This is a genomic window from Agitococcus lubricus (genome assembly GCF_003051055.1).
GTDB lineage: Bacteria > Pseudomonadota > Gammaproteobacteria > Pseudomonadales > Moraxellaceae > Agitococcus > Agitococcus lubricus.
Genome location: NZ_QAON01000007.1, coordinates 57,672 through 164,444, shown reverse-complemented (window position 1 = coordinate 164,444; position 106,773 = coordinate 57,672). Strand labels below are relative to the sequence as shown.

Here is a 106,773-nt window from a genome sequence, read left to right as displayed (position 1 = left end):
TTATCGCGCTTATATTGGCAGAGGCATGAAGCACGGGTGGGTGCGCCTTCATTGGTACACGATATGCGTGAATTAGGGTATGACTTGAGTGAGCGTACTGTGGGCAGACGATTGCGTGTCATGGGTTTACAGAGTAAAGCGGCTCGCCGTTATAAAGCCACAACGGATAGTCAACATGCTTTTGCGGTAGCCCCCAATTTACTCAATCGACAATTTACTGTGTCTAAACCCAATCAAGTGTTTGTGACGGATATTACTTACATTCGTACCCAAGAAGGTTGGTTGTATTTATGTGTGATGATAGATTTATTTCATCGGGGCGTGGTGGCATGGCAAAGCAGTGAGCGTATTAATCGGCATTTAGTGTGTGATGCGTTGAATTATGCGATGGCGAAACAAGGCTATCCTCAAGGGGTGATGGTGCATTCTGATCGGGGGAGTCAATATGCGAGTCATGAGTTTAAGGGAGCATTACGTCAACATCGTGCCATTCAAAGTATGTCTCGAAAAGGCAATTGTTGGGATAATGCGGTTGCTGAAAGCTTTTTTCATACCTTGAAAGCACATATTGTCCATGACAGTGTCTTTAAAACCCGAAAAGAAGCGAATGCGGCCTTGTTTGAGTATATTGAAACTTACTACAATCGGGTCAGGCGACATTCAGCCAATGGCTGGTTGAGTCCAAATGCTTTTATGCAAAAGCATCTACTACTTTTAGAGGGTACAACTGTCTAATTTTCTGGCTAGGATCAGTAATACGAGTGCGAATGGTATAGTCTTGATAGGCAGGAATCGCGATAGCGGCTAAAATACCAATAATGGCTACCACAATCATCAACTCAATTAAGGTAAAGCCTTTTTGGTTCATGTTATTGCCCCCTTGATGTGTTGATGTCAGCCCAAAAAAAAGCAGCCTATAGGCTGCTTTTTAGGCTAGTGGAGAGACCGTTCAACAGAACAGCATCCCCTGTTAGCAATTAGCGGCAAGCAGCAGGTGCGTATTTAGCTTGTAATGTACCTGCTGTACCTGTGATACCTGCAGCAGTAGAAGCAGCTTGAGTAGCAGATTGGCAACCCCAGTCGATGGAACCGCTGTTACCATCAGCAATAGCGTCAGCTAAGGCTTGACCAGCACCAGCGGCGCCGTTACGTACCCAAGGTGTTAATACCAGTGTATCTTCACCGTCAGCAACGCCCATGGCTGCATCATTGTAAGTGATAGTAATTTCACCTGTAGTATTTAGGGCAAGTACGCTGTCAACGTATTTACTATTAGCACCTGTGTTGTCAGCTTGTGCATTCCAAGTATCGACCACACGTGTCAAGTCACCTGCAGAAGCAGAACCGTCTGTACCAATGGTTTGTTTTAAGCCAGCAGAAAGGTTTAAACCTTCTGTTACGCGGGTACGTACAGTATAGTCTTGGTAAGCAGGAATCGCGATAGCGGCCAAAATACCGATAATAGCAACAACAATCATTAATTCGATTAAGGTGAAACCTTTTTGCATAGTTTTCATGTTATCTCTCCACGAGAAGGTAGTCTGAGTTATTTATTGTCTTTGACCGACAACTTCGGCACTGATTCTAATAATGCAGGTAGTGTGCCAACTTTTATAAAATCGTGAAAGCACCTATTTTCGGGCGTTTGCTGTATTTGTCAGTCTGCTAAGACAAACGGGAGCTGACAAATTTTGTCACTTGCTGACAGAAATGGGTGTGTTTGCATGTAAGGTCTGGTATTTATTAAGCAATAATGCGCAACCTAATGCATGTATGCCTTATATACCCGAAAAAGTGCGATGTATTTTGCTGATTAAGGAGGAGTCACATCGACGTATGATGGTTATACATCGACTAGGGATGGTGTGTGTCATCGTAATCGGAACATAGGGGCTGTTGACGTTTTGCGTGTGAGCCGATTTTTAACGCAACCCAGAGGGAAAGAACGATTTTTTGAGTCTACATTGTGTTGTTGTTCATCGCTAATTTGGAGTCACCAAATCAAGCGATTCAAGTCTTGTATCCTCTAAAAAATAGCTTCTTTCGCAACCACAATCCAAACGTCAACAGACCCTAAGAATATTTAACCTTGTGATAATAAGACGGCTTCTCGTAAATACGTGAATAACCTTAATTTGGCTTTGCTTTCTTCGGGCGTGTGTTCTTTCTCATATAAAGCAGCGCGTAAGGCTTGGCGTAGGGGATGGCGTTCTGCGGCAGGAAATTGGCGCAATGCTTCTTGCAGGGCAGATTCACCTTGGCTAATCAAACGGTCAACCCATAAGCTGAGTTGGCGCTCTAGGTTAGGCTGTTTACGTTGATTTAAGGCTTGTAGCAAGGCATCTTCATCTTCGTGACGCATCAATTTGCCAATCAGTTGTTTGTGTCGACGTTTGGCTTCATTGCTTTTTAAGGTGGGCAAAAATAACAATGCGTCTCGTAGTTCTTCAGAAATAGGCAGTTTTTTGAGTTGTCCCGCAGGTAACTCCGCTAATTGTTCGCCAATGGCTTGTAAACGCTCCATGGCACGTTTTTGCTCGCTTTTGCTCACAAAATTAGGGTCATAGTCGTGTTCTTGGGCGGAGTTACGCATAATAAACTATATCTTAAATAAAAATGGATTATAGCAAACTTTAAGGATGGGCTGTTGACGTTTTGCTACCGCTTAATTTAAGGTCTCAACGGTACCCAAACCAGCGGCAGTATAGGTGGGTGAACGTGAGTATCGTCATAGGGCTTGCGGCTTACTCACCTTCATCAAAACGACGGTTAAACAAATCCACAATCGCTTGATGTGCTTGTTCGGCATCATCCCCGTCAATCATAAGGCCAAGCGTTGTGCCTTTGCCAGCGCCGAGCATTAAGACGCCCATCATATTTTTGGCATCGACAGTTTTGCTTCCTTTAGTCAATTTAATGCTGGAGCGAAAGCCCGACGCCAACGCGACCAATTTAGCAGTGGCGCGTGCATGTAGTCCTAGTTTGTTAATAATACAAATGTCGGTGGTAATCATTTTTTTCTTACAAGTTCCCGATGTAATATTTGGATGTGCGGTAAAATGGTCATTAAATAGTCGCGTAAGCGTTCAACCATATAAACGGAGCGGTGTTGTCCTCCTGTACACCCAATCGCAATGGTCAAATAATGGCGATGGTCGGCAGTGAGTCGTGGAATCCATTTTAGCAGAAATTGACTAATGTCTTGATAGAGTGCTTCTACTTCTGGATGTCCTGTTAAAAATTCTTTAATAGCGGGGTCAATGCCCGTTAATTCACGTAATGAACTTTGCCAATGTGGGTTGGGTAAACAACGTACATCAAAGACAAAATCGGCATCTAAAGGCACACCATGCTTATAACCAAATGACTCTAACAAAATAGTCATGTGTTTATTATGGGCGAGTCGAATGGCCAGTGTGTGTTGTAATTCGTGTACATTCAGGTCACTTGTATCTAAGTATAGACTAGCGCGACTGGAAATGGGTTCTAGTAATTCTTTTTCTTGTTCTATGGCTTCATTCAGTGAAATTTGACTATTACTTAAGGGATGACGACGGCGCGTAGAGCTAAATCGCGCCAGTAAAATATCATCACGCGCATTTAAGAACAGCGTGTCTGTGCTAATACCTAAATGGTCGATATCGAGTAAGACTTGGTCAAATTTTTTTAGGTCGTCGGGTAGGCTACGTACATCCACACCCACCCCTATACGTTGAATGTGCGATTCTTGTTGTAGATGTTTGACGAGAGAGGGCAGTAGGCTTAACGGTAAGTTATCAATACAGTAGTAGCCTAAGTCTTCCAGAATATTAAGAGCAGAACTTTTTCCAGAGCCAGAACGGCCGCTGACAATCAGTAAACTTTGCATAACAGTCGTCTAATGTGGTGAGTCTAACAGCCTTAGAGCGATATAAGTACTTCATTAGCAATGTGTATTTTATACCGTTATCAGAGAGTGCCATGTAATTATGACAACTTCAATCGTTTCATATTTGACAAATTAAATTTATTTGACTACCGCTAATTGGCAACAGAGCCAATAAAAAAGCCCGACATAGGTCGGGCTTAACTCAGACGTCTCTTAATGATGACTTTTAAGTTTTTCTTTGTGGCGTAAAATTTGACGGTCTAATTTATCCGTTAATAAATCAATGGCAGCGTACATATCCTGAGATTCGGCATTGGCAAATAATTCTGCGCCAGATAAACGAATCGTCGCCTCTGCTTTTTGGGCGAGTTTTTCGATACTCAAGATAACCTGCATACTTGTGATATGGTCAAAGTGGCGTTCAACTTTGGAGAGCTTGTTATGTACGTATTCTTTTAAGGCTTGGGTAACTTCAACATGGTGACCACTGATAATCATTTGCATAATGACCATTCCTCGTTTTGTTGTGACATACAATGAACAGGGCTATGCTCACATCAAAAAAAAGCCAAGATAGATAGCATCTTATTTTTGATAAAAGCTAACCCATGTCCCTAATACGAGAACCTACTATCGAGGTCGGGCGGCCATTTTTTGGCAGATGATCAGTCAGCGTCAAGTGGTCGTTCGGCCTAACGAAGTAAGCTCTTCGCTAAAAGCCAATATCACCGATTTTTGCTGTTTACAATATAGGCACTCACCGTGCTTTATGTACAACAAATGTCAGATCTGTAATCTGAATGTATCCATAAACGGACTACTAAAGCAAGCGTTTTCTATCACTAGATGATGGAATGTTGAGCGATTCGCGATATTTTGCAATGGTACGTCTTGCCACCTCAATGCCTTGCTCTTGTAGTAGGTCAGCAATTTTGTTGTCAGATAAAGGCTTACGCGCATCTTCTTGACTGACTAACTTCTTAATCATGGCTCTAATTGCGGTAGAGGAGCACTCGCCGCCTGAGCTTGTGCCCACATGACTAGAGAAAAAGTATTTTAATTCAAAAATGCCGCGTGGGGTGTGCATGTACTTTTGGCTCGTCACGCGTGAGACCGTAGATTCATGTAAGCCAACTTCTTCGGCAACATCACGCAAAACAAGGGCTTTCATGGCTTCAGCCCCTTGTTCTAAAAATGCACGTTGATGTTCAACGATACAGGTTGCGACTTTGAGTAGGGTTTCATGCCGACTTTGTAGACTTTTTAGAAACCAACGTGCTTCTTGTAAGTGATTACGTAAATACGTGTTGTCGGCACTGTTATCAGCACGACGTACGAGACTGGCGTAATTTGCATTGATGCGTAATTTAGGTGCAGTATCAGGGTTAAGCTCTACGCGCCAGCGTTGATGTTGTTTGCTGACAATGACATCTGGAATAATATAGTTAGAGTCATTTTGACCTATTTTGCCACCTGGATGTGGATTAAGGTCTTGAATTAAGGCTACGGCTGCTAAGAGTTGATGCTCGCTGAATTTAGTCTTTTTGAGTAGCGCGGCTTGGTCTTGGCTGGCCAATAAGTCTAAATGCTCATTCAAAATGAGGAGTGCATTATCCCGATGTGGGGTAGAGGCGGGCAGTTGTTTTAGTTGAATACTCAAGCACTCTTGTAAATTACGTGCACCAATCCCTGCGGGTTCAAATTGTTGAATACGGTGTAAGACGGCGACGACTTCGTCTAAGTCAATGTCGACATCGGGCAGAATATTTTGTGCCGCTTCTAAAATATCATCTAATTCGACGGTCAAATAGCCGTTTTCATCTAAAGCGTCAATTAAACAAACAGCAATGGTTTTATCGGTGAGCGTAAAAGGCGTTAAATTGACTTGCCACAACAAATGGTCATATAAGGTTTCGGCAACGGTGGAGCGGGCTTCAAATCCTTCATCATCGTCATCATGGCTGGCAGAGCCGCTACTGCTGGTGTTGTAAATATCATCCCATGCACTATCTACAGGGAGGTCGTCAGGGATATCTGTGTTATTGTTAATGTCCAGTGTGCCAGCTGCGAGTTCTGTTTCATAATCATCTTGGCGTGTATCTTCGTTGGATGAGGAGTCAGGCGTGGCGTCGCTAGGCGTACTAAAGTGTTCGTTTTCATCTACTTCTAGTAGAGGATTCGAGTCGAGTGCGCTTTGAATTTCTTGCTGAAGTTCGATGGTGGACAGTTGCAACAAACGAATCGCTTGTTGCAATTGAGGGGTCATTGTTAAATGTTGGCCAAGTTGGACGTTCAGTGATACTTTCATAACCCTATTTCACAGCAAAATAGAGGTAACTTGTGAGGGATTGGTCTATCATACCTCAAAGCACCGCTAGTCTAAAATTCTCAGAATATAGGTATCAGTATATAACGCGCTTGTGATTTTCGCCATGCAAAAAATAGGCCTGTTTCTAGGATAAATACTCTAAAGGTTGTTTATGTGTAGGAATATGGGGTGTTATCCCCAAAGCGCGACATAAAGCTGTGTCTAAAGAGGCTTTGGCGCCGCTAAATCACCCTAACACATACAGGGAAATAGTTTAAGCAAACGTCTAACAGTCTAGATGATTTTACAGAGTAAACTCTTGACCGAGATAAACTTGACGTACTAAATCATTGGCTAAAACTTCTGCAGGCGTCCCTTCGGCAATCATGACGCCGCTATTCACAATATACGCCTTTTCGCAAATATCTAAGGTTTCACGGACGTGGTGGTCGGTGATGAGTACGCCAATACCCCGATTTTTGAGATGACTGATAATACTTTTAATATCGGCAACAGAAATGGGATCTACGCCTGCAAAGGGCTCATCTAATAAGATAAAACTTGGCTCAGTGGCGAGTGCGCGCGCAATTTCAACGCGCCTACGTTCGCCGCCTGACAAGCTCATGCCCAAACTTTTTCGAATATGGGTAATATGAAATTCTTCTAGTAATGCATCTGCTTTGGCATGACGCTGGTGTTTATTTAAGTCGCTACGCGTTTCTAAAATCGCTAAAATATTGTCTTCAACAGTCAGCTTGCGAAAAATAGAGGCTTCTTGTGGTAAATAACCAATGCCACGTCGTGCGCGGCCATGCATAGATAACAACGAGATATTATCGCCTTCTAATAAAATGCGGCCTTTATCCATAGGAACAAGACCAACAATCATGTAAAAGCTGGTCGTTTTGCCTGCGCCGTTAGGCCCAAGTAAGCCCACAATTTGTGCTTTTTCGACGGTCAAGCTCACGTCTTTAACAACGGTGCGCCCTTTGTAGCTTTTGGCCAAGTTCTCAGCACGTAGGCTCATGGTTGTGTTCCTGTGCTTGTCGGGGGTTCTCCCAGTTTTTTAGTTTTACGGTCTTCTTTTTTAGGCGGCGGAAAAACGAGTTGTACACGATTTTTACTGTCACCTTTGGCTTCAATCTCGCCTTTATCTAAGCTATAGCTAATTTGTTGACTTTTGAAGCTGGAATTATCTTGTTGTAGTTTGGCGTTACCTTTGAGTTGCACCAGACCGTCACGCGCTTGATAGTTAACCTCTTCGGCTTCGGCTGATGCGATGCCTTTGTCGGTAGCAGGCTGCTGTTGAAAACGTGCAGGTTTACCCTTAGCAACCACACTGATGATAGTGCCTTGTTTGTCGACAGTGGCAATGATTTCATCGGCCTTAATCAATAAGCTACCTTGTTGTACTTCAATATTGCCTGTGTAAGTGGCGATACCCGTTTTCTCGTTAAAACTGGCACTATTGGCGGCAATAGAAATGGGTTGGTCGCGGTCGTTAGGCAGAGCATTGGCAAGCAATGGGCTAAGACATAAACATAAACTAGCGAGGCGGTACCACATAAGTTCCTCGTACATGGGCAGGAAAAGTTAATACACCTTGCTCTATATTAGCATCTAACCCTTGGCTATTGAGTTGAGCGTAAGCAGAACGGATTTCTACAGCACGGTCGGTACTCAGGGTTTGTGTCCGTTGATTGGCGGATAAAAACTCGGTTTTTAAGCTAAGCGCAGTGCTATTTAGACGTTGACCTGTTACTTTTCCTGATAGATGGATAGTTTGTTCGCTTTCATGGGCGGTGGCAAGCTGAGCGGTGATGTGCCATGCCGCTTGACCCGCCTGATATAAAGTGACATCGGGTGTTTGCAGAATACTTTGTTCGGGTTGACGATAGTGTGTCAACGCTTGCGCGCGCAATGTACGCTCAATTTGACCTGAAGCATTGGTTTGTAGGCCTTCTAAGGTTTGCACCTCATATTCGGGGAGGTTTTGAGGGTCACTGGTATTTAGGCGTATGGTTTTTTGGCCGAGCCCACCCCAATAGTAACCCACTGTAGCGAGTACCAGTAAACCGCCTGCTAAACTCAAGCTATTACGGATATCCACGCCTTACTCCAAATAGGGTGCTAAGGCTTGTTCGTATAGGCCTTGCGCCTCTAAAATTAAATCACACACTTCGCGTACTGCACCGCGTCCCCCGCGCGCCGTGGTGACTAAATCGGCATGACGACGTAATTCACGATGCGCATTGGCAACAGCGACACCTAAACCCGCCATCCGTATAGCAGGTAAATCAGGCCAGTCGTCGCCCACATAGGCAATTTCATCTAAGGGTATATGTAGTTCTTGGCTTAAGGCTTTGAGGGCAATCCCTTTATCTTCGCGGCCTTGTAAGAGATGTTTAATCCCTAAATTAGCGGCACGTCTGGCGACGAGTTGGGTATTACGTCCTGTAATGATAGCGCAAGCAACACCTGCTTGTTGTAACATTTTAATGCCATGACCATCTTGTGTATCGAAGGTTTTTAGCTCTTGGCCATCTTCGCTAAAGTACAGACGACCATCCGTGAGTACGCCGTCCACATCGAGTACCAATAAACGTACAGCACGTGCTTTTTCTGTAATTTTGACCGCAGCCATTAGACTACTCCTGCCTTTAATAAATCGTGCATATTGAGTGCGCCAACAGGACGATACTGGTCATCCACGACAATGACGCCATTAATTTTTTTCTCTTCCATCAGGGCGACTGCTTCTGCGGCTAAGAGTTGAGGCTTAATGGTTTTGGGTGTTTTGTTCATGACCACCGTAATAGGCGTTTGGCGGACATCAATGTCTAAATCTAAGGTGCGACGTAAATCGCCATCGGTATAAATACCTGTCAATTGCCCTTCGGCATTGACCACAGCAGTCATTCCTAACCCTTTACGGCTAATCTCTAGCAGCGCATCACGGATAAGTGTGTTTTCTTGTACAATCGGTACGCCGTCGCCACTGTGCATTAAATCATTGACACGAAGTAATAATTTACGCCCTAAGGCACCGCCAGGATGTGAGAGTGCAAAGTCTTCCGCAGTAAACCCACGTGCTGCCAACAAGGCAACAGCCAGTGCATCACCCAAGACTAACGTTGCCGTTGTGCTTGAAGTTGGCGCAAGACCTAAGGGACAGGCTTCTTCACTTTTACCAATTTCCAGACTGATATCAGCGAGTTGTGCCATGCTAGACTGGGCGTTAGCGGTAATGCTAATCAATTTAATATGTAAGCGTTTGATGACTGGCAGAATCGTCAGAATTTCATGCGCTTCACCTGAGTTAGAAATCGCAATCACCACATCTTGTGTGGTAATCATGCCCAAGTCGCCATGACTCGCTTCGGCAGGATGTACAAAAAAGGCGGGTGTCCCTGTTGAGGCGAGTGTTGCGGCAATTTTATTGCCGATATGCCCCGATTTGCCCATGCCCATGACAATCACGCGTCCCTGACAGGCTAAAATAAGTTCACATGCTGCCTGAAAATTAGCGTTTATATGAGGCCGTAAAGTGTCTAACGCCGCTTGTTCGGTGCTAATCACTTTTTGTCCTGCGGCAATAAAATCGAAACGGGGCATAAACCTATCCTATGGGCAACGTGGTGTTTAATTATCGCTAAGTCTGGCGTGGCTGGGTAGTTCTTTTACGCATACACGGTGTAAACACCCAGATAAACGCCTAAAACGCGTATGAAAAGGTTAAAATCCAAACAAATATAGACGACACATCGCGTGTAGACTCAAAACGTCCCGTATAATGATAGATTATTTTGCGGATAGCTATGGAACATCGCGGTATGTTAACGATTTTTAATACTGAAACTCGCCAGAAAGAAATTTTTCGACCTCTACACGCAGGCCACGTCAAGATGTATGTCTGTGGTATGACCGTTTATGATTACTGTCATATTGGCCATGCGCGAGTGTTGGTATCGTTTGATGTGATTACCCGTTACTTAAGAGCGCGGGGTTATCAGGTAGAGTATGTCCGTAATATCACCGATATTGATGATAAAATCATCAAGCGTGCCCATGACAATGGTGAAAGTGTGGAGGCCTTGACGGGACGTTATATCGCCGCTATGGATGAAGATGCGGCGGCTTTAGGGGTGATTAAACCGAATCAAGAGCCCAAAGCCACCGAATTTGTGCCACAAATTATTGATATGGTACAAAAGTTAGTGGATAACGGTTTGGCGTATCCCGCAGCCAACGGTGATGTGTATTACGAAGTCAGTAAGTTTCCACGTTATGGCCGTTTATCGCACAAAAATCTTGACGATTTACAAGCGGGTGCGCGCGTCGAGGTGGATGACATTAAAAAGAATCCCATGGATTTTGTCTTATGGAAAGCAGCCAAAGTCAATGAGCCTGCATGGATGTCGCCATGGGGGAATGGCCGCCCAGGTTGGCATATTGAATGTTCGGCAATGTCGACTTGTTGCTTAGGTAATCATTTTGATATTCATGGCGGTGGTGGCGATTTACAATTCCCACATCATGAAAACGAAATTGCGCAATCGGAAGGTGCAACAGGCGAAACCTATGTCAACACATGGATGCATGTGGGGTTTGTGCTGGTTGATGACGAAAAAATGTCTAAATCGCTCAATAATTTTTTTACTATTCGTGAAGTCCTTAAATTATTTGCCCCCGAAGTACTGCGTTATTTTATTGTTGCCAGTCATTATCGTAGCCCGTTAAATTTTTCTGACGCCGCATTAAATCAAACCAAACAAGCCTTAGAACGCTTTTATCATACGTTGAAAGGATTGCCTGTCGTGGCGGCACAAGGGGGAGAGTCTTTTGTTGAGCGGTTTAATAGTGCAATGGATGATGACTTTAATACGCCCGAGGCGCTTGCTGTGCTATATGAACTCGCCCGCGAAGTCAATCGTGCCGATAAAGCAGGTGAAACGGACGTGGCCGCAGGTTTGGCAGGGCGCTTACGCGAATTAGGTGCGGTGTTGGGGATTTTGCAAGATAATCCTGAAAAATTTTTACAGGGTTTGGCTGCCACAGACGGACTGAGTGATACAGAAATAGAGCATCTGATTCAAGCACGTAGTGATGCCAAAAAAGCAAAAGATTTTGCAGGAGCAGACCAAATTCGTGCGCAATTGTTGGCAAAAGGGATTGTGTTAGAAGATTCGCGACAAGGTACAACATGGCGTAGAGCTTAAAAAGTAAGCGGTAGATGAGAAAAAGCGTTTTTCTTAGCTAAAAATGCTTGACGCTTTTTTTTATCGCCCTATAATGCCGCCCTACTTAGTGATTGATTCACTTTAAGCGGGAATAGCTCAGTTGGTAGAGCATAACCTTGCCAAGGTTAGGGTCGCGAGTTCGAGTCTCGTTTCCCGCTCCAAATTCAAAAAGCCGATGTTATCATCGGCTTTTTTTATGGCTAATATTTAAGTATAACGATTAAACTGCTTCTAGCGTTGAGTGAGTGAAGCTATGTCGAGTGCACCTATAGGCGTTTTTGATTCGGGTTATGGTGGTTTAACGGTACTTAAAGAATTAGTGGCGCAGTTACCAGACTACGACTATCTGTATTTAGGCGATAACGCCCGTGCACCTTATGGCACACGTTCTTATGATACGGTTTATCAATTTACCTTAGAGTGCGTGCAATATTTGTTTGCACAAGGCTGCCAACTGGTGATTTTAGCGTGCAATACCGCCTCTGCCAAAGCCCTACGTACCATACAACAACAAGACTTACCACGCATAGATGCTCAACGTCGTGTACTCGGCGTCATTCGTCCCAGTGTTGAGGCCGTTGGTGCTTTAAGTCAACACCGTGCAGTGGGCGTGTTGGGAACAACAGGTACGGTCAACTCGCAATCGTATGTCATAGAAATTCAAAAATTATTTCCTGATATTCACGTTTATCAGCAGGCTTGCCCAATGTGGGTACCTTTGGTCGAAAATGGTCAATATGATAGTCGCGGTGCCGACTATTTTGTCGAAGAAAATATTCAGCATTTACTGGCACAAAATGCCGATATTGATACAGTTATCTTGGGCTGTACACATTATCCGTTGCTTATCCATAAGATAAAACAGTTTTTGCCTGAGGGGGTGAATGTCGTATCACAGGGACAAATTGTTGCGCCGAGTCTAGCGGATTACTTAAAGCGCCATCCCCAAATGGAACAAAACTGTTCTAAAAACGGAAAATTACATTTTTTGACAACGGATGATGCCGCGATTTTTGAACAACATGCGGCGATATTTTTTGGCCAGTCCGTACAAGCAAGAAAAGTACATGTCCCATCTGTTTCGGTTTTTCACACAAGTCAGGACTAAGACAAGAAAATTTACGTCTAAAATGGTGAAAATCGTAGACAATTAAGTAAGTGTACTAGTCAATATAATGGCTTAATGCTATTGTCAGCATTGAGAATCTGACGGCTGTATCATTTTTTAGTATATTTTGCCGTTACTATAGAAAAGCACAACAGGATGAACGATAACAGTGATTAATGCGCTGTTGGCGTTGTAGCTTAAGCTGCTGCGATGAATAACAACAATGCATTCACAAGACACCCATGTATCTCATCTGATGAGCGATACCCTTAAAAACTTAGGAGATGCCAATAGGTTATTTTTTGCATTAACTTATTGTTTTATATTAAATTCCTAAGTGTAAATAGTTAAATATCTTAATATAAGTTTAGGAAGAGAACAGTGACCGATAAACGCTATCAAGTCTTTATCAGTGCGACGTATACAGACTTGCGGGAAGAGCGCGGAGTCTTGCTTCAAACATTACCTAGTCTCGGTTGTTTGCCGACGACACTAGAAGCACATACTCAAAGTTTAAGTACCATGGTCAATATACGGCGGCGTATTGATGACAGTGACTATTACATTTTGCTATTAGGTAGTCGTTATGGTTCTCTCATGCCGTCCGGCGTCAGCTATACCCATATGGAATATGTGTATGCGGCAACCAAACAAAAACCTATCTTAATCTTGATGCATGAAGCACCAGAAACTCGTGCGAATGACTTACAAGAGCAAAATGTTGAAGGCAAACTAAAATTTGGGGATTTTAGAAAGCTTTTGTTGAGAGAGCGTGAAAATATTGTTTACTGGCGTGATAGTCGTGATTTGGCTCATGTTCTACATAACGCAGTGCCTAATTTTATTCGTAAATACCCTGCAACAGGTTGGGTACGTATTGGCAGTACCAGCTCACTCGGCCAGCTCGAAAAAGAATGCGAAAACCTACGCAAACGCGTGCAAGAATTAGAACAAGAGCGTGAAAAATGGTTAGCTAGTACGGCGGTCAGTACCGAGAATCTGTCGAAAGGTGAAGAACTTTTTGAAGTGCAGTACCGTTGTAAAGCCTATGCTGGCGGGAATTGTCAAGATGTATATGTCAAGACACGCCTATCATGGAACGAGTTACTGGTCAGTTTTGGGCCGCATCTTTTGCAAGCCCAAACCGAAGACTTTATGGCTGCGAAAATCAACGAGCGCTTGCAAAAAAATGCGCTTACCGAAGTACAAGCAGATTATCCCAAAACACATGCCGTGGTTGAAGTGCAAATCACCCCCATGTGTTTTAGTACCATCAAAATGCAGTTTCGTACTCTAGGGTTTATCTCTAAAGTTGTGAAAGATAATGACCAGCGTTTGTGGTGGCAGCTCAGTGCCTTAGGTGAGCGTAACTTAGCAAATGTCATGAGTGTACGTCGTTCCTCCAGCCGACCAGTTGTGTAATATCAACCATCTACGTCTGTAAGTTTGACATATTGAACTTACAGACTGTGTTCTTGAGGCAATTATGCGTCAATGGAATAGCTGGGGTGACAGTCAAGTGAAAATGACTGTCAATACAAAAGCGCGTCAGTTTCTCGAAGGTCTATTAGGTAAAGCAACCCCCTTGCGGGATGCCACTTTAGCCGAAGTCATGGCAAAAGTGCCTGCCAGTCGTTTGCCTGCACATCCTCTGATTCATTTAGATGCCGAAACACGTGTCCGTTATGCCCGTGGTCAGAGTTTACCTGATTGGTTAGCATGGCGTTCGGGCGATATCCCTGTATTTCCCGACGGTGTTGCCTTGCCAAATACCAGTCAACAAGTCGCTGAATTATTATCCTTAGCGAAACAGCATAATTGGGTAGTCATTCCTTACGGTGGCGGTACCTCCGTGGTTGGCCATATCAATCCTGTTGCCGATTCGCGTCCCATCTTAACATTGGCACTAACACGCTTAAATGGCCTCATTCATTTAGATGAGTCATCACAACTTGCAACCATTGGTGCAGGCGCAAATGGCCCACAAGTCGAAGCCTTATTAAAACCGCATGGCTATACCTTAGGTCATTATCCCCAATCCTTCGAGTTATCCACCTTAGGGGGGTGGATTGCCAGTCGTTCCAGTGGCCAGCAGTCTTTACATTATGGCCGCATCGAACAATTATTTGCCGGCGGACGTGTTGAAACGCTAGCAGGTAGCTTAGATATTCCGACTGTACCAGCGTCAAGTGCAGGGCCTGATATCCGTGAAATGATTATGGGTTCGGAAGGACGCTTTGGTATTATTACCGAAGCGACGGTACGTATTAGTCGTATGGCTGAGCAAGAAGAATTTTGTGTGTACTTTGTGCCTGATTGGGCAAAAGCAAAGTCTGCTGTACGCGAATTGGTACAGCAAAAAATTCCTTTGTCGATGATTCGTTTAAGCAATGCCGAAGAAACACGTACCCAATTAACCTTAGCTGGGCATGCGCTTGCCATTGCAGGCTTAGAAAAAGTATTGGCATGGCGTGGTGCAAGTGCAGGTAAATGTATGTTGACGGTGGGTTTTACGGGCAGCCCGCAGCGCATTAAGTTTGCACAACAAGAAGTCACCCGCATCCTCAAGGCCTTCGATACCGTTGCGACGGGGCAAGTATTGGGTAAGCGTTGGCACCAAAATCGTTTTCGTGCCCCCTATTTGCGTGAAGCCTTGTGGTATTTAGGTTATGCCGTTGATACCTTAGAAACGGCAGTCGATTGGCAAAAAGTCACGCCTTATATGACCGATGTCGAACATGCCTTGCGCCATGCCTTAGAAGCAGAAGGCGAGCAAGTATTGGCATTTAGTCACTTATCTCATTTATATACTCAAGGTTCGAGTATTTATACCACCTATGTTTATCGCGTGGGTACAGACTATGCGCGTACCTTTGCGCGTTGGCAAAAACTCAAAGCAGATGCCTCGCAAGTTATTGTTAAACATGGCGGTACTATCAGCCATCAACATGGTGTCGGTCAAGACCATGCTCCGTATCTAGAAGCCGAAAAAGGGGTTTTAGGTGTGGCCGCATTACAGGCGCTGGCTAAGCACTTTGATGTCGAACAACGACTGAATCCACATAAGTTATTGCTGGATTAGGGTAACACTAACCTGTGTCTTGATGCTTGGAAGACACAGTGTAATCCCTTGCGGATGTACAAGCAGGTCGTTTGTTGGCTTGTAAAGATGCCAATTTCGATGAAAGCTAAAAATCGAGTGTTTAATCAATACATAACAAACGAGTCATTCTGACTAAAGGGCGGCCTGTGCGTTATGGTTGGTTAAAAAGTAATCTATTTGTGGTGTTTCTTGGCATACTCGGCTCACAGTAAACCGATGTTGAGGATACTAGTAGAATTTTTTTGATGATTGGACAGAAAAAGATGTTAAATCGTGAACAGTTATGGCCATCGCTTGCTCAGCAAGAGTGGGATATCGTCGTTGTCGGTGGCGGTATTACAGGGGCGGGTGTTGCCCGCGAAGCCGCACGAACTGGCCTCAAAGTCTTGTTGATAGACCAAAAAGATTATGCCTTTGGCACGTCTAGCCGTTCTTCTAAAATGGTTCATGGCGGTTTACGTTATATTGCGATGGGAGATATTAAATTAACCAAACATTCTTTAGTGGAGCGTGAGCGTTTATTGCAAGAAGCGCCAGGTTTGGTTGACCGTATGAGTTATTTTTTTGCACATTATCAAGGCGGTGGGATAAAAACCAATCGTTGGGCGTTTGCTATCTTATTGATGGCGTATGACTTTTTGGCAGGTATTAAAGACCGTAGCTATTTTAATGCTAAAAAGTTTTTAGCGCGTGTCCCGAATTACCGTAGTCAAAAACTGTTAGGTGCGTCTCGATACACCGATGCAGTGACCGATGACACCCGTCTGGTATTACGGGTATTAGATGAGGCTGTCAAAGACGGTGGCGTCTGTTTGAACTATGTAAAAGCCGAAAAGTCGATTATGCAAGAGGGAAAAATTGTAGGTTTACACGTCGTCGATGAAGTGACTGGCCAGCGTGTATCGCTAAAAACAAAGACGGTTGTGAATGCGACAGGTGCGTGGGTCAATCGCTTACGCCAGCAAATTGCGCCTGAAACCGTGAGTGTTCGTCCCCAACGGGGCAGTCACTTAGTCGTTTCGGCCGAACGTTTGCCCTTACAAGATGCACTGATTTTATTTCATCCAGACGACCAACGCGCCATGTTTATTTATGCGTGGGAAGGGCGTACGGTGATTGGGACAACCGACTTAGACCATAAAACGGATTTAGATGATGAGGCGGTGATTACGGCGGAGGAAGTAAACTATCTCTTACGCGCAGCGAATCATGAGTTCCCTACGGCAAAATTAACAACAGCCGATGTGATTGCGACCTTTTCGGGGGTACGTCCTATCGTCAGTAGTGGTAAAGGTTTAGACCCTTCTAAAGAACGTCGTGACCATGCAGTATGGGCAGATAACGGCCTAATCAGTGTATCAGGTGGTAAACTCACGACTTTTCGCCAAATCGCACAAGATGTATTAACGGCTGCCGAGCCTTGGTTGCCTAGTATTAAACAACGCGAGCAAAAAGCGGCGATTTTTAGTCAAGCTGCCAACTTAAAAACGCCATTTGATGCCGCACAAGAACGTCGCTTTATCGGTAAATATGGTTATTTGGCTGGCCAATTTTTGCAAGAAATGCCAGCAGACGAGTTGGTATTTATTCCAGAAACCTATACGTTATGGGCAGAGTTACGTTGGGCGTTGCGTTATGAACAAGTCGTACATTTAGATGATTTATTGCTCAGACGTAGCCGTTTAGGATTATTATTAGTAGATGGCGGATTACACCATATCGAGCGTATTAAAGCGATTGCACTGGCTGAAGGATGGACTGAAAGCTATTGGCAATCTGAGTTGGCGCGTTATCAATCAATTTGGCAACGTTATTACAGTTTGCCACAAGGATTAAAATAAGATGAATAAGGCACGTTTTTTGAGTATTGATTGCGGTACACAAAGTTTACGTGCCTTTGTTTTTAATGAGCGTGGGCATTTACTTGCTCGCAGTCAACTCAGTTTTGACCCACCGTATTTTTCGGTTAAGCAAGGTTATGCCGAGCAAGATGCAAATTATTATTGGCAATGCTTGGTAACAGCTTGTCAGCAATTATGGCAGCAAGGTGTTGACCCTAATACCATTACCGCAGCGACACTGACGACACAACGTGGGACGGTTGTGCTGGTTGATGAACACGGCAATGCGTTACATCCTGCGATTTTGTGGTTAGATGAACGCGAAGCCGAGAGTCTGCCATCTTTAGCGATATATTGGCAAAAGCTACACCAGCTCAGTGGCCATCAAAAAACGATTCGACAATTACGATTACGCGCACAAGCGAACTGGTTTGCCGTACATCGCCCCGATATTTGGGCAAAAACACATAAATTTTTATTGTTATCAGGATTTTTGACCTACAAGCTGACGGGGGAATTTAAGGACGCTGTCGCCTCGCAAGTTGGCTATATTCCCTTTGATTATAAAAAACACCAATGGCACCACGCTTGGGATTGGCGTTGGCAGGCGTTGGGATTAAGCCTAGATAAACTGCCCAAATTAGTGGCTGCGGGTAAACTGTTGGGACAGTTGCCTGTGGCAGCAGCACAAGAATTGGGCTTGCCTGCAGGCCTAGCCATTGTAGCGGCAGGGGCAGATAAAGCCTGTGAAGTGATGGGGGCGGGCTGTGTTCATCCGTGGCAAGGTGCGCTCAGTTTTGGTACAACAGCGACTTACAATACCATCAGTTATAACTATATTTCTCTCAAACCGCCATTACCTCCATATCCTGCCTTAGTTCCGCAGCGTTATTGTCTAGAAAGTCAGATTCCTCAAGGTTTTGCTTTAGTCAATTATTTTCGACGTCATATTGCAGCACCAGAAATACAGGCAGCTGAACAACAGGGGAAACAAGCATTAGAGGTATTAGAAACATGGTTAGCCTCGACCCCTGCTGGTGCAAATGGTTTATTGTGGCAACCGAGCTTGAGTGTGCAAAGTGCAGGCGAAAGTATCTCTAAGGGTGCATTATTGGGTTTAAGCACACAACACACGAAAGCTGACTGGTATAGAGCCTTAGTTGAAGGCTTATTGTTTGCGCTAAAACAAGGCCAACAACAAGTTGAACAACAAACCAAGCAAGTGATTACACAATTATTTGCGGCAGGGGGTGGCTCACAGTCGGATGCGGTCATGCAAACGGCGGCGGATATCTTTAATATGCCCATCAACAAACCGCATACTAGCGAAACATCAGGCTTAGGAGCAGCTATGTGCGCTGCCGTTGGCATGCGTATCTATCCTGATTTAGATACTGCGGTCGCTGCGATGAGTCGGATTGATAAAGTCTTTTATCCTAATGCCGTGCACGCGCGGTTTTATCAACAATGCTATCAACACGTGTATTTGCCGTGGCTTGACAGTTTAGCCAAACTCTATCAACAACAGCGTTTGTGTCAGCTTTAATAGCGGGACGAACTCAAATACTCATCACACTGTCTAGATAATCCCAGTCAGTTAAGAATGTTTTATTGGGTTCGACTCACTTCGGCTGCGCTCGGTGACCACCGTTCAACCAACGAAAAATGTACCCTGAGCTTGGCCAGCCCTGAGCCTGCCGAAGGGTCGAAGGTGGATTTTTAAGGGATAATTTTCCCTTAATTGACTGACATGACACTGTATAGAGGCTTTTCTTAACGTCTTCCGCCATAGTGACACAACAATTCACGAAAATATAGCGAGAGGTTGACCGTACTTTACGCGGGTATCAGCGAATGAGCTACAAAAGCACTTGAAAATGCTATAGTGAGCACATAAATTTTGATGTGCTGAGTCTAGGAGTTGAGTCATGAACTGGCGTAAATACAGCGTCGTCCCGTTATTCGTATTGCTTGCTGCCTGTAGTAGCAGTACACAAGAAGGTGCAATTGGCGTACAGCGTAAACAGTTCCTGTTATTACCGACTGAGCAAGTCAACGCGATGGCGTTGCAGTCTTACCGTGGTGAGCTATCGGCTGCCCAAAAAAAGGGGGCATTAAATACCGATAAAGCAAATTTAGAACGTATTCGTAAAATTGCTGACCGTATTATTCCACAAACAGCCATTTTTAGGCCTGAAGCCCCTTCATGGGCATGGGAAGTAAATTTAGAAACGCGAAATGACCTCAATGCTTACTGCGCACCTGGCGGTAAAATTATGTTTTTTACAGGAATTATCAATAACTTAAAACTCACAGACGACGAAATCGCTGCAATTATGGGACATGAAATCGCCCATGCCTTACGCGAGCATGGTCGTGAACGTATTTCGCAGGCCTATGCCCAACAAGCGGGTATGACGCTATTAGCGATGGTCACTAATATGGATGCAAAACAAGCCGCCGTCTTACAAACGGTGACTCATCTAGGATTGACCTTACCTCATGGTCGTGGGCAAGAGTCTGAAGCCGATGTCATAGGCTTGGAGATTTTAGCGCGCGCAGGTTATGACCCACGGGCTTCTATCAGTTTATGGCAAAAAATGGCGGCGGCTAATAAAGGCGCACCCCCAGCCTTTTTGAGTACCCATCCGTCCAGTAATCAACGGATTAATGAGTTACAAACCAAAATGCCGACCGTCATGCCGTTATACGAAGCAGCAAAACGCAAACCTAGCCCTGTAAAAATGATTGTTCCACGTACTTAAGTAGGTTATAAACCCACTCTTTAACAAAAGCGCATCATACTGCACGAGACAGTTTGCTATCAGTGCGTCAGTTTTAACGTGAAGGAGTGGGGAATATGCTGCATCATTTGAATATTTTGTCGTCAGTTGTCAGTTCTACCTTAAGAGGATGGCGTGGCGCATCAGGAAGTAAACACATTCAACAACCTGTATTAACCCCTATGTTGTTTGATGCAGAAGACGACGCCGAATGTCGTTTAGTACGTGAAGCCCTGACTGAGCTCAATTTAGACGTACTCATTTATCCTTGCCCACAAGGCGGAAGCCGTTTTAGTGCTGAATTAAAAGCACAAGCGGGTACAGATGTGACCATTCCTTATTTAGTTGACCCCAATACGCACGTTAAATTAGCGGGTGCGCAAGCCATTAATGCGTATTTGTTCCAACAGTATAAAGTCAGTACAACCCCCAAAGCCTTGCAGGCCAGTACACTCAATTTGTTAAGCTCGCGTTTAGCATCAACAGCGCGTTTTAAGCTCACCGCCTTACAAGCGCAAGCCTCAAAACCTGCACCACAGCCTTTAGTCTTATATAGTTTTGAAGCCAGTCCTTATTCTCGACCTGTGCGTGAAAAATTATGTCAACTGGAGTTAGCCTATAAATTGATTAACTTAGGTAAACAACAGTTAGCCGATGTAGGCCCTGCGACATTCCGTTTGCATACAGGCGAGTACCATCCGCTTCCCAACAGTAAACGTGCTAAATTATTAGCAGAGAAAGGGCGAGTACAAGTTCCCTTTTTAATAGACGTGAATCAGAATATTGAATTGTTTGAATCTAAAGATATTTTACGTTATTTAGAAGAAACCTATGCCCTCAGATAAGCATAGCCTTATAAAAAAAATGGCGCTTTAAGCGCCATTTTTTTATATGTCATTTAACTGGCATTGGCGGGGCTAAATTTGGCTTTAATGGCATGAAAGATAATAGGCGCAAAACTAATACCAATAATGCCAAAAATGACGAGGGTAAAGTTTTCTTTCACCACAGGTAAGGTGCCGAAGAAGTACCCCAAAGTGACAAAAGATAAAATCCAACAAGCTGAACCAAACATACTAAATAAAATAAAACGCTTAAACGGCATAGCGCCCATGCCAGATACAAAGGGACTAAACGTGCGTACTATGGGTACAAAACGCGCAAAAACAACGGTTTTACCGCCATGTTTGGCAAAATAGGCTTCTGTGTCATGTAAATATTTCATATTGATTAGGCGATACTTCTCAATCATCTTTCGGCCTAAATGTTTACCAATATGGTAATTACACGTATCACCTAAAAAGGCAGCGACAAAAATAACCAATCCCAAAATAAAGGGATTCATCTGGCCAATTGCAGCTAAAGCCCCCGCTGCAAACAATAGGCTATCCCCTGGTAAAAAGGGCATAACGACAAGACCTGTTTCAACAAAAACAATCAAGAATAGAATGGCGTAAATCCATAGGCCATAGTTGGCGACAAATTCAGCAAGATGCTGGTCAACATGAAGAATAAAATCAATTAGAAACATATCGGCGCTCAAGTTAAAGTCCTAAACGCGCAAACTATAACTGAATTTAGCACAAAAAATTAGCAATAAACGGTAACTAATTGGCGTCAAAAGTTGTCTGACAATTTTTGCCGATTTGCTCAGTGGAACTGATAATTAAGGCCAATTTTTTGACGAAAACGGACAAGGTGGTCTTGCTTTTAAGTAAGATAAATCAATAAACGCTTTGTTTTTAATATAAAAAATAGAGTATTCATCTCAAGAGTGCTATCAGTATTGGCAGCTTAAAACAAATAAATGACCTTAATTAACAATAAAAAAGACAGTTGTATAAAAACCGCTTGTCGAAAAAACCATTTGTCCTGCTAAAAACGCTTTTCATCGGAAAGGGTTTGGTCTACTATTTTATCAACCGCAGCACACACAATCGCGGTAAATAACAAACAAAAACAACAGATTATCGTCAACACTTCTCAATTCAAACGATGCACAGACGCTTGTTTTCTGTGATAGCCAAGTGTTGCCTATAGTCTGACAAAAACAACAACACAGGACTGAGGTATTTAGCAAATACGTATTTGTTTAAGCGCAATATCATGCGATACCGACAAAGCCGTATTGATGCCCAAGTCCAGAACATAGACAGGATTCACTGCCATGATTCGTAAAGCGCTACTGACCACCCTTATTTCTGCACTCAGCATCACGACCACGCTGGAAGCACAAGCGGCTTCTACGTATTCTCAAACGAAATATCCGATTGTTTTGGCACATGGTATGTTTGGTTTTAAGTCTTTACTTGGTGGTGCGGTAGACTATTGGTATCAAATTCCGTCTGATTTACAGGCAAATGGTGCTAAAGTTTATGTCACACAAGTGGCGGCTTTAGAAAGCTCCGAAGTGCGCGGCGAACAGTTACTGAAACAAGTGAAAGATATCTTGGCAATTTCAGGGGCAGCCAAAGTCAATTTGATGGGGCATAGTCACGGTGGTCACTCCATTCGTTATGTCGCAGCCGCCATTCCAAGTCGTGTTGCTTCAGTCACAGGGATTGGTAGTCCTGTCAAAGGTTCTCCAGTTGCAGATTTAGTGACCAAGACGGGTTCATTAAGTGGTATTGCCTATGCGGCACTGAATGCGTTAGCAGGGGTGATTGAGTTTTTTAACGGTGCAGGTAGTTTTAATCAAAGCGCTAAAAATAGCATTGCGGCTTTATCGGCATCAGGCTCGGCGGCATTTAATAGCAAGTATCCTGCGGGTGTGCCGACTACCGCTTGTGGGCAAGGCGCGGCTACTGTGAATAACATTAAATTTTATTCGTGGAGTGGCACTAAGGCCTTAACCAATGTCTTAGACCCTACGGATGTATTATTGGGTGCGACCAGTTTAATCGTTGGCGGTGCAAATGATGGTTTAGTCAGTCAATGCAGCAGCCATTTAGGCGTTGTTTTGCGTGATAATTATTCGATGAATCATTTAGACGAAGTGAATCTGATGTTTGGTTTGCGCGATATTTTTTCAACAGACCCCAAATCAGTGTATCGTGAGCATGCTAACCGCTTAAAACTGGCAGGCTTGTAAGAGCGGATGGTAATAAGGCAGCGTAGGCTGCCTTTTTTATGCACGATTTTCTGCGATTGGCCAGATTATCTTGAGCATGGTTACTCAACATCTACTGAGACCAACGACTGTTCTTTTTGAGTTATGTATAAATACCGTATTGATGCTGTGGACATATCCCGAATTCAGTTATAATCGCCGCCCTGATTGATGTCCCTTGTTGGGAGAGTAAAGTTGCTGGCAGTTACCCATTTGCAGGCAGTGCGCGATGATAGAGTGTTGTTTAGTCAGCTAGACTTTAGCCTTCATCCCAGTGAAATGCTGCAAATAGTCGGGCCCAATGGGACGGGTAAAACGACTTTATTACATGGTTTGATGGGCTTGGCACCCTTGTCTGCGGGTGAAATTTTTTGGCAGCAGCAATCTATTCAAGAGAGTCCGCACCTGTTTAGACAAAATGTCAGTTTTTTGGGACACCTTTTGGGTCTTAAAATGCTGCTTAATCCTATCGAAAACTTAGTCTTTTTATTGCAATTACGACAAAAAAAAGTGTCGCCTAACACGATTGAGCACGCGTTGGCAAAGGTGGGCTTAGCAGGATACGAAGATGTACCCATTGCTAACTTATCCGCAGGTCAAAAACGCCGTGTTGCCTTAGCCCGTTTATTTTTAGAGCAATCACCGCTATGGATATTGGATGAGCCGTTTACTGCAATTGATTTGGCAGGGGTTCAAGCCTTAGAAGGTTGGTTACAGCAACATTGTCAGCAGGGTGGGATGGTCTTGTTGACGACGCATCATGTTTTTACGGCGGGTGTCCCTGTTCGTCAGCTGGATTTAAGTCAGTTTGCGGAGCGTAGCTAACATGTGGGCATCTGTTTGGGCGGTGATTAGCCGTGACTTGAAATTGACCATGCGGCAGGGAGGGGAATGGTTAAATCCGCTCTGTTTTTTTGTCATGGTCATCACCCTATTTCCATTAGCAATCGATTCTACCCCTGCCAAACTCGCTGCGATGGCAGGTGGCATTGTGTGGATTGCGGCCTTGTTGTCAGTTTTATTGTCGATGGATAGTCTATTTAGACAAGATTATGAAGACGGTAGTTTAGAGCAGTTAATGGTGAGTTCTGCGCCCTTAAGCCTTATTGTGATTGGCAAAGTATTCGCCCATTGGTTACAAACGGGGGCGTGTTTAACCTTATTAAGTCCCATTGCCGCTTTATTATTACATTTGCCAGAACAGGCGGCTTACGCTTTATTTTTGACTTTATTGATGGGCACACCTACGTTAAGTTTGCTGAGTGCGATTGGGGCAGCCCTTACGGTTTCCTTACGTAAAGGCGGTGTATTAGTCCCACTACTCACCTTACCCTTGCATATTCCTATTATTATTTTTGCAACTGCCGCCGTACAGGCTTCGTTAAGTGGCTTAGCGATAGAAGGTTATTTAGCCTTATTGGCGGCATTTCTAGTTTTAGCATTGACACTCACACCCTTAGCGGTTGCAGCCGCATTACGCTTAGCAGTAGGAGGTTAGGCATGTCTTGGTTAAAACGTATGTGGCAAACCTTTGAGCAAACCGTCAGCCCTAAGCATTTTTATCGTATTAGTGGTGCATTTATTCCTTGGTTAGCAATCATCTCAGCGTTGTTGATTAGCCTAGGTACGGTTTGGGGTTTGGCGTTTGCGCCACCCGATTATTATCAGGGCAATAGTTATCGTATTATTTTTATTCATGTGCCGTCTGCCAGTTTAGCAATGAGTGCCTACTTTGCTTTAGCAATTTGTGGAGTCATTAGTTTAGTATGGAAGATTAAAACTGCCGAAATGGTGGCACGTGCGATTGCAGGCTTAGGCGCGGTGTTTTGTTTTTTGGCCTTAGTGACAGGTGGGGTATGGGGTAAACCAACATGGGGGACTTATTGGGTGTGGGACGCACGCTTAACCTCGATGTTGATTTTATTGTTTTTATATTTGGGGGTTATCGCGCTTTATAACGCTTATGAAAGCAGCGCCACAGGCGCAAAAGCAGCCGCCATTTTATCGATTGTTGGGGTTATCAATTTACCCATTATTAAATATTCTGTGGTTTGGTGGAATACACTGCATCAAGGTGCCACCTTCACCCTGACCGCTAAACCTAAAATGCCAGCAGAAATGTGGATGCCTTTATTAGTGATGATGTTTGGCTTTTATTGTTTATTTGCTTTATTAACTTTATTAAAAACCCGCAACATTATTTTGCAACGTGAACGTCGTAGTCAGTGGGTCAAAGAATTAGTACAGCAGCATACGGAGCAAAAACATGGCCTTTAATTCATGGGCAGAGTTTATGGCAATGGGCACGCACGGTGTCTATGTGTGGTCGAGTTATGGTTTAACTTTTGTAGCCATTATCAGTTTGTTTTGGTTAATACAACGCGAGCGTCAACAGTTTTTTAGGGAACAACAGCAGCAAGCAAAACGTGATGCGCAGCGCGTAAATGCCTTGAAAACCCCAAATTCCTGAACTTTATAGAGAGACGCTATGAATCCTAAACGTCAACGTAAACTCATTTTAATCTTGGTATTGGTGGCAGGGATTGGTATTGCGGTTGGTTTAGCAATGTATGCTATGCGGCAAAATATTAATTTATTTTATACGCCAACACAGTTGGCGCAAGGCGAGGCCAATTCGGGTCAACGTATTCAAGCAGGTGGCTTAGTTGTCAAAGGTTCGGTATCACGCGACCCCCAGTCTTTAGCCGTGACCTTTTTAATCAGTGACTTAAAGCATGAAATCCCTGTTACTTATACAGGGATTTTGCCAGATTTATTCAAAGAAGGGACGGGTATCGTGGCAAATGGCCATTTTGTCAATGGCCGTGTCGAAGCCGAAGAAGTGTTGGCGAAACACGATGAAAACTATATGCCACCGCAAGTTAAAGAGGCGATTACAGAAGCAGGTCATCCACAAGGGAAATAGTGTTATGTTTTGCTAAACGCATACAACTAAAGACAAACTACAGGATTTATCAATGCGCATGTTGGCGTTGAATCATCTGTAAAAATGCAGGGATGCGTTGTTCTAAATAATAAATCGGCTTTTGAATCGACCCTGTAATAAACCCCACATGGCCGCCTTGTTGTGCCAATTCAAAATGAATACATGACGATAGCGTATGGCTAGGAGGAATGACATCAGATGACATAAACGGGTCATCATGGGCATGAATAATCAGTGTCGGTGTACGAATATGAGTCAAAAACTGTGTAGGGCGACAACGGCTGTAATAATCATGTACATTGTCGAATCCATGTAAAGGTGCCATCAATTGGTCATCAAACTGCCAAAATGACTGATAGGGCGACTTAGCCAAGCATTCTGCTATTTGCTGTGCTTGTGCTTGCGCACCCTGTTGTACAAAATGTGCATGTTTGGCTTCCCATAATTGCCGTAAACCTGTCAGTAAATAACGGCGGTAGATTTTGGATAAGCCTCTATCTAAGCGTTGAGCACAAATACCCAATTCTAAGGGGGCAGAAACGGCAACGCCTGCCCAAAGCCGCTCGTCTGTGCCCAATTCCGCCAGTGTTTTTAAGGTCATGGCACCGCCCAAGGAATAACCGACAATCATTATCGGACGCGCTTGATGTTGCAGTAAATGTTGATAGACCGCAATCACGTCATCACTTGCGCCTGCATGATACGCACGGGTTTGTTGATTGGGTTCTGTGGCGCCACGGCAGTTCATCGCCACACTGGGCCAGCCAATAGCAGCCAAAGCGCGTTGTAAACCCAGTACATAGTGTGATTCGCTTGACCCACTTAGGCCATGAATAACCAGTACTAAGGGCGCATTAGGCTCGCATTGTTTAGGTGTATGATAATCCAGTAGTAAAAAATCTCCGTCAGCTAAGTAAATTTTTTGTCGTTCCCGCTTGAGCGATAAGGGTTTACGTCGATGAAATGAAGGGAACAGCGTTTGTAAATGGGCATTAGCCAAACCAGACGCAGGCCGAAATGGGCTGACAAAAAAACCTTTTTTGAATGAGGGCGGCGTCATTTCTTAATTATCCTCCAAAGGGCGATAGTGGGCTAAAAAGCCCTGTACTGTACCTGCTTTGGTACTTTTAAGGCATTGCCATTGGCCAGTTAAGCCAAGACTTTGCCAGTCACAGTCAGCCTCCAAATACACCACACTGTTTGTGCTAATCAGTTGATGCTCAACCAACAGTTGACAACTAGCAGCCCATAATTTTAAGGCGTAGGGGGGGTCGATAAAGACAATATCAAAACATTGAGGCACTAATTGGGGTAATAAACTTAAGCTGTCACCCATTTTTACCGTGTTTGGCTTGCCTAAGTGTAGACATTGCTCTCCTAAATGTTTGGCTTGCGCGGCATGTTTTTCGCAAAATAAACAGCTTGTTGCCCCACGAGATAACGCTTCTAGCCCCAATGCACCACTCCCTGCAAATAAATCCAGACAGTGTTTACCCTGTATGTCAAATTGTAGCCAATTAAACAAGGTTTCGCGGACACGGTCGGGTGTGGGGCGTAGACCTTCAATCGCCAAAAAACTGATTGTGCGGCGTTTCCATTGGCCACCAATAATACGTAGGGTGCTAGTAGTCAGTTTTTTCATGGATTGGCTACCGTGATGCCTTGACCAACGGTGACAGTCAACATTTTGTCAGGATGGATATGCTTGCGAAAGGCTGCTTTGATTTGTGAACTGGTCACACGGTTAATACGCTCATTAAAACTATCGAGATAATCAAGCGGTAAATTATAAAAGCCAATCGAACCTAAATAAGCCAAAATACTGCTATTACTGGACGTGCTTAAGGGAAAGCTACCCAAAATGTTATCTTTGGCTTCTTGAAGTTGGCTGTCGCTGACCCCGTCACGAATAAATTGCCGCAAATTCGTACGCAGTAAATCTAAGGCTTGTTGGGTTTGGTCGCTACGCGTTGATAAGCTGACAATAAAGGGGCCTTGCACATGCATCGGTACAATCGAGCTGTACACCCCATAGGTTAAGCCCCGTTTTTCTCGTAACTCATTCATTAATAAGCTATTGAAGCCACCACCGCCTAAAATTTCGTTACCAACATATAAGGCTTCATAGTCTGGGTTGCCGCGTTGAATACTGGCTTGACCCATCATGATATGCGTTTGTTGGGACGGAAAGCTGAGGTGTTTATGTACTGCTTTGGCCAGTGGTGTCACGGTGTTGAGTTTAGCGGCTGCTTGGCCTGCATTGAGACCTCGGCTGATTTTTTCAGCCACTTGTTGGGCTTGCTCACGAGATAACGCGCCAACAATGGCAATGGTGGCATTATTAGCGACAAAATATTGTTGATGAAATTGTTTGAGGTCGTTGGTTGTAATTTTTTTTAGACTATCGGGTGTGCCATTAGAGGGATGAGCATAGGGATGACTACCGTATAAATGTTGATAAAACAATATGCTGGCCTGAGCGGAAGGCGACTGTAATTTTTGTTGTTGGCCAACTTGTGCGCCATCAAAAATACGCTTAAAGGCGGCATCAGGAAATATAGGATTAGCGATAATATCGCTATAGACATCAAGTGCAGGCTCTAAATATTGTGGGTCACTCAATACCCGTAAATCGACAATAAACATGTCTCTATAGGCAGCGCTGCTAAAAGTAGCACCTATATTTTCAAAGCTGGCTGCAATTTGGTCGGTATTACGGGTAGGCGTGCCTTCATCTAGCATGCGGCTGACTAAACTGGCGAGACCGAATTTATCACCATCGCGTGCCGAACCTGCATCAAATAATAAGCGCACATCGACCATCGGTAACTCTTGAGCAGCGACAAATAAAACCTTCGCCCCGTTTTGTGTTTGCCAATTTTCAATGGCAATATTACGTTTAGGAATGGGAGCGCTTTTAACGCTATTAAAGCTCGAGAGTTTATCTAACGCCGTGAGTGGGCCTGCGGTGACCGTCGTCCCTTCGGGCGCGGCATAACTGAGGTTGGCAAGCAGGGCGAGTGACAGTAAGGTTTTTTTCATTGTGCATCTCCGACGTTTAATTGTGTCGGTTTTAAGAAAAGGGTCGTCATATTGGGGGCAGTCAGCCATGTTTGAGCGGCCTGACGAATATCATCTTTAGTAATACTTTGCAGTTGCTTAGGAACGTCATCGGCTGTTTGCCAACCTAAATCTAGACTTTCTAATACGCCAATTTCGTTCGCCTGGTCACTGATAGAGTCCTTTCCAAACACGTCATCTGCCAAAATCGCTGCATAAACTCGTTTGAGCTCTTCATCCGAGATGGTGTCGGTTTTGAGTTTGTTAATCTCATCTAAAATAGCGGCTTTAGCTTGCTCTAAGCTATAACCTTCGGCTGGAATTGCGGTAATAGTCAATAATGTGTCCCCGCGACTAAAGGGATTGTAGCCACTACTGACCGCCGTCAGTAGCCGTTGTTCGCGCACTAAACGTGTTTCTAAACGTGCGCTTAAGCCCAGATCTAAGACGCCTAATAACATACGCAGCGCATAAACCTCTTTGGGTTTTTCGGCACTGGTGAGACTAGGTACGTTAAATCCTATGTATAGATTAGCGACTTTGGCAGGTAACTCTAGCGTCATGGTGCGTTCGCCAATGTGACGTAACTCTTTAGCTGGCGGGGCTTTACGAATGGTCTGGGCAGGAATATTAGCAAAATATTGTTCGGCTAATTGTTTTACCTGTTCGGGTTTGACATCCCCCACGACGACTAAGGTTGCGTTATTAGGGGCATACCACTGTTGATACCACTGTTTGAGGTCATTGACGCTGAGATTGTTGAGGTCATTCATCCAACCAATGGTCGGATTACGACTAGGCGTGGTTAACATCGCTAAGGATTGAAAGCGTTCCAAAGCCAAGCCCTGAGGATTATCATCCGTACGTTGACGACGCTCCTCCATAACGACACGAATTTCTTGTTTGAAGTCTTCTTCCTTGAGTTGTAAGTTCACCATACGGTCAGCCTCTAACTCCAGTGCTAAAGGCAAACGATTATTGCTATACAATTGATAATAAGCCGTGTAGTCATCGGTGGTAAACGCGTTATCTTCACCGCCTAAATACGCAACTAAACGAGAAAATTCACCCGCAGGGACTTTATACGTGCCTTTGAACATCATGTGTTCTAAGGCGTGTGATAGGCCTGTGTATCCTGCTTGTTCATAACTAGAACCTACTTTATACCAGACCTGAGTGACGATAACAGGCGACCGATGGTCTTCACGAACTACCACTTTGAGGCCGTTATTTAAGCTAAACTCGGTCGTTGCTGCCTGTGCCCATACAGGCAAGAGTAACAGGCTTAATAGAGTCAATCGTTTAAACATATTTTTTCAAATCCATCTCAATAACAATAGCGACACCTGAATAAGCGCTTATATTGAATAGTTTATCAACGTGATGACAGTAGAGAAATGTTAAACAACGACTACGCACGCCCATCAAACAGCACACATCAGCGACACATCAATTCGTATAAAGTATGGTAGCATAGCGCACTTTTAATATAGGCACTGGCGAGCGTAAGTGATAACGAAGCCGTGTCATCAACCTTGTAGGGCGAAGTGTGGTACAGCACATAGGTCTAAATATTGTGCATAAGCATGTAGGCCGAGCTTGCTGACGGCATATGCTGTGGTAAATACACTTCACCCCATCTTGTCATCTGTGTGGATAGAACTATGTCGGATAATCAGTCTGCTAATAAAGCAGGAATAAAGTCTTGGTTTTCATGGACGGCTACAAAAGAAGAAGCAGGCACTGCGGTGCAGCAAACACCTGACGACACGCCAATCACAGTGCCTGACCAAGGCGAAGAACCCGCCTATTATGAATATGAGGGCAGTTTAGATGTCACGTTGCCCAGCTTGCCTGCGGTAGATGTGCCGATTATTGAAAATCCACGTACTGAAGTACTGGTTCAAGAAGTTGTTGCCCACACGACAGAGCCTGCCCCCAGTGTGACCCCCTCGGCAGACGTGAATGTCGGTTCATCATTTTTTGGACGGATGAAAGTCGGTTTAAGCCGCACCCGTGACCAGTTCACCAATGGTATGGTCAGCTTGTTAATTGGCGGTAAAGAAATTGACGATGAATTATTAGAAGAAATAGAAACACAAATGTTGGTTGCTGATATGGGTATTGATGCAACCCGTACCATCATTGACCGCTTAACAGACCGTGTGACCCGTAAAGAGCTTATTTATTCCAACGGATTATATAAGGCGCTCCAGCAAGAGCTCGTTGAATTGTTGGCACCGCGCGTCAAACCCTTGCAGATTGATACACACAAAAAACCGTATGTCATCTTAATGGTGGGTGTCAATGGTGTGGGCAAAACCACAACCATTGGTAAATTAGCGAAGCGTCTACAATTTGAAGGCAAAAAAGTCATGTTAGCCGCAGGCGATACCTTCCGCGCAGCCGCTGTTGAACAGCTACAAGTTTGGGGACAACGGAATAATATTCCTGTCGTTGCCCAAAGTACGGGCGCAGACTCGGCATCGGTAGCATTTGATGCCTTACAAAGTGCCAAAGCCAAAGAAATGGATGTTTTGATTGTGGATACGGCAGGACGTTTACATAACAAAGGCCATTTGATGGAGGAATTGCGTAAAGTCAAACGTGTTCTACAAAAGGTTGATGGCACTGCCCCGCATGAAGTCATGTTAGTCGTTGATGCAGGTACAGGTCAAAATGCCCTAAATCAGGTACAAGAATTTGACCAAGTCGTTGGCTTAACAGGGTTGACCATTACCAAATTAGATGGCACTGCCAAAGGTGGTGTATTGTTTAATATTGCCAGCCGTACGCATGTCCCGATTCGATTTATTGGCGTGGGTGAAAAAATCGACGATTTGCGTCCTTTTGCCGCTAAAGAGTTTGTGGCTGCTTTATTCCAAACGGATAATTAACACTGGGTAATCCGCGTCTGTAGCCCCTGTTGTAACAGGGGCTATACCTGACTGTGCGCATCTAGACACTGTAAAGAAAAATTACATAACAGGGCTAAAACTGCGACATAAGCCTCTAGCAAGCAGGCGATGTTCGCGTTAATATCAAAATATACATACTTATTCTTGAGTGGAGATTACTGACATGAGCAATAGTCGCAGTTTAGTGCCTGTGACGCTCTCTGTTCCCGGTGTCAATCTGGGAGCCTACATTTCTAGTGTCAATCAGGTAGCTATTTTATCTGCTGATGAAGAGCGCGAATTAGCCGAGCGTTACTTTTATGAACAAGATTTAGAAGCTGCCCGTCAATTAGTGTTAGCTCACCTACGTTTTGTTGTCCATATTGCACGCAGTTATGCGGGTTATGGTTTACAGCAAGCCGACCTCATCCAAGAAGGGAATGTGGGTTTAATGAAGGCTGTAAAGCGTTTTGACCCTAATATGGGCGTGCGTTTGGTGTCTTTTGCCGTACATTGGATTAAAGCCGAAATCCACGAATTTGTGATTAAAAATTGGCGTATTGTCAAAGTTGCTACGACCAAAGCGCAACGCAAATTATTTTTTAACTTGCGTAGCCTCAAAAAGGGGAGTCACGGTTTAACGCATGTTGAGGCTGAATCTATTGCGCATGACTTAAAAGTGACACCTGCCCAAGTCTTAGAAATGGAAGGTCGATTGTCCGCCTTTGATGCGTCTTTTGAAGCACATTTAGATGATGATGAAGACAAACAGCACCAAGCACCTGCCTATTACTTAGAAGATAATCGTTATGACCCTGCGCGTCAGCTTGAAGAAAGTGATTGGGAAGACAATAGTACGGAACTTCTGATGAACGCGTTAAATCGGTTGGATGACCGTTCTCGCGACATTTTAACACGTCGTTGGTTGGCCGAAGATAAAGCCACACTACATGAATTAGCGGCTGAATACAGCGTTTCTGCCGAACGTATTCGTCAGCTTGAAAAAAATGCGATGGATAAAATTAAGTCAGCCTTAATGACGGCTTGAAAAAATCCGACTACACTAGCGCCGCGTTTATCGCGGCGTTTGTTTTGGTGAGAAAAATACATGGTTATTGCATTAGCTGCGCTTAATTTAGCCCTTGCTGTATTACTGGGAGCGTTTGGCGCGCATGGCTTAAAAGCAAAAGTGACACCTGAGCAATTAGCCTGGTGGCATACAGGCATTGATTATCATGTGTATCATGCGTTGGGCATGTTGTTGATTGGTGTACTCATGGCTGCACAACCCCAGTTAAATTTGGCTAAGGGCAGTGTGTGGACATTACAATTTGGTATTATAGTGTTTAGTGGGTCATTATATGCCATGACTTTAGGCGCACCGCGATGGTTTGGTGCGATTACGCCTATTGGTGGAACAGCGTTTATTGTCGCATGGTTATGGTTGGCGTATAGTGCATGGCAGCGAGGTATTTAATGCAAGTTTTAGTCAATGGTGAATCCAAAGAGTATGCAGACAATACAACGATTGCGGATGTCATTCATACACTCGGTTTAGAAGGCCGACGAATTGCAGTCGAACTTAATCAAGATATTGTGCCCAAAAGTCAACATGCGCACTGTTTATTACAGGCTGGCGATAGATTAGAAATTGTTCATGCCATTGGTGGCGGTTAAGCCACTTTCGATTATGTCTATTAGCCCTGTCAGGGAAACTGCTGTTTATGAATCATGATGTATTTACCTTAGCAGGTCGTCAGTACCAATCACGTTTATTAGTGGGTACAGGCAAATATAAAGACCTTGGAGAAACACAGCTTGCCATTGAGGCCAGTGGTGCCGAAATAGTGACTGTTGCCGTGCGTAGAACAAATATTGGCCAACATGCAGGTGAGCCGAATTTATTAGACGTAATTTCACCCGACAAATATACCATTCTTCCGAATACTGCAGGTTGCTATAACGCAGAAGAAGCGGTACGTACCTGTCGTTTGGCGCGTGAGCTGTTAGACGGCCACTCACTGGTCAAACTCGAAGTATTGGGTGATGATAAAACCTTATATCCTAATGTCGTTGAAACGCTAAAAGCAGCAGACGTCTTGGTTAAGGACGGTTTTCAAGTCATGGTGTATACCTCAGATGACCCAATTATTGCCAAACAACTCGAAGACATGGGCTGTATTGCCGTCATGCCTTTAGGGAGCTTGATTGGCTCGGGCTTGGGCATTGTCAATCCCTATAATTTGCGCATTATTATGGAACAAGCGACAGTACCAATTATTGTTGATGCGGGCGTAGGCACAGCGTCTGATGCAGCGATTGCCATGGAGCTCGGCTGTGCTGGTGTCCTGATGAACACAGCCATTGCCAAAGCACAACACCCTATTTTAATGGCATCTGCCATGAAAAAAGCAGTAGAAGCAGGTAGAGAATCCTTTTTAGCGGGTCGTATGCCCAAAAAATTATACGCTTCTGCCTCTAGCCCATTAGAAGGTAAGTTTTTCTAAAGTAAGTGACGTAAGATGACCGACTCCATAGATAGCGCTATTGTTAAAAAAGAATACCCACGTCGTATTATGACCTTTATGCGTCGTTCTTCTGCATACACAGCATCACAGCAAAAGGGTATTGATGACTATGGCACCTATTATTTATTAGAAACCGAAGCGCGGCAGTTTGACCAACAGCAGGTATTTGGCCGTCATGCACCCTTAACCGTAGAAATTGGTTTTGGTATGGGGTTCTCACTCGTTGAAATGGCATTAGCTGCCCCTGAGCGTGACTTTATTGGTATTGAGATTCATCCCAATGGTTTAGCGCAAATTTGTTATGAAGCGGGCGAGCGTCAGTTAAAAAACTTACGTATTATCGACGGTGATGCGTTATTGATGCTGGAGCATTATTTTACTGATGCTAGTATTGATACCGTTCAGCTCTATTTTGCCGACCCGTGGCCAAAGAAGAAGCACCATAAACGCCGTTTTGTGCAGTTACATCACATGCAATTGATTCGCCAAAAACTTAAGTTAGGTGGTGTGTTTCATGCAGCGACTGATTGGGAACATTATGCCCTATGGATGCTTGATATTTTGGAAGCCAGTGAGGGTTACACTAATATGATGGGAAAAGGGCAATTTTCACCACGACCCGACTACAGACCACTGACGAAGTTTGAAATGCGTGGGCAAAATTTAGGACATGGTGTGTGGGATGTCTTGTTTCATAAAACGGCCTAAGTCATAACCCTCTGTTTGAGGGTTATTTTTTGAGTACCTGATTGATGGCATGAATCAGGGCATCTTCGCTAAACTCTTTGACTAAATAATCACAAGCACCTTGACGTAAGCCCCAGACTTTATCACTTGGTTGGTCTTTGGTACTGACGATAATGACGGGGATATGTGAGGTCTCACTTTTTTTGCTAATCACCCGTGTGGCCTGAAAACCGCTCATACCAGGCATAATAATATCCATCAAAATCACATCAGGTTGAATGGCGGTGGCGGTGGCAATCCCTGCTTCACCATTAGTCTCGAACACACATTCATGACCGTGTTTGCGTAGCATGGCTCCAATGGTGGCATGAAACGTGGGGGAGTCGTCGATGACTAAGATATGTGCCATAACTTACCTCTGCTTATAGTTTTAGTTGTTTATTGCGTCAATCATGAAGTGCGTGATTTTAGTTTTAGCTTAGATGTTTTTTGAGTCTTCTGCTATCTACATCATAATTTTTTTTGCACAATTAGCAATAGAGTGTAGATGTATATTTGCTGACTTTTTTCTTGTGATGGCCAATACGTAGACTCACATAAGTCATACCAATTAGGGAAAACAAACTATCTTGTCAATTAAGAGGCAGCTATTGCTCACGCATGTAGTAAGTCTGCTTGCCTATTTAATACCAGCATATTCAGGTATAAGTTAGAGGTCTTCAGAATAACAAACCGCCGTACAACGTGGCTCGACTTATGCTTTTTGATGCTAAAAATAGCTTTCGCGCAGGTTGTTTTAATACAGTTTTGCTATTTTGATTTCATCAATACAAATCAATGATATATAGGGTCTGTATTCAGGCGAAGAAAACACAAATGAGTATTGGGTGATAATCGACCCTGTAGGATTCTAGCAATCTTGTTATGAGGCATTGGTGAACAAGAATACATTTGTTAAAATCCTCATCATTAAGTTGAAAGTAATTTCATAGTTTTGATGTGTTGACCTACTAAATAGGTTATGACTACGTTCAACCAAGTATGCTCTAAAAATACGTCAGTCTTCTAGTTTCATTCAAAGGATAAGCTCATGGCACGTTCAGACACATTGCAAGCAGTTCAACGTCCACGCCAGCGTGTGTCACCCGTACAAGAACGTTCACGGCAAAAGCTCAATACCATTTTAGATGCCACCGCCAATTTGTTGGTGCAACAAGGTGTTGAAGCCACCACCATGCTCGCCATTGCAGAAGCCGCCGACTTATCGCCAGCAACCGTGTATCACTATTTTGAAAATCGTTTGGCGATTTTTGCCGCTTTAGCCGAACGCACCATGACCATGGTTGATAATAATTTGTCAGAGCGTTTAAACGCCTTTGCGGTATCTAACGAACAAAGCACCCACGAATTACTCCAAACCTTGTACCAGTTGTATCATCAAACCCCTGGTTATGTCTCGTTGTTGACCGCGTTACGTGCCGAACCTTCCTTGCAAGCCTTAGTACGTGAGTCAAATCGCCGTATTGCTGATGTCATTTGTGAAGTATTGGTACGTCGTACCCCTTTAACCTTACGTCGCGCCCAACGTTTAGGCTGGATTTTAAGCCAGTCGTGTGATCAAGTATTGCAAGAAGCGTTATTATCTACGCCCGAAGAAGCGCAAGCCCTATTAGAAGAACTCACCGAGATGGTGGATACACTGTTAGTCCACTATATTCAAAATTCTAAAAATTCTGCGCTTAATTAAACGCTTGGGCATACGCTTTGCGTGTAATCAAACCAATTAATTGCCGAGGCAAAAACCGACTCACAAAAAGCTGTTGGCGATTTAGCAAACCAGAAACAGCGAGATTTTTACGTGCTTGCATGGCGGCAATGCCTTCACTGGCGCATGATTCTACGCTTTGCAGTAATGGCGTATTTTGAAAATACTTTAAACGACTATTGCTGGTCATTTCGGTATCAATGCCGCCTGGTGAAAACACCGTTAAAGACAGGTTTTGCTGATGCTGTTCGAGGGCAAGGCTTTGGGTAAAATTGGTGACAAAAGCTTTTGTACCTGCATAGGCCGCTTGGTAGGGAATAGGCAACAAACCTGCCATGCTACTAATCACCATCATGCCTCCACCTTGATTTTTTTCTTTCAGATATTGGCTAAATAAGCTAAGTAAACGCACAACACTGGTAACGTTTAGCGCAAGCATTTTTTCAAAGTCAGGCCATGCTAATTCGTGATGTTCGCCAAAATGGGTCACCGCTGCATTCAAAATTACGCCATAAATATCCGCCAGTTGGGTGGCTTGTTGATAAACACGTTCAACGTCGTGAGCAAGTGATAAATCGGCAGCAATCACATGACAGTGAATGCCTGATTTTTGTTCTAAGTCTTGTTTGAGTGCCAGTAACTGAGCTTCACGACGGGCAACTAAAATCAAATTAGCCTGATGTTGCTCGGCAAGTTGCGTGGCCATTTCTAAGCCAAGCCCAGAAGATGCGCCTGTCACTAAGACCCATTTATGGGTAAATTGCATGTCTTTCATAAAAAGCTCCATCTGCTATTGTTGTTATAAAGCTGAATATATGTCAGGTTAAAGCTAGATTGACTAAAAATCAATCTGATAATACGGTTAACGATTAGATTTTTTGTTTATCTAAAGAAGTTAAGTGCACGTATTGACAAAAAGTAGAGATATGCGACTATTTAAGCTGACGATAATTCAGGTTTTGAGGGTTGGCCATGTTTAAAGCAGGTTGGAGTAAGCGCGAGATTTTAGTCAAAGCGCAAGGCTATGCGATGATGGGCTATGGTATGTGGCATAACCGTGCATGGGGACAACAAACGCCGTTATTTGCGCGCGCTATTTGGTTGGCAGATGAACAGGGTAATGAAATAGCCTTTTGTTGTTTAGATTTGGGCTACATTACTTATGCCATGCGCAGCACAATTATTCGTCAACTTCGTGCAAAACTTGGTGAGCACTTTAACCCAGAGCGTTTGGTCTTAACCTGTACGCATACCCATTCAGGGCCGGGCGGATGCACTCACGATGCCTTGTATAATGTGGTGACCCCCGGTTTTGTGCCAGATAACTTAGCGCAAATTGTGTTAGCAACGGTTGATGCATTATTAGTAGCACGCGCACATTTAGAACCTGTCGAGCTGAGCTTGGCACATGCGGCCTTTGCCGAAACGACAGCAGTGGCGTGGAATCGTTCATTAGAGGCTTATAATCGTAATCCTGAAGTGACAAAATTAAATCATCAGCAATGTCATTTAGCCTTAAACCGAGAAATGCCTGTTTTAGCGATTCGTCATCAAGGACAAGTAGCAGCGTTTGTGTCGTTGTTTGGGGTTCATGCAACGGCGGTGGGTAATAATCAAACTAAATATTGTGCCGATAACAAAGGCTATGCGGCGGTGGCTGCCGAAGCTGCATTGACACAACAAGGCATTACTGCACCTGTGGCAATTTTTGCACAAGCAACAGCAGGGGATGTGTCACCCCATTATCATGGGCCAAATGATATTGTGCGTCGCAAGCAGTGGCAGGGAGAAAAAGAATATACCTATGCCGAGCAAAATGGTCGCCTGCAAGCCGAACACGCATTAAAGATTATTCAACAAGCTAGTTTACCCATTACAGGCGCGTTAGATGCCATTTTGACTTATGTCGATTTAAGCAATCAACATGCTGAACCTCGTTTTGCCAATGGCGAACAGCAAGCGTTTACCAGCCAGCCGTGTCATGGTGTGGCATTTTTTACAGGTACGCGTGTGGATGGGCCGGGTATGCCTATGGCCATTGGTAAAGTTGCCAAGCAACTAGCGCGTGTGGTTAAAACCACGCGTTTGCGGCGTTTGCACAAATTAACGCTAGCCGAGCAGCAGTATTATCAACGTTTATATGCTGCCCAAGGGGTTAAGGATATTATGCTCGAAGCAGGGCGTAAACAAGTTTTGGGGCAAGCGATTGATAAATTAATGGTGCCTGCGATTGCCGATCCCTTAGTGGCAGAGTTAAAACGTCAAGCGGCGAAAGGAGCCATGAAGGAAAGCGCAATGGTGCCAACGGTATTGCCGATTCAAATTGTGCGTCTAGGTAATATAGCTATTGTTTGTTGTCCTGGTGAATTTACGACTATTGCAGGGCAGCGGGTGGTACAAACCGTGGGACAAATCTTAGCGACTGCAAACATTGAGCAGGTGTTAATTTGTACCTATTGTAATGACTACATGGGTTATGTCACCACCTACGAAGAATATCAACAACAGGCGTATGAAGGCGGCCATACGATTTATGGCCAATGGACCTTAGCTGCTTTTCAAACGTGTTTTGCCAAACTAGCCGAGCAGTTCGCCTTGCCTGCACATCAGCGTCAGTATGACCAACACACCCAACCTTTGCCCGTACCTGCACATGAGTTGGCTTTAAGGAGTAATTTAACGCCGCCAAGGCGTTAAAAAACGCAGCTCAGCCTATGGGTTTGTGGCATAATCAAACCATGAAAAACGATACTCTCTCTGATAATAATCCACGTCAACGTGGTCGCCCTCGTATTGCTGGCAGTGCGTTAATTGCACGGCAGACACCCGTTTTGCTTGCCGCAGGTCGATTATTAGCGACGCGTCAATCCAGTGAAATCAGTGTTGAATTATTATTACAAGAAACAGGGACATCGCGGCCTACGTTTTATCGTTGGTTTCCCCAAGGTTTAGAACAAGTCTTTGAGACCTTGATTGCCAAAGCCAATGCCGATTTGGTGATTCGTTTGGTGTCTGAAGTTGCCAAATGCGAGCAAGCAGAAGCACGCATACGTGCAGGGGTGCGCGCTTATTTTGATTGGGGATTAGAGCAGGGCTCAGTCGTCACAGGTATTTATCGGGAAGGATTTACCACAGGCTCTATTGCCCAACGCTATCGCCAACAGTCAATTAATGTGGCGATTGGTCTGATTGAGCAGCAAGCGCAGGCCTTGGGGTTACCACATATTCCATTACGTGTGATTGAAACACTCGTAAATTGGGTGGAAACGGCAGGGGCGGTTGTGTTTCGTCATTATCCTGTGAGTCGGGAAGAAGTAGACCAACAGTGTGAAATGACGACACATATGTTTTTAGCGATGTTACGTTCGGCAGCAACCACCTTCAAATCATGAGCTGTATCCTGTGGGGTGTTTTTTAGGAAAACGCGCCGCAAAGCGTTCGGCCAGTGCGGTAATGGTTAAACTAGGATTGACACCCACATTAGCTGGAATAGCAGAACCATCAACCACATACAAATGCGGGTAATTAAAAACTTCGTGGTCAATATCAATGACTCCTGTACGTGGGCTATCTGCCATCACAGCACCACCTAAAATATGCGCCGTCACGGACATATTGCCAAGACTTTCTACAATCATGTTTTGCGGAATACCGTCGCTGACTTCAGCAACTGCCCGCGCCGCCGCGTTAGCTTGAGGCAAAAACGATGGTGTACGCCCACCTTTGGCCAGTTCCGAGCGTAAAGCAAAGCGAAAGCCCCGTAATAAGCTACGGCCAAAACTAAATGCCATTTCATTGTCAGCGTGTTGCATGACTGTTAAGTAGGTGGTGCGTTTATACCAATTAGCCGCAAAATAGACGCGAAAGGCGTTTAAGGGATGCCGCATATAAGCCCATAAGGTACGTATCGCTCGACGTAGCGGATGTGTGTCATCTACCATTGGTACCATATAAAACTTCATCATGCTATAACTGGGTGGTAAACGATTTTGGGTTAGATGCGTTTTGTCATCAGCATAGAAATGTGTTGAAATAGCCGTACCTTGAGTGACATCAATCTGCGAATCTTTTGCCAAAATTCCGACTAGCGCTTCACTATTGGTACGCACGCGTTGTCCAAGGGTGTCCGAAATATGGGGTAATGTCTGATAACGGTCACGTGAGTTAAATAAAATTTCTTGTGTGCCGAGTGCGCCTGCCGACAAAATCACTTTTGCAGCTTTTAATGGACGGTAAGTTTTATCTTTTTGCCACGGATGCTCTACATATAACACGTACCCACCCCCATGACATGGCGCAATGTGGGTGACTTTATGCTCGGGTAAAATCGTGACGCCTGCACGTTCGGCAAAATACAAATAGTTTTTATCGAGCGAATTTTTAGCGCCATAACTACAGCCTGTAAAACAACGACCACATTGTGTGCAGCCCTGACGTGCAGGCCCTTGGCCATCAAAATACGGGTCAGGATTCAGCCCCTGCGTCTGACCAAAAAAAATACCTTGTGGTACCGCGCCAAAGGTATGACCAACCCCCATCTTATGGGCAGCTTTCTCTAGCCATTCATCTTGAATACCCCGATAAGGATTGTGACTAATACCCAACATGCGACGAGCAGTGTCGTAATGTGGGGCTAATTCGTGTTGCCAATTTGCATTTAAGTGCGACCAAGCAGTGTCTTGATAAAATGCCGTTTTAGGCTCAAGCAAGACGGCACCATAGACATTACTGCCACCACCCACACCAATCCCGCGTAAAATAGCGACATGTTGAAAGACTTCTTGGGCAAAAAAGCCTTTCATGCCCAAACTCGGCATCCATGACAATGCGGTGGTGCTGGTGGCGGCTTTTTCGAAATCCTCTGAGCTTAAGCGTCTGCCCATTTCTAAAATAGCCACTTTCCAACCTTTTTCGGCTAAACGTAGGGCACTGACGCTGCCACCAAAGCCAGAACCGACAATAAGAATGTCATAGTCAATTTCAGTGCTCATGCCTAATCGCGCTCTAAAATAAAGGGAAAGATAAAATGACGAATTAAGGGTAAGTCGACACGTGTCATACCCAATAACGTACTGTCATCTAAGGCTCTTAATTCATCAGTCACCCAACGCCAAGGAATAGGTGCGTCTGAACCATAGGTGAGGGCAATAACAGGATTGCCATCTATAGACGATGCCCGTGCTTGTGCTTGCATAGAGAGTGCATCAATGGTTTTTTCAGCACGCTTTAATACATTCGTTGCGCGATGGGGGGTTAAAAACTTTTTGCCTAACCAACCCCATAAACCTGAGATATAACAACTGGGCATGCCACCGAGTCTTAACCATAAAGGGCCAACAAAACGCGCCCGCCAAAAGCCATCTCTTTGGGTCAATGTGGGTAAGCTCGCTGTTTTAAAACAATCGACTAGCTGCGCTAGAGACATAGTATTGGTAATAGGAGGCATGGAAACTCGCTCTATCTAAACAAAAAAGCACAATATACGTAACATATATGTTACGTATATTGTGCTTTTTTAACATCTTTGGCAAGTTTTTTATAAAACCGTTTAACAGAAATATTTATGATTATTTTAGGGCGGAGTAAACTATAAAAATACACTGATTCGTTCCTTTTAGCTTATTCAGTCATGATGACTGCATGAAAATAGCCACGCTTGAACACATGAAATACGCTAATAAAGACTTAAGACTGCTTTTTTGTTATTTGTGTGTTATATAAAATATGCAGGGTATATGACCTAATTAAGACCACGAGACTCAAGATGCAAACCACCGAGTTTAATTCCTTAGATGCGACTTTTTTCAATATTGAACGCCGACCTGATACATGGAGTATTCACTTAGAAATCCAAGTGACAGGTCGAATTGTGCGCGAGCGTTTAGAACTAGCCTTATTAAAAGCCATACGTCAACATCCTTTAGCCCATGCACGTATGCGTTATCATGATGGTGTAGAAAGCCGTTATTATTGGGAGTTTCCTGAGCACATTGACCACTTGCCCTTAACGGTGTGGCATGCACAAACACAACAAGACCTTGTCGACATACGCCGCCGTTTAGCGACCATTCAAGTGCCGATTCACCTGAGTCCTGCGTTTCTTGTCTATTTGGTGCATTATCCAGAAGGGGATTATCTCTTGTTTAATGTGCCACATATCTTAGCTGATGGTTTGGGGACGTTTCGTTTAATTCGTTCGGTGGTCAATTTTTATAGCGAACAAGCCGACATTGTGCCGCCTATCGACCCACTCTCGGTGCGTCATTTATTGAAACTAGCGGGTGCAAAAACGATGGCACAACGTTTAGAACGTACCAAATTATTATTAGAGCATTTAGGAAATAGTCGACAACCGCCAGTACGTATTGCCTCAGAAGGGGTACATGTTCACCATGCGGATGATATTGCAGGTTACGGTGTGCAAATCTTGGCCTTAACACCCGAGCAAACGAAACAGTTTATGGCGCGTCGGCGTAAACCTGCGACAGTGAACGATATGCTATTAGCAGCCATGTCATTAGCCATTAAACAATGGAATGTACAGCATGGCCAAGAAGTCGGTCGGATTGCGATTATGATGCCTGTGAATTTACGACCAGAAGCATGGTGGCATGAGGTGATTGGTAATTTTTCTTCCTATGTGTCGGTATCCGTCACGCCCGAACAACAAACACAGTTAGAGTCATTATCACTGGCGATTTGCCAACAAACCACAAGTTTCAAGGAGGCAGGGGCGGCAGGTACACTCATTGATTTATTAGCTATTCCTAAGTTTTTACCTGCTTACTTAAAAGCCCGCTTAAAGGAGTTATTTCCCATTTTTGGCAAAGTGTTGATGGAAACAACATGGGTGTCTAACTTGGGACGTTTGTCAGATGACTTCACGATGGGCGAGGCAGGACGTATTAAAAGTGTCTATTTTTCGCCGCCTGCACCCATGCCTTGTAGCATTTCGGTGGGAATTGTCTGCTTTGGCGAGCGTTTGTTATTTGCCTTTAGATATCGTCAGTCGCAGTTTAGCCAGCAAGCAATCGAACAATTTGCCGACTTGTTTAAGCAACAGTTATTAAGTTGATGCCGTATAATCTACAAACTTTGCCTGTGGCTATGGGATGATTGAGGTTCATCACTCACAGGACAAGGGCTATTTTTTTGAGGTGGTTTTGTCAGCAAGCGACTTATACAATATATCTTGTAAAAAGAGTCGCTTCCCTAAGCCCATCAACATGCCAACCGCCCCTCAAGTTTGTAAGGATTATTTGCCATGACCCCGTCTGCATCAGCAGCGTTTATCCAAGCCTTTACCGTAGCTTGCCAACAACAGCACATCACCAAACTGGTATTAAGCAAATATCGAGGCACTGAGCCGCAACTACAGAAGATTCAGGTGCGGCCAACTATGATTAAACAGCAGATGATGTTGTCATGGGTCTCTACATACCAAACACGAGACACGACAAAAAACTATAGTTTGGCTGACAGTACGGCATTGTTAGCACAGTTATTAGGGACTGAGTTTAAGAATGCCCATTTATTGACGAAGACTCACGACTGGCAACTGAGTTTTAGCAAAAAAGACAAAGCCAGTCTATTAAAAACGCCCGTTGCTACGGAGGCAACCCCTACAAACCATTTGCAGCATAATCGTGAAAAGCAACGCTATTTGAGTTTGCATCGTCCCTTTTTTCGTAATCTAGGCATTACCGACCAACAAGACCAGTTAATTCCTGCCATGTCGCGTAAATGGAAGCAAATCAATAAGTTTATTGAAATTTTTCAGCATGCCTTAGCAGATAGCCAATTAGATATCGGTCAAGCCTTACATGTCGTTGATTTTGGCTCAGGTAAAGGGTATTTAACCTTTGCATTACACGATTATTTACGTCAGCAATTGGCCAATCCAGCACAGGTGACGGGTGTGGAACTGCGTGACAATTTGGTGAACTTGTGTCAACAAACTATTAATGAACATCAATTACAAGGTCTACAATTTTATCAAGGTGATGTACGTAGTTATCAACCCGAACGCCTGAATGTGATGATTGCGCTCCATGCCTGTGACATTGCCACTGATTATGCCATTCATACAGGTATTCGGTTGGGGGCTGAGATTATTATGTGCGCACCGTGTTGCCACAAGCAATTACGTCCTCAATTGACTAGCCCAGCCATTTTGCAGCCTGTGTTACAACACGGTGTACACTTGGGACAAGAGGCCGAAATGTTGACTGACGGTATCCGTGCATTATTACTAGAAGCACAAGGTTATCAAAGTCAGGTCTTTGAATTTGTTGCTTTGGAACATACCAGTAAAAATAAAATGATTTTAGCCATTAAGAAGCCAGTCAATCCTAAAAGACAGCAGGAAATTTACGAACAAATACAAGAGATTAAACAGTTTTATGGTATTAAAGAACATTGCCTAGAGAGCTTATTGAAGCCAGTTGCTAAATCTTAATGCTTTGTTCACTCGTTCTGTATTTGTCACTGAGCTTACTTTGCCGCATAATCCCTTAAGTCGTTTTAGTACGGTTACGCAATCAATCTCTCAACTGACCCTATATAAGTCCTAAACGTTATTATCTAGTTTGGAGCTACCCGTGAGCACATCTATGCCTCATCCTGCCTTTGACTGTTTACGCACAGTGCATATTGCCTCGTTAAACGTAGAAATGAGCGAGTATCGCCATAAAAAAACAGGGGCGAGTCATTTTCACTTAGCCTCCGATAACCCTGAAAATGTGTTTTTGGTGGCCTTACGCACCATGCCGATGGATTCAACTGGCGTAGCCCATATTTTAGAACACACGGCTTTATGTGGTTCTAAACGATTTCCTGTGCGCGACCCTTTCTTTTTAATGATTCGTCGCTCGTTAAATTCCTTTATGAATGCGTTTACCTCGAGCGATTGGACAGCGTATCCTTTTGCGAGCCAAAACCGTCAAGACTTTTTTAATTTGTTGTCTGTGTATTTAGATGCGGTATTTTATGCCCGTTTAGACCCCTTAGATTTTGCTCAAGAAGGCATTCGGGTAGAGTTTAGTGAAGCCGAAAACCCGAATAGTCCTTTAGTGTACAAGGGTGTTGTCTTTAACGAAATGAAAGGGGCGATGAGTTCACCCACCAGCATTTTGTCAGATGTATTAAATAAATATGTTTTTCCAACCACCACCTATCATTACAACTCAGGTGGCGACCCCGAAACCATTCCCGATTTAAGTTATGACGATTTAATCGCCTTTTATAAAAAGCATTATCACCCCAGTAATGCCGTATTTATGACCTTTGGTGATATTCCTGCGGCTGAATTACAACGTCGTTTTGAAGAAGAAGCCTTACACAGTTTTGAACGTAGCGAAACTATCAAAGGTAAAGATGAAAAACGTTACTACGCGCCTGTCATCGTTGAAGATCATTATCCTTTAGATGAAGGTGATTTAGCCAATAAAAGTCATGTGGTGATGAGTTGGTTATTAGGTCAAACCGCGAATATTAGCGAACGTTTGGCGATGAATTTATTAAATGGTGTGTTATTAGAAAACTCTGCTTCACCCTTACGCCAATTTTTAGAAACTTGTGGCTTGGGCGAAGCACCATCACCCATGTGTGGTTTGGATGATAATGGCCGTGAAATGAGTTTTGCTTGTGGTTTAGAAGGTTCTGCCGCCGATAAAGCCGCCGACATTGAAGCAGGTATTTTAGACGTCCTACAAAAAGTTGCTGTAGAAGGTGTAGCCCAAGAAGAGGTAGAAGCCGTTTTACATCAAATTGAATTATCTCAACGCGAAATTGGTGGCGACTCTTATCCTTATGGTTTGCAATTAGTGTTAAATGGTTTAAATGCGGCATTACAAGATGCTGACCCCTTAGCCTTGTGGGATGTTGACTCAGTTTTGGCACAATTACGCCAGTCCATTCAAGATCCTGACTATATTAAAAACCTCGTCAAAACCGCTTTATTGGATAATCCACACCGTGTGCGTTTAACCTTAAAACCCGATAATACCATTAGCCAAAAACGTCAAGCAGCCGAAGCCGCTCGTTTAGCCAAGATTCAACAAGGCTTAAGTGAGGCTGACAAACAAGCAATTATTGCCAATACCAAAGCATTGGTGGCGCGTCAGGCACAAATTGATGATGTGAGTATTTTGCCAAAAGTTGGTTTAGCGGATATTCCTGCTGACTTAAAAATTGCCGAAGGTAAATCCTATACTTTGCCAATTAATGGTGTTGATGTACCCATTACCACCTTTGAAGCAGGGACGAATGGTTTGTTTTATCAACAAATTATTATCGATTTACCCAATTTAACCGAACGTGAGCAAAGCCTTGTGCCGTTTTATAGTAGCTTGTTGAGTGAATTGGGTGCAGGCGAGCATGACTATTTAGCCATGCAGCAATGGCAATCACAAGTCAGTGGCGGTGTGCGTATGGGCTTAAGTATGCGTACCAGTCTGAACAATGCAGGGCAAGCTCAAGCGCATTTGGTCGCTTCATGCAAAGCCTTACATTACAACACCGACAGCTTTAACTTATTAAAAACGATTTTAGAGCAATTACGCTTTGATGAAGCCGAACGTGTGCAAGATTTATTGGCACAGCGTAAAGCCCGTTTTGAAGCAAGCATTACCGACAGTGGTCATGCCTTGGCAATGCAAACCGCTAGTCATAGCATGAGTGCTTTAAGCCAATTGGAATACCGTATTTCAGGTTTGCCCGCTTTGCGTACTTTACGTGAGTTAGTAGCCAATAGCCAAAATGAACAAGGCATAACCAGTCTATTAGCAGAGTTACAAGCCATTCATCACAAAGTATTAGCCGCACCACGTCAGTTTTTGTTGATTGCCGAAAAAGAGCGTTTAGCGACGTTGGTTGAAAACTTACAACAAACGTGGAGCTTCGACTCCGCTCAGCTACCAGACGACTCTTCGGCTACGCTCAGGGAACACGCTTTGACTTCGCTCAGGGCTGGCCAAATTCAAGCACAGGCAAACCCACAAGCCACACAAATAGCATGGTTAGCAAATACTCAAGTGCAATTTTGTGCAGCGGCGTATCCTGCTGTGCCCATTGACCATGACGATGCACCAGCATTGATGATTTTAGGGGGCTTTTTGCGTAATGGCTTTTTACATCGTGCTATTCGTGAACAAGGTGGTGCGTATGGTGGCGGTGCGGCTTATGACAGTAATGCTTGTGCGTTCCGTTTCTTCTCATATCGTGACCCGCGTTTGGCTGAAACCTTTGCCGATTTTGAAGCCAGTTTGACATGGTTACAAACGAATAACCACGAAGAACGCCAATTAGAAGAAGTGATTTTGGGCATTATGGCGAGTTTAGATAAACCCATGTCGCCCGCAGGTGAAGCGCGTAGCGCGTTCCATAATGCTTTGTATGGTCGTACACCTGCTCAACGTCGTGCCTTACGTGCGAAGTTATTAGCGGTGACCATTGCCGATTTACAAGCGGTGGCTGCTAAATATCTCAGTGCAGAACGGATGAGCAAAGCCGTCGTTGCCCCTTATAGCCAAGCGGAAACGGTGCAAGGTTTAGGTTTTACCATTGAGCGTTTGTAATTGAGATGACATCTATGTTGAAACAAGTAATGGGTTTTTGGCTGCCCGTATTGCTATTACTCTCGGCCTGTAATCAAGGCGAGGCGGTGAGCAAGCAAGCAACAGAAAAACCAACGCAGACCGCTACACCGCAGGAAAACACAGCTAATTTGCCCAAAAGTCCTGCCTCTTTTGAGTCAGCAAAAAAGATTTTGTATAATGACATTTACAAAGGTCATAACATCACATTTTACTGTGGTTGTGATTATGACCCGAGGTCTAAAATTGTCGATTGGCAAAGTTGTGGTTATAAACCCCGTAAAAACCCTGAACGTGCCAGTCGCATTGAGGCTGAACACGTGATGCCAGCCCATCAATTTGGTAATTTTAGACAATGTTGGCGTGAGCCTGAAAAAGTGTGTCCCGAAAAGAAAATGACAGGCCGCCAATGTTGTGAAGCCAAAGACCCTGTTTTTGAAACGGCACACAATGACTTACATAATTTGTTTCCTGCGGTGGGGGAAGTGAATGGCGACCGTTCAAACTATAATTGGGGTATGGTTGAAGGTAACAAACGCGAATACGGTGCGTGTCCTATAGAAGTCGATGAATCTATACGCCGTGCCGAACCACCTGATGCTGTAAAAGGTGATGTGGCGCGTGTGATGTTTTATATGGAAGATACCTACGGCTTTAAGTTGTCTGACCAAGACCGTAAGTTATTTAGTGTATGGTCAAAACAAGATGCGCCCGATGCGTGGGAAATTGAAAGAAATCAACGGATTGCTGAAAAACAAGGGAAAGACAATCGTTTTATTAGTGAGTATAAAACCACTGTAAGTCAGTCTAAAACAGAGCTTAAACCCGTGATAGACAATAAAACTGCCACAGAGTTTTCTTGTACGACTAAAAAAACGTGTAGTCAAATGGCTAATTGTGCCGAAGCCAAGTTCCAACTCAATACATGTGGTAATACCAGTATTGACGGTGACGGTGACGGCAAACCGTGTGCTTCAATTTGTAAATAAACCTATCATTGTGCATGCCAAGTCGCCATGTCTTGAACATGGCGCAAACAAGGGAGACGACAATGAAACTATTGGTCTGTGTCGACTTATCGCCAGAAACCCCCATCTTAATAAAATATGCGCAACAATTTGCACAACAGTTGTCTGCGCGTATGTGTTTGTTGCATGTCACTGATTCACAAGAAGAAATGGTGGGCTATGGCGGGGTCTTTGGTGAATTGCCCGTATATATTGACCCCAAAGAGATTCGTCATGATATTGCCCAACGCTTTCAGCGTGAGCATCAACAAATGCAAACTTTGAGTCAGCAATTACAAGACGCGGGTTTATCTGCCATCGGTTTGTTGGTTAACGGAACCTCGGTAGTGACGACGATTCTCAAAGAAGCAGATAAACTGGCCGCCGATATGATTATCGTGGGGTCACATCATAAGAGCTTATTGGTACAACTGATAGAAGGGAGCACCAGTAAAAGTCTTATCAATCAAGCCAATAGACCTGTATTAGTCGTGCCTGTTAACGTTTAATTATAGACCTTATATTTCGTCAGAAACTGTTCATCAACGGTGGTATCCACAACCGAGCAATGATTTTTACTGGCATTGCGTTTGTAGGTTTCACAAACATAAGCCTTATTAGGACAGCGTTTTAATAAGCCCTGACTCTTCGCTTTGAATGCCTCTAAGGATAATGCATCACGGTTTAGTATCATCGACATGGCTTCTAATAAACAGGTCTGTTCTATCGCTGACCCGCTATTCGTGGTATAGCTCATTAAATTGGGGTCAATCTCTCTGTTAGGTGCCTTTAAGGCGGGTGCATGATAGGGCACAGAGAGGGATTTTTTCATATAGCGAGTCGGTTGTTGAGGACTAACAATGTTGGTCGGTGTGTCGACATGGACTTCTTTGCTTTGGGTAGGTGCTGAGCTACGGTCGCCAAAGTGAATTTTACCTGCTTCATCTTTCCATTGATAAATATTTTCTGCATCAACACGTGTCATTGTCATGATGATTATTAGGCTAAAAATGATTTTTTTATACATAGGGTCTATTGATGTTTTGATTGTAGTTGCGAAAAAAACTTTTTTAGGACTGACGCGGTTATCGCTTGTTAGCTTAGATTTCAATCGTTTTCAACGATTTTATGTTCGCAAAATCTGCTAATGTCGATGAAACGCGTAAGTCCAGATTTTTTATCCCGAACTCAGGCTTCCTATGTTTTAGAAAGCTACGTTTTGAGTGTCAATTGAAGCTTAGCCTAACTTCAGTAATAAGTCCTCAATAAAACGCAGCCGTTTATGAGGTTCTGTTAAGTCACTGATAAAACGCAGCTTATCTGCGCCATCGAGTTTATATTGCGCAGGCTGTTTTTGAACCAATTGCACAATCGTGATGGGTTGTACCTTCGTCTCTTTATCAAACTCTAAACGACCACCTTGGGCATGTGCATCAATTTTCTTAATTCCTAATTTGGCTGCTTTGAGTTTGAGCTTATGGCTGGCAAATAGGTTTTTAGTCGCTTCAGGTAATAGGCCAAAACGGTCAATCATTTCGACTTGTAATTCTTCCAGACCTTCATCGCTATCTGCATGGCTAATACGTTTATACATTAATAAACGTTGATGTACGTCGCCTAAATAATCATCAGGAATTAAGGCGGAGAGTCTTAAGTTAATGTCTGCGGTCAAGGCTAAGGGCTGTTCTAAATTGGGTGTTTTACCTGCTTTTATCGCTTTTACTGCACGTTCTAACATCTCCATATACAGTGTAAAGCCGACGACTTGCATATTGCCGCTTTGTTCTTCACCCAATAGTTCACCTGCACCACGAATTTCTAAATCTTGGCTAGCCAGCGCAAAACCTGCGCCTAAATCATCGGCATTCGCAATGGCTTCTAGACGCTTTTCGGCATCGGCGGTGAGAGATTTTTTATTTGGAATCAATAAATAAGCATAGGCTTGATGATGTGAACGCCCAACACGACCACGTAGCTGATGGAGTTGTGCTAGGCCTAATTTATCAGCACGCTCCATAATAATGGTGTTAGCGGAGGGCACATCAATACCTGTTTCGATGATAGTGCTACAGACCAATACATTAAATTGTTTGTGATAAAACTGCTGCATGACCTGTTCGAGGTCGCGTTCACGCATTTGACCATGCGCAATCCCAACACGCGCTTCAGGAATTAAACCTTGTAAGTCAGCTGCACATTTTTCGATAGTCGCGACATCGTTATGCAGGTAATAGGCTTGGCCGCCACGTAATAACTCGCGCAAAATGGCTTCTTTAATGACATTATCGGTACTTTCACGCACAAAGGTTTTTACCGCCAGACGTTTGGCAGGTGGTGTGGCAATAATCGATAAATCGCGCAAGCCAGACAGCGCCATATTTAAGGTGCGCGGAATGGGAGTGGCTGTCAAGGTCAGCATATCGACATCGGCACGACGATTTTTGAGAGCTTCTTTATGGCGAACGCCAAAACGGTGCTCCTCATCGACAATCATTAAGCCTAAGTCCTTAAACTGTACGCTATCTTGCAAGAGTTTGTGTGTGCCAATAATAATATCAATTTTACCCTCAGCGAGTGCGTCTAGGGCTTTTTGTTGTTCTTTGGCCGTTTTGAAGCGTGATAAGACATCAATACTGACGGGCCAGTCGGCAAAACGGTCACAAAAGTTTTCGTAATGTTGTTGTGCTAGTAATGTTGTGGGAACTAACACCGCGACTTGTTTACCGTCATTGACGGCTACAAAAGCAGCACGCATGGCAACTTCGGTTTTACCAAAACCCACATCACCACACACTAATCTATCCATCGGACGTGGAGAACGCATATCGGCTAAGGTAGACACGATGGCATTAGCTTGGTCGGCTGTTTCTTCAAATGCAAAACCCGCACTAAATTTGGCGTATTCTTGTTCGTCAAAACCAAAAGCATAACCTGCTCTAGCGGCACGTCGTGCGCCAATACTCAACAGTTCGGCGGCAACATCATGGACTTGTTCGGCGGCTTTTTTACGAGCCTTTTGCCATTGCTCTGTACCTAATTTATGTAGAGGTGCGAGTGCATCGTCACTGCCAGAGTAACGCGCAATCAGGTGCAAATTGGCGACAGGCACATAGAGTTTAGCGTTGTCGGCATAGCTAAGTTGTAAAAATTCTTGGGTTTGACCATCCATTTCTAAGGTCATTAAGCCTTGATAACGACCGACGCCATAATCAATATGTACGACAGGCGCATCGATATTTAACTCACTCAAACTACGAATGGCTAATTCTGCTGCACCTTCGCCCGTAGTGGCTTTACGACGACGACGCTGCATCACCCGTTGACCAAATAACTGACTTTCTGCAATCACACTCAATTCTGGCAAACATAAGCCATGTTCTAGAGGGGCAACAGTCAATGCAAAGGGGGCATCACTACAGAGAAATTCTGACCATTGATTGATTAATAGGGGTTTAAGATGCGCTTTTTGTAATAAGGACAATAGGCTTTCGCGCCGACCCGCGCTTTCTGCACATAACAAAATACGGTGCTTTTTGTCTTGTAAATAATTGGCTAGCGCTTGTAGAGGTCTATCACTGCGAGAATCAATGGGTAAGGCGGGTACAGCACTAAAGTCAAACAGGCTTGTACCCGCTTTAGTTGCCTCGGTTAAGCTACTTAATTGTAAACGGCTAAAACTATTGATGTGGGCAAAGACATCATTGGTGCGTAAAAAAAGACGCTCAGGGGCTAAAATGGGTAAATAATTATCGTGACGACGGTCTTCGTAACGTTGCGTCAACTCCTGCCAAAAGTGGTCTAGAGCAGATTGAGCATCTTGTACGGTCGCAATTAAGGTTTGTTTGGGTAAATAATCAAACAGGCTGGCATGTTGATTAAAAAAGAGGGGCAAATAATATTCGATACCTGCAGCGGCCAACCCTTGACTGACATCTTTATACAACGCACATTTTTTGGGGTCAGTATGGCTAAAGGTATCTGCCCATTGGTCTTTGAATAAACGAATGGCACTTTTATCAAACGGAAACTCACGTGCGGGCAGTAGTTCTAGGGCAGTGATGCCGTCTGTTGTCCGTTGAGTATCTGGATTAAATAAACGTAGGCTTTCTATTTCATCATCAAATAATTCAATCCTGACGGGCGCATCTGCCCCCATGGGATAAATATCCATCAAACTACCGCGTACGGCGTATTCGCCGTGTTCATATACAGTTTCGACTGCACGATAGCCAACGGCCTCTAAGCGTTGGCGGGTGTCATCTACCTTAAACACTTGCCCACATTTGAGACTAAAGCTCTGTGCCGATAACCATTGAGGCGGCGCTAAACGCTGGGCTAGGGTACTCATGGGACAAATCACCACGCCTTTAGCCAGCGTCGGTAAGGTCGCTAAAATGCGTAATCGTTCCGAAATAATATCTTGATGGGGCGATAATAAGTCATAAGGTAAGGTTTCCCAGTCTGGAAAGTGCAAAATGGGAAAACTATTTTCGCTAAAAAAGCGTATTTCTTCTTCTAAACGTGTGGCTTGTTGACTGTCGTGGGTCACTAATAACACCACGCCAGACCACTGTTTAATGGCTTCAGTCAGCGCAAGCCCCATGCCTGCGCCCACTAAATTGACCCATGTTTTACGGTCTTGTGTGTGGCTTGGTAATGTTAATTGCGTAAAAAGAGGCGAGGTCATAACAAACGCTGTCATAAAAATAATGGCCGATTGTAACGGATTTTTGAGTGTTAAAGCAGACTACAAGCCGCATCAAAACAGCAATAGCGCCTAAAGCTGCGACAATCTGTCGCACTTATTAGCGGCACAGTTCTTTTATAATGCGTGCCTTCTTCGCTAATCCAAAAATAGAGGCATACCATGCGTTATACCGCCATCGCAGCGTTATCTGTGTTCACTTTAGCCCTGACTGGCTGTGGCGGGGGCAGTGACGATGTGGCCGTCAATGCTAAACAAAACATCACTATTCAATTTGCCGCTCAAGCCAATGGGGCAGATGTAAAATGTGGTGCAGTCAATCGTATTAACAATTTGGGTGCGAGTAGCCAAACAGCACAACTGCAAGATTTACGTTTTTATATTGCCGACATCAAGTTAATTAACAGCCAAGGTCAGCTCAAAACCGTGAGCTTAAACAAAAATAACTACCAAAACTATGGTGTGGCACTCTTAGATTTTGAGGATGCAACTGGCGCGTGTGAAAACAATGCCACAGGGACAGCAGGCACGAACACGGCAGTGGTTGGGGAAGTAGAAGCAGGCACATATACAGGCATTCAATTTTTATTAGGTGTGCCTGATACGGGTGTTGATAGTACAGGTAAAACCATTGCTTTAAGTCATAGCGACGTCATGACGGCACAAGCTCCCTTGGATATTATGTCAATGGGGTGGTCATGGCAGTTGGGTCGCCGTTTTGTCAAAATCGAATTACAGCCTGATGGTCAAGTCACAGACACCGAAACAAGCAGCAAAAGTCCAACATGGTTTTTACATCTGGGGGCAACCGATTGTGTTGATGCACCAGATACACCTGCACTGTATAGCTGTAGCAAACCTAATCTCAATACCATTAGCCTCAACAGCTTTAATCCCAGTACCCAAAAAGTGGCTTTAGATTTAACGGCTTTATTTGCAAATACGGATATTGCGGTTAATAAAAAAACGACAATGGGGTGTATGTCTGAAACAAATGATACCGATTGCCCCGAAATTTTTAATGCGATGGGGATTGATTTAGCGACAGGCAAAAAAAGCACGACGCACACCCAAACCATGTTTAAGGTGATTAATAAGTAAGCATGGTATGACCTCAGCGAGACGACGTTCTCTTTTTGAGTTGATAACTCGTGTGGTCAAATCGTGGCCACATGAGTTTTTTTGTTTGAGTCTTATGAAAAAAAACGTATTTATATGCTTGGTGATGATGGGGTTGGTCGCTTGTAATACAGGCACGACCACCAATGACCCTACACTCAACTCTGAAACATGGCAGTGGCAATTACCTGCTTTTTTTCCGACCCCTGCTGTACCTGCTGATAATCCGATGTCTGTCGCTAAAGTCGAACTGGGGCGACACTTATTTTATGACCAACGCTTATCGGGCAACGGTACTCAAGCCTGTGGCACCTGTCATCTACAAGAAAAAGCCTTTACGGATGGCTTAGAAACCGCGATTGGCTCTACAGGACAAGCACATCCACGCAATGCTCAGCATCTGAGTAATGTGGTTTATAACGCAACAATGACGTGGGCTAATCCTGCACTCACCAGTTTAGAACGGCAAATGGAAGTCCCCTTATTTGGTGATAGTCCGATTGAAATGGGCATTAACGACACAAATAAAGCAGAGGTTTTGCAACGATTTCAGCAGGATACGCAATATCAGCAACTCTTTCAGCAAGCCTATCCCCAAGACACGCAGCCTGTTTCTTTTGCGAATATCATTAGAGCCATTGCCAGTTTTCAGCGTGCTTTAATTTCGGGTAATTCGCGTTATGACCAGTTTTTAACACAACAGGCGGTATTATCAGACAGTGAAATGCGGGGTAAAAACCTGTTTTTTGGCGAAAAAGCCGAATGTTTTCATTGCCATGGCAGTTTTAACTTTAATGACCAAGTACGGCATGCAGGGACACGGGTTGTAGAGCTACCTTTTCATAATACGGGCTTGTTCAATATTGGCGGTACAGGTGACTTTCCTTTTCCCAATCGCGGGGTATTTGAATTGTCAGGCAGAGCGCAAGATATGGGTAAGTTTCGCGCACCGAGTTTACGCAATGTCGCAGTCACAGCACCCTATATGCACGACGGTTCTATTCCCAATCTAGAAGCGGTCTTAGATTTTTATGCCGCAGGGGGGCGTCATATTACTGAGGGTATTTATGCGGGGGATGGTCGTAAAAATCCGTATAAAAGTGACTTGGTGACCCGTATTGCGTTAACCGAGCAAGATAAAGCCGACATTGTTGCCTTTCTGAAAACACTCACCGATGATGAGTTTTTGCACAATCCCAAATTTGCTAACCCTTTTATTACTAAGCCCTGATTATGACTCGTAACTATTGTCTTTTGTTGGCAAATTATGCCTGTGTATTGGGGCTTTCGACCGTAAGTTCCCTTGTTTATAGTCACGAAGTGACCGAACAAGGGGTCGTGCCTATCCTTAATATCGGCGGACGTTATCTGGATACGGCATACGATTATCCGATGACACGTCTACCCAATGCCTTAGAAAGTAGCGCTCAACAGGCCTACGTGCAAGGCGCACAGTTAGAGTTTGTTGATGTCGGTTTGCAAGTGGCTTGGACGAGTGATATCACCACCCTTGTCAAAGGCAGTTATCACGGGACAGATTTAGGCAACGAGTTTGCAATAGAGCAAGCATGGCTAAAATACCATTACGATATTAATGCCGATCACCAATTAACCGCGCTGGCAGGTCGTCAACACGTGCGTTTGGGTGAGCAAAATTTAGTCCATAGCCATAATTGGCAATTCGGTGTAACACCTCTGGTGATGCGCGCAGCCATTGCAGGGGGGTGGTTGGACGATGGGGTATCACTTGCGTGGGAACACGAACAAGGATGGCAGGCGTTTATGGGCGCGTATCAAGCGGACAGCTTTCCCAGTGTCAAAAGCCAAGGCGCGAATGCCATCAATGTAGGTGGCGGCTGGCAAGGACATTTTAGTCATTGGCAACTCAGCGCAGCACACTTTAATGTGAATGGTCGTCCTACCGAGCAACAATTGACACAAGGGCATAGCCATGCCCAATCGGCCTGTCTCGTTCCTACCTTAGGACAGGTATGTTTTGATGGTCAAGCCCTGATTGTTGTCGCCAGTGGTGCTAAACGCTGGTATGGCACCGAATTTTCAGGTGAAGCATGGTGGAAACGCGAAACAGGTGATTTAGCCAGTGTATCGGGGTTAGTTGACTATCAAGGGGACATTTCGGGGGGATGGTTGATGGCGAGTCATCCGCTAAATCCCACTATAGAAGCGAGTCTACGGCTAGAAACCTTGGCAGGCCAACATCAGTTGACAGGCGCAAACGCAGGACTGATTGCACAAGAAGCCGCGATTCAAGACAGTGCAGCCCGTTTGTCTCGTTATGGAGTAGGGCTTACATGGCGCGCCCCCTATGGTATGACATGGCGTCTAGAACTCCACCAAGAAGATAATAAACAACAAAAAAACCGAATTTTTTTATTGAGATATCAATGGGATATCGCCAGTTTATGGCCAATCAAACCATAGCTTGCGACAATATGTCGCATTTTGTTCTGAGCTTTCCTTTCTTACAATAACCCTCGTTCGGTCAGTGCATTGCGCCGAATGTAGGAGATTCTCCTTGACTGTGTTGCGGTCACAACACAGTCCCATTTTTTTATCGGTCTCCGTCTCGCAAACACAGACATCAGGTCTTACGCGGCTCATCGTGAACGGGTTACGACAGGTCATCCAGATTAGCGCATACGGATAGCTAAATCTGGCGTTGCATGCCTGTCATTCACACAATGATTGCGCGAAGAACTAAGTAACTCGTTACAAACGGCACCTGCCAAGTAACAGCGTCGTTAAACACTAAAAGGGTAAGAGTATGTTAAATCGTTCAGTATTAGCCATGACACTGGTGGGGGCTTTAGTGGCAAGCCAGTTTGCCTCTGCACATGTTGGTTTTTTTAGGGACAGTAATAATCTGCCCATTACGGGAAATACGATTATTGCCACACTGAATGTACCACATGGTTGCCATGATGCTGCTGATGTTGGCTATGACACTAATAAAATTGAAGTAAAAATGCCTGCTGGCGTGGCGCTATCGAGTGTGATGCCTATGCACTCTACCTTTGGCAAAGTAAAAATTGTCAAAGATAATGCAGGTAAAGTGAGTAGTTTGGTTTGGGAGCAAAAAACCGAAGACGTACAAACAGAAGCCAGTCACTTTTATCAGGTCAGTTTCCGTGTCGCTTTATCCACAATTAATGGTACGACAACAACACCGATTCCAGCTTTTAGCACATTAGGCTTTGAAACCACACAATATTGCGGTGCGAATAATCAATTAAGCGAAGTATGGACGGGTGCCAATACGCCTACTTTGTACATTCTGCCCAAACGCGGTTTAGGTTGGAATAAATATACGGTGCCTAATACCTTAGATTTAACTGGCACAGCCAAAAACTTTTTTACCGATGCCGCTATCGTGTGGAAAAACAAAGAAGGGCACAGTGCGAATGGGCAAACCTTGGAGCTGATTAAAAAGAACGCCACTCAACTCTTAACCATTCCCGCAGGCAGTGATATTTGGGTCAAATACTAGAGAGTGTGGATAAAGACGGTTTTGCCCACTCTCTACCATGCTTCCTAAAGGGATAGTAACATGCGCTTTTTGATTTTTTTGTGTTTAGCGTTGGGGCTAGTTGCCTGTAATAGCAATCATGACGCAGCAAATGATTCGCAATCTCAGGTCAGTACCCCTGCTAGTGTTGACCCCTTCGGCGACTTAAGTCCAACGGTGGCGGCGGCCTTAGACCTGCCACCTGCTGAGGGTAAGCTGTCAGCCGATTTATTGCCTCCGCAATAAACACGCGTATGTTGATACCTTCATCTAGTTTATGAGCGGTGAGGGTGTCAACAGCGCCGTACCAAGACACAGCTTAATCTCAAGCCTAAGCTGTGTTTTAAAAATCGCTTTTTTAGCAACAGATAGCCTAAAATCTACAGCGGCTTAAAGCAGAGCGGCTTACAATAAGCCACTTTTTATGAAATTGTAGCCACTCTATGCTCACAGCGCGCTTTTTTTCTATACAACACCGACGCTTAATGGCCTTGTTTATACTCAGGTGTGTGGCCATTATGGGGCAGGGCATCGCGATAGCGACAACGCATTGGGGATTGGCGATGCCATTACCCTTAACGCCTTTGTTGACGATACTGGCCGTATTATGTGTCGTTAATGCGCTTACCTATTATCAAGCCCAACGAAGCAAACGCGGTCGGCAGGTCAGTGAGACCATGCTCGCCAGTCAACTGCTGATTGATATTCTGGCCTTAGCCTTGTTGTTGTATTTTACAGGCGGTGTTAACAATCCATTTTCCTCCTTGTTTTTACTGCCATTGGCCTTAGCGGCTGTCATGTTACCCTTAGGCTATAGTATTTTATTATTGTTACTCACGTGTTTTTTATATGCCAGCTTGATGCAAGACTATCAACCCTTACCCGCAATGCCGAATACCTTACGTATTTCCATTCATCATCTTGCCCTGTGGTTAAATTTTGCTTTGAGTGCGGGGCTATTAACTTGCTTTATGGCCTACTTAGCGGCAAAAATTGAGCAGACCAAACAACAGTTAGCCGAGTATCAGCAACAATATCAACGTCAAGAGCAAATACTGACCTTAGGCACATTAGCCGCAGGCACAGCGCATGAATTGGGTACACCACTTGCGACAATTGCTGTGTTAGCTGACGATTTAGAAGCCATGGTAGATACAGAACTACAGCCTGATATTGCACTGTTAAAGCAACAAGTCGGTGTATGTAAGCAGATTTTAGGGACGATGATTCAAAAGGTTGAGTTGGCACAAACGACCGCTTTAAGCCTGATAGCTGCGCCTGTATTGATTGCACAGGTCGTTGATAAGTTTCATCTGTTACGACCCAGTATTCGTTTACAAGTACTCCCTTACGCACAGCATGACGTGATGCTGGCGTACGATGCGACCTTAGAACAAGCCTTAATCAATCTGCTCAACAATGCAGCCGATGCCTCAAGTCAAGGTATAGAGTTAGCGATGAGTCGATTGAGTCAACAACTGATAATCGATGTGTTGGATAGAGGCTTGGGCTTCCCCGATGAGCTATTACAGCAAGCAGGCACACAAATGATGTCCAGTAAAGAGCAGGGCATGGGGATTGGCTTGTTTTTAGCAAATGCTAGTTTAAGCCGACTGGGGGGACAAATTGTCTTTTTACCGCGTCAGGGCGGCGGCTCTATTGCTCGGGTGATGTTGCCCATTCAACAACGGACATAAACCATGTCAGAAAATGCACCGCTCCTATTATTAGTTGATGATGACGCCACGTTCAGACAGGTATTGACACGTGCCATGCAACGGCGCGGCTTTGAGGTTATCAGTGCCGAGAGTGTTGAGCAGGCAGTCGGATTATTGTCACAGCAATCCCCTGAATTTGCCGTAGTGGACTTAAAAATGCAAGGAGCATCAGGTTTAGAGTTAGTGAGCCAGCTCCATCAATTAGATAATCAAACCCGTATTGTGGTGTTGACGGGTTATGCCAGTATTGCCACGGCAGTAGAAGCCATTAAGCTCGGTGCAACCCATTATTTGGCAAAGCCTGCGAGCGTTGATGACATTATCCAAGCCTTTGGGCGTGTAGAAGGTGACAGTGCGTTATCGCCAAAGGAGCAACCACTGTCAGTCGACCGCTTAGAATGGGAGCATATTCAACGTGTCTTACAAGCCCATGACGGCAACATCTCCGCCACGGCCAGAGCCTTAAATATGCACCGTCGTACCTTACAGCGTAAACTGGCCAAATATCCCGTTAAACAGTAGCCAGCCACGCAAAAACACTAGACATTCTGCCTATGAACCCGTATCATCGCGCCCCTATTATGCCAGTCGTCTCATTACCCGCCGCCGTTGAGCCCTTCAAATGGGCAGACAGAGCTACACAGGTTGTAGCCGATGTCCCGTTGGCGAAATTTACACGGTTAGCTGCTGATTTAGTTACCACTGAAGGCAGTGTACAGGTCAATTGTCGGTTTGAGCGTAATGCCCAACGTATCGCGTTTTTACGGGGTGATTTAGCAACAAATGTCTCGTTGACGTGTCAACGTTGTTTGGAGCCAATGAATCTTAGTATACAAACCACGATTGATTTAGCCTTGGTGCATGACGAGGATGAAGCAGATAAATTGCCAGAAGATGCAGACTATATTGTGGTTGCAGAGCAAGACGTCGCGCTGGCCGAGATTATTGAAGACGAGTTGTTGTTGAATGTGCCTTATACACCCATGCATGACCATTGTGAGTCCTTGCAGTATAAGCAAGTCGATGTAGCAGCACCCGTCAAAGAAAATCCATTTCAGGTGTTGGCAGCACTCAAAAAGCCGTCAACGGAAGAATAACTTAGACTATAGATGTTGTTTGGAGAGCTATCATGGCCGTTCAACAAAACCGTAAAAGCCGTTCACGTCGTGATATGCGTCGTTCTCATGATGCAATTACTGGCCCAACTTTAAGCGTAGACCAAACCACAGGTGAAACACACCGTCGTCACCATGTGACCAAAGATGGTTTTTACCGTGGTCGTCAATTATTCACCGTTGCTGCGGTTGAAGCCTAAAGCATCGTATGGCGATCACCTTAGCGGTTGATGCCATGGGCGGGGACTTTGGTCCCCGCGTCACCGTTCCTGCTGCTCTTTCTGTCCTCTCCGCTTCATCAAGTATTCACATCATTTTAGTCGGCCAAGAATCGCAAATTAGTCCCTTGTTGCAGGGAATAGCGCCTAATATCCGTGCGCGTATTTCTATTGTCCATACCGATGAAATGGTCACCATGGATGATAAAGTTGCTGTCGCATTGCGCAATAAACGTCAATCTTCCATGCGCTTGGCAATCAATTTAGTGCACGATAAAAAAGCACATGCCTGTATCAGTGCGGGTAATACAGGTGCTTTGATGGCGATTAGTCGTTTCGTCCTAAAAACACATGCCAATATTGAACGCCCAGCCATTATGACGGCACTGCCGACCGAACATGGCCGCGCTTATATGTTGGACTTAGGGGCAAATGTGGACTCGGAAGCCAAACATCTGGTGCAGTTTGCCTTGATGGGTGATGTGGTGGTACGTGCCTTAGAAGGTATTGCACAACCGCGTGTTGCCTTATTAAATATTGGCGAAGAAGAAATCAAAGGCAATGAGCTAATCAAGCAAACGCATCAACTATTACGCGCCTCGGCACTGAATTATGTCGGTTACATAGAAGGGGATGGTATTTTTAAGGGCGAAGCGGACGTTGTGGTGTGTGATGGATTTGTCGGCAATGTTGCTCTAAAAACCTCCGAAGGCGTCGCTAAAATGATGGCTGCCTTTATTAAGCAAGAAATCAGTCGTAATTGGTTAACGAAATTAACGGGTGCACTGGCTTACCCTGTCTGGCGTGGTCTAAAAGCAAAAATGAATCCTAGTCATTATAATGGTGCAAGTTTGGTAGGTTTAACAGGCATTGTCATCAAAAGTCATGGCAGTGCCGATAGCTCCTCTTTTGCTCAAGCCATTAAAGTGGCTATCAAAGCAGTCGAACAAGATGTGCCCGCACTTATTCAACAACACATGCCAGAACAACAATAAATACGATGTGATAAGGCGATGAAACGATTCACTCAGCTCGTTTATGTGGGTTTGCTGTGGGGATTGACGATACTGTCTCCCTGTTGGGCACTCGAAAAAATCACCCCCGAAGCCTTAGATGCATTGTTGACTGAGCACAGCACGTACATGATGCAAAAAGAGCCTGAGGCGTTGTTAAACCTGTTTTCAGCCCGCTATCAACAAAAAAATTTGGCACACGATAAGATTTTAACAAAAGCAGAATTGACAAAGATTTATAAGAATAACTTGATGATAGCAAAATTGATTATCAGTAAAATTGATTTATTAGACAGTCATATTTCAGAAAATGGTCAACATGCACAAATAAAACTCCACCTTTTTTCACGCTATCTCCTTGAATTTGAAGGGCGGCAAAACATTCTTACGCAAGAAGAAGATTGGTTGAGTGATGTTGGCCTAGAAAATGGTAAGTTGGTATACCTGCATACTGAGCAAACAGCAGCAGCGAAGCACTAACAACGTCCGTCTAGGCTGCATACCTAAAATGTAGGCATACGGTGTAAAGCGCGTTGATAGATTCTCTGTTTGGTCGTCAGATGCGTCGCGTAATTGTTTAAGTCAGACCCGAATGGTCACATGATGTTCAGCCACGGTTGTACAGCGGTGTCATGGGTCTTTATGAGAGATAAAGAAATAATGACATTAGCCTTTGTATTTCCTGGTCAAGGTTCACAGCAACTCGGTATGTTGGCAGATGTAGCCGCTCAATATCCCCTCATCAATCAAACCTTTGGTGAAGCCTCCGATGCCTTAGGTTTAGATTTGTGGCAGTTATGTCAACATAACGAAACGGATCTGCATAAAACAGAATATACACAACCTGTTTTGTTAACTGCAGGCGTGGCCTTATGGCGAGTATGGCGTGCATTTGGGGGAGCAAATCCTGATTATTTAGCGGGCCATTCCTTGGGGGAATACACAGCCTTAGTTGCCAGTGGTGTCATCTCGTTGGCAGATGGTGTGCGTTTAGTTTCCTTGCGTGGACGTTTGATGCAGCAAGCTGTCCCGATGGGTTTAGGGGCGATGGCGGCTATTTTGGGCTTAGAAGATGCGGAGGTATTGGCAGCCTGCCAATCGGCTGCATCCGTAGGCGTGGTGGAGGCAGTGAATTTTAATGCGCCTGCACAGGTGGTGATTGCGGGTGAAACCGATGCCGTACATGCTGCGATGAAAGCAGCCACGGAACGCGGCGCTAAACGGGCGTTAATTTTACCTGTCAGTGTGCCTGCCCATAGCTCATTGATGCGTCCTGCTGCTGAAAAATTAGCCGATGCCTTAGAAAATATTGATTTTCATCAAGCTGCCATCCCTGTGGTACAAAATGTTGCTGCACGTATCGAAGCTGACAGTCAGGCCATTCGTCAAGCATTGATTGCCCAGTTGTACAGTCCCGTCAAGTGGGTAGCGACTGTCGAATGGTTGGCGAGTCAAGGCGTTGACCGCGTCATTGAATGTGGGCCGGGTAAGGTATTATGTGGTCTTAATAAACGAATTGATAAAAATTTACGCTGTGAATCGCTAGAAAATGCCAGCAGTTTGGTGAATGCTCTGGCAGGTTAAGCCAACGCACGAGGAAAAAATATGTCATTAGCAGGAAAAGTCGTACTGGTTACAGGCGCAAGTCGTGGTATCGGTAAAGCCATTGCCCAGCAACTTGCCGCACAGGGTGCTGTGGTCATTGGCACAGCCACAACCGAAGCAGGAGCACAGGCCATCAGTGCCTATTTGCAAGAAAGCCAAGCACAAGGTGTGGGTATGGCCTTAGATGTCACACAAGCTGACCGTATTGATGCATTTTTAGAGCAAGTGAATAGTCGTTTTGGTGCGCCCTTAATTTTAGTCAATAATGCAGGCATTACCCGCGATGGCTTGTTGTTGCGGATGAAAGACTCAGACTGGGATGCCGTGATTAACACCAATTTGAGCGCGATTTTTCGCTTATCTAAAGCCTGTTTGAAAGGCATGAGTAAAGCGCGTTGGGGACGAATCATTAATATCAGTTCGGTCGTGGGTCTGATGGGTAATGCAGGGCAGTGTAACTATGCGGCGGCCAAAGCGGGTTTAGAAGGTTTTAGCCGTGCCCTAGCCAAAGAAATGGGCAGTCGTGGCATTACCGTCAATTGTATTGCACCAGGTTTTATTGAAACTGATATGACACATGCCTTAACCGAAAGTCAACAAGCGACTATGTTGGCACAAATTCCTGCCGCTCGCTTGGGACAACCCGAAGATATCGCCCATGCGGTTAGCTTTTTGGCGAGTGACCAAGCAGGTTATATCAATGGCGTGACTTTAGCGGTCAATGGCGGTATGTATATGTAACTGTTTTCATCAAATAGTGGCTTAAGGCTTGCGCAGTCAAACATAGCTGCCTACACTACGGCCATTGTTTGAATTGTAAATCTGTTGTAGTGTACAGCAGCGTTGGATTAAGGCATAAACCTCGCCTCGGCGGCTCGCCTTGATTCACTATAGAATCCATCCCTAGGAGAATAAAGAAAGTGAGTAACATTGAAGAACGCGTTAAGAAGATTGTTGCAGAACAATTAGGCGTTAAATTAGAAGATGTCAAAAATGAATCTTCCTTTGTTGACGACCTCGGAGCCGACTCTTTGGACACTGTAGAATTGGTCATGGCCTTAGAAGAAGAATTCGAGACCGAAATCCCCGATGAAGAAGCCGAAAAAATCAGCACCGTACAAGCAGCGATTGACTATGTAACTGCTAACGCTAAGTAATTGGTGTGACTACAAAAAGCCGTATACTCATTGTGAGTGTGCGGCTTTTTTTTTGAACACTCGCAGGCGCTTTACGAATATGTCGTTATCCGTATTCGTCTTTATATCGTCATAATCCAAAGGCAAAATGCCTAAAAATGCTGGAAATCTGAGCAAATAAACCGCAATTAAAATATTGCAGATTGTCATCGTGACAATAGTGTTTATATTGCGACAGTGATATTTCATCCATTGAATCACCGACAGCTATCGCTAAGTCTTCGGAATAATCAATAACAGTGGATACAGTGCGCTCAGTGAGACGTCCTGTGTCCTGTGCAGTGTGGAGCGTATGATATGAGTCGTCGTCGCGTTGTCGTCACGGGTTTAGGTATGGTGACGTCATTAGGGGCTGATGTTGCTACAACATGGGCAGGTATTTTAGCTGCCAAAAGTGGTATTAGTCTCATTGATGATTTTGATACATCTTCCTATAAAACGCGTTTTGCAGGCTTAGTCCGTGATTTTACGGCAGAAAACTATATGCCTGCCAAAGAATTACGCCGCTATGATGAGTTTATGCACTATGGGGTTGCTGCGGGTGTTCAAGCCTTAGCAGATGCCAAACTCACCGTCACGCCCGAAAATGCCAGCCGTATTGGTGTTGCTTTAGGCTCTGGTATTGGTGGACTCACGTCTATTGAACGTAACCACGACATTCTGAATCAAGACGGACCCAATAAAATTTCACCATTTTTTGTGCCAGGCTCGATTATCAATATGGCGGCGGGCTTACTCGCTATTCGTTTTGGCTTAAAAGGGCCTAATTTGGCCGTGACCACTGCATGTACCACCGCCACACACTGTATTGGTTTGGCGGCACGTTTAATTGCCTATGGGGATGCCGATGTCTTTTTGGCGGGAGGGGCGGAGAAAGGGTCATCTCCCTTAGGGATGGCAGGTTTTGCGGCCGCTCGTGCCTTATCTACGCGTAATGACAACCCTCAAGCTGCGAGTCGTCCTTTTGATGTAGACCGTGATGGTTTTGTATTGGGTGATGGTGCAGGCGTATTAGTCTTAGAAGAATATGAACATGCTGTCAGCCGTGGCGCGCCTATTTATGCAGAGTTAGTCGGTTTTGGCATGAGCGACGATGCCTTTCATATTACTGCACCTTCTGAAAATGGAGAGGGTGCAGCGGCGGCCATGCGTAATGCCTTAAAGGATGCACAGCTCCACCCATCGGCTGTGGATTACATCAATGCGCACGGAACCAGTACACCTGCGGGCGATGTCGCAGAGTCACAGGCCATAGAACAGGTATTTGGCGAGCATGCGACGCGTTTAGCGGTCAGTTCAACCAAATCGATGATTGGCCACTTACTCGGTGCGGCAGGGGCAGTTGAGGCAATTTTTAGCGTGTTAGCAATTCGTGATAATATCGCACCGCCAACCATCAATTTAGACAATCCAGACCCACAATGTTGTCTTGACTACGTACCCAATCAGGCACGTCGCATGAAGATAGATGTTGCCTTATCCAATTCCTTTGGTTTTGGTGGTACCAACGGCAGTCTTATCTTTAAGCGTGTATAAGCTGTGACGCTATTAGCGTGTTGGTTAAACGGGCAACCCATTCAGTGCCTATCACCATTAGAACGCGGCTTTGCCTATGGCGATGGCTTATTTAGTACCTTGCGTGTTGAGCAAGCGCAAGTACCTTTGCTCGACTTGCATTGGCAACGACTGTGGATAGGTTGCCAGCGTTTACAGCTCAATACGGATGATTTTGCCCAGTGGCAACAGGATTTTTTGCAGTTTGTTGCGCAATTTCCTCAAGCAATGGCTAAAATTATCGTGACACGGGGCGAGGGCGGGCGTGGTTACTTGCCAGACCCCCAACAAAAAACGCATTGTTATTTTTATGCCTATCCCCTCAACTTACACCCTGTGGCTAACCAAACAGGTATTAAAACAGATGTACTCCAAGGTCGTTTAGGCATCAATCCGACCTTGGCGGGCTTAAAACATGTGAATCGTTTAGAGCAAGTTTTGTTACGCCAAGAGTTGGCATTGACTGCCTATCCCGAAGGCATTGTGCTGGACTATTTTGGCCATGTCACTGAAGGGGTATTTAGTAATATGTTTATCGTGCGTGATGGTCAATTATGGACACCACGTTTAGAGTTAGCAGGGGTGGCAGGAATTATGCGTGAGCATCTCTGTCAACTTGCTCCCCAATTAGGGTATGCTGTTACTGAAGCTACGTTAGGGATAGACGATATCGTCAATGCCGATGAGGCGTTTTTTTGTAATAGTGTTTACGGTATTTGGCCGATACGGCAGATTGGGCAACATAGCAAAGCGGATAATCCGATTACCCAGCATTTACAACAACAGTTATATTATGTCTGATACGCCTAAACCTCCACGCAAGCCCCGCGCTGCACGCACGCCTAAAACGGGGACAGAGACGTCTACTAAACCGCGTAAACCTCGGGCTAAACGTGCTACTACACGCATACCCAAAAATAATCCGCCCCAAAAACAATTCCATCTCTTAAGGTCTAGCGTCATTATGGTGCTGGTATGCTTATGTGCTTTGTTAGCATGGGGTTATTGGGGGCTATTAAAAACGATAGATGTACCAACAGCAGGCTATAAATTACAGATAGATAAAGGCCAGCATTATGCCGATGTCATTGAGCAATTAAATAGCGACGGCGTATTACCCAGTACCGTATGGGCTAAATTGTATTTACGCTTCCACACAACTAAACCACTACAAACAGGCACTTATTTGTTTAAACCACCACTGAATACGATGCAATTATTAGCACAATTGTCAAACGGTGAAGGCTTGGTTATGACGAAAATTACCGTTGTCGAGGGGATTAGCTTTAAGCAACTTCGTCAGCAATTAGCCCGTCATCCGCAAGTAAAGCAAACCTTAAGCCATAAAACAGACAGTGAGGTCTTGGCCCTATTAGGCATTGAAGAGCGGCATCCTGAAGGCCTATTTGCGCCCGATACCTATATTTTTCCACCCGACGAAACAGACATTAAAATATTAAGCCGTTTATACCAGCAACAGCAAAAAATTCTCAAACAGGCATGGGCAAATCGTGCGGCCAATTTACCGTATCAGTCGCCTTATGATGCGTTAATTATGGCGTCTATTGTCGAAAAAGAGACAGCAAACGCGGCAGAGCGACCACAAATTGCGGGTGTTTTTGTTCGGCGTTTACAACAGGGAATGCGCCTGCAAACAGACCCAACCGTCATTTATGGCATGGGTGACAGCTACAACGGTAATATTAGAAAAACCGATTTATTGACCTATACCCCTTACAACACCTATCGTATTAATGGATTACCGCCTACACCGATTGCACTGCCGAGTAAAGCAGCGATTGAGGCGGCATTAAATCCTGCGGCAGGTACGGAGGTTTATTTTGTGGCTAAAGGCGACGGCACAGGGCGGCATACCTTTAGCACCACACTAAACGAACACAATCGTGCGGTTCAAGCCTATTTGCAAGCACGAAAAGGACCATAGTATGCCCGTATTTATCACACTCGAAGGCACAGAAGGCGTCGGAAAAAGTACCGCATTAGGTTTTATGCAACAGTATTTACAGGGGCATCATGTCCCTTTTATCAGTACCCGCGAACCTGGTGGGACGCCCTTAGCAGAGCAAATACGGCATTTATTGCTCAATAAAAGCCAAGAGCCTGTAGCGGTCAATGCAGAGTTACTCTTACTGTTTGCAGCACGCGCTCAACACATTGAGCAAGTGATTAAGCCTGCGCTCGCTGCCAAAAAGTGGGTATTATGTGACCGTTTCACGGACGCGACCTATGCCTATCAGGGGGGAGGACGTGGCGTAGATAACCAGAAAATTGCGCTTCTAGAACAATTAGTGCAAGCTGACTTACGTCCACAACTCACCTTATGGTTAGATGCGCCCGTCGAAGTGGGTTTAGCACGTGCGGCAAAACGGCAACAGCTTGACCGTTTTGAGCAAGAAAAAGCCTCCTTTTTTGACAAGGTGCGTGCCATATATCGCCAGCGTGCACAAGCCGAACCACAGCGTTTTCGGCGTATAGATGCCACTGCTTCAATAGAAGACGTACAAGCACAAATTCAACAGGCCTTAGCACATTGGGTGGCGGTACATACATTATGACCATGCCTATCGTCTATCCTTGGCAACAAGCGCCATGGCAGTCATTGCTCAAACGGCGGTCTGGGCAAGGACTGGCGCATGCATTTTTAATGAGTGGTGTTGCGGGGGTTGGCAAACAACATTTTGTAAACGCGCTCAGCGCATGGCTGTTATGTCAACAACCCGACCCAGCTCATGGCGCGTGTGGCCGTTGTAAAAGTTGCCAATTATGGCAAGCTGAGAGTCATCCTGACTACCGACTCGTGCAAGCCCAAACCGACGAAAAAACAGGCAAAGTCAGCAAAGTTATTAAAGTGGAGCAGGTGCGTGAATTAATTGAGTTTCTCAATAAATCACCCCAGTTAAATGGTTATCGGGTAGCGGTTATTGCAGCAGCAGACACCTTAAACAGCAATGCCGCCAATAGCTTACTCAAAACACTAGAAGAACCAGGTGAAAAGACGGCTATTTTTTTAATCACCGAACAAGCACAAGCCATTTTGCCCACACTACGTAGCCGTTGTCAGCATCTGACATTAACCGCGCCAAATACGCAACAGGCGTTAGCATGGTTAATGCCACAACTGACACAGCCCGAACAAGCACCGTTATTACTGGCACTTACCGAAAATGCCCCCTTAGCCGCGTTAGCACTGACACAACAAGCGGGTTTTACCATACGTCAACCACTAGCACAGCATCTATTAGCGGTACGTCAGAAAAAACAGAGCAGTTTACAAATAGCACAACATTGGCAAAAACAAGCCAAACCTGAAGATATGTTTTGGGCGATGCAATTATTACTGTCAGATGTGTTATTGTTGAGTTTAGGGCAAGCCAGTGCTATCAAAAACAGAGACTTATTGCCTATAATGACAGAAATTGCCGCTAACAGTACATCGGTCGCTCTCAATCAATGGCATCAATATTGTTCAGAAGCGATGCGCTTATTATCTGCCAATATTCAGCCAGCATTATTGATTGATAATTTTTGGCAACAATTAGCCAGTTAGACAGCTATAAAGAGGGGGAGTCATGGGATTACCGCGTGGCGCAGGTATTATCAACCTGCCAATTAAAGATAAAACAACCTTATACGCGAGTTATATGCCTTTTATTAAAGGCGGCGCTATTTTTGTCCCTACACCACGCCAATACAAATTGGGCGAAGAAGTGTTTGTTGTATTAACCTTGCCCGATGACGCAGAGCGTATTCCGTTAACGGGTAAAGTGGTCTGGGTGAACCATCGTAGTCAAGGGCAACGACCTGCTGGCTTTGGTTTGCAGTTAGTGGGTGAACAAGGTGACATTGCGCGTCGTAAAATTGAAGCACAATTAGGTGGCTCCTTACAGTCAGATAAACCAACATATACCTTGTAAACGCGTATCTGATGTGCAAACGACTCCAGCGATATATAGGTGCTGAGCGTATGGATAAAATATATAGTTTTTGTTTATTAGAAATACATACCTTATGTTTGTAGACTCTCATTGTCATTTAGACCGCCTCGACCTAGATGCCTATCAAGGCAATCTTGACCTTGCCTTAGCGGCAGCACGTGCGCAAGGGGTGAGTCACTTTTTAACCGTCAGTGTCGACTTGACCGACTATCAGACCTTGTCGACACTGGCAGAAGCCAATACCGATATTAGTTTTTCGGTGGGAGTGCATCCGTCAGATGTGGCGCAGACCAGCCAAGAAATCAGTGTCGATACCTTATGTCGTTTAGCACAGCATCCTAAGGCCGTGGCAATTGGGGAAACAGGCTTAGATTATTATTATCATCCCGAACAAGCCAGTAGCCAACAACAGAGCTTTATCACGCATGTGCATGCCAGTAAACTGACGCAAAAACCTTTAATTGTGCATACCCGTGATGCCCGTGCCGATACAATTCGCATTTTACGTGAAGAACATGCCACACAAGGCGTACTTCACTGTTTTACTGAAGACTTGGCCACGGCTGAGGCTGCCATGGCATTGGGTTTTTATATTTCTTTGTCAGGTATTGTCAGTTTTGCTAACGCTAAAGCCTTACGTGACGTTGCCAAGCACATACCGATGTCGCGTTTGTTGATAGAAACGGACTCGCCGTATTTAGCCCCTGTCCCGTATCGTGGCAAAAAAAATGAACCCCGTTATCTACCTGCCGTTGCTCAAGCAGTTGCAGACGTGAAAGGACTGACGGTAGACGAGGTGGCGCAAATAACGCGTCAAAATTTTGCTCAATTATTTGGCGTTTGTGTATGACTCAACGAGCAATTGCTTTTCGAGCGAGAGAGCAGGCCATTCTGAATGCTGCCGAATACCTATTATTGGAATTAGGTGATGAAACCATCACCATTGAAATGATTGCTGAGCGCGTTGGTATAGCGAAAGGCACGATTTATAAGCATTTTCAAAGTAAAGATGAGTTAATTTTGCAACTGCTGATTGCCTACGAAACTGAACTGGCAACCACCTTGTTTGAAGCGGCTAAAAGTAATGATTTAGCACAAATTATTCAGGCGTATTTTTCTTTTCGTTTGGCCACGCCCGAAAAACATTTATTATTTGAACGCTTAGAAAATAAATTGGCTGCGACACGCCGTACCTTGCGTCCTTATTTTGCCCGTTTATATTTTATTCGTAAAAGCTATTTGCGACAGATGCTGCCCTTTGTCACCCAACATTTACAGCAACAAAATAGTCCGATGACAGCACGAGATTATTTGACGGCGGGGTGGGCATTGGTACAGGGAACAGCGGCAATTTTACACTCCAGTTTTTATCAACGTTATTTGGGCGACCGTCAAGGTTTATTAGCGGCCTTATTACAGTCGTTGTTGGCGCTGGGAAATCAGCACTATGACACACCTGTTTCTACACTAAAGGAATAAAATGATGAATAAATTGATGGTAATGAGCGGCCTGATGTTAAGTATGGGTGCAGGTGTTGTACAGGCAGCACCCAATCATGCAGAGATTATTTCGGTGTGTTTGGCTGACGCAACCTCGGGCAAAGACCGTAAAGACTTATCTCGCTTTATTTTTGCGGTGATGGCAAAACACCCCGCAGTGGGTTCGATTGCCAATATTAGTACGACGGAAGCACGTCAAATTGAACGTACAGCAGGCGAATTATATAACCGTTTATTTACCCAAGATTGTCGTCAACCTATAAAAGCAGCAATCAATGACCGTGACCAAGCGGCAGTTGGGGCAGGCTTTGAATATTTGGGCAAATTAGCGATGCAAGAATTGATGTCCGATAAAGGCGTTGCGGATGGTTTTATGGATATCGTCAAATATGTCGATATTGATAAAATTGCCAATGAAAAGTAGGGCCAATAGCTCCTAACGTTCCTATACGTTTTCAGTCAAGATAAAACCAAATAACTAAAAAAATCCCCTAGACAAGTGATAATCAGCGCGTATCATGCGCGCTGATTGTAGAGGACGTGTGCTGTTTTATCGCAATAAATAGCTTGTCACACTCTCTCAACTTACAGCCCACAGCGACGACAGGGTCGTCTGTTTGCCAAGATGTGTTTATCTACCGCAATAAGACAACGTGTTGGATATACCGCGCTTGTCATTTTGCGTTGACTAAACGACGGATTTACCCTGTGAGGCATTCCGCGTTTTCCACGACTGAGTGTGCATGCCAACGATTAACAAGATTTGTCGCGATGCACGGTACGCTAGGCGTAAGGAAAAAAGAGGCTGTTCTATCTTTCTTCATAGGAGTCAAGCATGATTGCAGAGCTAGGTCATTTTGCCTTAGTGCTGGCACTGGTAATAGCGTTTTTGCAGGCTTCATTGCCGTTATACGGCGTTTATAAAGCAAATCTTTCGTTACAAGGTTTAGCGCGCTCGGCAGCCTTTTTGCAAGCTGCTTGCTTACTCTTATCGTTTGCTGGCTTAACCTATGCCTTTTTAGTCAACGACTTTAGTATTGATTATGTCGCGCGTCAGTCCAATACCTTATTGCCCGATTATTATAAAGTGTCGGCGGTGTGGGGCGGCCATGAAGGTTCTTTATTATTATGGGTGTTGGTCTTAGCCTTATGGGGCAGTGCCGTTGCTCTATTTAGTCGCAGTTTGCCACGTGAAATGGTCGCCCGTGTTTTGTCGATTATGGGGATGGTGAGTGTGGCACTGATAGCCTTTATTTTAGTGACCTCTAATCCGTTTAATCGTATTTTGCCTGATTTTCCCATCGACGGTGCTGACTTAAACCCCTTATTACAAGACCCTGGTCTCATTATTCACCCCCCCATGCTGTATATGGGGTATGTCGGTTTTACCGTGCCGTTTGCGTTTGCGATGGCTGGCCTGTTGGGGGGACGTTTAGATTCCGCTTGGGCGCGTTGGTCGAGGCCGTGGACAGTCGCTGCATGGTGTTTCTTAACCTTGGGTATCGCATTGGGGTCATGGTGGGCCTATTATGAGTTGGGCTGGGGCGGCTGGTGGTTTTGGGACCCTGTCGAAAACGCTTCATTTATGCCGTGGTTGGCAGGCACAGCCCTCATACATTCTTTAGCTGTCAGTGAAAAACGCGGTGTGTTTAAGGCGTGGACAGTCATGTTGGCGATTATTGCCTTTGCATTAAGTCTATTAGGCACGTTTTTGGTCCGTTCGGGTGTGTTGACCTCGGTACATGCGTTTGCTTCTGACCCCGCGCGCGGGATGTTTGTGTTGGCGATTTTAACGGTAGTGATTGGCGCGTCGTTATTGACTTTTGCTTTACGTGCCAGCCATCTTAACAGTGAAAGCCGTTATCAAGCCGTTTCTAGAGAAAGTTTTTTACTTATCAATAACTTACTGCTAATTACCGCCACGACTGTTGTTTTGCTCGGTACGTTGTTTCCCTTAATTGCTGATGCCTTTAAGCTGGGTAAAATCTCGGTCGGTGCGCCATATTTTAATGCGCTCTTTGTACCCCTCTCGTTGGTGTTAATGTTTTTTATTGCGTTAGGCCCTTTAAGTAATTGGAAACGTCATCGCTTAGCGGACTTTGCGCCGTTGTGGAAAATCGCTGTTATCAGTATGGCTTTGGGCATTGTCTTACCCTTGTTTATCTTTGGTTATAACACTCTCAAAGTGGGGATTAGCTTGAGTTTGGCAGCATGGGTTAGCTTGGCTATGGTACGTGATATTTATCTAAAAGCAGCGACTGCCAAACAAGGCCTATGGGCGGGTTTGGCACGTTTGTCGCGTAGTTATTACGGTATGCAAGTCGCGCATCTGGGGTTGGTTATCACTGTCGTTGGGGTCGCACTCACCGCGACGTATAGCATTGAGCGGGATATTCGTTTGGGAGCAGGTGATAGTGTCGAGGTGGGGCCTTATCATTTTGATTGGCAAGGCGTACGTGATTATCAAGGGCCAAATTTTAATGCCACACAAGCCGAAATTAACGTGCTACAGGCAGGTGAGTTGGTCGCAGTATTACGTCCCGAAAAACGTTTATATGTTGTCCAAAACCGCAGTATGACCGAAGCGGCGATTGATGCCAGCCTCTTTAGAGATATTTATGTGGCGATGGGCGAACCATTAGATAATAACCAATGGGCGGTTAGGGTGTATTATAAGCCTTTTGTACGCTGGTTATGGCTAGGTGCGATATTTATGGCGGTGGGTGGTGCAATTGCCATGACCGACAGACGTTATCGTTTGGCCAAAAAAACGAGTGACGCTTTTGTACACGGGGTAACAACAAAATGAAAATGCGTGGTTTGATTTGGGCAATTCCATTGGTGCTGTTTTTGGCAGTTTCAGCCTTTTTAATGACGCGTTTAGGCGAAGACCCCACCAATTTACCGTCTGCGCGCGTTGGTAAACCCTTTCCCGAGTTTAATTTACCCTCCTTAGATGATGAGCGTCTGTTGACCGTCAGTGACATTAAAGGCAAACCTGCCTTACTGAATGTTTGGGCGTCATGGTGTCCTTCGTGTAAAGAAGAGCATCCTACACTTAACAAATTGGCGGATATGGGTATTCCTGTGTTAGGTCTCAATTATAAAGACCAAGAGCAAGATGCCGAAAACTACTTAGCGCAACGCGGCAATCCGTATGCCCTGATTATTGCCGACCAAAAAGGTAATTTAGGTCTGGATTTGGGCGTATATGGTGCGCCTGAAACTTATCTAATTGATGCAAATGCACATATACGCTACCGCTTTGTGGGCGTTTTAGACGAAAAAGTCTGGCAAACACAATTAGAGCCTTGTTACACGCAATTAGTTGCGGGAGGTGATGCACCATCATGCCAATAAGCTGTTATCGCATATTTTGTTATTGTCTGATGTTGTTGAGTATCAATGTGCATGCAGCGATTGAAGTCTATGACTTTCAAACACCTGCGGAAGAAAGGCGTTTTCATGCCTTAATGGATGAGTTACGTTGTCCCAAATGTCAAAACCAGAACTTAGCAGGCTCTGATGCGCCGATTGCAAAAGACCTAAAGCAGCGTACCTATGAGTTGATGCAAGATGGCAAATCTGACCAAGAAATTCGCCAGTATATGATTGACCGTTACGGCGACTTTATCAGTTACAAGCCACCCGTACGCAGTACCACATTTATTTTATGGTTTGGGCCATTTTTATTATTAGTCACGGTTATCGCTGTTTTAATTTGGAAAAAACGCCGAGCCGTTGCTCCTGCCAGCCATCTCAGTGCCGAGGAGTCTGCACGTTTGGCTCTTCTCTTAAAGCGCAATCATCATGACTAGTACTTTTTCTATGGCGTTTATTGTTTCTGCGGTAGCGTTAGCGTTAGCAGTGGGTTTAGCACTGATTTGGCCTATGTTACGCGCACAACGCGAACAGCGTTATTCCTTATTAGACTTGAATGTGCAAGTGTTTGAGGAACGACTAGCCGAGCTTAGCCAAGATTATCAAAGTCAAAAAATAGACCAAGATACCTTTGAGGCACTAAAAACCGAATTAGAACGGCAATTATTAAGTTTGGCCGATACAGAAACACGTACCGAGCAAGGTTCAGGTTTAGGGCGTGGTGCGGTGCTTGCTATTTTTTTAATGGTGCCACTATTGGCCGGTATTGCCTATACCAGCGTCGCCTATCAACCGCATTTATGGCGTTGGTGGCAAGCGCAGCAAGACGTTGGCCCGATTGTTGACCAATTATTAGCAGGTCAAGAGCCTAATCAAGAACTGCTTGCTAAACAAAATTTGGCTGACTTTGCCCGTGTGATGCAGCAACGTTTACAGCAAAACCCGACCCATGTCGATGGTTGGTTTATGTTGGCAATGGCCTATGTACAAGGTGAATTACCTGACCAAGCCTTGATTGCTTTAGAAAATGCACACCGTTTAGCCCCTGCACGTGATGATATTGCCCTAGCTTACGCTCAGACCTTAGTCTTTAGTCAACGTGGACAATTATCGCCGTTGAGTCGTGGATTATTGATGCAAGTATTGGCTAATAGTCCAGAACACGAAGGTGCTTTGTTGCTGATGGGGATGGGGGCATTACGGTCGGGTGATTATGCGGGGGCATTAGTCTTTTTGCCCAAGTTGCGTGCAGTGCATTTGGCGCGTACAGGTGCTAGCCCTGATTCCCAAGCGATGATAGAAATAGACAAAGCCATTGCCCTTGCGCAACAAGGGGGCGAGCCAAAAACTAAAGCCACAACAGGCATAGAGGTGACGATTAGTTTGTCTAAAGAGTTACAAGCCAAAGTGCAGCCAACGGATACCTTGTTTGTTTTTGCCCGCGCCTTAAATGGCCCGCCGATGCCCTTAGCGGTGGTGAAGCAAGCCGTGTCTAACTTTCCGATTACCGTTTATTTGAATGACCAGCAAGCGATGATGCCTAGTCTCATGCTGTCTAAATTCCCGTCAGTCGTTGTCAATGCGCGTATTAGTAAACAGGGCACTCCACAAGGGCAGAGTGGCGACTTAGAAGCGATTGCCGTGCCTGTCACCCAAACAGCAAAACTTGCACATGTTGAATTAACCATTAATCAAGTGAAACCCTAGTATAGAAAATTTGCATCTGGGCTGCGTTATCGTTTTGAGAGGATTGCTCCTCTCAGAACGCATACCTGCCGTAACCATTTTTATCGCGTATAAAAGCTACGCAATTCGCTGTTATCAATAGCATTGTTAGGACTTACGCGGTTATCGCTTATTTGCTCACATTTCAACCGTTATTTAGCGTTCATCATCTGAGCTTTTGGGGATATACACGCCCAAGTTGATTAGCTTAAGTCCTAAACCCTCCCTGTTTTTTCCTAAAAATACGCCTCTAGTCATTGTTTTCGAGACTTTTTATATTATAATGAGAATTATTATCATTTAATTTATTATTTAGAAGGTGTGGTTTTGGCTAAAGCATCGTTATTAAAACAGTTATATCAGTGGCATTGGATTAGCTCGGCGATATGTTTAGTGGGGATGTTGGTATTTAGTGTGACGGGTATCACCCTGAATCATGCCAGTCAAATTGAAGCACAGCCCACAGTAGAACGGCAAACACAAGTGACACCCAGTAGCATCAATCAACAATTACAACAGTTAGCACAGCAACAGCCCGCTCCGTCATCATTGCCTAAAACGGTGGAGCAATGGCTTATTAATCAACACGGTATTCGCTTACACAGTGAGTCGCAAATTGAATGGTCAGACGACGAAGTGTATTTGTCTTTACCTAAAGCAGGGGGAGATGCATGGGCAAGATTCTCGTTGCTCGATAGTCAATTTGAATATGAAAACACCAACCGTGGCCTGATTTCTTTATTAAATGATTTACATAAAGGTCGTCATACAGGCGTGGTTTGGCAGTGGTTTATTGATATTTTCGCGCTCGCTTGTGTGATTTTTTCGCTAACGGGCTTGTTTATTTTACAGCAACACGCACGTCGTCGCCCCATGGTGTGGCCATTGTTAAGTGCAGGTTTGGTGATTCCACTCGTTTTAGTCCTCTTTTTTGTCCATGTGTAACCTCCGCGTCGTTGGACAACGAAATACATTTTTAAGCAATCGTATATGGGTTTTATCTCAGGCGAAGCGCCTATTTTTTGCAAGTTAAGGAGTCTTTATGAAGTCACTGATATACGGTTCTGTATTGGCCATCAGTCTAGTGTCAGCTACACAAGCAGCAGAGTTGGCGGTCAATATACAAATTCCAGCACTCAATGTGGCGGAATATCATCGCCCCTACGTGGCGATTTGGGTCGAAAAAGAGAGTCAACAGTTTGTGGGTAATTTGGCAGTTTGGTATGACCTGAAAAAACGTGATAACGGTGGGACTAAATGGCTCAAAGATTTGCGTCAATGGTGGCGTAAAAGTGGTCGCGAATTAACTATGCCTGTCGACGGTGTATCAGGCGCAACGCGTAACGTGGGTGAGCATCAACTCATTTTTAGTGACAAGAATACAGCGTTAGAAAAATTACCCGCGGGACATTACCAGTTAGTGATAGAGGCCGCACGCGAAGGGGGGGGACGGGAAGTTCTCAAAGTGCCATTTGATTGGTTAAGTAAAAAAGCAAATCAGGCCAGCGCACAAGGACAAGAAGAATTAGGCAAAGTAACCGTCGTTGCAAAGCCCTAATGTCTATACATAAATCACCCTATCTAGGAAATCCATCATGCTGAAAAAAACCATATTGAGTTTGAGTTTATTAATGTTAATGCCTTCAGCACAGGCTCATCGGCAATGGCTTTTACCATCGAGTACCCAAATAGATGCCAAAGAAGCATGGGTAACGATTGACGGTGCAGTCTCTGAAAATGTATTTGATTTTGATACCAATGCCTTGTCATTGGACAATTTAGACGTCATCGCGCCTGATGGCAGTCAAATCAAGGCTGAAGCAGCAATAAAAACAAAATTTAGAAGCTCGGTAGACATTAAATTGCCACAAAAAGGGACATATAAAATCAGTCAAAACGCCCAAAGTGTGATGGCGACTTACCGTTTGAATGGTGAAGAAAAACGGTGGCGTGGTACCGAAGAGAAAATGGCACAAGAAATCCCTGCTGACGCAACGGATATTAAGGTATCACGTACTTATAGTCGCTTAGAAACCTATGTTACCAACGATACAGCAAACGATACGGTACTCAAGGCAACAGGAACAGGCTTAGAGTTAGTGCCGCTGACGAATCCAACGGAGTTGTTTGCACAAGAAACGACCCGTTTTAAGGTCTTGTTAGAGGGAAAACCTGTCCCAGATAGCAAAGTTTCGGTGATTGCGGGCGGTGTGCGTTATCGCGGTGTCTTAAATGAAATCACAGCAGTGAGTGATAAAGACGGCATTATTAGCATTAAATGGCCATTTGCAGGGATGTATTGGCTTAAAGCGGCCTACCCACAATTACCCGATATGGTTGATGGCAAACGTCCCCCTATGCCCGAAAAACGTTATAGCTATGCTGCCACCGTAGAAGTTTTATTACCCTAATTGTTGCAAGTTGTTGCAAAATTAAATGATAATTGTTATCATTTACAAAGTGCCCAGCCAGTTCTTATTCAGACCAGCCAAGCCTTTTTATATTTTTCCTTTGCATGTCTCACGCCTCTTATTGGCGGGTGAGTATGAGAGGGCTATCTAGAGGTATTGAGCTGTGTCTATGATTCGTTCTCGTAAAAAATCCACCTTATTTACATCGTCGATGGTGGCGATGGCAGGGAGTTTGGTCTCCCCTGTATTACAGGCACAAGATGCACCTGTACTCAATGAGGTCAAAGTCCAAGCGGCCGTTGATGTGCCGTACAAAGCCGAGAAATCAGCCTCGCCTAAATTGACACAAGCCCTTGTCGATACACCTAAAACCGTACAGGTGCTCAAAAAAGAAATGTTGAAAGAACAAGGGGCGGCATCGTTAATGGAGGCTTTGCGTAATACCTCGGGTATTACCATGCAATTGGGTGAAAATGGTAATACCGCCGCAGGTGATACCTTTCAAATGCGTGGTTTTAGCGCAAATACCTCTACCTTTGTCGATGGCGTGCGTGATTTAGGGGCTGTAAGCCGAGATGTTTTTAACCTTGAACAAGTCGAAATTGTAAAAGGGGCAGGCGGTTCGGAAGTGGGACGCGGTGCAAGCGCAGGCTATATCAATTTGATTTCTAAGTTGCCTACCTTAGAACAAGCCAATGATATTGCCTTAACCGTGGGAACAGCAGATAAAAAGCGTCTGACGGTTGATAGCAATAATGTGATTGACGACCGTAGTGCCTTACGTCTGAATGTGATGGTTCAAGAAGGCAATGTAGATGGTCGAGACGAAGTGCGCTACAACCATACGGCAATTGCACCCAGTTTGGCATTTGGCTTAAATTCACCCACAAAAGTGTATATTTACTCGCAACATACACGGCAAGATAATGTGCCTGATGGTGGCATTACCACTTTAGGTATGACAGGTTTTTATAACAGTAACGCAACCATCAATGCGGCTGAGAAGGTCAATCCTGAAAACTATTATGGCAGTCAACAAGACTACGAAAATGTCAGTGCCGATATGCTAACGGCTAAAATAGAGCATCAAATCAATACACAAACAGTATTTCGTAATATCACGCGTTATGGCAAAAGTCATGTTGACCGCGTACTGACAGGGATTGCAGGGGGAACAACGGCGTTATCTATCAATAAAACGAGCCAAGTTTTAGAAACTTCATTAAGTCGCCAGCGTATAGACCAAACCAATGAAATTTGGGCAAACCAAAGTACCTTAAATACGGCCTTAAAAACAGGCAATATTCATCATGATTTAGTGTTTGGTTTAGAGTTGTTGAAAGAGAGCCAACTCAACTTGGGTACAACCACAGGCAGCACCAGTACCACCACAGTGGTTGTCAATGGACAAACTTTGCCTGTTTTTACCGCGCCAACCCAATCCGTGTATCACCCAAATAGCCAGCAACCGTTTTTAGTCCCGTATTTAACCGGTGCAGACAGTGACGGTTCGACAACCACAGTGGCTTTATATGCTTTTGATACCTTGTCATTAACCGAAAAGCTAAAGCTAAATCTGGGGCTACGTGCAGACCGTTATAAAACCAAGACCACGGCAGGTACTTTAGTGACAGGTGGCACAGGTGGAAACTTGGCGACTTATTCACCTAAAGGCTATCAGGTAGGTGATGTGGCGATAGTTGATTTGGAAGACGAGGACACCTTATTAAGCTGGAATGCGGGCTTTGTCTTTAAGCCAACAGCGAATGGGTCGGTATATATTGCTTTTGCCGATGCACAAACGCCTCCAGCAGGCTCAAACTTTGTGCTATCAGCAGTTGCTGGTAATCAGGCGAATGGCGAGTTAGACCCTCAGCGCACGACCACCGCAGAACTTGGTACTAAGTGGGAACTGCTCAATAAGCAGTTAAATATCTCTGCGGCGATTTACCGTACCGAAAATGATGGTCAAACCACAACAGATGCGCTAGGCGTCGTTACCCAAGATGCAAAAACGCGTATTGATGGTGTTGAATTGGCGGCAGTTGGTCAGTTAACTAACTTTTGGCAAGTGACCGCTTCTATTGGGTTTATGGAGGCAGAGCAGCTAGATTTACGCACGCAGGCGGGGGTGTTTACCGATAGTGTACGTTGGACACCCGATATTACAGCTTCTGTGTGGACATCTTATACTTTAGATAAGTTGACGGTAGGTGCTGGTGCACGTTATGTGGGTGAGCAAAAACGTGTCATTACCCAAGGCACTGATTTAAGCACGCAAAATATGCCTGTTATTGAGGCATATATGGTTGCTGACATCATGGCAGCGTATAAAGTGAGCAAAAATACGAATCTGCGTTTGAATGTTTATAATGTGCTTGATGAAGAATACATCAACACGCTCAATAACAGTGGCGCGCGTATGACATTGGGTGCTCCGATGTCTGCCGCCATCAGTGCTGAGTTTAGTTTTTGATTTCAGTGTAAATGCATCCTCTCCCTGTGGGAGAGGTGTAGGTTAAGGGTTTAGGTATTATGTTATTACATATTCCGCAAGTGCTCAGCAAACAACACGTGGCAGAGATAAGGCAGCAGCTACAGGCTGCTCCGTGGCAAGCAGGTGCGCAGACCGCAGGTGCACAAGCGGCCAAAGTCAAACATAACTTGCAACTCTCTCAAAACCTAGCCATCGCTCAACAATTGGCACAACAAGTCAAAGAGGCCTTGTTGGCGCATCCTTTATTTGTATCGGCAGTTTTACCCAAACAATTGCTGTTGCCATTGTTTAATTGTTATCAACACGGTGGCCATTTTGGTAATCACGTTGATGGTGCTATTCAATATGAGGCCTTAACGCGGTTGCCTGTACGTACCGATGTATCGACCACGGTATTTTTATCCGAGCCTGAAGACTATGAAGGTGGTGAGTTAGTAGTTGAAGATACTTACGGGAGTCATGAGGTCAAGCTCGCCGCAGGGGATGCGATTGTCTATCCTGCCAGTAGTTTACATCGTGTCGAGCCAGTGATTGAGGGGCAGCGTTTTGCGGCGTTTTTATGGTCACAAAGTTTGGTGAAAGATAACAGCCAACGTCAACTGTTATTTGATTTAGATATGACTATCATCCGTTTACGTCAGCAACTACAAGATAGCCCAGATATTTTGGCGCTAACCAATCACTATCATAACTTATTACGGCAGTGGGCTGAGTAATGGGTGTCGCGTTTTCTCGAAATCAGTATGTTATCTTTGTGACCGTTGTATGGGTACATGCTTGCGCGCTTTATTGGGCGAGTCAACAAGAGGTGTTGCCTCCTATCCCTCAGGATATCATCGTTCCCATCCAAGCGGTGATGATTATGCCTGTTGCTTTGCCAACTAAAACCCTAGAGACGCCTAAACAACCTGCACCGCCTAAACCTGTTGCTCAGCCAACGATACAACCCATAGTTCCCAAAATGCCTGTTTTAGCACCTTCCGAAAAGGCAATTACGCTCGAAAAACCCGTTGCCGTTGAAAAAAGCGAACCTGTGATTGATAAATCCATACCCACACCACCTGTGACTGATGCGCCCGTTGTGAGTAAAGCTGAGCCACCGCCTGAGACAGAAATTACGCCACCACGCAGCGATGCGAGTAGCCTAAACAATGCCAATCCTAGCTATCCTGCGATGTCTAGACGTTTGGCTGAACAAGGCAAGGTATTACTAGATGTCTTAATTTTGGCTAACGGAACGGTAGGCGAGATTAAGCTCAAACAGAGCAGTGGTTTTAAGCGTTTAGACGATGCCGCTTTACAAGCAGTCAAACAATGGCGTTTTCAACCTGCCAAGCGTGGCAATCAGGCGATTGATTATTGGTATGTATTGCCGATTTCTTTCTCATTAAATAGCTAATTTTGAGTTTATATTATGGTCACTGAAAATCCGTATGGTGTCATGGCAATTTGGGCACAAGGCGACATAGTGATGAAAGTTGTCGCGCTCTTGTTATTGCTTATGTCTATCGTATCTTGGTATGTCATTATCAGTCGTGCATGGCAAGTCATGAAATTGCGGACAATTGTCAAAAATAGCAGTGCGTTTTGGCATACGCAAAGTTTTGACCAAGGTTTAGAGTTATTAAGACAATATAAATCGTCAGACTTTAATCCATTTATGAGTCTGGCCTTAAATGGTCAAGATGCGGTTGAACATCATGAACAAAGTAAAAATGATTTACATGGTCAAATCAGTTTGACCGAATGGTTAAAAGAAACCTTACGTGCAGACATTGAAGAAAGTGCCGAGCGTATGCAATCGGGTTTACCCATTTTAGCCTCTGTTGGCTCGACTGCTCCGTTTGTAGGCTTATTTGGCACAGTATGGGGCATTTATCATGCGTTGGTGGGGATTGGCGCTTCAGGCCAAGCCAGTATTGATAAGGTTGCAGGCCCTGTAGGGGAGGCCTTAATTATGACTGCATTTGGTTTAGCAGTCGCCATTCCTGCTGTCTTAGGCTACAACGTCTTAGTCCGTTCTAATAAGGGTATCGTCAGTAAATTACAACGTTTTGCCCGTCAATTACATGCGTACTTTTTAACTGGCTCACCACGTAAGGGAGCTGTTTAAGATGTCATTTAATATTGAAGGTGGCGATGACGAGATGATGAGTGAGATTAACATGACCCCCTTGGTAGATGTCATGTTGGTATTACTGATTATTTTCATTATTACCGTACCTGTACTCACCCATGCCGTGAAAGTCGATTTGCCACGTGCTAACAACCAGCCCAATCAAGTACAGCAGAAACCGATTAGTATTTCTATTAACGCGCAAGGGCAAGTATTTTGGAACGATACGCCAATTGAGCCAGCCGCCTTAGCGCAACAATTTAGCCAAATTGCTCAGCAACAGCCACAACCTGAAGTGCATATTCGTGGCGACCGTAAAGTGGAGTATGAGTATGTCATGCAAGTGATGGCGCAAGCACAACGTAGCGGGGTGCAAAAATTAGGGTTTATTACAGAGCCTAAATACTAGGGGCTGTAATAAGTCCTAATCATTTCGACTCCGCTCAATCGTCTCTATTCTGTCGTCTAATCCTTTGACTTTTTTAGCCCATGTTTGTCAACGGATTCCTAAATAAAACCTTATTAGCGGTTCAAATCTAGCAAGAGAATGTTCATGAAATATTGGCCAATTACTTTAAGCGTTGTCTTGATACAGCCCGTTTTTGCTGAAAGTGTTTTACCCGAAGTGAAGGTGAACTCAACCTTAGATGTTCAAGAAGAGCAGCGTATGGCGTCGGCTGCCAAAACCATTATTGACCGTAAAGAAATTGAAGCAACCGATAGCAGTACCGTCGCCGAATTACTAAATAAATTACCCATGACAGGCATGTTTATGGATGCGCCAACAGGCGCTCCGCCTAAACGTGGACAAGGCGGCAATCGTGCGCAAAACCGTAATATGCCTCAGATTTTAGTCGATGGCCAACCCTTAGGTGGCGGCAATAATATGGGGACGGTCATGCGATTGCCCGTAGAGTTAATTGAGCGAGTAGAAATTATTCGTAATAGTACCCCTGAGTTTTTAGTCACCAGTCCCGCAGGTGTGATAAACATTATTTTGCGTGATGTGCCAAAACAATTAACCCGTAATGGCAAAGTCACGTTATTCAGTGCAGACAATAACGTAGGGATACGTGCAGATAGTCAGTATGGCTTAAGCAAAGACCCTTGGGGCTATTTATTATCCCTCGCCGTTGACAGCAAACCGCAAGTGGGGGAGCGACAAACAACGATTAATGATGTCACGCAGACACAGACAGTCATTGAGCGCAGCACACAATCGGGCGACGATAATAATATTTCCTTTGCCCCGCGTGTGAACATCAAGTTAGCCAACAATCAGCAAGTGATTATCAGTCCTTTTGTGGGTTATAACCAAGATAGTCGGGAGGTGAATACCCAACGTACCCAGAGTACGATTGCGCAAGAACTCGACCAAAACGAAGGTGAGCGACTAACAGGCCGACTCATCACCGAGTGGAAGCAGCAAGTCGAACAAGGCGGCGAGCAAAGCCTGAAATTATTTTTACAAACCGAAAACGAGAAGACAGATAAGCTCACCTATCAACTGTTATCCGCAGGTGGACAGCAAACAAATCAAGAAAATACAGACCGTGAAGAGCGCGAAATTGCCATTGATGCACGTGCCAAACGCGTATTCTTGGAGACGCATTTAGTGACGGCAGGTTTAGAGTGGCGTCAAAAAGAAACGACCGAACAACAATATAAAGACCAACTGTTAGCAACTGATTCACAAGTAGAAGAAAAGCGTCTGGCCTTATGGTGGCAAGATGAGTGGCTGCTTTCAGAACAGCATAATCTAAGTTATGGGGTTCGTTGGCAGCAGATAGATAATCGTATTGACGATATACAGCAAGGCTTGATTGTGCAAAAAGAAGACACCTTTGCGCCATCCATACACTATTTATGGCAACCTAATGCCCAGTGGAATGTCCGTGCTAGCATAGCCCAACATCAGCGTCCTGCCTTTGCCCGCGAATTAAGTCCTGTGGTACGTACGACCTCGGGAGTGAATAGCTCCAGTAATCCCGACCGTGCAGGCAATCCGCTCTTAGCTAACGAAACCCAACGGAGTATTGAACTAGGGCTAGAGCATTATTTGGCTGATAAAGCAGGTAATATTTCTCTATCGATATTTGAACGTCATATCAGTGATTATGTGCAGCGTTTAACCTTATTAGAAAATGGTCGTTGGCTGGAGCGTCCTTATAATGTTGGCGATGCGCGTTTACGGGGTGTTTCGCTCGATAGTAAAGTACAACTACTCGCTTTATCATTACCCAATATGAGTTTGCGTGCTGCTTATGCATATACTCAAAATACACTCACTGACCCTGTGGCGAATTTAGGTTCGGGTGAAGGTGACCGCCAAAGTGCTAATCTGGGTGTAGAGTATAAATTGAACAATCTAACGCTAGGCGCATCGGGTAATTATATTGCGGCGATGGACAGAGAGAGCAGTGCAACGGTTTCTCAGGAGCAAGGTGAACAAAAAACACTCAATGCTTACGCTGCTTATAAAGTCAATAAACAGTTTAACGTACGTGTTGCGGTGAATAATCTATTGGCAGAAGATAGAACAGATACGCTGTATGAATATGACAATCAAGGACAATTAACACGTACAGAGCAAGATATTATGCAAACCTATGCCAATATTATTTTTAGTGCGGAAGGTCGTTGGTAAAGACCTTGGGGTTTACCCTCTATTCTTCCTTAAGTAGCAAAGCTGGCCACATCTAGGTGGCCTTTTTGCATTTGTGCACAATTTTAATGCAATAAGAACGCATAAATCACTTGTACAGTCTGCCGATGGCGTGTATTTTGCCGCATAGTTTTGACAGTGGTTTTTAGTTTTTGAGACAATATGCGCCATAATGGCTCAGTTGTAGGACGATGAGTAATCATAAACGGCCAAACTGTCGGTTTGCATCGCAGAGATGGATGGCTGTTAATAAAATCTGCATAGCGCTCAGCACTGTCCATGCCATATTAAGAAGACGGCTTAGTTTTTGCTTATTAAAGCCATCAGCTAGCATCAATCTGAGTAAATTCTATTTTCTAAACTAGGGAGCATATTAATGCGCATTATTCTCTTAGGCCCACCCGGTGCAGGTAAAGGCACTCAGGCTCAAGTGATTACTCAACAATTCCAAATTCCGCAAATTTCGACGGGTGACATGTTACGTGCCGCTGTGAAAGCAGGGACAGAATTGGGTGTAGCGGCTAAAAAAATCATGGATGCGGGTGGTTTAGTCTCTGATGATATTATTATCGGTTTAGTCAAAGAGCGTTTAACTCAACCAGATTGTGTCAATGGCTGTTTATTTGACGGCTTTCCACGTACCATTCCCCAAGCACAAGCCCTCATTAGTGCAGGCGTTGCGATTGACTACGTGGTTGAAATTGCTGTCCCTGATGCAGAAATCGTCAGCCGTTTATCGGGGCGTCGTGTGCACCCAGCGTCGGGTCGTGTGTATCATATTGCCCATAATCCACCTAAAGTCGCTGATAAAGACGATGTCACAGGTGAAGACCTCGTACAGCGTGATGATGATAAAGAAGATACCATCAAAAAACGTCTACAAGTTTATCATGAGCAAACCGAACAGTTGGTCGGTTTTTACCAGCAATTAGCCGCAAGTGGAGACCAAACCGCGCCAAAATATGCAAAAATTGAAGGCGTAGGCTCAGTAGAAGCCATCAGTGCGAAAGTGACTTCTGTACTGAAGTAAACAGGCTAAAGTGAGACAAAAAAGGTCGTTTAACGGCCTTTTTTATTTTGTCCTAGAGACAAGTCCTTATTTTTGCTTAAAAATATCAATAATTATCAAAGTAAACGTATTTTATCGCCACACAGGTGGCTCACCTGCAAAATGTCAACAGACTGTATTATCTGTGAATAAGGGGTTACTTTATGTTAGGACAAAAAACACCGATCTTAGGCGTTGTTTTGGCAAATTTAGGTACACCAGACGAACCTACCCCACAGGCTGTTCGACGTTATTTACGTCAGTTTCTCAGTGACCGTCGCGTGATTGAAATTCCCCCTTTATTGTGGCAAATCATTCTTAATCTATTTATTTTACCCTTTAGACCCAAGCGTGTTGCCAAGTTGTATGCCAGTATTTGGCAACATCAAGGCGATTCGCCTATGCGTCACATATTAAAGCAGCAGGTTAGCGCCTTAGAACAGGCTCTAGCGGGTAGTTTGCCTGCGCGTATCAGTGTCAAAGCCGCCATGAGTTATGGTAATCCCAGCATTGCGTCTGCACTCAATGCGTTGCGCCAAGAAGGGGTAGACCATATTGTCGTCTTACCTTTATTTCCACAATTTTCAGCGACCTCAAGTGCGCCTGTGTATGATGCTGTTCAGCGTTGGTCTAGTCAGCAGCGTAATTTACCCACGTTAACCATTTTGAAAGATTATTTCGCCCATCCTGCGTACATTACAGCCTTAGCGAATAGTATTCGTCGCTACCGAGAGCAACACGGCAGTGCCGAAAAATTATTGATGTCTTTTCATGGTATTCCTCAGCCCTATGCTGACAAAGGCGACCCGTATCCACGCCGCTGCCGTTGTACGGCGGCACAAGTCGCCCAAGCCTTAGGCTTGACAGAAGACCAATGGGCGATTAGCTTTCAATCACGTTTTGGCAAACAAGAATGGGTTAAACCTTATACCGATGTGTTATTGAGTGAGTGGGCAAAGCAGGGGGTACAATCCGTACAGATAGTGTCACCCGCTTTTTCTGCGGATTGTTTAGAAACACTGGAAGAGTTAGCCGAAGAAAACAAAGCGCATTTTTTGCATGAAGGCGGTAAGGAATATGCCTATATTCCTGCCTTAAACGATAATCCTGAACATGTTGCATTATTAAAAGCCTTAGTTTTACCACATTTGCAGGCATTTTGGCAGACGATGCCTTATTATCATTAGTGGCATAAACATACCCTGACTGATATCCGCACAGAGGAAGTTCAGATGAATGATGATAATAAATACTCGTTAATGAACGATATTTCTGAGTCTTGGGAAGATTTAGAAAAACTGGTCAAACAAAAAGCAGAGCAAACTCTAAACCGTTTAGACGAGGCGCGTTTACGCCTAGATGACGCGATTGCTTCGGCTAAAGCCGCAGGTCACGAATCGGCAAGGGAAGCAGTCAAAGAAGCCAAAGAAGCCTTTAAGTTAGCCAAAAGTGACTGGATGCGCGTCAAAGTCGAAACCAGTATTGCCGATTTACGAGAACAAACCGAAAAACGTTTACAAGTCTTTGCGGAGTCCTTAGAAAAACGTCGAGAACAAGAAATCGAAAAAAATGTCGAAGCCTTACGTCGGCGTTTATTACAACGTGACGAAGACCGTATTGCTGCTAAACGTGTCAAAGAAGCAGGTAAGGTTGAGGCCAGTGTCGAAAAACTCTTAAATCGTTTGGAATCCATCGAGAAAAAAACCGAAGATTCTGTGCCCGCAGCAAGTATTGCGCTACAACTGGGTTTACAGGTGAGTAAACAAGTCGGTATGGGTAAATTGGCACGTCGTGCGGCACGGCAAGCCGATGAGTTGAGTGTCGAGGTTAATAAAACGCTACGCGAAGTTTTACCCCGTCATCAAACACAAAAAAAATGGGATACCCAATTTCCAGAAGATGAAGAACTGAGCTAAAGCCTTGCAATCAGGCATCTTGGCAAGGGCGAAGGTGCGAAATAACAGCTATTTGCGTGTTAGCTCAAGCGATTGATGTTATCAAACGCATGTGCATCGTCAATATACACAATCTGATGATTCCGCTCTAGTAACCATGAATATACCGCGCGTTGACCTTTGCTAATCGCAGTTTGTGCGGATAGATAGAGGTCTTTACGCGCTAAAAAACACAAAGATTGTAAATGCTCGCCATCGTGGGCAATCACCACTTGCGTATCTGTCTGCCGTGCATTGGCCAGACGTTGTGCAATGTCATGGGGTAGAGAGGGCATATCACACGCCACAACCAATACCCAATCGTGTTGGCATTGGGCTAAGCCGCTGGCAATGCCTGCTAATGGCCCCCAAAAATCGCTTTGTTGGTCACTGACGGTACGCCCATAATAGTGATAATGCGCATGGTTACGATTGCAACTAATGACGATATCTGTGCACCTAATACGACCAATAATATGCTCAACCAGCGGTTTACCTTGCCATAGCACGAGGCCTTTATCTTGCCCCTGCATACGGGTCGCTTTGCCACCTGCTAAAATCAATAATGAAAAATTTACGGGATTCATAGCCATATTTTCTATTAAGGAAGATTGCATCATAACGACAAGATGCGTATAAAGCGCATGCTTATTCCGAATTTGTGGTCATTATGCCTATTTTAGCCCTAGAAACCGCGACAGAGGCTTGTTCTGTAGCGATTATTTTAGACAATGGCGATGTGTTGAGTCGTTATGAGTTCTCGCCGCGTCTACAAACCCAATTATTGTTGCCAATGGTCGATGAGTTGTTGGCGCAAAGTCAATTACAACCATCACAGTTAACAGCGATTGCTTATAGTCGTGGGCCTGGTTCGTTTACAGGGGTACGAATAGCGGCGGCGGCAGCACAAGGCCTAGCCTTTGGTTGGGATATGCCTGTTTTGGCGATATCCAGTTTACAAACCTTGGCACAAACAGTGCACCGTTTGACTGGCCAAACAGCCGTTGTCAGCCTATTTGATGCGCGCATGAATGAGGTGTATATGGGCGCATATCAGTCTGTGCAAGGACTCATGCAGCCTGTTATTTCAGAACACGTATGTTCTCCACACCAATTACCCGCTTTAGCCATACAAGAGTGGTATGTGGCGGGCAGCGGTGCAATATATGATGAGCTCATTCAAGCACAAATCCCGCAAGCCAAGTTTGCGATAGAGCATCATCCCCATGCGTATGATTTGGCTGTATTGGCACAACACGCATGGCGGCAAGGCTTAGCACAAGCCCCTGAATTAGCCTTACCTGTCTATTTACGTGACAGTGTGTGGCAAAAATTGCCCAATAAATCCTAAGAGAGTACTAAATGGATATTATTTTATTATTAAAAGCGGTGTTAATGGGCTTAATTGAAGGGGCAACCGAGTTTTTGCCTGTTTCTAGTACAGGTCATTTAATTGTGACGGCCTCTCTGATTAACTTTTGGACACCCGAAAAACGTCATGTGTTTGAAGTTGCAATTCAATTAGGGGCAATTTTGGCGGTTTGTTATGAGTATCGTCAGCGTCTGATTAATGTGACACAAGGCTTATTTACGGGTCAGCAACAAGCATGGACCTTTGCTAGTAATATTTTAATTGCGTTTTTACCTGCAGCGATTATTGGCCTATTTGCCCGCGATTTCATTAAAGGCTATTTATTTAATCCTGTCTCGGTAGCAACAGCTTTGGTAGTGGGTGGCTTTGTCATTTTGTATGCCGAAAATCGTCAACACAAAATTACCGTCCCAGAAGTTGACGATATGAAGCCCTTAGACGCGTTAAAATTAGGTTTGGCTCAATGTTGTGCTTTAATTCCAGGTACATCACGTTCGGGCGCAACCATTATCGGGGGCTTGTTTTTTGGATTATCACGTAAAGCAGCGGCAGAGTTTTCTTTCTTTTTGGCGATTCCTACGATGGTGGCGGCTACGGTTTACGATGTCTATAAAAGCCGTGACGAATTTATTATGGCCGACTTTCCCGTATTTGCCGTAGGGTTTATGGCAGCCTTTGTTGCTGGTTTATTAGTCGTGCGTACCTTAGTCAAATATGTCGCTAACCACGATTTCAAAATATTTGCCTATTACCGAATTGTTTTTGGCTGCTTTATTTTGGCAACGGCGTGGTTTGGTTTGATTGACTGGTCACATTAATGTTTATTTTGTATTTAGCGGACTATCAATTACAAGCCGAAGAATTAGCCTCAATACTGGGTATTGAGGCTTTTTTATTGGCTAATACCGAACGTAAAACACTTTTGGCATGGCAAAGTCATGGCCAATTAGCCATTTTGTTGGCAGGACAGGTCGCCTTACAACCACTCAGCAAACCCTTACCTCATCCTGTCATGGTCGATTGGGGCAATAAAACCCTGTTGTGGCGTTTACAACACGGCGGAGGGCGAGGGGAGTTATTAGCCAAAGCCTGTGGTATTAAAAAAGAGTATCTGCCCAAGGTTATTGATGCAACGGCAGGTTTTGGCCGAGATAGTTTATTACTGGCTTCATTAGGTTGCCAAGTGACACTCGTTGAGCGTTCGCCGTTGGTGGCGGCTATGTTACGTGATGGTTGGCAACGTGCAGCATTAGAACCCTATTTAGCCCCCATCTTGCCGCGTATGGCGTTGCATCAGGGTAACGCCACGACGTTTTTACAACACTTGTCGCCCCTAGATTATCCCGATGTGGTGTATTTAGACCCCATGTTTCCTGACCGACATAACAGTGCCAAAGTGAAACAAGATATGCAAAGTTTTCATTTGGCGGTAGGGGCAGACGATGATGCCGATACTCTATTAGTGCCCGCATTAGCCGTTGCTCGTAAAAGGGTCGTGGTTAAACGGCCGCGCCATGCCACACCTTTAGCAGGGCAAATACCTTCCTTGGTCTATGAGGGCGAGAGTAGCCGTTTTGATGTGTATGTGCTTAGTTAGCGGCTCTAATGGTGTGAGGCACAATAAAGGTGTCATTCAGTAAGCCTGTTTGAATGGTTAAATTATAGTATTGACCTTGCTTTAGAATGAAGTTTTCAGCTAATGCATCTTTATTAATGCGTGTTGTTAAAATGGCGTTTTCAAGTAGGAGTGTTTTTTGTATAGCAGCAGACAGTTGCCAATCCTGATAATTACCCTCCGTTTGCTTTAATGCTAGTCGGATATTTTGTGTCGATGATAAGGGATAATGTTCATTGTAAAGGTAAACTAAGTTAGTCAAAAGCGTTGTAAGATTTATTGCAATAAGTGGTGAAAAAATAAAAAGTAGCTTCGATGCTTTATTATTTTTAATCATTATATGGCAAACATAGCTGATAGGAATAATGAGTAAAACACCTAAGTTAAACATCAAGTCTGATGATGATTGATGGCTAGTTGTGAGTATCTGATTTTCAATAATTTCTGCAACACCATATATAATAAAAGTACAATACATGAGCATGACAAGACTAGCGGTTTCTCCTTCGCGTTGCGGACATTTTATCTGATGTTGAATATAGCGAAGTAGCATTTCTTTATCTGTTTCGGAATAATATTTCATATTGATTTCATAGATTTTTCCATGATGTGTTGATAATGTGATTTGATATTTTTTGTCTTTATACTTTAGTATGTTAATACTATGAATATCGCTAAGTTGAACGACTCTAGTCGGTATCTTACCAATAATAGGGCCAAACGTGATGTTTTTTTCAGTGATTGTTATGTTTATGATATGTGTATTAATAGTATAGAAAAATAATACAAATACTAAACTGCCAATGATAACACTAATGAAAAATTCGCTTGCATAATAGCTAATAAATAATAGTGGCGATAATACAAAAAACAATAAAGGAATAATTGATAATAAGGCACTAGATATTTTAGGCTGTATCGTTTGATGTATTGCTACTGTACTGTTGTCAGGCATTAAATAAATCCTATCATCATTGATTAGGTGTTTTCAATGACCCGATTACGTCCCTCTGTTTTGGCACGATATAAGGCATCGTCTGCTTTTTTAATCAGTACATCAACTGTTTCCGTACGGTTTGCTAAGTGTACGCAACAACCAAAACTGGCACTGATATGAAAGAGTTGACCATTGTCATTCAACATATCCACACTGGCAAGGCCATGACGACAACGCTCTAAGCGCATATGCATGTCTGAGGCCTGCGTGTTAGGCATGATAATCATAAACTCTTCGCCACCAAAACGACCAATCGCATCTTCAGTACGCAGATTTTCTTTGAGTACACGTGCCGCTTCTTGGAGTACGCGGTCACCTGTTGCATGTCCCCATGTGTCATTTATTTTTTTGAAATAATCAAGGTCTAATAAAGCGATAGCCAGCGGGGTATGTAAGCGTGTGCCTAAATGAAGCTCTTTCTCTAAGCGCTCAATAATACTGCGTCGGTTAGGAATACGTGTCAGTGCATCGGTGAGATTAATAGTACGAATTTGCTCTTCACGCTCTCGCCAACGTCCGAGTATTTGGTCGGTAGTCACCAATACAATTAACAAACTGGGTAAGTAAAACAAATAATTACTATACACCCAAAATTCTGAATAAATTTGATATTTACCTGCTGTTCCTGCTAATAACGGTGCATAAGGCAGTATGTTTAATGCGCAAGCATAAGCGAGTACAAGAATAATGGCTAAGGCACTCAACCAAATCCCTAATACCAGTTGTCTGGGGAATAAAATGAGTCCTAATAACGGTGCGCTAGTAAAAATTACACCTGTTGGTAAATAAAGTATGCCCAACACATAACCTAAAGCGAGCAAAGAGAGAGAAAAAAATTGTAAACTCAAGTGTTGAAACCAATAAGCATTGGGCTGGCAACGACGTAATAATAATGCCGTGATGAGTAGGACATGGGCAATCACAAGCACTATTTTGAGTGCCGTCACTATATAAGGTGTGAGTGCGGTATTGAGTAAGAGGGCAGTCTGTGCATCACTTAAACTACTGCTCAGCCATGCCAAGCCGCCCCATAAAATATGGATTAACAAACCCATGACTAAGGCAATTTTGGCCGCAGGACTCCACTCGCGAATACTCCCAATGCGTCGTCGCCAGCCTTCAAAATGTTGCCACCACGGTTTGCCTTCTGGTGTGGGTATACTGTGTGTACTCACGGCAGACAGACGTTTGAGTTGGCCGTGCCATTCTTCATTATTGGCGGTTACAATATCGGCAGCAAGTGGGGCATCAGCAGCAGTATGAGCCGCGAGTACAACCCGATTTCGACCGTCTGCTTTGGCCTGATATAACGCCGCGTCTGCTGCTCGAATCAACGATTCACTAGAAACCCGCGAAGCACCTTCGCTAGTGGCAATGCCAAAACTAGCACTTACAGGCACTTTATCACCTTGAGGCGTATAAATATTCAGTGCTTGTAGTGCTAAACGACAGCGTTCTGCTAATTGAAAAGCCCCTTCTCGACCTGTATTGGGTAAGAGTAAAATAAACTCTTCACCGCCAAAACGGCCAATTTCGTTACTCTGACGCATACCTAGCTTCAGTGTTTTTGCGGCTTCAACTAAGACTAAATCGCCAATAGGATGTCCCCAGTTATCATTGATTTTTTTGAAATAGTCGAGGTCAAGCATAATGACCGCAATCGGGGTATTTAACTGACGACTACGGGCAATTTCGGTATTTAATAAATCCAAAATACTACGTCGATTGTGTATGTTGGTCAGGGCATCGGTCAGACTTTGATGTAAGACATGCTCTTCGCGGCGATGCCATTGGTCTAATACCAACAAGCACAGCACGATATTGGCAATGATATGAGGCGTAGCAATAAATAATTGGCTATGTGTCCAAAGTAAGGCGCTGTTGACATCAGATGGCTCATATAACAAAGGGGCATAAGATAAATAGCCCTCTGTTGTGGCGATGTTAATCCCAAAAATAGTAAAAAATGCTGTACTGGTTGCAATCCACATCACCCGTCGTGGTAAGAGTAAAAAGCCAATCAACGGAGCACCCGTCATCACAATACCCACAACAAACGTGAGAGAACCAACTAAATAGCCGCCCCATACTTGTGATAATGCGTAAAATAAAGCGCAAAGATATAGAAAGGCTGGACTATCTATATGACGTTGATGGAGATATAAACCTAAACCCGTGAGAGCGGCTGAGCAAACGACAATAAAACCAGCGATGGGTAAAATGGCTAGAATCGCCATATCATTAAAGGTACGACCAGCCCCATCAATATGAATGCCTACCATCATCCATAACATATAATATAAATACAAAATACCAACCAGTGCCGCAGGAATACAGGCACGTTCGACATTGCTCCAGTCTTGTAAAATAGTGAGTCGACGCCAAAGGCTTTGAGTCAGGGTAAACATACAATGCGATACCCGTTAATTTATTGTTATAAAATCAAAATATGCCATCTACTGCATGGAATCACAATAAAAAAACGCTCAAATGCGGCTTGTGACCGACTAACGAAGATGGCGAGTGTACTATTTAGTGATGAGAAGGGACTGGAGGAAACCAGTCACGCGGGGCGTTTTGCTCACATTTTTTACAATCTAATAAATGGCCAAGCATAGATTGACGACCTTGGGGGGTGATTACCCAAGGCCGTTCTGTCCACGGTGGATTATGTCGCGTATGCTGGTGATGGCCACAGGCTAATTGAGCGACCCAATGTTGTTCATTATCTTGATGAAAGCCAATAATCGCTTGTTTCATGATCATTACCATACCCAAGATAGAGCAATTTTTTGCTCAGAGGACGGTAAATCGGGTGTTTCTGTTTGATATTGGCTATGCGCTATCAATAATTGCAGTTGTTCATGTACTTGCGTGTTTAGTTGTAGACGCCAATACGATGGGTCTGGTGCATTGCGATAAGGGGCACTTTGGTCGTTATAAAATAGGCCGATAGTGCTGTATTCCGCTAGCGGATGTTGCAGACCCACTCCCCAAAAATACATACTCGCTTCGGTATTGAGAGAAGCTGCTTGTGTGCTATGAATTGTGCTATAGCCGATATGCGCTTGCCAGCGCCATGCTTGTTGTTGGTATTGCCATACACTTTGTAGGCTTAAGTCCTGACTGCCTGTCCCTAAGCCTATGGCAAAGTCACCGTTATCATGTTTGTAATCGAGAGACCACAGACTATTCACTTGCTCATGATGTATCAAACGATAGCTTAAACCAACAGCGATATCGCCCATCCCTTCGCTATCAAGTTCGCTATAGACAATTTTCGTTTTGTTCAAACGAGGCAGTAGGCGCACTAAACGCCCATTACGATTAATGATGTCGCTCGACGTATAATGATGATATTCATAGGCCAGTTCGGCATAAAGTTGCCAGTCTCGCCACATTAACCAAGGTTGAAGAGCAATCTTAAGGCTTTGATGGTCTCCTTGGCTAAATTGTTGTTGATGATATTGGCTACTCCAGTCGATACCTGCCAATCCATCGTCTTGGCCATAAACCAAAGAGCTGCTTAAACCGAGAGTGAATAGCCAAATACGCATAGCATTGTTGCCTAGTGTTGTAATCGTATAGAGCGTTGCTGTAAAAACTCGCGACGTAATTGTCGACGTTCAGCAGGGCTGGCGTTTTTAAGCCGCTCGCGTATAGCCGCTTTGTCCTCGTCGGATAAGGTTTGCCAGCGTTCACGTAGTGCCGCTTTTTGCTCAGGCGCTAACTGGCTAAACCATTGCCATTTGCGTTTGATATTGGCTTGCTGCTCGGGTGGTAGCTGCTTGAACTCTTCATAACGCGCAAGCAGTTTTTGCCGTTGTTCGGGTGACAAGGCTTGCCAACGTTCAAAGCGTTGTTTGGCTTCGGCACGTGCTTCGGGACTCAGTTGTTGCCAATGCTGAATACGGTCGGCAATCATTTTTTGTCGCTCGGGTGGGATTTGCGACCATGAATCTTTAAGCTGAATCAAGAGTTGTTGACTCTCAGGTGGCAGTTGTTGCCATTCAATGCCTTGATTAGCCCAACTCTGGCTACTGAGCCACATAAGCGCAAATAAAGCGTAACGGCGTATCATGGCTTTAGCTCCTGTGTATTCGTTGAGCGTATCGTTTGTTGCACTGTTTTGGTCGGGTGTGTCTCTGGTTTTGGATTGGTTTGCTGCTGTATCAGGGCATAATCATTCGCGTCAAAGAGTTCCTTATTGTCAGCAAATTGCACTAAATACTCGACAAATTCAGGACTCAGGCTCTCAGCAGCATAATTCAGAGGGCTAATTAACAGTAAGCACCAACCATAATTAGCGGCTCTCATAGTCTTCTCCTAGCACGATGACCATCTCCATATCCTCCAAAAACTCTGGGTCGACACTAGGACTTAACATCGTGCTTGCCTGCGTGATAGGCGTTTGACTAAGTGCAGTAGACATTACTTGTGGGTTCAATAACGGCTGCAAGAGAATCACGGCTAGTCCCATTGCCAAACTGAGTCCACCAAACCACCATAAACGCGGCGAACGTCCTGTCTGAGCGAGGCGTTGTTGTCGTGTTTGACGGGCATGTCTAGCCAGTTCATGCAGTTGCTGCTCAAATTCAATAGACGTTTGTTGGCTTTGTTGGTCTAAGTTGTCTCGGATATGGGCTAACCAACGTTCATTTGTCAGTGGGTCACTCATGATGGCATTCTCTAAACAGGATTATCTTGGCTAAGGGCATGACGTAAACTCTGAATAGCTCGGCTGTAATGCGTTTTGACACTGCTTTCACTGCAAGCCATGACCTGTGCGGTGGTTTGAATATCCAAACCTTCCCAAACACGTAATAAAAAGGCTTGTTGTTGACGTAGTGGTAAACTCGCTAAGGTTTTATCAACCAATGCGATATCTTTTGCATTAGCGAGTAAGTGAGCGGGGTCATCATTAGTAGTGTTACTAATGGTATGCCATTCGTCTATGGTTTCGTCGTCGTCCGTGTTTGACCACGATAGCCACGTGAGCCATTTGCCACGTCGGGCTTGTTGCCGTTTCCAGTCCATAATTTGGCTGCGTAAAATGGTATAAAATAACGGCGTCCATTCTGGGTTAGGTCGGTCTGCATAACGGCTGATAAATGCAAGTAGGCTATCTTGTACGATGTCTTGGGCAATGTCAGCCTGTTGAGTCGCCAGTTTGGCCATCACCAGCCCGCGACGACCCATATCTTTTAACCAGTCATCAATAGGCATGGGATAGGGACGTGGTGGCATATTCGTCGTTGTGTTTGTCAAGTCAGGCACACAATACGCAAGTGTGTCTTGTGGTGCAAGTGCCAGTATCATGAGACAAGACTCCTGTAATCCTTCAGTATTATCGTAGAACTTAGGCCGTTAAAGTGTATGCGTTTGGCGTTCAATCGCGGTTACTGCTTTGGGCGATGTCGTATGCACCAATTTCAATAACATGCCTAAGTCCTTAGCTATACCCAGTACGGTGAAGCAGACCTTCGTCACCGAAATAGGGAATATCTTAATTAGCTACTCGGCCAATGGTGGAGTCACGGTATTCCATTGATGAGTGCTGGTATGTCCTGTCGTTTGTCCATTGATATGGGTGTTGTTCACGGTACTGGTAGCGGTCTGATTTTCTTTATCGACGGTGACTTGACGTTGATGACGATAGCTTTTGCCCTTAAATGTGGTGCCTGTTTTGGTTCGCGTATGTGTGCCTGTACTAGGGTCATTAACCACGGTTAAGTCTTGCGTTGCGGTTTGGCCTGCGCTATTGGTCAGTGTTGAATGTCGATTAAAGCCATTTTCGCTGGTAGTTTGTACGGTTTCACGCGTGATTTGTTCGCCATTAGCGAGTGTTCGGGTAGCACTTTCACTAAAGTTTTGGCGTTGATGTGGTTTGCCTTCACCGTGTAAACGGTGTTTTATGCCTAATTGACCCGCCTGTACATTGAGGCTTAAGCTGGCGAGTAACACGATAAGTACACTATTTTTCATGACTGTTCTCCATGATGGTGGCATGACCTGCGTTGATTGTGCAGAGCTGTTATCTCAATAAACGTCTGAGCAGTGAAAAAGTTGACAGTAATCGTTAAAATAAAGCCTAAAAATTGATTAGCGGCTTTTGGTGTTGTCATGACGGTTCATGCCTAAAACAGCAACAGCACTTAGAGTGTTACAAACGCGAAGACCTGACCTGTCAACAGCGCTTTATATGAGTATCTATGTTAAACATTGTGTTATTTAGACCAGAAATTGCAGGCAATACGGGCAATATCATCCGTTTATGTGCCAATACAGGGGCACAATTACATTTAATTAAACCGCTGGGTTTTGAGTTGGAAGATAGCAAGCTCAGACGGGCAGGGTTGGATTATCATGAATGGGCATCTGTGCAAGTGCATGATTCATGGACAGCCTGCCTAAATCATGTTCAGCCAACACGTATTTTTGCATTTAGTGCGAGAGCGACACAAAATGCGTATCAAATACACTATCAGGCCAGCGATCTGTTGTTGTTTGGTTGTGAAAGTACAGGGTTAACGCCCGAAATCAGTCAAGAATTGGGTTTGAGTGCCGAGCAATTTGTAAAGTTACCCATGAAAGCAGGGCGTAGCTTGAACTTATCGAATGCAGTAGCGGTGACAGTCTATGAGGCGTGGCGACAAATGGCCTTTAATGGGGCAGAGGGCTAAGGCAGCGTGTGCTGCCTTAGTCGGTCTTATCACAAGACTTATTGAATGGTCGCAGCACTGGCAGCGGCTTGCTCTTGTTGACGTTGTGCTTGGGCTTGAGCAAATAAAGAGTCAAAATTCACGGGAGCTAATAACAATTGTGGGAAGCTACCACGATTGACCACATCATTAACGGCTTCACGTACATACGGGAATAAAATGCTGGGACAATAAGCGCCTACGAGTTGTGCTAATTGTTCATCAGGCACGCCAGCAATCAAGAAAATACCTGCTTGTTTGACTTCGGCAACAAAGGCAGTTGCCCCTGCATTGGTTGCTGTCACAGTGACTGTCACGGCAACTTCATAGTGGGTTTCGTCTAAACGTGTAGTTTCAGTGTTTAACTGAACATTCATTTCAGGCTTCCAGTCATTAAGAAATACTTTGGAGCTAGGTACTTCAAAGGATAAATCTTTGACAAATAAACGTTCTAAGCCAAATTGTCCGCCTTGGTTCTGATTGTCGCTCATGTTTTTTTCCTAACAAAGTTTATTTTATTGGGCAAGTAAAGGGTCTAACGCGCCTTGCCGCTCTAACGCGTATAAATCATCACAACCACCAATGTGTTGCTCATTAATAAAAATTTGAGGCACAGTGCGTTGACGTGTACGCTCTATTAATTGTTGACGTAGGTTTTGGTCACGGCTGACATCTATTTCTTCGTAGTTGACCCCTTTGCGTTGAAATAAGTGCTTAGCACGTACGCAGTAAGGGCAAATGGGGGTGGTATAAATCACGATTTTAGCCATCAGCACATCTCCAACTCAATAACAAGAGAGCTTATTTTTTCACTAGGGGCAGTGACAACGCTTTCCAATTGGTAATGCCACCTTCTAATTTATAGACGTCCATTACTCCTTGGCTTTTTAATTGTTTAGCCGCAGCACCCGCTACTTGACCTAATTGGCAAACAAAAATAATGGGACGGTCTTTGGGGAAGGTCTGATTTTTGTCGCTGATTTTGGCGTAAGGGATATTTTGACTGCCTGTAATGTGTCCTTGCTTAAATTCATTGGGGTCACGTAGGTCAATAACAAGGGCTTTTTGTTTATTTACCATCTGTGTCAGCAGTTGTGCGCTGACTTTACGACCACCGCGCTGTATTTCGACAATAAAATAGGCCGTGATGAGGCCAAAAAAGGCACTGGCTAAGATATAGTGATTGACAAAAAACTCAACAAAACGTTCCATAACGCAATCTCAAAAAACAGGACGATAAGTGCCAAAAAGCGCCGCAGTATAACGTGCGTTGCGCTGACTCTCTAGCTGGTTTTACTTTCTGCCAACAAACGGTGCAGGCTTTCTAAGCGTCTAGCCATAATTTTACCTTCGGCAACCGCTGTTTTTAAGGCACAGTCGGGTTCACTTTGGTGCTGGCAGTTACGAAAGCGGCAGTTGCCCAATAAGGGCTGTAACTCTCTAAACCCGTGTTGAATTTGCTGCTCATCTAAATGCCATAAACCAAACTCACGAATACCCGGTGAATCAATAAGACAACCGCCTTGGGTCAAATGAAATAAACGTGTTGTGGTCGTGGTATGCTGACCTAGTTGTGAGTTGTCGGAAATGATATTCACTTTTTGCATGGCTTCGGGTAACAGCGCATTGATTAAAGAGCTTTTACCCACACCCGATTGTCCTACAAATACGACGTTATGATGGCCAATATAGCGCGTCAGTTCGCTTAAATCGCCAAAGCATGACACTTCAATCGAGTCATAACCCAAAATACGGTATTCGGCTAATAACTGGCGTAAAGAGTCGGCACTGTCGGTAGTGAGTAAATCGGCCTTATTAAGCACCAATAAGGGGGTAATACCCACGGTCTCACAAGCGACTAAATAACGGTCTATTAGACTGGCGGAAGGGGTGGGTAAGGGGGCAATAACAATTAATATGAGCGATATATTGGCCGCGACAGGTTTAATTTTTTGGTAGGGGTCTGGCCGTGTGAGCAGCGATTGGCGCGGTAATAATGCGCTGACAATGCCGATTTTGTTGGTTTCGTCAGCTTGCCAGACAACAAAATCGCCTGTTACTAAAGCCTCTAAATTACTACGCAGATAACAACGCCATGTCTGCCCGTGATGTTCGCCATCTATGCCTTGTACTTCCAGTTGTTTGCCGTAGTGAGCAATCACCAAGCCTTTTTCGGGCGGACTCAGGTGACTTTCATCAATGGGAGTTTGATGAATATGCGCAATACGTTTATGGTGCTGATGTTGTATACGTTTGCTCTGTTGTTGGCTTAAATGACGTTTACTCATAAATTCTCTAGTCGTGCCTTATCAAAGTCACAGCGTAAATAAGGCTGCTATGATATAGTTGTGACGCATACATTTCATCGACATTTGCGTGTTTTAGCCATAAAAATCCTCTGAAAGGGCTATCTGTACACGCGGCATCGTGCATAAACTCTCCTAGACCACTGTAGGAATTGTCTCCATGGCGATTAACAAAGAAACAAACTTAATTTGGATTGACTTAGAAATGACGGGGCTAAATCCCGATACTGACCGAATCATTGAAATTGCGACCATTATTACTGATGCAAATTTGAATATCTTGGCCGAAGGACCGATGATGGCGATTCACCAAAAAGATACTGTATTAAATGCAATGGATGAATGGAATACTCGTCAGCATGGCCAATCGGGTTTAACGGAGCGTGTACGTCGTAGCACCATTACTGAAGCCGACGCCGAAGCACAAACCATTGAATTTTTGAGTCGTTTTGTCGACCCGAAAAAATCGCCTATGTGTGGTAATTCTATTTGCCAAGACCGACGCTTTTTATACCGTACGATGCCGAAGTTAGAAGCCTTTTTCCACTATCGTAATTTAGATGTCAGCACGGTTAAAGAGTTGGCGCGTCGTTGGCGGCCAGAAATCATGTCTGGTTTTAGCAAAGAAAGCTCCCATTTGGCTTTAAATGATATTCGTGATTCTATCTCCGAACTACGTTATTACCGTGAGTATTTTTTTAGACTCAATTAAATGGAATAGCCGATGGAAAATAACTATTTAGGCTTTGCCGAGCGTGTGGCTGCAGCACTGATTGATTTATTTTTACAATCCTTGGTCTTGTTACCCATTGTGCTGACTTTTTTTCCGGATTTGCTAGAGCAAAAAACGCCCAATCAAAATTTTCAGTGGGTTGCGGCGGCAGTACAAACTGCGATGTTAGTAGGTTTTTGGCTATATAACCAAAGCACCCCTGGCAAGATGTTGTTTAAGGCAAAAATTGTTGATGCTACGACAGGGCAAGCACCGAGTACACAACAATTATTATTGCGTTATTTGGGCTATATCTTGTCGAGTATGGCACTGGGCGTAGGTTTTATTTGGGCGGCATTTGATGCACGTCATCAAGGCTGGCACGATAAATTAGGTAATACGGTAGTGATTAAAGGAAATATCAAACCTGCAACCCATAAAGATAGTATGTTGGCTTAAGTCTAGTGCAGGGGAGTGCCTATTCATCTCCCCCAACACAAGCCTGAATACTGGCCAAGTATTATTGGCCAGTTGGATGTGTAACTAAGGGCTGTTGACACTTTGATTGTGGCAGACACGCAAAACGTCAACAGAGACGCTAAGACTTACGCTTTTTCTCTTTACGTGCAAGTAGCTCCATCGCTTTGGTAATTTCCTCGTCGCTGACACTCGTAATCTGTTGAATCGTGTGTTGTGTTTCCACTTTTAATACCAAGTTAGCTTGGTCGGCCATTTGCATGAGACTATGGTCAAAATGCACAATATCTTGTTCATCGGCACGCAAGAGACCAACCTTTTTTAAGGTATCAATAAAGTTTCTAAAAATTGCTTTATCAAAAAACTCAGGCGAGTTGAATTCGTGTAATACCGATAAGCGTTGTGCCAACAACGAGCACAAATCTTCTAATTGTTTTTGACTACTTGTGCCAGAACCGCGACGTGTCAGCAAGGCAATGGTCATATAATAGCGTTCTATCGTTTCTTTGACGGCTTCACCCAAAATGGTTAATTGGACATAGTGTTCGGTATTGGGGTTAGGGCTGGCAATTTGTCCTTCTTGTTCGTGTAAAATGCCTGTTGCCAATAATATGTTGATATGCTGATTCACTAAGGGTTCGATGTCGCTTTGTTCCCAGCTTAAAAACAGTTCAGACTTTAAGTAAGGATATAAAGAGTTAATAACGGCGCTGATTTGTTCGCGTTGTAATTGGCCATTATGTTGCATCAGACACGCAACAAGTGAAGGTAAAACAAAGAGATGCAAGATGTTGTTGCGAAAATACGTTAAGAAAACAGCTTGATTGTCAGCCACACAAATCAAGTCGCCTAGGGGGTGTTTAACTCGTTGTATGGCTTTGAGTTGTACCCCATAACTGATGATATCTGCACCATTTAATTCGGTCATTTCAATTAAATGGCTATAAGGTAACTGATTCGCAATTTTTTTGTATAAATCCAATTGCTGAACCAAAACATCCTCATCAATGGCATGATTTGGCGTGGAAAGTAATACCAAACTCAATAAGGTAATCGGATTGATAACGGCGGCTTGGTTAATATGGGTATTAATTTGCCGCGCTAATTTGTCGACACTGCGGTTGAGCCACGGCAGTTTGACTTGGCTATCAATCACCGTGTCGCGCCATTGGGGGTTTTCGGCATCTAAAAGTGGCTCAAGATAAATCGGCTCACCAAAGCTCAGATGGACTTTGCCAAAGATTTTTTCGATTTTACGGGTGGTTTGCAACACTTGCCAAATGGATTCTTGCTCTTTAGATGCACCACGTAACTCACCAATATAGGTACTGCCTTCCATCAAGCGTTCATAACCAATATAGGTCGGAATAAAGACAATAGGACGGGTGTTATCGCGGATAAAACTTTTGACCGTCATTGCCAACATGCCGGCTTTAGGCGGTAATAAACGGCCTGTCCGCGAGCGTCCGCCTTCAATAAAGTATTCTATAGGGAAGCCTTTGGTCGTAATCAGGTGTAGGTATTCGGTAAAAACAGCGGCATACAATTGGTCGCCCTTAAATGAGCGCTTTAAGAAGAAGGCTCCCCCTCGACGTAAAATAGGCCCAATCACAGGAATATTGAGATTCGCGCCCGCGGCAATATGAGGTGGCATGAGGCCACGGGTAAAAATCACATAGGACAGCAATAAGTAGTCAATATGGCTACGATGGCAAGGCACATAAACCACTTCATGGTCTTGCGCGA

Annotated in this window: 111 protein-coding genes, 1 tRNA gene and 1 pseudogene (1 of these 113 cut by a window edge); 75 read left to right on the top strand and 38 right to left on the bottom strand. The window is 44.4% G+C overall.

Translation table 11 applies throughout. The features are described 5' to 3' along the window. On the top strand, positions 1-735 hold a 735-nt coding region (locus C8N29_RS09170; protein ID WP_107865767.1), incomplete at its 5' end, for an IS3 family transposase. Positions 736-768: 33 nt separating this feature from the next. On the opposite strand, the pseudogene C8N29_RS09165 reads toward C8N29_RS09170, so the two are convergent. The 12 genes and pseudogenes from C8N29_RS09165 to C8N29_RS09110 all read right to left on the bottom strand — a co-directional run. Next, positions 769-868, bottom strand: a pseudogene (locus tag C8N29_RS09165) (prepilin-type N-terminal cleavage/methylation domain-containing protein); the annotation flags it as partial. Between the two features lie 109 nt (positions 869-977). Continuing rightward, positions 978-1,517: a pilin gene (locus tag C8N29_RS09160; protein ID WP_107865756.1), complete on the bottom strand. Its 540-nt coding sequence runs from the start codon at positions 1,515-1,517 to the stop codon at positions 978-980. Positions 1,518-2,083: 566 nt separating this feature from the next. After that, entirely contained in the window at positions 2,084-2,593 is a 510-nt protein-coding gene (gene yjgA, locus C8N29_RS09155) for a ribosome biogenesis factor YjgA (protein WP_107865755.1), read from the bottom strand. A gap of 151 nt (positions 2,594-2,744) precedes the next feature. Continuing rightward, positions 2,745-3,014, bottom strand: a complete 270-nt coding sequence (locus tag C8N29_RS09150; RefSeq protein WP_107865754.1) for an HPr family phosphocarrier protein — start codon at positions 3,012-3,014, stop codon at positions 2,745-2,747. After that, the gene (gene rapZ / locus C8N29_RS09145) at positions 3,011-3,868 is read right to left on the bottom strand and encodes an RNase adapter RapZ (protein ID WP_107865753.1); all 858 of its coding nucleotides are present in this window, start codon (positions 3,866-3,868) and stop codon (positions 3,011-3,013) included. Before rapZ ends, C8N29_RS09150 begins: the two co-directional genes overlap by 4 nt. A gap of 213 nt (positions 3,869-4,081) precedes the next feature. Next, positions 4,082-4,372, bottom strand: coding sequence for a ribosome hibernation-promoting factor, HPF/YfiA family (hpf, locus tag C8N29_RS09140; RefSeq protein WP_107865752.1), 291 nt, complete (start codon positions 4,370-4,372; stop codon positions 4,082-4,084). 316 nt (positions 4,373-4,688) lie between these two features. Continuing rightward, the gene (locus C8N29_RS09135; protein ID WP_107865751.1) at positions 4,689-6,176 is read right to left on the bottom strand and encodes an RNA polymerase factor sigma-54; all 1,488 of its coding nucleotides are present in this window, start codon (positions 6,174-6,176) and stop codon (positions 4,689-4,691) included. 304 nt (positions 6,177-6,480) lie between these two features. After that, positions 6,481-7,203 carry an LPS export ABC transporter ATP-binding protein gene (gene lptB / locus C8N29_RS09130; RefSeq protein WP_107865750.1) on the bottom strand — a complete coding sequence of 241 codons (723 nt, stop codon included), beginning with the start codon at positions 7,201-7,203 and terminating at the stop codon, positions 6,481-6,483. Then, a complete protein-coding gene (lptA, locus tag C8N29_RS09125) occupies positions 7,200-7,742 on the bottom strand; it encodes a lipopolysaccharide transport periplasmic protein LptA (RefSeq protein ID WP_170106946.1) in 543 nt (180 codons plus the stop codon). Before lptA ends, lptB begins: the two co-directional genes overlap by 4 nt. Further along, positions 7,723-8,286: an LPS export ABC transporter periplasmic protein LptC gene (gene lptC / locus C8N29_RS09120; protein WP_107865748.1), complete on the bottom strand. Its 564-nt coding sequence runs from the start codon at positions 8,284-8,286 to the stop codon at positions 7,723-7,725. Before lptC ends, lptA begins: the two co-directional genes overlap by 20 nt. 3 nt (positions 8,287-8,289) lie before the next feature. Further along, the gene (kdsC, locus tag C8N29_RS09115; RefSeq protein WP_107865747.1) at positions 8,290-8,820 is read right to left on the bottom strand and encodes a 3-deoxy-manno-octulosonate-8-phosphatase KdsC; all 531 of its coding nucleotides are present in this window, start codon (positions 8,818-8,820) and stop codon (positions 8,290-8,292) included. Further along, positions 8,820-9,791 carry a KpsF/GutQ family sugar-phosphate isomerase gene (locus C8N29_RS09110; protein WP_107865746.1) on the bottom strand — a complete coding sequence of 324 codons (972 nt, stop codon included), beginning with the start codon at positions 9,789-9,791 and terminating at the stop codon, positions 8,820-8,822. The genes kdsC and C8N29_RS09110 overlap by 1 nt, the downstream gene beginning before the upstream one ends. A 218-nt stretch (positions 9,792-10,009) precedes the next feature. On the opposite strand from C8N29_RS09110, the gene cysS reads away from it, so the two are divergent. The 9 genes from cysS to C8N29_RS09065 all read left to right on the top strand — a co-directional run bounded on the left by cysS (position 10,010) and on the right by C8N29_RS09065 (position 21,096). After that, a complete protein-coding gene (gene cysS / locus C8N29_RS09105; protein WP_107865766.1) occupies positions 10,010-11,395 on the top strand; it encodes a cysteine--tRNA ligase in 1,386 nt (461 codons plus the stop codon). A gap of 106 nt (positions 11,396-11,501) precedes the next feature. Next, positions 11,502-11,577, top strand: a tRNA-Gly gene (locus C8N29_RS09100). A gap of 92 nt (positions 11,578-11,669) precedes the next feature. Next, positions 11,670-12,524 (top strand): glutamate racemase, encoded by an 855-nt coding sequence (gene murI / locus C8N29_RS09095; protein WP_107865745.1) that lies wholly within the window; start codon positions 11,670-11,672, stop codon positions 12,522-12,524. 381 nt (positions 12,525-12,905) lie between these two features. Further along, positions 12,906-13,946 (top strand): DUF4062 domain-containing protein, encoded by a 1,041-nt coding sequence (locus C8N29_RS09090; protein WP_107865744.1) that lies wholly within the window; start codon positions 12,906-12,908, stop codon positions 13,944-13,946. Positions 13,947-14,010: 64 nt separating this feature from the next. After that, positions 14,011-15,606 carry an FAD-binding oxidoreductase gene (locus tag C8N29_RS09085; RefSeq protein ID WP_107865743.1) on the top strand — a complete coding sequence of 532 codons (1,596 nt, stop codon included), beginning with the start codon at positions 14,011-14,013 and terminating at the stop codon, positions 15,604-15,606. A gap of 284 nt (positions 15,607-15,890) precedes the next feature. Beyond that, the gene (locus tag C8N29_RS09080) at positions 15,891-17,468 is read left to right on the top strand and encodes a glycerol-3-phosphate dehydrogenase/oxidase (protein ID WP_204509310.1); all 1,578 of its coding nucleotides are present in this window, start codon (positions 15,891-15,893) and stop codon (positions 17,466-17,468) included. A gap of 1 nt (position 17,469) precedes the next feature. Beyond that, positions 17,470-19,014, top strand: a complete 1,545-nt coding sequence (locus C8N29_RS09075; RefSeq protein WP_107865741.1) for an FGGY-family carbohydrate kinase — start codon at positions 17,470-17,472, stop codon at positions 19,012-19,014. 382 nt (positions 19,015-19,396) lie between these two features. Beyond that, complete coding sequence (locus tag C8N29_RS09070; RefSeq protein WP_107865740.1) at positions 19,397-20,233, top strand: M48 family metallopeptidase; 837 nt, start codon at positions 19,397-19,399, stop codon at positions 20,231-20,233. 95 nt (positions 20,234-20,328) lie between these two features. After that, positions 20,329-21,096 (top strand): glutathione S-transferase N-terminal domain-containing protein, encoded by a 768-nt coding sequence (locus C8N29_RS09065; RefSeq protein ID WP_107865739.1) that lies wholly within the window; start codon positions 20,329-20,331, stop codon positions 21,094-21,096. A 53-nt stretch (positions 21,097-21,149) separates the two neighbouring features. On the opposite strand, the gene C8N29_RS09060 is transcribed toward C8N29_RS09065, so the two are convergent. Next, positions 21,150-21,782 carry a DedA family protein gene (locus C8N29_RS09060; protein ID WP_107865738.1) on the bottom strand — a complete coding sequence of 211 codons (633 nt, stop codon included), beginning with the start codon at positions 21,780-21,782 and terminating at the stop codon, positions 21,150-21,152. A 636-nt stretch (positions 21,783-22,418) separates the two neighbouring features. On the opposite strand from C8N29_RS09060, the gene C8N29_RS09055 reads away from it, so the two are divergent. The 6 genes from C8N29_RS09055 (at position 22,419) to ccmE (ending at position 26,286) form a co-directional block, all read left to right on the top strand. After that, complete coding sequence (locus tag C8N29_RS09055) at positions 22,419-23,342, top strand: lipase family alpha/beta hydrolase (RefSeq protein ID WP_107865737.1); 924 nt, start codon at positions 22,419-22,421, stop codon at positions 23,340-23,342. 213 nt (positions 23,343-23,555) lie between these two features. After that, positions 23,556-24,185, top strand: coding sequence for a cytochrome c biogenesis heme-transporting ATPase CcmA (ccmA, locus tag C8N29_RS09050; RefSeq protein ID WP_107865736.1), 630 nt, complete (start codon positions 23,556-23,558; stop codon positions 24,183-24,185). Between the two features lies 1 nt (position 24,186). Beyond that, positions 24,187-24,858, top strand: coding sequence for a heme exporter protein CcmB (gene ccmB, locus C8N29_RS09045; RefSeq protein WP_107865735.1), 672 nt, complete (start codon positions 24,187-24,189; stop codon positions 24,856-24,858). 2 nt (positions 24,859-24,860) lie between these two features. Further along, positions 24,861-25,637 (top strand): heme ABC transporter permease, encoded by a 777-nt coding sequence (locus C8N29_RS09040; protein WP_107865734.1) that lies wholly within the window; start codon positions 24,861-24,863, stop codon positions 25,635-25,637. Then, positions 25,627-25,830, top strand: coding sequence for a heme exporter protein CcmD (gene ccmD / locus C8N29_RS09035; protein ID WP_107865733.1), 204 nt, complete (start codon positions 25,627-25,629; stop codon positions 25,828-25,830). Before C8N29_RS09040 ends, ccmD begins: the two co-directional genes overlap by 11 nt. An 18-nt stretch (positions 25,831-25,848) precedes the next feature. Continuing rightward, the gene (ccmE, locus tag C8N29_RS09030) at positions 25,849-26,286 is read left to right on the top strand and encodes a cytochrome c maturation protein CcmE (RefSeq protein ID WP_107865732.1); all 438 of its coding nucleotides are present in this window, start codon (positions 25,849-25,851) and stop codon (positions 26,284-26,286) included. A 49-nt stretch (positions 26,287-26,335) separates the two neighbouring features. Here ccmE and C8N29_RS09025 read toward each other — a convergent pair whose 3' ends face one another. Genes C8N29_RS09025 through C8N29_RS09010 form a run of 4 tightly spaced genes read right to left on the bottom strand, consistent with a single transcriptional unit; the run spans position 26,336 to position 30,677 of the window. Continuing rightward, complete coding sequence (locus C8N29_RS09025) at positions 26,336-27,367, bottom strand: hydrolase (protein WP_107865731.1); 1,032 nt, start codon at positions 27,365-27,367, stop codon at positions 26,336-26,338. A 3-nt stretch (positions 27,368-27,370) separates the two neighbouring features. After that, on the bottom strand, positions 27,371-27,949 hold the full coding sequence (gene rsmD, locus C8N29_RS09020) for a 16S rRNA (guanine(966)-N(2))-methyltransferase RsmD (RefSeq protein WP_107865730.1): 579 nt from the start codon (positions 27,947-27,949) through the stop codon (positions 27,371-27,373). Next, positions 27,946-29,349: a M16 family metallopeptidase gene (locus C8N29_RS09015; protein ID WP_170106945.1), complete on the bottom strand. Its 1,404-nt coding sequence runs from the start codon at positions 29,347-29,349 to the stop codon at positions 27,946-27,948. The genes rsmD and C8N29_RS09015 overlap by 4 nt, the downstream gene beginning before the upstream one ends. After that, entirely contained in the window at positions 29,346-30,677 is a 1,332-nt protein-coding gene (locus tag C8N29_RS09010; RefSeq protein WP_107865728.1) for a M16 family metallopeptidase, read from the bottom strand. The genes C8N29_RS09015 and C8N29_RS09010 overlap by 4 nt, the downstream gene beginning before the upstream one ends. A 354-nt stretch (positions 30,678-31,031) precedes the next feature. Here C8N29_RS09010 and ftsY point away from each other — a divergent pair, with 354 nt between their 5' ends. The 6 genes from ftsY to trmB all read left to right on the top strand — a co-directional run bounded on the left by ftsY (position 31,032) and on the right by trmB (position 35,500). Beyond that, complete coding sequence (gene ftsY, locus C8N29_RS09005) at positions 31,032-32,264, top strand: signal recognition particle-docking protein FtsY (RefSeq protein ID WP_107865727.1); 1,233 nt, start codon at positions 31,032-31,034, stop codon at positions 32,262-32,264. 175 nt (positions 32,265-32,439) lie between these two features. Next, the gene (rpoH, locus tag C8N29_RS09000) at positions 32,440-33,312 is read left to right on the top strand and encodes an RNA polymerase sigma factor RpoH (protein WP_204509312.1); all 873 of its coding nucleotides are present in this window, start codon (positions 32,440-32,442) and stop codon (positions 33,310-33,312) included. Between the two features lie 60 nt (positions 33,313-33,372). Next, the gene (locus tag C8N29_RS08995) at positions 33,373-33,741 is read left to right on the top strand and encodes a DUF423 domain-containing protein (RefSeq protein WP_107865725.1); all 369 of its coding nucleotides are present in this window, start codon (positions 33,373-33,375) and stop codon (positions 33,739-33,741) included. Continuing rightward, entirely contained in the window at positions 33,741-33,941 is a 201-nt protein-coding gene (thiS, locus tag C8N29_RS08990) for a sulfur carrier protein ThiS (protein WP_107865724.1), read from the top strand. Before C8N29_RS08995 ends, thiS begins: the two co-directional genes overlap by 1 nt. A 47-nt stretch (positions 33,942-33,988) precedes the next feature. Further along, entirely contained in the window at positions 33,989-34,771 is a 783-nt protein-coding gene (locus C8N29_RS08985) for a thiazole synthase (protein ID WP_107865723.1), read from the top strand. A 15-nt stretch (positions 34,772-34,786) separates the two neighbouring features. Beyond that, positions 34,787-35,500, top strand: coding sequence for a tRNA (guanosine(46)-N7)-methyltransferase TrmB (gene trmB / locus C8N29_RS08980; RefSeq protein WP_107865722.1), 714 nt, complete (start codon positions 34,787-34,789; stop codon positions 35,498-35,500). Positions 35,501-35,522: 22 nt separating this feature from the next. On the opposite strand, the gene C8N29_RS08975 is transcribed toward trmB, so the two are convergent. Further along, positions 35,523-35,888, bottom strand: coding sequence for a response regulator transcription factor (locus C8N29_RS08975; protein ID WP_107865721.1), 366 nt, complete (start codon positions 35,886-35,888; stop codon positions 35,523-35,525). 681 nt (positions 35,889-36,569) lie between these two features. On the opposite strand from C8N29_RS08975, the gene C8N29_RS08970 reads away from it, so the two are divergent. Continuing rightward, entirely contained in the window at positions 36,570-37,226 is a 657-nt protein-coding gene (locus C8N29_RS08970) for a TetR/AcrR family transcriptional regulator (protein WP_107865720.1), read from the top strand. Here C8N29_RS08970 and C8N29_RS08965 read toward each other — a convergent pair. Next, entirely contained in the window at positions 37,219-38,019 is an 801-nt protein-coding gene (locus tag C8N29_RS08965) for an SDR family NAD(P)-dependent oxidoreductase (RefSeq protein ID WP_170106944.1), read from the bottom strand. The genes C8N29_RS08970 and C8N29_RS08965 overlap by 8 nt on opposite strands. Positions 38,020-38,216: 197 nt before the next feature. On the opposite strand from C8N29_RS08965, the gene C8N29_RS08960 reads away from it, so the two are divergent. Continuing rightward, positions 38,217-39,941 carry a neutral/alkaline non-lysosomal ceramidase N-terminal domain-containing protein gene (locus C8N29_RS08960; protein ID WP_107865718.1) on the top strand — a complete coding sequence of 575 codons (1,725 nt, stop codon included), beginning with the start codon at positions 38,217-38,219 and terminating at the stop codon, positions 39,939-39,941. Between the two features lie 17 nt (positions 39,942-39,958). Continuing rightward, positions 39,959-40,636 (top strand): TetR/AcrR family transcriptional regulator, encoded by a 678-nt coding sequence (locus C8N29_RS08955; RefSeq protein WP_107865717.1) that lies wholly within the window; start codon positions 39,959-39,961, stop codon positions 40,634-40,636. Here the strand turns inward: C8N29_RS08955 and C8N29_RS08950 are convergent. Together C8N29_RS08950 and C8N29_RS08945 are read right to left on the bottom strand one after the other, a co-directional pair. After that, positions 40,631-42,235, bottom strand: coding sequence for an FAD-dependent oxidoreductase (locus tag C8N29_RS08950; protein ID WP_170106943.1), 1,605 nt, complete (start codon positions 42,233-42,235; stop codon positions 40,631-40,633). The genes C8N29_RS08955 and C8N29_RS08950 overlap by 6 nt on opposite strands. Before the next feature lie 2 nt (positions 42,236-42,237). Further along, positions 42,238-42,690, bottom strand: a complete 453-nt coding sequence (locus C8N29_RS08945; protein ID WP_107865716.1) for a hypothetical protein — start codon at positions 42,688-42,690, stop codon at positions 42,238-42,240. A 318-nt stretch (positions 42,691-43,008) separates the two neighbouring features. On the opposite strand from C8N29_RS08945, the gene C8N29_RS08940 reads away from it, so the two are divergent. The 5 genes from C8N29_RS08940 to C8N29_RS08920 all read left to right on the top strand — a co-directional run bounded on the left by C8N29_RS08940 (position 43,009) and on the right by C8N29_RS08920 (position 50,354). Continuing rightward, positions 43,009-44,319, top strand: coding sequence for a condensation domain-containing protein (locus C8N29_RS08940; RefSeq protein ID WP_107865715.1), 1,311 nt, complete (start codon positions 43,009-43,011; stop codon positions 44,317-44,319). 189 nt (positions 44,320-44,508) lie between these two features. After that, complete coding sequence (locus C8N29_RS08935) at positions 44,509-45,702, top strand: class I SAM-dependent methyltransferase (RefSeq protein WP_107865714.1); 1,194 nt, start codon at positions 44,509-44,511, stop codon at positions 45,700-45,702. Positions 45,703-45,856: 154 nt separating this feature from the next. After that, a complete protein-coding gene (locus tag C8N29_RS08930) occupies positions 45,857-48,820 on the top strand; it encodes an insulinase family protein (RefSeq protein WP_107865713.1) in 2,964 nt (987 codons plus the stop codon). Between the two features lie 14 nt (positions 48,821-48,834). Beyond that, positions 48,835-49,827 carry an endonuclease gene (locus C8N29_RS08925; RefSeq protein ID WP_107865712.1) on the top strand — a complete coding sequence of 331 codons (993 nt, stop codon included), beginning with the start codon at positions 48,835-48,837 and terminating at the stop codon, positions 49,825-49,827. Positions 49,828-49,889: 62 nt separating this feature from the next. Beyond that, positions 49,890-50,354 (top strand): universal stress protein, encoded by a 465-nt coding sequence (locus C8N29_RS08920; protein ID WP_170106942.1) that lies wholly within the window; start codon positions 49,890-49,892, stop codon positions 50,352-50,354. On the opposite strand, the gene C8N29_RS08915 is transcribed toward C8N29_RS08920, so the two are convergent. Together C8N29_RS08915 and mfd are read right to left on the bottom strand one after the other, a co-directional pair. Beyond that, a complete protein-coding gene (locus C8N29_RS08915) occupies positions 50,351-50,836 on the bottom strand; it encodes a DUF4124 domain-containing protein (protein WP_170106941.1) in 486 nt (161 codons plus the stop codon). The two genes, C8N29_RS08920 and C8N29_RS08915, sit on opposite strands and share 4 nt — an antisense overlap. A gap of 246 nt (positions 50,837-51,082) precedes the next feature. Next, positions 51,083-54,532: a transcription-repair coupling factor gene (gene mfd, locus C8N29_RS08910; protein WP_107865764.1), complete on the bottom strand. Its 3,450-nt coding sequence runs from the start codon at positions 54,530-54,532 to the stop codon at positions 51,083-51,085. Between the two features lie 180 nt (positions 54,533-54,712). Between mfd and C8N29_RS08905 the strand changes: the two genes are divergently transcribed. The 39 genes from C8N29_RS08905 (at position 54,713) to C8N29_RS08715 (ending at position 90,829) form a co-directional block, all read left to right on the top strand. Beyond that, on the top strand, positions 54,713-55,651 hold the full coding sequence (locus tag C8N29_RS08905; protein ID WP_107865709.1) for an MbnP family copper-binding protein: 939 nt from the start codon (positions 54,713-54,715) through the stop codon (positions 55,649-55,651). A gap of 94 nt (positions 55,652-55,745) precedes the next feature. After that, on the top strand, positions 55,746-56,900 hold the full coding sequence (locus tag C8N29_RS08900) for a methanobactin export MATE transporter MbnM (protein ID WP_107865708.1): 1,155 nt from the start codon (positions 55,746-55,748) through the stop codon (positions 56,898-56,900). A gap of 2 nt (positions 56,901-56,902) precedes the next feature. Continuing rightward, a complete protein-coding gene (locus tag C8N29_RS08895; protein WP_146164443.1) occupies positions 56,903-58,111 on the top strand; it encodes a hypothetical protein in 1,209 nt (402 codons plus the stop codon). A 343-nt stretch (positions 58,112-58,454) separates the two neighbouring features. Continuing rightward, the gene (locus C8N29_RS08890) at positions 58,455-59,177 is read left to right on the top strand and encodes a DUF1775 domain-containing protein (RefSeq protein ID WP_107865706.1); all 723 of its coding nucleotides are present in this window, start codon (positions 58,455-58,457) and stop codon (positions 59,175-59,177) included. A 60-nt stretch (positions 59,178-59,237) separates the two neighbouring features. Further along, the gene (locus C8N29_RS08885; protein WP_107865705.1) at positions 59,238-59,441 is read left to right on the top strand and encodes a hypothetical protein; all 204 of its coding nucleotides are present in this window, start codon (positions 59,238-59,240) and stop codon (positions 59,439-59,441) included. A gap of 197 nt (positions 59,442-59,638) precedes the next feature. Further along, positions 59,639-60,892, top strand: coding sequence for an ATP-binding protein (locus C8N29_RS08880; protein ID WP_107865704.1), 1,254 nt, complete (start codon positions 59,639-59,641; stop codon positions 60,890-60,892). A 3-nt stretch (positions 60,893-60,895) separates the two neighbouring features. Then, positions 60,896-61,435 (top strand): response regulator transcription factor, encoded by a 540-nt coding sequence (locus C8N29_RS08875; RefSeq protein ID WP_107865703.1) that lies wholly within the window; start codon positions 60,896-60,898, stop codon positions 61,433-61,435. Between the two features lie 32 nt (positions 61,436-61,467). Continuing rightward, positions 61,468-62,010: a YceD family protein gene (locus C8N29_RS08870; RefSeq protein WP_107865702.1), complete on the top strand. Its 543-nt coding sequence runs from the start codon at positions 61,468-61,470 to the stop codon at positions 62,008-62,010. 32 nt (positions 62,011-62,042) lie between these two features. Next, entirely contained in the window at positions 62,043-62,228 is a 186-nt protein-coding gene (gene rpmF / locus C8N29_RS08865) for a 50S ribosomal protein L32 (protein WP_107865701.1), read from the top strand. Positions 62,229-62,236: 8 nt separating this feature from the next. After that, positions 62,237-63,241 carry a phosphate acyltransferase PlsX gene (plsX, locus tag C8N29_RS08860; RefSeq protein ID WP_107865700.1) on the top strand — a complete coding sequence of 335 codons (1,005 nt, stop codon included), beginning with the start codon at positions 62,237-62,239 and terminating at the stop codon, positions 63,239-63,241. Positions 63,242-63,388: 147 nt separating this feature from the next. Next, complete coding sequence (locus C8N29_RS08855) at positions 63,389-63,739, top strand: hypothetical protein (RefSeq protein ID WP_146164442.1); 351 nt, start codon at positions 63,389-63,391, stop codon at positions 63,737-63,739. A gap of 162 nt (positions 63,740-63,901) precedes the next feature. Then, a complete protein-coding gene (fabD, locus tag C8N29_RS08850; RefSeq protein WP_420836658.1) occupies positions 63,902-64,843 on the top strand; it encodes an ACP S-malonyltransferase in 942 nt (313 codons plus the stop codon). A 21-nt stretch (positions 64,844-64,864) separates the two neighbouring features. After that, positions 64,865-65,605, top strand: coding sequence for a 3-oxoacyl-ACP reductase FabG (gene fabG, locus C8N29_RS08845; protein ID WP_107865698.1), 741 nt, complete (start codon positions 64,865-64,867; stop codon positions 65,603-65,605). Between the two features lie 179 nt (positions 65,606-65,784). Further along, a complete protein-coding gene (gene acpP / locus C8N29_RS08840) occupies positions 65,785-66,021 on the top strand; it encodes an acyl carrier protein (protein ID WP_107865697.1) in 237 nt (78 codons plus the stop codon). Positions 66,022-66,357: 336 nt separating this feature from the next. Continuing rightward, on the top strand, positions 66,358-67,596 hold the full coding sequence (gene fabF, locus C8N29_RS08835) for a beta-ketoacyl-ACP synthase II (protein WP_107865696.1): 1,239 nt from the start codon (positions 66,358-66,360) through the stop codon (positions 67,594-67,596). 3 nt (positions 67,597-67,599) lie between these two features. Then, entirely contained in the window at positions 67,600-68,415 is an 816-nt protein-coding gene (gene pabC, locus C8N29_RS08830) for an aminodeoxychorismate lyase (protein ID WP_107865695.1), read from the top strand. Next, complete coding sequence (mltG, locus tag C8N29_RS08825; RefSeq protein WP_170106940.1) at positions 68,408-69,559, top strand: endolytic transglycosylase MltG; 1,152 nt, start codon at positions 68,408-68,410, stop codon at positions 69,557-69,559. The genes pabC and mltG overlap by 8 nt, the downstream gene beginning before the upstream one ends. A 1-nt stretch (position 69,560) precedes the next feature. Further along, positions 69,561-70,190: a dTMP kinase gene (gene tmk, locus C8N29_RS08820; protein ID WP_107865693.1), complete on the top strand. Its 630-nt coding sequence runs from the start codon at positions 69,561-69,563 to the stop codon at positions 70,188-70,190. After that, positions 70,187-71,182, top strand: a complete 996-nt coding sequence (gene holB / locus C8N29_RS08815; RefSeq protein WP_107865692.1) for a DNA polymerase III subunit delta' — start codon at positions 70,187-70,189, stop codon at positions 71,180-71,182. The genes tmk and holB overlap by 4 nt, the downstream gene beginning before the upstream one ends. 22 nt (positions 71,183-71,204) lie before the next feature. Further along, complete coding sequence (locus tag C8N29_RS08810) at positions 71,205-71,549, top strand: PilZ domain-containing protein (RefSeq protein WP_107865691.1); 345 nt, start codon at positions 71,205-71,207, stop codon at positions 71,547-71,549. 94 nt (positions 71,550-71,643) lie between these two features. After that, positions 71,644-72,420, top strand: coding sequence for a TatD family hydrolase (locus C8N29_RS08805; protein ID WP_107865690.1), 777 nt, complete (start codon positions 71,644-71,646; stop codon positions 72,418-72,420). Continuing rightward, on the top strand, positions 72,417-73,049 hold the full coding sequence (locus C8N29_RS08800; RefSeq protein WP_107865689.1) for a TetR/AcrR family transcriptional regulator: 633 nt from the start codon (positions 72,417-72,419) through the stop codon (positions 73,047-73,049). The genes C8N29_RS08805 and C8N29_RS08800 overlap by 4 nt, the downstream gene beginning before the upstream one ends. 1 nt (position 73,050) lies before the next feature. Then, on the top strand, positions 73,051-73,494 hold the full coding sequence (locus C8N29_RS08795) for a hypothetical protein (RefSeq protein ID WP_146164441.1): 444 nt from the start codon (positions 73,051-73,053) through the stop codon (positions 73,492-73,494). Between the two features lie 411 nt (positions 73,495-73,905). Then, positions 73,906-75,879: a heme lyase CcmF/NrfE family subunit gene (locus tag C8N29_RS08790; RefSeq protein WP_107865687.1), complete on the top strand. Its 1,974-nt coding sequence runs from the start codon at positions 73,906-73,908 to the stop codon at positions 75,877-75,879. Next, a complete protein-coding gene (locus C8N29_RS08785) occupies positions 75,876-76,430 on the top strand; it encodes a DsbE family thiol:disulfide interchange protein (RefSeq protein WP_239987029.1) in 555 nt (184 codons plus the stop codon). Before C8N29_RS08790 ends, C8N29_RS08785 begins: the two co-directional genes overlap by 4 nt. Next, positions 76,421-76,888: a cytochrome c-type biogenesis protein gene (locus C8N29_RS08780; RefSeq protein WP_107865686.1), complete on the top strand. Its 468-nt coding sequence runs from the start codon at positions 76,421-76,423 to the stop codon at positions 76,886-76,888. The genes C8N29_RS08785 and C8N29_RS08780 overlap by 10 nt, the downstream gene beginning before the upstream one ends. Then, entirely contained in the window at positions 76,881-78,158 is a 1,278-nt protein-coding gene (gene ccmI / locus C8N29_RS08775) for a c-type cytochrome biogenesis protein CcmI (protein ID WP_107865685.1), read from the top strand. The genes C8N29_RS08780 and ccmI overlap by 8 nt, the downstream gene beginning before the upstream one ends. 345 nt (positions 78,159-78,503) lie before the next feature. Then, a complete protein-coding gene (locus C8N29_RS08770; RefSeq protein WP_204509307.1) occupies positions 78,504-79,121 on the top strand; it encodes a PepSY-associated TM helix domain-containing protein in 618 nt (205 codons plus the stop codon). A 97-nt stretch (positions 79,122-79,218) separates the two neighbouring features. Further along, complete coding sequence (locus tag C8N29_RS08765; protein ID WP_107865683.1) at positions 79,219-79,734, top strand: DUF2271 domain-containing protein; 516 nt, start codon at positions 79,219-79,221, stop codon at positions 79,732-79,734. A gap of 37 nt (positions 79,735-79,771) precedes the next feature. Next, the gene (locus C8N29_RS08760) at positions 79,772-80,587 is read left to right on the top strand and encodes a DUF4198 domain-containing protein (protein ID WP_107865682.1); all 816 of its coding nucleotides are present in this window, start codon (positions 79,772-79,774) and stop codon (positions 80,585-80,587) included. Positions 80,588-80,756: 169 nt separating this feature from the next. Then, positions 80,757-83,063, top strand: coding sequence for a catecholate siderophore receptor Fiu (locus tag C8N29_RS08755; protein ID WP_420836657.1), 2,307 nt, complete (start codon positions 80,757-80,759; stop codon positions 83,061-83,063). A 59-nt stretch (positions 83,064-83,122) separates the two neighbouring features. Next, positions 83,123-83,800 (top strand): Fe2+-dependent dioxygenase, encoded by a 678-nt coding sequence (locus C8N29_RS08750; protein WP_107865680.1) that lies wholly within the window; start codon positions 83,123-83,125, stop codon positions 83,798-83,800. A gap of 38 nt (positions 83,801-83,838) precedes the next feature. Continuing rightward, positions 83,839-84,483 (top strand): energy transducer TonB, encoded by a 645-nt coding sequence (locus C8N29_RS08745; RefSeq protein ID WP_170106939.1) that lies wholly within the window; start codon positions 83,839-83,841, stop codon positions 84,481-84,483. A gap of 15 nt (positions 84,484-84,498) precedes the next feature. Then, the gene (locus tag C8N29_RS08740; protein ID WP_107865678.1) at positions 84,499-85,197 is read left to right on the top strand and encodes a MotA/TolQ/ExbB proton channel family protein; all 699 of its coding nucleotides are present in this window, start codon (positions 84,499-84,501) and stop codon (positions 85,195-85,197) included. A gap of 1 nt (position 85,198) precedes the next feature. Continuing rightward, positions 85,199-85,609 (top strand): protein TolR, encoded by a 411-nt coding sequence (gene tolR / locus C8N29_RS08735; RefSeq protein ID WP_107865677.1) that lies wholly within the window; start codon positions 85,199-85,201, stop codon positions 85,607-85,609. Positions 85,610-85,753: 144 nt separating this feature from the next. After that, positions 85,754-87,847, top strand: a complete 2,094-nt coding sequence (locus C8N29_RS08730; protein ID WP_170106938.1) for a TonB-dependent receptor plug domain-containing protein — start codon at positions 85,754-85,756, stop codon at positions 87,845-87,847. 394 nt (positions 87,848-88,241) lie between these two features. Beyond that, positions 88,242-88,895 carry an adenylate kinase gene (gene adk, locus C8N29_RS08725; RefSeq protein WP_107865675.1) on the top strand — a complete coding sequence of 218 codons (654 nt, stop codon included), beginning with the start codon at positions 88,242-88,244 and terminating at the stop codon, positions 88,893-88,895. Positions 88,896-89,077: 182 nt separating this feature from the next. Continuing rightward, positions 89,078-90,100 carry a ferrochelatase gene (gene hemH / locus C8N29_RS08720; protein WP_107865674.1) on the top strand — a complete coding sequence of 341 codons (1,023 nt, stop codon included), beginning with the start codon at positions 89,078-89,080 and terminating at the stop codon, positions 90,098-90,100. 45 nt (positions 90,101-90,145) lie between these two features. Then, on the top strand, positions 90,146-90,829 hold the full coding sequence (locus C8N29_RS08715) for a hypothetical protein (protein WP_107865673.1): 684 nt from the start codon (positions 90,146-90,148) through the stop codon (positions 90,827-90,829). Positions 90,830-90,888: 59 nt separating this feature from the next. Here the strand turns inward: C8N29_RS08715 and mobA are convergent, their stop codons facing one another. Then, a complete protein-coding gene (gene mobA / locus C8N29_RS08710; RefSeq protein ID WP_170106937.1) occupies positions 90,889-91,434 on the bottom strand; it encodes a molybdenum cofactor guanylyltransferase MobA in 546 nt (181 codons plus the stop codon). A gap of 83 nt (positions 91,435-91,517) precedes the next feature. Between mobA and tsaB the strand changes: the two genes are divergently transcribed. Genes tsaB through C8N29_RS08695 form a run of 3 tightly spaced genes read left to right on the top strand, consistent with a single transcriptional unit; the run spans position 91,518 to position 93,816 of the window. Continuing rightward, on the top strand, positions 91,518-92,198 hold the full coding sequence (gene tsaB / locus C8N29_RS08705; protein ID WP_239987026.1) for a tRNA (adenosine(37)-N6)-threonylcarbamoyltransferase complex dimerization subunit type 1 TsaB: 681 nt from the start codon (positions 91,518-91,520) through the stop codon (positions 92,196-92,198). An 11-nt stretch (positions 92,199-92,209) separates the two neighbouring features. After that, the gene (locus C8N29_RS08700; protein ID WP_107865671.1) at positions 92,210-93,037 is read left to right on the top strand and encodes an undecaprenyl-diphosphate phosphatase; all 828 of its coding nucleotides are present in this window, start codon (positions 92,210-92,212) and stop codon (positions 93,035-93,037) included. After that, positions 93,037-93,816, top strand: coding sequence for a class I SAM-dependent methyltransferase (locus tag C8N29_RS08695; RefSeq protein WP_107865670.1), 780 nt, complete (start codon positions 93,037-93,039; stop codon positions 93,814-93,816). Before C8N29_RS08700 ends, C8N29_RS08695 begins: the two co-directional genes overlap by 1 nt. Here the strand turns inward: C8N29_RS08695 and C8N29_RS08690 are convergent. From C8N29_RS08690 to C8N29_RS08650, 9 genes are all read right to left on the bottom strand, one after another. Next, positions 93,809-94,789, bottom strand: coding sequence for a hypothetical protein (locus tag C8N29_RS08690; protein ID WP_107865669.1), 981 nt, complete (start codon positions 94,787-94,789; stop codon positions 93,809-93,811). The two genes, C8N29_RS08695 and C8N29_RS08690, sit on opposite strands and share 8 nt — an antisense overlap. A gap of 23 nt (positions 94,790-94,812) precedes the next feature. Continuing rightward, positions 94,813-97,239 (bottom strand): GGDEF domain-containing protein, encoded by a 2,427-nt coding sequence (locus C8N29_RS08685; RefSeq protein WP_107865668.1) that lies wholly within the window; start codon positions 97,237-97,239, stop codon positions 94,813-94,815. A gap of 124 nt (positions 97,240-97,363) precedes the next feature. After that, positions 97,364-97,591 (bottom strand): DUF3565 domain-containing protein, encoded by a 228-nt coding sequence (locus tag C8N29_RS08680; RefSeq protein WP_107865760.1) that lies wholly within the window; start codon positions 97,589-97,591, stop codon positions 97,364-97,366. A 5-nt stretch (positions 97,592-97,596) separates the two neighbouring features. After that, complete coding sequence (locus C8N29_RS08675) at positions 97,597-98,388, bottom strand: hypothetical protein (RefSeq protein WP_107865667.1); 792 nt, start codon at positions 98,386-98,388, stop codon at positions 97,597-97,599. Positions 98,389-98,399: 11 nt separating this feature from the next. Next, a complete protein-coding gene (locus tag C8N29_RS08670) occupies positions 98,400-98,912 on the bottom strand; it encodes a DUF3106 domain-containing protein (protein WP_107865666.1) in 513 nt (170 codons plus the stop codon). Continuing rightward, positions 98,909-99,148 carry a hypothetical protein gene (locus tag C8N29_RS08665; RefSeq protein WP_107865665.1) on the bottom strand — a complete coding sequence of 80 codons (240 nt, stop codon included), beginning with the start codon at positions 99,146-99,148 and terminating at the stop codon, positions 98,909-98,911. Before C8N29_RS08665 ends, C8N29_RS08670 begins: the two co-directional genes overlap by 4 nt. Continuing rightward, positions 99,135-99,509, bottom strand: a complete 375-nt coding sequence (locus tag C8N29_RS08660; RefSeq protein WP_107865664.1) for a hypothetical protein — start codon at positions 99,507-99,509, stop codon at positions 99,135-99,137. Before C8N29_RS08660 ends, C8N29_RS08665 begins: the two co-directional genes overlap by 14 nt. Before the next feature lie 11 nt (positions 99,510-99,520). Continuing rightward, positions 99,521-100,150 (bottom strand): RNA polymerase sigma factor, encoded by a 630-nt coding sequence (locus C8N29_RS08655; protein WP_107865663.1) that lies wholly within the window; start codon positions 100,148-100,150, stop codon positions 99,521-99,523. 195 nt (positions 100,151-100,345) lie between these two features. After that, the gene (locus C8N29_RS08650) at positions 100,346-100,816 is read right to left on the bottom strand and encodes a hypothetical protein (protein ID WP_107865662.1); all 471 of its coding nucleotides are present in this window, start codon (positions 100,814-100,816) and stop codon (positions 100,346-100,348) included. A 227-nt stretch (positions 100,817-101,043) separates the two neighbouring features. Between C8N29_RS08650 and C8N29_RS08645 the strand changes: the two genes are divergently transcribed. After that, positions 101,044-101,514, top strand: a complete 471-nt coding sequence (locus tag C8N29_RS08645; RefSeq protein WP_107865661.1) for a tRNA (cytidine(34)-2'-O)-methyltransferase — start codon at positions 101,044-101,046, stop codon at positions 101,512-101,514. Positions 101,515-101,552: 38 nt separating this feature from the next. Here C8N29_RS08645 and secB read toward each other — a convergent pair whose 3' ends face one another. From secB to rsgA, 4 genes are all read right to left on the bottom strand, one after another. Continuing rightward, positions 101,553-102,023, bottom strand: a complete 471-nt coding sequence (secB, locus tag C8N29_RS08640) for a protein-export chaperone SecB (RefSeq protein ID WP_107865660.1) — start codon at positions 102,021-102,023, stop codon at positions 101,553-101,555. Positions 102,024-102,047: 24 nt separating this feature from the next. Further along, positions 102,048-102,302 carry a glutaredoxin 3 gene (gene grxC / locus C8N29_RS08635; protein ID WP_107865659.1) on the bottom strand — a complete coding sequence of 85 codons (255 nt, stop codon included), beginning with the start codon at positions 102,300-102,302 and terminating at the stop codon, positions 102,048-102,050. Positions 102,303-102,333: 31 nt separating this feature from the next. Then, a complete protein-coding gene (locus C8N29_RS08630) occupies positions 102,334-102,744 on the bottom strand; it encodes a rhodanese-like domain-containing protein (RefSeq protein ID WP_107865658.1) in 411 nt (136 codons plus the stop codon). Positions 102,745-102,815: 71 nt separating this feature from the next. Further along, a complete protein-coding gene (rsgA, locus tag C8N29_RS08625; protein WP_107865657.1) occupies positions 102,816-103,820 on the bottom strand; it encodes a small ribosomal subunit biogenesis GTPase RsgA in 1,005 nt (334 codons plus the stop codon). A 178-nt stretch (positions 103,821-103,998) separates the two neighbouring features. Here rsgA and orn point away from each other — a divergent pair, with 178 nt between their 5' ends. Both orn and C8N29_RS08615 read left to right on the top strand, forming a co-directional pair. Then, entirely contained in the window at positions 103,999-104,550 is a 552-nt protein-coding gene (orn, locus tag C8N29_RS08620) for an oligoribonuclease (RefSeq protein ID WP_107865656.1), read from the top strand. A gap of 12 nt (positions 104,551-104,562) precedes the next feature. Then, positions 104,563-105,009 carry an RDD family protein gene (locus C8N29_RS08615; protein WP_107865655.1) on the top strand — a complete coding sequence of 149 codons (447 nt, stop codon included), beginning with the start codon at positions 104,563-104,565 and terminating at the stop codon, positions 105,007-105,009. 139 nt (positions 105,010-105,148) lie between these two features. Here the strand turns inward: C8N29_RS08615 and plsB are convergent, their stop codons facing one another. After that, a protein-coding gene (plsB, locus tag C8N29_RS08610; RefSeq protein WP_107865654.1) for a glycerol-3-phosphate 1-O-acyltransferase PlsB crosses the window boundary here: on the bottom strand, positions 105,149-106,773 show its 3' portion. It continues 898 nt past the right edge of the window; only the last 1,625 of its 2,523 coding nucleotides appear in the window; its start codon lies off the right edge, out of view — the gene reads right to left on this strand; it ends in the stop codon at positions 105,149-105,151.

What these genes read in the sequence shown, in the direction of transcription:
- plsX (WP_107865700.1), top strand. Translation starts at nt 62,237, where the DNA reads ATGGCGATCACCTTAGCGGTTGATGCCATGGGCGGGGACTTTGGTCCC.
- mfd (WP_107865764.1), bottom strand. Translation starts at nt 54,532, where the DNA reads ATGACCTCGCCTCTTTTTACGCAATTAACATTACCAAGCCACACACAA.
- C8N29_RS09085 (WP_107865743.1), top strand. Translation starts at nt 14,011, where the DNA reads ATGCGTCAATGGAATAGCTGGGGTGACAGTCAAGTGAAAATGACTGTC.
- C8N29_RS08755 (WP_420836657.1), top strand. Translation starts at nt 80,757, where the DNA reads ATGATTCGTTCTCGTAAAAAATCCACCTTATTTACATCGTCGATGGTG.
- C8N29_RS08765 (WP_107865683.1), top strand. Translation starts at nt 79,219, where the DNA reads ATGAAGTCACTGATATACGGTTCTGTATTGGCCATCAGTCTAGTGTCA.
- orn (WP_107865656.1), top strand. Translation starts at nt 103,999, where the DNA reads ATGGCGATTAACAAAGAAACAAACTTAATTTGGATTGACTTAGAAATG.
- C8N29_RS08650 (WP_107865662.1), bottom strand. Translation starts at nt 100,816, where the DNA reads ATGAAAAATAGTGTACTTATCGTGTTACTCGCCAGCTTAAGCCTCAAT.
- tolR (WP_107865677.1), top strand. Translation starts at nt 85,199, where the DNA reads ATGTCATTTAATATTGAAGGTGGCGATGACGAGATGATGAGTGAGATT.
- mobA (WP_170106937.1), bottom strand. Translation starts at nt 91,434, where the DNA reads ATGAATCCCGTAAATTTTTCATTATTGATTTTAGCAGGTGGCAAAGCG.
- C8N29_RS08695 (WP_107865670.1), top strand. Translation starts at nt 93,037, where the DNA reads ATGTTTATTTTGTATTTAGCGGACTATCAATTACAAGCCGAAGAATTA.
- ccmE (WP_107865732.1), top strand. Translation starts at nt 25,849, where the DNA reads ATGAATCCTAAACGTCAACGTAAACTCATTTTAATCTTGGTATTGGTG.
- C8N29_RS08810 (WP_107865691.1), top strand. Translation starts at nt 71,205, where the DNA reads ATGGGATTACCGCGTGGCGCAGGTATTATCAACCTGCCAATTAAAGAT.
- yjgA (WP_107865755.1), bottom strand. Translation starts at nt 2,593, where the DNA reads ATGCGTAACTCCGCCCAAGAACACGACTATGACCCTAATTTTGTGAGC.
- C8N29_RS08660 (WP_107865664.1), bottom strand. Translation starts at nt 99,509, where the DNA reads ATGAGTGACCCACTGACAAATGAACGTTGGTTAGCCCATATCCGAGAC.
- C8N29_RS08890 (WP_107865706.1), top strand. Translation starts at nt 58,455, where the DNA reads ATGTTAAATCGTTCAGTATTAGCCATGACACTGGTGGGGGCTTTAGTG.
- C8N29_RS08675 (WP_107865667.1), bottom strand. Translation starts at nt 98,388, where the DNA reads ATGCGTATTTGGCTATTCACTCTCGGTTTAAGCAGCTCTTTGGTTTAT.
- fabF (WP_107865696.1), top strand. Translation starts at nt 66,358, where the DNA reads ATGAGTCGTCGTCGCGTTGTCGTCACGGGTTTAGGTATGGTGACGTCA.
- C8N29_RS08685 (WP_107865668.1), bottom strand. Translation starts at nt 97,239, where the DNA reads ATGTTTACCCTGACTCAAAGCCTTTGGCGTCGACTCACTATTTTACAA.
- fabG (WP_107865698.1), top strand. Translation starts at nt 64,865, where the DNA reads ATGTCATTAGCAGGAAAAGTCGTACTGGTTACAGGCGCAAGTCGTGGT.
- C8N29_RS08880 (WP_107865704.1), top strand. Translation starts at nt 59,639, where the DNA reads ATGCTCACAGCGCGCTTTTTTTCTATACAACACCGACGCTTAATGGCC.
- rapZ (WP_107865753.1), bottom strand. Translation starts at nt 3,868, where the DNA reads ATGCAAAGTTTACTGATTGTCAGCGGCCGTTCTGGCTCTGGAAAAAGT.
- C8N29_RS08665 (WP_107865665.1), bottom strand. Translation starts at nt 99,148, where the DNA reads ATGAGAGCCGCTAATTATGGTTGGTGCTTACTGTTAATTAGCCCTCTG.
- C8N29_RS08970 (WP_107865720.1), top strand. Translation starts at nt 36,570, where the DNA reads ATGGCACGTTCAGACACATTGCAAGCAGTTCAACGTCCACGCCAGCGT.
- C8N29_RS08955 (WP_107865717.1), top strand. Translation starts at nt 39,959, where the DNA reads ATGGGTTTGTGGCATAATCAAACCATGAAAAACGATACTCTCTCTGAT.
- C8N29_RS08700 (WP_107865671.1), top strand. Translation starts at nt 92,210, where the DNA reads ATGGATATTATTTTATTATTAAAAGCGGTGTTAATGGGCTTAATTGAA.
- cysS (WP_107865766.1), top strand. Translation starts at nt 10,010, where the DNA reads ATGTTAACGATTTTTAATACTGAAACTCGCCAGAAAGAAATTTTTCGA.
- C8N29_RS08985 (WP_107865723.1), top strand. Translation starts at nt 33,989, where the DNA reads ATGAATCATGATGTATTTACCTTAGCAGGTCGTCAGTACCAATCACGT.
- fabD (WP_420836658.1), top strand. Translation starts at nt 63,902, where the DNA reads ATGAGAGATAAAGAAATAATGACATTAGCCTTTGTATTTCCTGGTCAA.
- C8N29_RS08855 (WP_146164442.1), top strand. Translation starts at nt 63,389, where the DNA reads ATGATGCAAAAAGAGCCTGAGGCGTTGTTAAACCTGTTTTCAGCCCGC.
- C8N29_RS08930 (WP_107865713.1), top strand. Translation starts at nt 45,857, where the DNA reads ATGCCTCATCCTGCCTTTGACTGTTTACGCACAGTGCATATTGCCTCG.
- C8N29_RS08915 (WP_170106941.1), bottom strand. Translation starts at nt 50,836, where the DNA reads ATGACAATGACACGTGTTGATGCAGAAAATATTTATCAATGGAAAGAT.
- secB (WP_107865660.1), bottom strand. Translation starts at nt 102,023, where the DNA reads ATGAGCGACAATCAGAACCAAGGCGGACAATTTGGCTTAGAACGTTTA.
- C8N29_RS08960 (WP_107865718.1), top strand. Translation starts at nt 38,217, where the DNA reads ATGTTTAAAGCAGGTTGGAGTAAGCGCGAGATTTTAGTCAAAGCGCAA.
- C8N29_RS08740 (WP_107865678.1), top strand. Translation starts at nt 84,499, where the DNA reads ATGGTCACTGAAAATCCGTATGGTGTCATGGCAATTTGGGCACAAGGC.
- C8N29_RS08900 (WP_107865708.1), top strand. Translation starts at nt 55,746, where the DNA reads ATGAAAAAAAACGTATTTATATGCTTGGTGATGATGGGGTTGGTCGCT.
- C8N29_RS09150 (WP_107865754.1), bottom strand. Translation starts at nt 3,014, where the DNA reads ATGATTACCACCGACATTTGTATTATTAACAAACTAGGACTACATGCA.
- C8N29_RS09110 (WP_107865746.1), bottom strand. Translation starts at nt 9,791, where the DNA reads ATGCCCCGTTTCGATTTTATTGCCGCAGGACAAAAAGTGATTAGCACC.
- C8N29_RS09070 (WP_107865740.1), top strand. Translation starts at nt 19,397, where the DNA reads ATGAACTGGCGTAAATACAGCGTCGTCCCGTTATTCGTATTGCTTGCT.
- C8N29_RS08670 (WP_107865666.1), bottom strand. Translation starts at nt 98,912, where the DNA reads ATGATACGCCGTTACGCTTTATTTGCGCTTATGTGGCTCAGTAGCCAG.
- C8N29_RS08935 (WP_107865714.1), top strand. Translation starts at nt 44,509, where the DNA reads ATGACCCCGTCTGCATCAGCAGCGTTTATCCAAGCCTTTACCGTAGCT.
- C8N29_RS09075 (WP_107865741.1), top strand. Translation starts at nt 17,470, where the DNA reads ATGAATAAGGCACGTTTTTTGAGTATTGATTGCGGTACACAAAGTTTA.
- rpmF (WP_107865701.1), top strand. Translation starts at nt 62,043, where the DNA reads ATGGCCGTTCAACAAAACCGTAAAAGCCGTTCACGTCGTGATATGCGT.
- C8N29_RS08680 (WP_107865760.1), bottom strand. Translation starts at nt 97,591, where the DNA reads ATGAAACAAGCGATTATTGGCTTTCATCAAGATAATGAACAACATTGG.
- thiS (WP_107865724.1), top strand. Translation starts at nt 33,741, where the DNA reads ATGCAAGTTTTAGTCAATGGTGAATCCAAAGAGTATGCAGACAATACA.
- C8N29_RS08950 (WP_170106943.1), bottom strand. Translation starts at nt 42,235, where the DNA reads ATGAGCACTGAAATTGACTATGACATTCTTATTGTCGGTTCTGGCTTT.
- hpf (WP_107865752.1), bottom strand. Translation starts at nt 4,372, where the DNA reads ATGCAAATGATTATCAGTGGTCACCATGTTGAAGTTACCCAAGCCTTA.
- C8N29_RS08945 (WP_107865716.1), bottom strand. Translation starts at nt 42,690, where the DNA reads ATGCCTCCTATTACCAATACTATGTCTCTAGCGCAGCTAGTCGATTGT.
- C8N29_RS08790 (WP_107865687.1), top strand. Translation starts at nt 73,906, where the DNA reads ATGATTGCAGAGCTAGGTCATTTTGCCTTAGTGCTGGCACTGGTAATA.
- C8N29_RS08925 (WP_107865712.1), top strand. Translation starts at nt 48,835, where the DNA reads ATGTTGAAACAAGTAATGGGTTTTTGGCTGCCCGTATTGCTATTACTC.
- C8N29_RS09015 (WP_170106945.1), bottom strand. Translation starts at nt 29,349, where the DNA reads ATGAAAAAAACCTTACTGTCACTCGCCCTGCTTGCCAACCTCAGTTAT.
- holB (WP_107865692.1), top strand. Translation starts at nt 70,187, where the DNA reads ATGACCATGCCTATCGTCTATCCTTGGCAACAAGCGCCATGGCAGTCA.
- C8N29_RS08730 (WP_170106938.1), top strand. Translation starts at nt 85,754, where the DNA reads ATGAAATATTGGCCAATTACTTTAAGCGTTGTCTTGATACAGCCCGTT.
- lptB (WP_107865750.1), bottom strand. Translation starts at nt 7,203, where the DNA reads ATGAGCCTACGTGCTGAGAACTTGGCCAAAAGCTACAAAGGGCGCACC.
- C8N29_RS08975 (WP_107865721.1), bottom strand. Translation starts at nt 35,888, where the DNA reads ATGGCACATATCTTAGTCATCGACGACTCCCCCACGTTTCATGCCACC.
- C8N29_RS09060 (WP_107865738.1), bottom strand. Translation starts at nt 21,782, where the DNA reads ATGTTTCTAATTGATTTTATTCTTCATGTTGACCAGCATCTTGCTGAA.
- C8N29_RS08805 (WP_107865690.1), top strand. Translation starts at nt 71,644, where the DNA reads ATGTTTGTAGACTCTCATTGTCATTTAGACCGCCTCGACCTAGATGCC.
- C8N29_RS08750 (WP_107865680.1), top strand. Translation starts at nt 83,123, where the DNA reads ATGTTATTACATATTCCGCAAGTGCTCAGCAAACAACACGTGGCAGAG.
- C8N29_RS08615 (WP_107865655.1), top strand. Translation starts at nt 104,563, where the DNA reads ATGGAAAATAACTATTTAGGCTTTGCCGAGCGTGTGGCTGCAGCACTG.
- kdsC (WP_107865747.1), bottom strand. Translation starts at nt 8,820, where the DNA reads ATGGCTGCGGTCAAAATTACAGAAAAAGCACGTGCTGTACGTTTATTG.
- C8N29_RS09010 (WP_107865728.1), bottom strand. Translation starts at nt 30,677, where the DNA reads ATGTTTAAACGATTGACTCTATTAAGCCTGTTACTCTTGCCTGTATGG.
- C8N29_RS08715 (WP_107865673.1), top strand. Translation starts at nt 90,146, where the DNA reads ATGAATGATGATAATAAATACTCGTTAATGAACGATATTTCTGAGTCT.
- lptA (WP_170106946.1), bottom strand. Translation starts at nt 7,742, where the DNA reads ATGTGGTACCGCCTCGCTAGTTTATGTTTATGTCTTAGCCCATTGCTT.
- C8N29_RS08630 (WP_107865658.1), bottom strand. Translation starts at nt 102,744, where the DNA reads ATGGAACGTTTTGTTGAGTTTTTTGTCAATCACTATATCTTAGCCAGT.
- C8N29_RS08940 (WP_107865715.1), top strand. Translation starts at nt 43,009, where the DNA reads ATGCAAACCACCGAGTTTAATTCCTTAGATGCGACTTTTTTCAATATT.
- C8N29_RS09065 (WP_107865739.1), top strand. Translation starts at nt 20,329, where the DNA reads ATGCTGCATCATTTGAATATTTTGTCGTCAGTTGTCAGTTCTACCTTA.
- C8N29_RS09055 (WP_107865737.1), top strand. Translation starts at nt 22,419, where the DNA reads ATGATTCGTAAAGCGCTACTGACCACCCTTATTTCTGCACTCAGCATC.
- ccmD (WP_107865733.1), top strand. Translation starts at nt 25,627, where the DNA reads ATGGCCTTTAATTCATGGGCAGAGTTTATGGCAATGGGCACGCACGGT.
- C8N29_RS08645 (WP_107865661.1), top strand. Translation starts at nt 101,044, where the DNA reads ATGTTAAACATTGTGTTATTTAGACCAGAAATTGCAGGCAATACGGGC.
- C8N29_RS08920 (WP_170106942.1), top strand. Translation starts at nt 49,890, where the DNA reads ATGAAACTATTGGTCTGTGTCGACTTATCGCCAGAAACCCCCATCTTA.
- C8N29_RS09040 (WP_107865734.1), top strand. Translation starts at nt 24,861, where the DNA reads ATGTCTTGGTTAAAACGTATGTGGCAAACCTTTGAGCAAACCGTCAGC.
- murI (WP_107865745.1), top strand. Translation starts at nt 11,670, where the DNA reads ATGTCGAGTGCACCTATAGGCGTTTTTGATTCGGGTTATGGTGGTTTA.
- C8N29_RS08655 (WP_107865663.1), bottom strand. Translation starts at nt 100,150, where the DNA reads ATGATACTGGCACTTGCACCACAAGACACACTTGCGTATTGTGTGCCT.
- C8N29_RS08760 (WP_107865682.1), top strand. Translation starts at nt 79,772, where the DNA reads ATGCTGAAAAAAACCATATTGAGTTTGAGTTTATTAATGTTAATGCCT.
- ftsY (WP_107865727.1), top strand. Translation starts at nt 31,032, where the DNA reads ATGTCGGATAATCAGTCTGCTAATAAAGCAGGAATAAAGTCTTGGTTT.
- C8N29_RS08690 (WP_107865669.1), bottom strand. Translation starts at nt 94,789, where the DNA reads ATGCCTGACAACAGTACAGTAGCAATACATCAAACGATACAGCCTAAA.
- C8N29_RS08785 (WP_239987029.1), top strand. Translation starts at nt 75,876, where the DNA reads ATGAAAATGCGTGGTTTGATTTGGGCAATTCCATTGGTGCTGTTTTTG.
- C8N29_RS09160 (WP_107865756.1), bottom strand. Translation starts at nt 1,517, where the DNA reads ATGAAAACTATGCAAAAAGGTTTCACCTTAATCGAATTAATGATTGTT.
- C8N29_RS08965 (WP_170106944.1), bottom strand. Translation starts at nt 38,019, where the DNA reads ATGAAAGACATGCAATTTACCCATAAATGGGTCTTAGTGACAGGCGCA.
- C8N29_RS09135 (WP_107865751.1), bottom strand. Translation starts at nt 6,176, where the DNA reads ATGAAAGTATCACTGAACGTCCAACTTGGCCAACATTTAACAATGACC.
- C8N29_RS08905 (WP_107865709.1), top strand. Translation starts at nt 54,713, where the DNA reads ATGCGTTATACCGCCATCGCAGCGTTATCTGTGTTCACTTTAGCCCTG.
- mltG (WP_170106940.1), top strand. Translation starts at nt 68,408, where the DNA reads ATGTCTGATACGCCTAAACCTCCACGCAAGCCCCGCGCTGCACGCACG.
- tsaB (WP_239987026.1), top strand. Translation starts at nt 91,518, where the DNA reads ATGCCTATTTTAGCCCTAGAAACCGCGACAGAGGCTTGTTCTGTAGCG.
- C8N29_RS08795 (WP_146164441.1), top strand. Translation starts at nt 73,051, where the DNA reads ATGATGAATAAATTGATGGTAATGAGCGGCCTGATGTTAAGTATGGGT.
- adk (WP_107865675.1), top strand. Translation starts at nt 88,242, where the DNA reads ATGCGCATTATTCTCTTAGGCCCACCCGGTGCAGGTAAAGGCACTCAG.
- tmk (WP_107865693.1), top strand. Translation starts at nt 69,561, where the DNA reads ATGCCCGTATTTATCACACTCGAAGGCACAGAAGGCGTCGGAAAAAGT.
- trmB (WP_107865722.1), top strand. Translation starts at nt 34,787, where the DNA reads ATGACCGACTCCATAGATAGCGCTATTGTTAAAAAAGAATACCCACGT.
- C8N29_RS08870 (WP_107865702.1), top strand. Translation starts at nt 61,468, where the DNA reads ATGAACCCGTATCATCGCGCCCCTATTATGCCAGTCGTCTCATTACCC.
- grxC (WP_107865659.1), bottom strand. Translation starts at nt 102,302, where the DNA reads ATGGCTAAAATCGTGATTTATACCACCCCCATTTGCCCTTACTGCGTA.
- C8N29_RS09080 (WP_204509310.1), top strand. Translation starts at nt 15,891, where the DNA reads ATGTTAAATCGTGAACAGTTATGGCCATCGCTTGCTCAGCAAGAGTGG.
- C8N29_RS08875 (WP_107865703.1), top strand. Translation starts at nt 60,896, where the DNA reads ATGTCAGAAAATGCACCGCTCCTATTATTAGTTGATGATGACGCCACG.
- C8N29_RS08780 (WP_107865686.1), top strand. Translation starts at nt 76,421, where the DNA reads ATGCCAATAAGCTGTTATCGCATATTTTGTTATTGTCTGATGTTGTTG.
- hemH (WP_107865674.1), top strand. Translation starts at nt 89,078, where the DNA reads ATGTTAGGACAAAAAACACCGATCTTAGGCGTTGTTTTGGCAAATTTA.
- ccmI (WP_107865685.1), top strand. Translation starts at nt 76,881, where the DNA reads ATGACTAGTACTTTTTCTATGGCGTTTATTGTTTCTGCGGTAGCGTTA.
- C8N29_RS08995 (WP_107865725.1), top strand. Translation starts at nt 33,373, where the DNA reads ATGGTTATTGCATTAGCTGCGCTTAATTTAGCCCTTGCTGTATTACTG.
- rsgA (WP_107865657.1), bottom strand. Translation starts at nt 103,820, where the DNA reads ATGAGTAAACGTCATTTAAGCCAACAACAGAGCAAACGTATACAACAT.
- C8N29_RS08895 (WP_146164443.1), top strand. Translation starts at nt 56,903, where the DNA reads ATGACTCGTAACTATTGTCTTTTGTTGGCAAATTATGCCTGTGTATTG.
- ccmB (WP_107865735.1), top strand. Translation starts at nt 24,187, where the DNA reads ATGTGGGCATCTGTTTGGGCGGTGATTAGCCGTGACTTGAAATTGACC.
- C8N29_RS08800 (WP_107865689.1), top strand. Translation starts at nt 72,417, where the DNA reads ATGACTCAACGAGCAATTGCTTTTCGAGCGAGAGAGCAGGCCATTCTG.
- rsmD (WP_107865730.1), bottom strand. Translation starts at nt 27,949, where the DNA reads ATGAAAAAACTGACTACTAGCACCCTACGTATTATTGGTGGCCAATGG.
- C8N29_RS09025 (WP_107865731.1), bottom strand. Translation starts at nt 27,367, where the DNA reads ATGACGCCGCCCTCATTCAAAAAAGGTTTTTTTGTCAGCCCATTTCGG.
- C8N29_RS08885 (WP_107865705.1), top strand. Translation starts at nt 59,238, where the DNA reads ATGCGCTTTTTGATTTTTTTGTGTTTAGCGTTGGGGCTAGTTGCCTGT.